This window comes from Microbulbifer thermotolerans (assembly GCF_900112305.1).
Classification (GTDB): domain Bacteria; phylum Pseudomonadota; class Gammaproteobacteria; order Pseudomonadales; family Cellvibrionaceae; genus Microbulbifer; species Microbulbifer thermotolerans.
Map to the genome: position 1 here is coordinate 173,015 of NZ_FOKT01000005.1, position 115,343 is coordinate 288,357.

Annotated in this window: 98 protein-coding genes and 1 riboswitch (2 of these 99 running past the window's edge); of the genes, 52 read left to right on the forward strand and 46 right to left on the reverse strand. The window is 57.4% G+C overall.

The genetic code is table 11. From position 1 onward, the window contains the following. The 3 genes from BM155_RS09495 to BM155_RS09505 form a co-directional block, all read right to left on the reverse strand. Positions 1-30 carry the 5' end (the start) of an outer membrane beta-barrel protein gene (locus BM155_RS09495; protein WP_067155347.1) on the reverse strand. The gene continues 681 nt to the left of window position 1, outside the view, so the window shows 30 of its 711 coding nt (coding positions 1-30); its start codon is at positions 28-30; the stop codon falls past the left edge of the window. A gap of 98 nt (positions 31-128) precedes the next feature. Then, complete coding sequence (locus tag BM155_RS09500; RefSeq protein WP_231902387.1) at positions 129-677, reverse strand: replication protein P; 549 nt, start codon at positions 675-677, stop codon at positions 129-131. A 16-nt stretch (positions 678-693) separates the two neighbouring features. Then, complete coding sequence (locus BM155_RS09505; RefSeq protein ID WP_074902805.1) at positions 694-2,001, reverse strand: DnaT-like ssDNA-binding domain-containing protein; 1,308 nt, start codon at positions 1,999-2,001, stop codon at positions 694-696. 269 nt (positions 2,002-2,270) lie between these two features. Between BM155_RS09505 and BM155_RS09510 the strand changes: the two genes are divergently transcribed. Both BM155_RS09510 and BM155_RS09515 read left to right on the forward strand, forming a co-directional pair. Next, positions 2,271-4,517 carry a heavy metal translocating P-type ATPase gene (locus BM155_RS09510; protein WP_074903002.1) on the forward strand — a complete coding sequence of 749 codons (2,247 nt, stop codon included), beginning with the start codon at positions 2,271-2,273 and terminating at the stop codon, positions 4,515-4,517. After that, on the forward strand, positions 4,514-4,876 hold the full coding sequence (locus BM155_RS09515; RefSeq protein WP_067155337.1) for a cupredoxin domain-containing protein: 363 nt from the start codon (positions 4,514-4,516) through the stop codon (positions 4,874-4,876). Before BM155_RS09510 ends, BM155_RS09515 begins: the two co-directional genes overlap by 4 nt. A 321-nt stretch (positions 4,877-5,197) precedes the next feature. Here the strand turns inward: BM155_RS09515 and BM155_RS09520 are convergent, their stop codons facing one another. The 4 genes from BM155_RS09520 to BM155_RS09535 form a co-directional block, all read right to left on the reverse strand. Further along, positions 5,198-5,932 (reverse strand): copper resistance protein B, encoded by a 735-nt coding sequence (locus BM155_RS09520; RefSeq protein WP_074902806.1) that lies wholly within the window; start codon positions 5,930-5,932, stop codon positions 5,198-5,200. Between the two features lie 12 nt (positions 5,933-5,944). Next, complete coding sequence (locus BM155_RS09525) at positions 5,945-7,837, reverse strand: copper resistance system multicopper oxidase (protein ID WP_074902808.1); 1,893 nt, start codon at positions 7,835-7,837, stop codon at positions 5,945-5,947. Positions 7,838-7,846: 9 nt separating this feature from the next. Next, positions 7,847-8,326 (reverse strand): DUF411 domain-containing protein, encoded by a 480-nt coding sequence (locus BM155_RS09530; protein WP_074902810.1) that lies wholly within the window; start codon positions 8,324-8,326, stop codon positions 7,847-7,849. Between the two features lie 95 nt (positions 8,327-8,421). Next, positions 8,422-8,772 (reverse strand): hypothetical protein, encoded by a 351-nt coding sequence (locus tag BM155_RS09535; RefSeq protein WP_074902812.1) that lies wholly within the window; start codon positions 8,770-8,772, stop codon positions 8,422-8,424. Positions 8,773-8,892: 120 nt separating this feature from the next. On the opposite strand from BM155_RS09535, the gene BM155_RS09540 reads away from it, so the two are divergent. Continuing rightward, positions 8,893-9,450, forward strand: a complete 558-nt coding sequence (locus BM155_RS09540; protein WP_254773165.1) for a L,D-transpeptidase — start codon at positions 8,893-8,895, stop codon at positions 9,448-9,450. A gap of 356 nt (positions 9,451-9,806) precedes the next feature. On the opposite strand, the gene BM155_RS09545 is transcribed toward BM155_RS09540, so the two are convergent. Then, on the reverse strand, positions 9,807-10,004 hold the full coding sequence (locus tag BM155_RS09545) for a ribbon-helix-helix protein (RefSeq protein ID WP_067155326.1): 198 nt from the start codon (positions 10,002-10,004) through the stop codon (positions 9,807-9,809). A 132-nt stretch (positions 10,005-10,136) separates the two neighbouring features. Here BM155_RS09545 and dauA point away from each other — a divergent pair, with 132 nt between their 5' ends. From dauA to cobO, 7 genes are all read left to right on the forward strand, one after another. Next, positions 10,137-11,900 carry a C4-dicarboxylic acid transporter DauA gene (dauA, locus tag BM155_RS09550; RefSeq protein ID WP_074902815.1) on the forward strand — a complete coding sequence of 588 codons (1,764 nt, stop codon included), beginning with the start codon at positions 10,137-10,139 and terminating at the stop codon, positions 11,898-11,900. A gap of 127 nt (positions 11,901-12,027) precedes the next feature. Continuing rightward, positions 12,028-13,449: a DNA repair protein RadA gene (gene radA, locus BM155_RS09555; protein WP_067155320.1), complete on the forward strand. Its 1,422-nt coding sequence runs from the start codon at positions 12,028-12,030 to the stop codon at positions 13,447-13,449. Positions 13,450-13,496: 47 nt separating this feature from the next. Next, complete coding sequence (locus BM155_RS09560) at positions 13,497-14,306, forward strand: ABC transporter substrate-binding protein (RefSeq protein ID WP_139223214.1); 810 nt, start codon at positions 13,497-13,499, stop codon at positions 14,304-14,306. Continuing rightward, positions 14,290-15,285 carry a FecCD family ABC transporter permease gene (locus BM155_RS09565; RefSeq protein WP_074902819.1) on the forward strand — a complete coding sequence of 332 codons (996 nt, stop codon included), beginning with the start codon at positions 14,290-14,292 and terminating at the stop codon, positions 15,283-15,285. Before BM155_RS09560 ends, BM155_RS09565 begins: the two co-directional genes overlap by 17 nt. Next, positions 15,282-16,064, forward strand: a complete 783-nt coding sequence (locus tag BM155_RS09570) for an ABC transporter ATP-binding protein (protein WP_067155311.1) — start codon at positions 15,282-15,284, stop codon at positions 16,062-16,064. Before BM155_RS09565 ends, BM155_RS09570 begins: the two co-directional genes overlap by 4 nt. A 329-nt stretch (positions 16,065-16,393) precedes the next feature. Then, positions 16,394-16,563, forward strand: a riboswitch (cobalamin riboswitch). 103 nt (positions 16,564-16,666) lie between these two features. Further along, positions 16,667-18,487 carry a TonB-dependent receptor plug domain-containing protein gene (locus BM155_RS09575; RefSeq protein WP_074902821.1) on the forward strand — a complete coding sequence of 607 codons (1,821 nt, stop codon included), beginning with the start codon at positions 16,667-16,669 and terminating at the stop codon, positions 18,485-18,487. Between the two features lie 95 nt (positions 18,488-18,582). Further along, on the forward strand, positions 18,583-19,203 hold the full coding sequence (gene cobO, locus BM155_RS09580; RefSeq protein WP_067155305.1) for a cob(I)yrinic acid a,c-diamide adenosyltransferase: 621 nt from the start codon (positions 18,583-18,585) through the stop codon (positions 19,201-19,203). A gap of 1 nt (position 19,204) precedes the next feature. Here cobO and BM155_RS09585 read toward each other — a convergent pair whose 3' ends face one another. Continuing rightward, positions 19,205-20,263: an AraC family transcriptional regulator gene (locus tag BM155_RS09585; RefSeq protein ID WP_074902823.1), complete on the reverse strand. Its 1,059-nt coding sequence runs from the start codon at positions 20,261-20,263 to the stop codon at positions 19,205-19,207. 997 nt (positions 20,264-21,260) lie between these two features. Here BM155_RS09585 and BM155_RS09590 point away from each other — a divergent pair. After that, on the forward strand, positions 21,261-21,962 hold the full coding sequence (locus BM155_RS09590; RefSeq protein WP_067155299.1) for a glutamine amidotransferase-related protein: 702 nt from the start codon (positions 21,261-21,263) through the stop codon (positions 21,960-21,962). 54 nt (positions 21,963-22,016) lie between these two features. Here the strand turns inward: BM155_RS09590 and BM155_RS09595 are convergent, their stop codons facing one another. Then, the gene (locus BM155_RS09595; protein ID WP_067157975.1) at positions 22,017-22,565 is read right to left on the reverse strand and encodes a thioredoxin family protein; all 549 of its coding nucleotides are present in this window, start codon (positions 22,563-22,565) and stop codon (positions 22,017-22,019) included. 828 nt (positions 22,566-23,393) lie between these two features. On the opposite strand from BM155_RS09595, the gene BM155_RS09600 reads away from it, so the two are divergent. Beyond that, positions 23,394-26,729 (forward strand): TonB-dependent receptor, encoded by a 3,336-nt coding sequence (locus tag BM155_RS09600; RefSeq protein ID WP_217641487.1) that lies wholly within the window; start codon positions 23,394-23,396, stop codon positions 26,727-26,729. Between the two features lie 130 nt (positions 26,730-26,859). On the opposite strand, the gene ettA is transcribed toward BM155_RS09600, so the two are convergent. Beyond that, positions 26,860-28,524, reverse strand: coding sequence for an energy-dependent translational throttle protein EttA (gene ettA / locus BM155_RS09605; protein WP_067155291.1), 1,665 nt, complete (start codon positions 28,522-28,524; stop codon positions 26,860-26,862). Positions 28,525-28,669: 145 nt separating this feature from the next. On the opposite strand from ettA, the gene BM155_RS09610 reads away from it, so the two are divergent. From BM155_RS09610 to BM155_RS09635, 6 genes are all read left to right on the forward strand, one after another. After that, positions 28,670-29,773, forward strand: a complete 1,104-nt coding sequence (locus BM155_RS09610; protein WP_074902827.1) for an enoyl-CoA hydratase/isomerase family protein — start codon at positions 28,670-28,672, stop codon at positions 29,771-29,773. 274 nt (positions 29,774-30,047) lie between these two features. Then, entirely contained in the window at positions 30,048-30,947 is a 900-nt protein-coding gene (mmsB, locus tag BM155_RS09615; RefSeq protein ID WP_074902829.1) for a 3-hydroxyisobutyrate dehydrogenase, read from the forward strand. 421 nt (positions 30,948-31,368) lie between these two features. Beyond that, positions 31,369-32,052, forward strand: a complete 684-nt coding sequence (locus BM155_RS09620) for an OmpW/AlkL family protein (protein WP_231902385.1) — start codon at positions 31,369-31,371, stop codon at positions 32,050-32,052. Between the two features lie 93 nt (positions 32,053-32,145). Continuing rightward, positions 32,146-33,528 (forward strand): oxygen-independent coproporphyrinogen III oxidase, encoded by a 1,383-nt coding sequence (hemN, locus tag BM155_RS09625; RefSeq protein ID WP_067155282.1) that lies wholly within the window; start codon positions 32,146-32,148, stop codon positions 33,526-33,528. 63 nt (positions 33,529-33,591) lie between these two features. Further along, positions 33,592-34,323 carry a fumarate/nitrate reduction transcriptional regulator Fnr gene (gene fnr, locus BM155_RS09630; RefSeq protein WP_067155280.1) on the forward strand — a complete coding sequence of 244 codons (732 nt, stop codon included), beginning with the start codon at positions 33,592-33,594 and terminating at the stop codon, positions 34,321-34,323. Positions 34,324-34,423: 100 nt separating this feature from the next. Next, positions 34,424-34,852, forward strand: a complete 429-nt coding sequence (locus BM155_RS09635; protein ID WP_067155277.1) for an Hsp20/alpha crystallin family protein — start codon at positions 34,424-34,426, stop codon at positions 34,850-34,852. 352 nt (positions 34,853-35,204) lie between these two features. Here the strand turns inward: BM155_RS09635 and BM155_RS09640 are convergent, their stop codons facing one another. Continuing rightward, positions 35,205-35,651, reverse strand: a complete 447-nt coding sequence (locus BM155_RS09640; protein ID WP_074902830.1) for a SpoIIAA family protein — start codon at positions 35,649-35,651, stop codon at positions 35,205-35,207. Between the two features lie 98 nt (positions 35,652-35,749). Further along, a complete protein-coding gene (locus BM155_RS09645; protein ID WP_074903006.1) occupies positions 35,750-36,322 on the reverse strand; it encodes a hemerythrin domain-containing protein in 573 nt (190 codons plus the stop codon). Between the two features lie 274 nt (positions 36,323-36,596). On the opposite strand from BM155_RS09645, the gene BM155_RS09650 reads away from it, so the two are divergent. The 12 genes from BM155_RS09650 to ribA all read left to right on the forward strand — a co-directional run bounded on the left by BM155_RS09650 (position 36,597) and on the right by ribA (position 46,233). Further along, positions 36,597-37,085: an outer membrane beta-barrel protein gene (locus tag BM155_RS09650; protein ID WP_067155275.1), complete on the forward strand. Its 489-nt coding sequence runs from the start codon at positions 36,597-36,599 to the stop codon at positions 37,083-37,085. A gap of 127 nt (positions 37,086-37,212) precedes the next feature. Beyond that, positions 37,213-38,478: a serine hydroxymethyltransferase gene (glyA, locus tag BM155_RS09655; RefSeq protein ID WP_067155271.1), complete on the forward strand. Its 1,266-nt coding sequence runs from the start codon at positions 37,213-37,215 to the stop codon at positions 38,476-38,478. A 292-nt stretch (positions 38,479-38,770) separates the two neighbouring features. Next, positions 38,771-39,238, forward strand: a complete 468-nt coding sequence (gene nrdR, locus BM155_RS09660) for a transcriptional regulator NrdR (RefSeq protein WP_067155268.1) — start codon at positions 38,771-38,773, stop codon at positions 39,236-39,238. Further along, positions 39,235-40,362 (forward strand): bifunctional diaminohydroxyphosphoribosylaminopyrimidine deaminase/5-amino-6-(5-phosphoribosylamino)uracil reductase RibD, encoded by a 1,128-nt coding sequence (gene ribD, locus BM155_RS09665; RefSeq protein ID WP_082817520.1) that lies wholly within the window; start codon positions 39,235-39,237, stop codon positions 40,360-40,362. Before nrdR ends, ribD begins: the two co-directional genes overlap by 4 nt. A gap of 24 nt (positions 40,363-40,386) precedes the next feature. After that, on the forward strand, positions 40,387-41,049 hold the full coding sequence (locus tag BM155_RS09670) for a riboflavin synthase (protein WP_067155265.1): 663 nt from the start codon (positions 40,387-40,389) through the stop codon (positions 41,047-41,049). Positions 41,050-41,163: 114 nt separating this feature from the next. After that, positions 41,164-42,288 (forward strand): bifunctional 3,4-dihydroxy-2-butanone-4-phosphate synthase/GTP cyclohydrolase II, encoded by a 1,125-nt coding sequence (gene ribBA, locus BM155_RS09675; RefSeq protein ID WP_067155260.1) that lies wholly within the window; start codon positions 41,164-41,166, stop codon positions 42,286-42,288. Positions 42,289-42,346: 58 nt separating this feature from the next. Continuing rightward, positions 42,347-42,817 carry a 6,7-dimethyl-8-ribityllumazine synthase gene (ribH, locus tag BM155_RS09680; protein ID WP_067155257.1) on the forward strand — a complete coding sequence of 157 codons (471 nt, stop codon included), beginning with the start codon at positions 42,347-42,349 and terminating at the stop codon, positions 42,815-42,817. 188 nt (positions 42,818-43,005) lie between these two features. After that, entirely contained in the window at positions 43,006-43,449 is a 444-nt protein-coding gene (gene nusB, locus BM155_RS09685; protein WP_067155254.1) for a transcription antitermination factor NusB, read from the forward strand. A gap of 13 nt (positions 43,450-43,462) precedes the next feature. Further along, positions 43,463-44,413: a thiamine-phosphate kinase gene (thiL, locus tag BM155_RS09690; protein WP_074902832.1), complete on the forward strand. Its 951-nt coding sequence runs from the start codon at positions 43,463-43,465 to the stop codon at positions 44,411-44,413. Between the two features lie 7 nt (positions 44,414-44,420). After that, on the forward strand, positions 44,421-44,900 hold the full coding sequence (locus tag BM155_RS09695) for a phosphatidylglycerophosphatase A family protein (RefSeq protein WP_074902834.1): 480 nt from the start codon (positions 44,421-44,423) through the stop codon (positions 44,898-44,900). 10 nt (positions 44,901-44,910) lie between these two features. Further along, on the forward strand, positions 44,911-45,543 hold the full coding sequence (locus BM155_RS09700) for a retropepsin-like aspartic protease family protein (RefSeq protein ID WP_067155243.1): 633 nt from the start codon (positions 44,911-44,913) through the stop codon (positions 45,541-45,543). An 81-nt stretch (positions 45,544-45,624) separates the two neighbouring features. Further along, positions 45,625-46,233: a GTP cyclohydrolase II gene (ribA, locus tag BM155_RS09705; RefSeq protein ID WP_067155241.1), complete on the forward strand. Its 609-nt coding sequence runs from the start codon at positions 45,625-45,627 to the stop codon at positions 46,231-46,233. A 97-nt stretch (positions 46,234-46,330) separates the two neighbouring features. On the opposite strand, the gene pulA is transcribed toward ribA, so the two are convergent. The 6 genes from pulA to BM155_RS09735 form a co-directional block, all read right to left on the reverse strand. Then, the gene (gene pulA, locus BM155_RS09710) at positions 46,331-49,684 is read right to left on the reverse strand and encodes a pullulanase-type alpha-1,6-glucosidase (protein ID WP_074902836.1); all 3,354 of its coding nucleotides are present in this window, start codon (positions 49,682-49,684) and stop codon (positions 46,331-46,333) included. 375 nt (positions 49,685-50,059) lie between these two features. Next, positions 50,060-51,916: a DUF885 domain-containing protein gene (locus BM155_RS09715; protein ID WP_074902838.1), complete on the reverse strand. Its 1,857-nt coding sequence runs from the start codon at positions 51,914-51,916 to the stop codon at positions 50,060-50,062. Positions 51,917-51,997: 81 nt separating this feature from the next. Continuing rightward, positions 51,998-53,905: a 1-deoxy-D-xylulose-5-phosphate synthase gene (dxs, locus tag BM155_RS09720; RefSeq protein ID WP_067155200.1), complete on the reverse strand. Its 1,908-nt coding sequence runs from the start codon at positions 53,903-53,905 to the stop codon at positions 51,998-52,000. Between the two features lie 160 nt (positions 53,906-54,065). Continuing rightward, positions 54,066-54,971, reverse strand: coding sequence for a polyprenyl synthetase family protein (locus tag BM155_RS09725; RefSeq protein ID WP_231902383.1), 906 nt, complete (start codon positions 54,969-54,971; stop codon positions 54,066-54,068). Next, entirely contained in the window at positions 54,971-55,231 is a 261-nt protein-coding gene (gene xseB, locus BM155_RS09730) for an exodeoxyribonuclease VII small subunit (RefSeq protein WP_067155197.1), read from the reverse strand. The genes BM155_RS09725 and xseB overlap by 1 nt, the downstream gene beginning before the upstream one ends. 118 nt (positions 55,232-55,349) lie before the next feature. Beyond that, entirely contained in the window at positions 55,350-56,837 is a 1,488-nt protein-coding gene (locus BM155_RS09735) for a PQQ-dependent sugar dehydrogenase (protein ID WP_067157959.1), read from the reverse strand. A 697-nt stretch (positions 56,838-57,534) separates the two neighbouring features. On the opposite strand from BM155_RS09735, the gene BM155_RS09740 reads away from it, so the two are divergent. Next, positions 57,535-58,107 (forward strand): HNH endonuclease, encoded by a 573-nt coding sequence (locus tag BM155_RS09740; protein ID WP_074902840.1) that lies wholly within the window; start codon positions 57,535-57,537, stop codon positions 58,105-58,107. A gap of 75 nt (positions 58,108-58,182) precedes the next feature. Here the strand turns inward: BM155_RS09740 and BM155_RS09745 are convergent, their stop codons facing one another. From BM155_RS09745 to BM155_RS09770, 6 genes are all read right to left on the reverse strand, one after another. Then, positions 58,183-59,184 carry a D-alanine--D-alanine ligase gene (locus BM155_RS09745; protein WP_067155192.1) on the reverse strand — a complete coding sequence of 334 codons (1,002 nt, stop codon included), beginning with the start codon at positions 59,182-59,184 and terminating at the stop codon, positions 58,183-58,185. 22 nt (positions 59,185-59,206) lie between these two features. Beyond that, positions 59,207-60,043, reverse strand: coding sequence for a penicillin-insensitive murein endopeptidase (gene mepA / locus BM155_RS09750; RefSeq protein ID WP_231902382.1), 837 nt, complete (start codon positions 60,041-60,043; stop codon positions 59,207-59,209). 151 nt (positions 60,044-60,194) lie between these two features. Next, entirely contained in the window at positions 60,195-61,286 is a 1,092-nt protein-coding gene (gene hisC, locus BM155_RS09755) for a histidinol-phosphate transaminase (RefSeq protein ID WP_067155189.1), read from the reverse strand. Further along, the gene (locus BM155_RS09760; RefSeq protein WP_074902842.1) at positions 61,283-62,356 is read right to left on the reverse strand and encodes an FHA domain-containing protein; all 1,074 of its coding nucleotides are present in this window, start codon (positions 62,354-62,356) and stop codon (positions 61,283-61,285) included. Before BM155_RS09760 ends, hisC begins: the two co-directional genes overlap by 4 nt. After that, positions 62,347-63,666: a S1C family serine protease gene (locus tag BM155_RS09765; RefSeq protein WP_083421143.1), complete on the reverse strand. Its 1,320-nt coding sequence runs from the start codon at positions 63,664-63,666 to the stop codon at positions 62,347-62,349. Before BM155_RS09765 ends, BM155_RS09760 begins: the two co-directional genes overlap by 10 nt. A gap of 165 nt (positions 63,667-63,831) precedes the next feature. After that, positions 63,832-65,613: a trans-sulfuration enzyme family protein gene (locus tag BM155_RS09770; protein WP_074902844.1), complete on the reverse strand. Its 1,782-nt coding sequence runs from the start codon at positions 65,611-65,613 to the stop codon at positions 63,832-63,834. 678 nt (positions 65,614-66,291) lie between these two features. Here BM155_RS09770 and BM155_RS09775 point away from each other — a divergent pair. Beyond that, positions 66,292-66,771 carry a hypothetical protein gene (locus BM155_RS09775; protein ID WP_139223215.1) on the forward strand — a complete coding sequence of 160 codons (480 nt, stop codon included), beginning with the start codon at positions 66,292-66,294 and terminating at the stop codon, positions 66,769-66,771. Here the strand turns inward: BM155_RS09775 and BM155_RS09780 are convergent, their stop codons facing one another. Further along, on the reverse strand, positions 66,772-69,327 hold the full coding sequence (locus tag BM155_RS09780) for a serine/threonine-protein kinase (protein ID WP_074902846.1): 2,556 nt from the start codon (positions 69,325-69,327) through the stop codon (positions 66,772-66,774). Between the two features lie 301 nt (positions 69,328-69,628). After that, positions 69,629-69,907, reverse strand: coding sequence for a protein kinase family protein (locus tag BM155_RS17810; protein WP_367888682.1), 279 nt, complete (start codon positions 69,905-69,907; stop codon positions 69,629-69,631). Between BM155_RS17810 and BM155_RS17565 the strand changes: the two genes are divergently transcribed. Further along, positions 69,803-70,135: a hypothetical protein gene (locus BM155_RS17565; RefSeq protein WP_254773166.1), complete on the forward strand. Its 333-nt coding sequence runs from the start codon at positions 69,803-69,805 to the stop codon at positions 70,133-70,135. The two genes, BM155_RS17810 and BM155_RS17565, sit on opposite strands and share 105 nt — an antisense overlap. Positions 70,136-71,031: 896 nt before the next feature. Here the strand turns inward: BM155_RS17565 and BM155_RS09790 are convergent. Both BM155_RS09790 and BM155_RS09795 read right to left on the reverse strand, forming a co-directional pair. Continuing rightward, positions 71,032-72,018: an FHA domain-containing protein gene (locus BM155_RS09790; RefSeq protein WP_074902850.1), complete on the reverse strand. Its 987-nt coding sequence runs from the start codon at positions 72,016-72,018 to the stop codon at positions 71,032-71,034. 839 nt (positions 72,019-72,857) lie between these two features. Beyond that, positions 72,858-73,370 carry a MarR family winged helix-turn-helix transcriptional regulator gene (locus BM155_RS09795; RefSeq protein ID WP_067155165.1) on the reverse strand — a complete coding sequence of 171 codons (513 nt, stop codon included), beginning with the start codon at positions 73,368-73,370 and terminating at the stop codon, positions 72,858-72,860. 302 nt (positions 73,371-73,672) lie between these two features. Here BM155_RS09795 and ectA point away from each other — a divergent pair, with 302 nt between their 5' ends. The 5 genes from ectA to BM155_RS09820 all read left to right on the forward strand — a co-directional run bounded on the left by ectA (position 73,673) and on the right by BM155_RS09820 (position 79,749). After that, on the forward strand, positions 73,673-74,314 hold the full coding sequence (ectA, locus tag BM155_RS09800; RefSeq protein WP_082817518.1) for a diaminobutyrate acetyltransferase: 642 nt from the start codon (positions 73,673-73,675) through the stop codon (positions 74,312-74,314). A 52-nt stretch (positions 74,315-74,366) separates the two neighbouring features. Continuing rightward, the gene (ectB, locus tag BM155_RS09805) at positions 74,367-75,701 is read left to right on the forward strand and encodes a diaminobutyrate--2-oxoglutarate transaminase (protein ID WP_067155162.1); all 1,335 of its coding nucleotides are present in this window, start codon (positions 74,367-74,369) and stop codon (positions 75,699-75,701) included. A gap of 114 nt (positions 75,702-75,815) precedes the next feature. Next, positions 75,816-76,217 (forward strand): ectoine synthase, encoded by a 402-nt coding sequence (locus tag BM155_RS09810; protein ID WP_074903010.1) that lies wholly within the window; start codon positions 75,816-75,818, stop codon positions 76,215-76,217. A gap of 286 nt (positions 76,218-76,503) precedes the next feature. Further along, a complete protein-coding gene (locus tag BM155_RS09815; RefSeq protein WP_074902852.1) occupies positions 76,504-77,949 on the forward strand; it encodes an aspartate kinase in 1,446 nt (481 codons plus the stop codon). Between the two features lie 381 nt (positions 77,950-78,330). Beyond that, entirely contained in the window at positions 78,331-79,749 is a 1,419-nt protein-coding gene (locus tag BM155_RS09820; RefSeq protein WP_074902853.1) for a sodium/proline symporter, read from the forward strand. 100 nt (positions 79,750-79,849) lie between these two features. On the opposite strand, the gene BM155_RS09825 is transcribed toward BM155_RS09820, so the two are convergent. The 5 genes from BM155_RS09825 to BM155_RS09845 form a co-directional block, all read right to left on the reverse strand. Continuing rightward, positions 79,850-80,416, reverse strand: a complete 567-nt coding sequence (locus tag BM155_RS09825; protein WP_067155155.1) for a YceI family protein — start codon at positions 80,414-80,416, stop codon at positions 79,850-79,852. Then, positions 80,413-81,030 carry a cytochrome b gene (locus BM155_RS09830; RefSeq protein WP_074902855.1) on the reverse strand — a complete coding sequence of 206 codons (618 nt, stop codon included), beginning with the start codon at positions 81,028-81,030 and terminating at the stop codon, positions 80,413-80,415. Before BM155_RS09830 ends, BM155_RS09825 begins: the two co-directional genes overlap by 4 nt. Positions 81,031-81,204: 174 nt before the next feature. Next, positions 81,205-81,861, reverse strand: coding sequence for a hypothetical protein (locus tag BM155_RS09835; protein ID WP_074902857.1), 657 nt, complete (start codon positions 81,859-81,861; stop codon positions 81,205-81,207). A 408-nt stretch (positions 81,862-82,269) separates the two neighbouring features. Next, entirely contained in the window at positions 82,270-83,223 is a 954-nt protein-coding gene (gene corA / locus BM155_RS09840; protein ID WP_067155149.1) for a magnesium/cobalt transporter CorA, read from the reverse strand. Positions 83,224-83,303: 80 nt separating this feature from the next. Continuing rightward, complete coding sequence (locus BM155_RS09845; RefSeq protein WP_067157947.1) at positions 83,304-83,741, reverse strand: host attachment protein; 438 nt, start codon at positions 83,739-83,741, stop codon at positions 83,304-83,306. A 357-nt stretch (positions 83,742-84,098) separates the two neighbouring features. Here BM155_RS09845 and BM155_RS09850 point away from each other — a divergent pair, with 357 nt between their 5' ends. Both BM155_RS09850 and BM155_RS09855 read left to right on the forward strand, forming a co-directional pair. After that, entirely contained in the window at positions 84,099-84,527 is a 429-nt protein-coding gene (locus tag BM155_RS09850) for an Hsp20/alpha crystallin family protein (RefSeq protein WP_074903012.1), read from the forward strand. 80 nt (positions 84,528-84,607) lie between these two features. Further along, entirely contained in the window at positions 84,608-85,027 is a 420-nt protein-coding gene (locus tag BM155_RS09855; RefSeq protein ID WP_231902380.1) for a CBS domain-containing protein, read from the forward strand. 287 nt (positions 85,028-85,314) lie between these two features. On the opposite strand, the gene BM155_RS09860 is transcribed toward BM155_RS09855, so the two are convergent. Continuing rightward, positions 85,315-86,850, reverse strand: coding sequence for a phospholipase D-like domain-containing protein (locus BM155_RS09860; RefSeq protein WP_074902860.1), 1,536 nt, complete (start codon positions 86,848-86,850; stop codon positions 85,315-85,317). A gap of 236 nt (positions 86,851-87,086) precedes the next feature. Here BM155_RS09860 and BM155_RS09865 point away from each other — a divergent pair, with 236 nt between their 5' ends. The 9 genes from BM155_RS09865 to BM155_RS09905 all read left to right on the forward strand — a co-directional run bounded on the left by BM155_RS09865 (position 87,087) and on the right by BM155_RS09905 (position 97,222). Then, complete coding sequence (locus BM155_RS09865) at positions 87,087-89,402, forward strand: marine proteobacterial sortase target protein (RefSeq protein WP_254773167.1); 2,316 nt, start codon at positions 87,087-87,089, stop codon at positions 89,400-89,402. 18 nt (positions 89,403-89,420) lie between these two features. Further along, entirely contained in the window at positions 89,421-89,999 is a 579-nt protein-coding gene (locus tag BM155_RS09870) for a class GN sortase (protein WP_067155134.1), read from the forward strand. A gap of 444 nt (positions 90,000-90,443) precedes the next feature. After that, positions 90,444-93,113: a pyruvate dehydrogenase (acetyl-transferring), homodimeric type gene (aceE, locus tag BM155_RS09875; protein ID WP_067155131.1), complete on the forward strand. Its 2,670-nt coding sequence runs from the start codon at positions 90,444-90,446 to the stop codon at positions 93,111-93,113. A gap of 17 nt (positions 93,114-93,130) precedes the next feature. Then, positions 93,131-94,777: a dihydrolipoyllysine-residue acetyltransferase gene (gene aceF / locus BM155_RS09880; protein WP_074902864.1), complete on the forward strand. Its 1,647-nt coding sequence runs from the start codon at positions 93,131-93,133 to the stop codon at positions 94,775-94,777. 436 nt (positions 94,778-95,213) lie between these two features. Beyond that, positions 95,214-95,417 (forward strand): hypothetical protein, encoded by a 204-nt coding sequence (locus tag BM155_RS09885; protein ID WP_139223216.1) that lies wholly within the window; start codon positions 95,214-95,216, stop codon positions 95,415-95,417. A gap of 39 nt (positions 95,418-95,456) precedes the next feature. Then, positions 95,457-95,753, forward strand: a complete 297-nt coding sequence (locus BM155_RS17075; RefSeq protein ID WP_139223217.1) for a hypothetical protein — start codon at positions 95,457-95,459, stop codon at positions 95,751-95,753. After that, positions 95,743-96,045 carry a hypothetical protein gene (locus BM155_RS09895; RefSeq protein ID WP_074902866.1) on the forward strand — a complete coding sequence of 101 codons (303 nt, stop codon included), beginning with the start codon at positions 95,743-95,745 and terminating at the stop codon, positions 96,043-96,045. Before BM155_RS17075 ends, BM155_RS09895 begins: the two co-directional genes overlap by 11 nt. Positions 96,046-96,146: 101 nt before the next feature. Next, positions 96,147-96,779, forward strand: a complete 633-nt coding sequence (locus BM155_RS09900) for a carbonic anhydrase (RefSeq protein ID WP_067155117.1) — start codon at positions 96,147-96,149, stop codon at positions 96,777-96,779. A gap of 86 nt (positions 96,780-96,865) precedes the next feature. After that, positions 96,866-97,222, forward strand: a complete 357-nt coding sequence (locus BM155_RS09905; protein WP_067155114.1) for a hypothetical protein — start codon at positions 96,866-96,868, stop codon at positions 97,220-97,222. Positions 97,223-97,280: 58 nt separating this feature from the next. On the opposite strand, the gene tmpT is transcribed toward BM155_RS09905, so the two are convergent. The 3 genes from tmpT to BM155_RS09920 form a co-directional block, all read right to left on the reverse strand. Continuing rightward, entirely contained in the window at positions 97,281-97,922 is a 642-nt protein-coding gene (gene tmpT / locus BM155_RS09910; protein ID WP_074902868.1) for a thiopurine S-methyltransferase, read from the reverse strand. Positions 97,923-98,021: 99 nt separating this feature from the next. After that, on the reverse strand, positions 98,022-101,204 hold the full coding sequence (locus BM155_RS09915; RefSeq protein WP_074902870.1) for an efflux RND transporter permease subunit: 3,183 nt from the start codon (positions 101,202-101,204) through the stop codon (positions 98,022-98,024). A 263-nt stretch (positions 101,205-101,467) separates the two neighbouring features. After that, entirely contained in the window at positions 101,468-102,604 is a 1,137-nt protein-coding gene (locus BM155_RS09920; RefSeq protein WP_074902872.1) for an efflux RND transporter periplasmic adaptor subunit, read from the reverse strand. A 373-nt stretch (positions 102,605-102,977) separates the two neighbouring features. On the opposite strand from BM155_RS09920, the gene BM155_RS09925 reads away from it, so the two are divergent. Next, complete coding sequence (locus tag BM155_RS09925; protein WP_067155103.1) at positions 102,978-103,937, forward strand: AraC family transcriptional regulator; 960 nt, start codon at positions 102,978-102,980, stop codon at positions 103,935-103,937. A gap of 20 nt (positions 103,938-103,957) precedes the next feature. Here BM155_RS09925 and BM155_RS09930 read toward each other — a convergent pair whose 3' ends face one another. From BM155_RS09930 to BM155_RS09960, 7 genes are all read right to left on the reverse strand, one after another. Continuing rightward, a complete protein-coding gene (locus BM155_RS09930; RefSeq protein ID WP_074903014.1) occupies positions 103,958-104,230 on the reverse strand; it encodes a high-potential iron-sulfur protein in 273 nt (90 codons plus the stop codon). A gap of 258 nt (positions 104,231-104,488) precedes the next feature. After that, entirely contained in the window at positions 104,489-105,820 is a 1,332-nt protein-coding gene (locus BM155_RS09935) for a sensor histidine kinase (protein WP_074902874.1), read from the reverse strand. 91 nt (positions 105,821-105,911) lie between these two features. Next, a complete protein-coding gene (locus BM155_RS09940) occupies positions 105,912-107,276 on the reverse strand; it encodes a sigma-54-dependent transcriptional regulator (RefSeq protein ID WP_074902876.1) in 1,365 nt (454 codons plus the stop codon). Between the two features lie 121 nt (positions 107,277-107,397). Continuing rightward, entirely contained in the window at positions 107,398-108,615 is a 1,218-nt protein-coding gene (locus BM155_RS09945) for an ABC transporter permease (protein WP_074902878.1), read from the reverse strand. A 10-nt stretch (positions 108,616-108,625) separates the two neighbouring features. Then, positions 108,626-109,939, reverse strand: a complete 1,314-nt coding sequence (locus BM155_RS09950; protein ID WP_074902881.1) for an ABC transporter permease — start codon at positions 109,937-109,939, stop codon at positions 108,626-108,628. An 11-nt stretch (positions 109,940-109,950) separates the two neighbouring features. Continuing rightward, positions 109,951-110,652, reverse strand: a complete 702-nt coding sequence (locus tag BM155_RS09955) for an ABC transporter ATP-binding protein (protein ID WP_067155084.1) — start codon at positions 110,650-110,652, stop codon at positions 109,951-109,953. A gap of 147 nt (positions 110,653-110,799) precedes the next feature. Then, entirely contained in the window at positions 110,800-112,077 is a 1,278-nt protein-coding gene (locus BM155_RS09960; RefSeq protein WP_074902883.1) for an efflux RND transporter periplasmic adaptor subunit, read from the reverse strand. A gap of 303 nt (positions 112,078-112,380) precedes the next feature. Here BM155_RS09960 and BM155_RS09965 point away from each other — a divergent pair, with 303 nt between their 5' ends. Together BM155_RS09965 and BM155_RS09970 are read left to right on the forward strand one after the other, a co-directional pair. Then, the gene (locus BM155_RS09965) at positions 112,381-113,886 is read left to right on the forward strand and encodes a SulP family inorganic anion transporter (protein WP_067155079.1); all 1,506 of its coding nucleotides are present in this window, start codon (positions 112,381-112,383) and stop codon (positions 113,884-113,886) included. Further along, positions 113,886-114,800, forward strand: coding sequence for a universal stress protein (locus tag BM155_RS09970; RefSeq protein WP_082817517.1), 915 nt, complete (start codon positions 113,886-113,888; stop codon positions 114,798-114,800). Before BM155_RS09965 ends, BM155_RS09970 begins: the two co-directional genes overlap by 1 nt. A 245-nt stretch (positions 114,801-115,045) precedes the next feature. Here BM155_RS09970 and BM155_RS09975 read toward each other — a convergent pair whose 3' ends face one another. Then, positions 115,046-115,343 carry the 3' end of an aminotransferase class V-fold PLP-dependent enzyme gene (locus tag BM155_RS09975; RefSeq protein WP_074902885.1) on the reverse strand. It continues 1,367 nt past the right edge of the window, so only the last 298 of its 1,665 coding nucleotides appear in the window; the start codon falls outside the window, past its right edge; its stop codon occupies positions 115,046-115,048.

Below are 115,343 nucleotides of genomic sequence, written 5' to 3' on the forward strand. Positions count from 1 at the left end.
TACCGCTAGCAGAACGTTTGGCCGCTTCATGGCGTTACCTGCTTTTGGGTTTTAGACGGGATTTTTACTGCATTTCCAGTGGTTGATGAAGTTTTGCCGGAGCGATTGTGTACAGTTGCTGCGGATCATTAAATATCGAGTTCGGCCCGCAGCTCTGCGAGCTTCTTCGCATTTTCTTCCTTGGATAGGGGTTTCCCGGGTTTTTCTTCCAGTTGTAGCTGTTCGGGCACCGGCAGCTTTTCGCCCTCCAGTACCCGCGCGCAGAGCTTGCGGTAGTGCTCGGCAAATACCGGATAGGCGATCGACTCCGAATTGCTGGCGAGAAAAAACCAGCCGGTCTCGCGCCCGGCGTGGTAGACCGCCGGGTGGCTCCAGTTGTAGTTGGCCCTGGGGCTGGGTGCGTTACAGGCTTCGCGATAGGCGGCGCGGGCGTCGGGCAGGCCGTTTTCTCCGGCGGCGCACAGAGTGAGCATCTTGTGCACTGTAGGCAGGTATTCGCTCTGCAGTATCGCGCGCTTGGCACCGGCCATGATTTCCTGCGGGCTGAAGGCGGCCAGTGCTTCCAGCCACAGGCGTTTGGCGTGGTGCAGGGTTTCGGTGTCCGGGAAGGCGGCGCTGAACTGGTTGTGGTAGTTCAGCTTGAAGAGCGCGAAGACTTCGTTGATGGCGCGCTTCATCTCGTTCAGTTCGGGACTACCAGTCTGTGTCTGTGAGTATGTCGCCGATTGACCGGTCGCGGGTGCGTTGGTTGGTCGGGCGGGTGGTGTCTTGTGGCTTGCCATAAGAATTTCCTATTGCCAGCTTGTTGCGCTCGGCCCACTGGTGGCGAGCGTGACGCACGAAGACGGCGTCCCAGCTTTTGCGCGCGGCACTCTGTCCGCGCCAGTAAAGAATAAATTCAGGCACCAGGGAGAGGGCGAAATCGCGGTCTATTTCACACTGGTTGATCAGGTGGCTCAAGCAGTCTGGGCTCGGCTGCCAGTTCCGCGGCAGGGGCTTGGCCACCGGGTTTTTCTCGATGCCCTGGCAGTAATAGGCCCACTCCTCGCGCGCGTACTGGATAAATTGCTCTCCCCAGCGGGCGCTGTGACCGCCGCGCTCGAGCCATTTGTAGATAAATTCCGGCAGCAGTTCGGCGGCGAAGTCGGGGTTGATCGCCAGGCGCTTGAGCTGTTCCCAGGTGTGCTCGCTGGGTTGCCAGTCGCGGGTCATGGGCTGGGGTTTGCGCTTCTCAATAAAGGGCGCGTCTTGATTTTCCCAGTCTTCCATCACCCAGTCGTTAAATTCCAGGTCCCAGGAGATGGATTGTTTGCCGCTGGAGTGGTGGTAGTCGAGAAAGCGTTGCAGGGCCCGCTGCACAAAGGTGCTCGGTACGCCTTCGTCGGAGAGTTTGCGCAGTGTCTCTTGGCCGGGGCGCCAGTTTTCCGGTAAGGGCTGCTTGCGCTGCGCGGTGGCCCGGTAGGCCTCCCACTTGCTCTTGACCTGTTTAACGAACAGGGAGCCGAAAGAGTGGCGCGGCTCGCCCCGTTCGCGCCAGTAGGTAACGAATTCCGGCAGCTGTTCGCGGGCGAAGTGATCCGGTACGCCCAGCTGGGCGATGCGCGCCATGGTCTCGGCATCCGGCTGCCAGTTGGGGCCTATGGTGTTGGCGTTGCGCTCCGTCGCGGGGGTAAAGCGAGGGTCCGGGCGGGCGGTGCCGAGGGGCAGGGCGAATTTGAGAAGCTCACTGCTGCCGTAGGGCGCGGCGGCCAGCAGAAGGGCGCCTTGGTTGCGGAGGCTGGTGGCCACCCGCTGAATATCCGCCGGCTGCCAGAAGGGGAGAAGCTGGTTGAGCTGTTCTCCGTCCGCCGTGTACCAGTTGTGCCCGGAGCGGTGCTCCAGAGGCAGGAAAGGCAGCAGGTCCCCGAGCGCGGTCAGCAATACTGCTTCCTCCAGGCCGAGGGTGGCGGCCAGAGTAGGGGAGATGCAAAGGGGTCTTTCGGGGAGCAGGGGGTGTTTCATGGCGCGATTCTAGCACTCCTGTGTATCCGCTGCGCGCTCCTCTGGTCCGCTTACAATGGCTCGCCAGCTGCGGGGCAGGTGAGATCCACTGTCGCTGCAAAGTTTTACTTGCCCTGCCCTTGGGGGAAGCTTTTAACTTGCCTGACAACAGAGATCCCTTAGGGAACCCCTGATTAATTCACATATGAGTTTTTTCGGGTTTCAAAACATCTTTACCGCCACGAAGCGACTTAATCAGTGGTTCCTTAGCAATGCTGATGGAGAGTGACATGAAAGAAGGGGCTGGATCCCCGGCGCAGCTGTTCCGCCTGAGGGGGGCTTCCTGCGCCGGCTGCGTCAACAAGATAGAGCGCGCCCTGCAGCAGGTGCCCGGTGTGGCCGAGGCGAGGGTCAATCTGGCGGACAAGACGCTCTCGGTTCGGGGCAGTGTGAGCGCAGATACTTGTATCCGTGCCATAGAAAACGCCGGCTACGGCGCTGAACTGGCAACGGTCAGCGAACGCGAGTTGCGCGAGCAGCAGCGTGCCGCGGACCGGGCGCACTACCGCGATCTGCTGTGGCGCTCTGGGCTGGCGCTGGGGCTGGGTTTGCCGCTGATGATCTGGGGGCTGGTGACCGGTGAGATGTCGGTACACAGTCTGGGGCAGCAGCTGGCCTGGGGGCTGGTGGGGCTGGCCACGCTGGCAGTGCTGGTTTACTGCGGGGGGCACTATTTCACCGGGGCCTGGAAGGCGTTCCGTCACCACAACGCCAGTATGGATACGCTGATTGCGCTGGGCACAGGCACCGCCTGGGCCTTTTCCTCCCTGGTCGTCGTGGCGCCGCAATTGCTGCCGGAAGTGGCGCGGCACGTTTACTTCGAGGCCAGTGCGATGATTATCGGCCTGATCAACCTGGGGCAGGCTTTGGAGCTGCGCGCGCGCGGCAAAACCAGCGCGGCAGTGGAGAAGTTGCTGTCGCTGCAGGAGACCAAGGCGCGCGTATTGCGCGATGGTGAAGATGTGGATGTCCCGGTGGATGCGGTGCAGCCGGGCGACCGCCTGCGAGTACGGCCCGGAGAGAAGATACCTGTGGATGGCAGAGTGGTGGAAGGCGATAGCCTGGTGGACGAGTCCATGCTTTCCGGTGAGCCGTTGCCGGTGCGGAAAACTGCCGGTGATGCCTTGTCCGCCGGTACTTTGAACAAGAACGGCAGCCTGTTATTTGTCGCTGAAAAGGTCGGCGCCGAAACCCGCCTGGCGCAGATTATCGAGATGGTGAAGCGCGCACAGAATTCCCGTGTGCCCATCGCCCGCCTCGCAGACCGCATTGCCGCGGTATTCGTGCCAGTGGTGATGATTGTCGCGGTGCTGGCAGCGCTCGCCTGGTTTAACTGGGGGCCGGAGCCGAAAGTCGCGCATATGCTGGTGGTAGCCACCGCAGTGCTGATAATTGCCTGCCCCTGCGCACTGGGATTGGCCACGCCCATGTCGGTGATGGTGGGCGTGGGCCTGGGCGCCGAGCACGGTGTGCTGGTGCGTAATGGCAAGGCGTTGCAGCAGGCGGGTAAATTGAATGTCCTGGTGGTCGACAAAACGGGCACGCTCACCGAGGGGGCGCCCAGGGTTACCGATCTGCAGGCGGACGGCGATGAGCGGGAGCTGTTGCGTTTGCTGGCGGGCCTTGAGCAGGCGTCCGAGCATCCGCTGGCGGCAGCCATTGTGGCTGCGGCCCGGGAACGCGGAATCAATCCCGGTGAGGTGCAGGATTTCGAGTCCATTACCGCTCACGGTGTTTCCGGTACTGTGGATGGCCGCGCCGTGTTACTCGGCAACGGCAAACTGATGCAGCGCAAAAATATCGATATCGACCGCTGGCGGGAGACCGCGGAAACGCTCGCCGCCCAGGGGCGCACGGTGATGTTCGCGGCCGTAGACGGCGAGGCCGCGGGACTGATCGCAGTGGCGGACCCGCTGCGCGAAGATGCGAAACTGGCGATACAAAGGCTCAAAAAACTCGGCCTGGAAATCCAGATGCTCACCGGTGACAACCGCGCTGCGGCGGAGGCGGTAGCTGCGCAGCTGGGAATCGATCGGGTCTACGCGGATCTGCTGCCGGAGGACAAGGCGCGTATTGTCGGCGACTTGCAGGCCGATCGAAGGCTGGTGGGGATGGTTGGCGACGGCATCAACGACGCCCCGGCGCTGGCGCGGGCCGAAGTGGGCTTCGCCATAGGTGCCGGTACCGATGTGGCCATTGAAACCGGCGATATCACCCTGATGCGCTCCTCGCTGCACGGGGTGGCGGACGCGATCGAGCTGTCGCGGGCGACGCTGCGCAATATCAAGCAAAACCTGTTCGGCGCCTTTATCTATAACACCCTGGGAATTCCCATTGCGGCGGGAGTTCTGTATCCGCTGACCGGCAGTTTGCTGAGCCCGGTGATTGCCGGTGGGGCCATGGCCCTGTCTTCGCTGACGGTGGTCAGCAATGCCAATCGCCTGCGTTTGTTTAAGCCCTCGGAGGTGACCGTATGAGCTTGCTCGTCAATCTGAGTGGACTGGCGCTGATCGCGGCTATTGTCTGGTGGTTTCAGTTGCTGAAGCGCAGCCCGGCTGCCGATAAGGCTGCGGAAGCCGCCGCATTGATAGTAGTTAGAGATGGTATTTATGAGCCGGGGTGCATCCGGGTAGCTGCGGGGAGGGAAACCGAGTTGCGCTTTCTGCGCGAAGACCCCAGCCCCTGCGCCGAATATGTGGTGTTTGCGGATTTGGATATCAGCGCGCAACTGGCTGTCGGGCGTGAGACAGCCGTATCCCTGCCGCCCCTGACGGCAGGGGAGTATGAGTTTACCTGCCAGATGCGTATGTATCGCGGAACTCTGGTGGTGACATAGAGAACCGCTGATGAATTTGCGCGAGCGCTTCAGAAGATTCGGAGGCGGAGTATTTTTAAGGAACCTCTGATTAAGTCACTTTCTGGTGGCAGAGGCGCTTCGGGGGCGGATGTGAAGCTCAGGTGATAGGACGGGCATTTCGAAACCGTCGGATACAGGGATGTATCCGTCGGAGCTACAGGGAAGTACTTGTGCGTTTTCGTAATGTCCATCCTATTGCCTGAGCGCCCCGGAAGCTACCATAGTGTTCACGCGAATTAATCAGGGTTCCTTAAACCTCGCGAGCGAATTCATCAGATGTAAAAACGCTGGTATCCAGTATCAGAACCAGACGCTGAGGCCCATTACCCAGGTGGTTTCTCGGGATTCCCGGCCATCTTCGCGGGCGAAATCGGCGGCGCGGCCGAACTTACGCTCGTGGTGTATGCCGATATAAGGGGCAAACTGGCGCGTGAATTCGTAGCGCAGGCGCAGACCGGCTTCCATTTCCGAGAGGCCCGCGGCGGTTTCGTTGTCCCTGTCGTTCTGGCCATAGAAATCCAGTTCTATTTCCGGGCTCAGTATCAGGCGCTGGGTAAACAGCAGTTCGTACTCGGCGCCGATGCGCATGCCGATATCGCCGCCATCACTTGCGAACAGCGCTGACTCCACTTCAAAAAAATAAGGGGCCAGCCCCTGGAAACCGATTACTCCCCAGTTCTCGCTCGGTCCGTTTCCCAGCCTGAAATCGTGGCGCATTCCTATCTGCAGGTCCCAATAGGGTGCAACCGCGCGGCTGTAGAGTAGTTGCAGCTCGGCGTTTTCGGTGCTGTTCTCCTCGCGATTCAAGTCGCCCTTTAGCCACAGCTTGTCGCGGTCGCCGCCGAAGCGGATATCGCCCCTGAGTGCGCTGCCCTGGTCCCCGCGCGCTTCCAATCGGTCCACGCTGACCGTGGTCAAGAGCGTGTTGTGGTCCATTACATGGTCCGGTGTGAGAGCGCTCTGGTATGCGGGCTCAGCGGCGGCCGTGCTGGAGAGAGCCGCGAGCACGGCATTGCTGATCAATCGCTTTTTCATTGCCTCCCCTCCTTAAACGACGCGTACTTCGCGGAACATGCCGGGCATGTGGTACAGCAGGTGGCAGTGGTAGGCCCAGCGGCCGTAAGCATTGGCAGTCACCAGGTAGCTGATTTGGGAACCCGGTTGCACGAGTACCGTGTGTTTGCGCGGTATGTAGTCCGGCTCTTCTGTTTCCAGTTCACTCCACATACCGTGCAGGTGAATGGGGTGGGTCATCATGGTGTCGTTGACCAGCGTGATACGGATGCGCTCGCCGTAGTTCAGCATCAGCGGCGCTGACTCGTTAAATGGAATGCCATCCATACCCCAGAGGTAACGCTCCATATTGCCGGTAAGGTGGAGTTGGAGTTCCCGCGAGGGCTCGCGTTTGTCGATGGTGGGGGTGAGGTTGCGGATATCGCCGTAGTTCAGTACCCGGCGGCCATAGCGCTGCATGTGGTCTCGCAGTCCTACACCGGGGTCACGCAGGCCGTTCATCGGCTGTTCTGATCGCATATCTACCGTGTAGCGGTATTCGCTCGGCAGGTGCACCACTGGGCTGTGGCTGCCGAAGCCGGCGCGCCCCAGGTTTCCCGTGTACCAGACGCCCTGCATACCGCCCAGTTCCGGGCGGTCGCCGTGTAGGCTGTAGCCACTGGCAGCAGTGTGCCCTGTGTGGTCAGTGCCGCCCATTTGGTGCCGGTTGTGTTCCATACCGTGCCGGGCGTGATCCATGCCGTTCATCGGATGTTGGGTGTGGTTCATATCGCTCGAACCGTGCGCCATACCCATATCGCGGTGGGTGAGTACCGGCGCGTAGTCCATGGCGGGCACCGGCGCAGTCAGGCTCAAGTCTGAGGTCAAGGTGCCGCGGGCGAAGCCGCTGCGGTCGATGGTTTGCGCAAACAGCGTATAGGCGGTGTCCGCCTCGGGTTCGACCACGACATCGTAGGTTTCGGCCACGCCGATACGGAATTCGTCCACGGTGACCGGCTCTATATTCTGGCCGTCGCTGGCGACGACTTTCATTTTCAGGCCGGGGATACGGATATCGAAGATCGACATGGCGGCGGCATTGATAAAGCGCAGGCGGATTTTTTCGCCCCGCTTGAACAATGCTGTCCAATTGTCGTCCGGGGTTTGTCCGTTCATCAGATAGGTGTAGGTGCGGCCGGTTACATCGGAAATGTCGCGGTCCGACATGCGCATCAGGTTCCACATCTCTCGCTCGCGCCAGGTGGCCGCCAGCCCTTTGTCCCGGATCTCCCGCCACAGGTCGCCGGCAGTGCGGCGGCGCAGGTTGTAGTAGTGCCCCTCTTTTTTCAGCTTGGAATAGATATTGTGGGGTGTTTCGTCGCTCCAGTCGGACAGCAACACCACATAGTCTCGGTCATAGGCCACCGGGTCTGGTTCGGCCGGGTCTATCACGATGCTGCCGTAGAGGCCCTGCTGTTCCTGGAAGTCCGAGTGACTGTGATACCAGTAGGTGCCGCTCTGGCTGACCTGGAACTGGTAGCTAAACGTCTCGCCGGGTTTGATGCCGCTGAAACTGAGCCCGGGAACGCCGTCCATATGGCTTGGCAGAATCACGCCGTGCCAGTGAATGGAGGAGTCGTGCGCCAAATGATTGGTGACATTCAGCGTGACTGTGTCCCCCTCCCTCCAGCGCAACACTGGGCCGGGCAGGCTGCCGTTGACGGTCACCGCGGTGCGCTTGCGGCCGGTGAAATTCACCGGCTGATAGCCGATATGCAGGTCGAAGCGGTTGCCGCGCAATGTCTCTAGGGCGCTACCTACTCGCGGTGTGCGTGCCTTGAGCCCGGCGGGCAAGCCCAGCAACGCAGTGCTGGCGGCCACACCGGTAATGAAGGTCCGGCGGCCGGGTGAGAACAGATGCCGCCGGCAGTTCCTGATTTTGTTCATTCTGTTCCCTCAATACTGCTGGTCGGCCGTATTGATTTCGGCGTAGACACTGTGGCTGCCATCGGCATTGATTTGCAGTACCTGGTAAGGCACGAAGCGATCGCCCATTTCCATGCCCGGGCTGCCCGGTGGCATGGCCGGCACCGCCAGACCTTTGGCGCCCTCGGGTGGATTCTGCAGGAAGCGTCGCACCAGTTTGGCGGGGATATGTCCCTCGAATACATAGCCTTCGGGGGACACGCTGGTGTGACAGGATTGGAAACGCGGGTCGATACCGTGACGATTTTTCACCCCGTTGAGGTCGTCGACGTCCATGGCGGTCACGGCAAAGCCATTGTCTCGGGCGTGGTCAATCCACAGTGTGCAGCAACCGCAGCTGGCGGACTTGTACGTGGTCAGCGGAATGTCTTCGACGGCCGGTTTTTTTTCTTCGGCACAAGAGGTCAGAGCCAGCGACAGCAGGCCGGCGGCAAACAGTTTGCGGTACATGATTTCAACTCTTTTCCACAGATGATGGTCGCGCGCTGTTTATGCGCGCGGATTGTCAATCGGCTGGGGAATGCGCCGGGCGCACTGATCCCGCATCAGCTGTGAATCGGGGGACGCAGAGCCGCTTCGGGTTCGGGGGAGGAGCTGAATTCGCGATAGGCGGTGGCCTGGATATTTCCGGCAGGGGCTACTGCTCTGTTGTCACCTGCGGGCAGTGCGCTGGCGCAGTGGCCGGGGCAGCAACCGCAGCTTTGGTCGCAGTTACCGCTGTGCGCTTCGCAATCGCCGTTGGCAGCGGGTGAACAGTGAGACTGTTGATCGCCCTGCATGTCCATCGGCATGGGCATTTTCCCGCTGGCTTCGGCGTCACAGCCCGCCGCCAGCGCCTGGCCGTTGAGGGCCAGTAGCAGTACCAGCAGCAGTGTGCGGGTGAATCGGACGGGCATGGCAGTGACTTTGAAATTAAGGCGGGTGCAGTTTATGAGCTGGTCCCTGTCGGCGCAACTCCAGGGATGTAGGAATGCGGGTTGGGCGACACTATGCTGGCCAGTGCGGGAGGAGTGTTTATGCACCCGATACGGCAGTACAGGCAATATCTCACCGCTCTGGCGATGTGCCTCGCTGGGCTAATGGCGACAGCGGCCAGCGCAGCGCCGGAGAATTGGTTCGACGAGGCGGCCGCGGCCAACAGTTCAGGAGCTGCTTCCATCCGCGTTTCTCTCGGTGAACAGCGGGCCTATTTCTACAAAGGCAAGAAGTTGGTGGGGGTGTCCCGGATTTCCTCCGGCAAGGCCGGCTACAGAACGCCGAAGGGGCATTACAAGGTCAGGGGCAAGAAGCTTAAACACAGGTCCACCCTCTACGGCAGTTATGTGGACAGGAATACCCATCGGGTAGTGCGCGCGGATGTGGATACCCGCAAGCATCGCCGCCCGCCGGGCACCTATTATCGCGGTGCCAAGATGGATTACTTTATCCGTTTCAACGGCGGTATCGGCTTCCACGCATCCGGTAATGTGCCCAGCTATCCCGCCTCCCACGGTTGTGTGCGGATGCCGCGGCATATGGCGCAGAAGTTTTACCGCTATGCGCCGGTGGGTACGCCGGTTATCGTTACCAATTGATGGGATGGGAATTTCGAAAACGCACAGATACTTCCCTGTAGCTCCGCCGGATACGCCCTCGTATCCGCTGGCCTATCACATCACTTGAGCTTCTCTCCCGTCTCCCGGGCTCGGAGTCTCTTTCCTCTTTGGGAGAGAATTAAGGAACCTCTGATTAATTCGCGTGAACTCTTTGGTAGCTTCTGGGGCGCTCAGGTGATAGGAGGGCCATTTCGAAAACGCACGAGTACTTCCCTGTAGCTCCGACGGATACATCCCTGTATCCGACGGTTTCGAAATGGCCCTCCTATCACCTGAGCTTCTCATCTGGCTCCAAAGAGTTTTTACCGTCAGGAAGCGAATTAATCAGAGGTTCCTTAATTAGTGGCTCCCTCACTATCCTGGCCGAACACCTGCTTTTTCCAGTCGGCCCCCAGCTGCTCCTCGATATACTCGCGAATAAACTGCCGGACTTTCTGCGACGGGGTAACGTCTTCCTGCGCACACAGTTTTTCGAATACCGCCTTCTTCTTGGGGTCGATCAACAGTGTCAGCCGGGCTGTGCGGTTTTCCATGGGGGAACCTCTCGTTTTCTCTCTTATGAGTTATACATGTTAATCATATTAACATTGAAGATGCTTTAAATGAGAGGATAATGCGCATAAATCTTCCCTTCACATTGCTCTCCACGGGTTTGAACCGCAACTATGGCGCACCGCAAGCATCTGCTTTCTCTTAGAGTCGCCCACGCCCTACGGGATGCGCTGGGTGAGCATTCCTATGACAGGCGGACTTTCGCCAAGGATCTAATCGCCGGTGTTACCGTCGGCATTATCGCCATACCTCTGGCCATGGCGCTGGCCATCGCCTGTGGCGTGGCGCCGCAGTATGGTCTTTACAGCGCTTTCGTCGCTGGCTTCCTGATTCCGCTGCTGGGCGGTTCGCGCTACAGCGTATCGGGGCCCACGGCGGCCTTTGTGGTGATTCTGGCTCCGGTGGTTCAGCAGTACGGCCTTGCCGGCCTGCTGATCGCCAGTGTGTTGGCGGGAGCCATGCAATTGCTGTTGGCCCTGATGCGGCTGGGGCGTTATATCGAATACATCCCCGAATCGGTCACCCTGGGGTTCACCGGGGGCATTGCGGTGGTGATCGCCACTTTGCAATTGAAGGATTTTATGGGGCTTCCTGTTGCGGAAATGCCGGAGCACTTTACCGGCAAGATGCTGACCCTGATGGAGGCCATGCCCGCCTTTTCATCGCCCAGCCTCACTGTCGGCCTGGCGACATTGGCGGTAATGCTGGTCTGGCCGCGCCTGAAAACGCCGCTGCCGCCACACCTGCCCGCAGTACTGGTGGGTACCATGGTTGCTCTGGCGTTGAACCGGATGGGTCAGGATGTTCCAACCGTGGGGTCCACCTTCAGCTATTCCCTGGCGGACGGTATTTCCGGAGCGGGCATTCCCCCGGTGCTGCCGGACTTTCAATGGCCCTGGGTGCGCACTCAGCCCGGGGAGACACCGCTGGTCTTCAGCTGGCAGCTGGCGGGGGATCTGCTGTCCGCGGCTTTTGCCATCGCCATGCTGGGCGCCATTGAATCTCTGTTGTGCGCGGTGGTGCTCGACGGCATGACCGGCAAAAAGCACAGTGCGAACAGCGAACTCCTAGGCCAGGGAATCGGCAATATGGTCACGCCGTTTTTTGGCGGTATTACCGCCACTGCCGCCATCGCCCGCTCCGCCGCCAATGTGAAGGCGGGCGCGCAGACTCCGATTGCCGCCATGATCCACGCGCTGGTGGTGCTGGTTGCACTGGTGTCTCTGTCGCGCCTGCTCGGTCATCTGCCGATGGCCAGTATGGCCGCGCTCCTGATGGTGGTCGCGTGGAATATGAGTGAGGCCCCCAAAGCTGTGCAGCTCATCAAAAAGGCGCCGCGCAGCGATGTATTGGTGTTTGCTGTGTGCTTTTCCCTCACCGTGTTGTTTGACATGGTGATTGCCATCACCGCCGGTGTGGTGCTCGCTTCCCTGCTGTTTATGAAAAATATGGCGGAGATGACCCGGGTGGCGGAGGTGACCGGTAACCGCAAGCTGGTGGATGTGGATGTCCCGGAAGGGTGGCGGGTTTTCAAAATCAATGGGCCGCTCTTTTTTGCCGCGGCGGACCGGGTATTCGGCGAGCTGTCTCTGCAGTGCGAGCGGCAGCGGGGCATTGTTGTGTATCTGGATGCGGTGCCCATCCTCGATGCGGGGGGCTTGTCCGCACTCACTAATTTCCTGGGAAAATGCGCGGCTTCGGATACCCGGGTGTATCTGGCGGATTTCCAGTATCAGCCTCTGAAAACGCTGGCGAAAGCCGGATTCAAGCCGGACCAATGGGGTTGCACGCTCTTCCCGACACTGGCCGATGCATTGAGCCGAGTAGCCGATTCCGCCGGCCGAATCGATTCTTCTGTCCGGGAAAGTGGCAACTAAACGCTGAGGTGGGGCCTGGTCTATCGTGTACCGGCCCCAGTGCGCGAGCTCCCCGCACGGCGGCGCAGCAGCGCCTGCAGGAGAAAGCCGGGTCCGCTTCCGGTACACTCCCCCGCGATAGCAGAGTATGTGCCCCATTAATGCGGAGCGAGATTTGGCTAAGAAGCAGAAAACTGCCTACGTGTGTAACGAGTGCGGCGCCGACTATAGCAAGTGGGCTGGTCAGTGCAGTGCCTGTGGCACCTGGAACAGCCTCAGTGAGGTGCGCCTGGGCCCGGAGCACAGGGACAGCCGCGCAGCTAACTTTACCGATGCCCAGTCCGGTTACGCCGGCGCCGCAGGTAGTGGCAAGGTCCAGAATCTGTCCGAAATCGATCTCGGCGAACTGCCGCGTATCCCTACTGGCGCCGGGGAGTTGGACCGGGTGCTGGGCGGTGGTCTGGTGCCGGGATCGGTGGTGTTGATCGGCGGCCATCCCGGCGCCGGTAAATCCACCATACTGCTGCAGACCCTCTGCCAATTGTCTGGAACCATGCCCGCGCTCTATATCACTGGCGAGGAATCGCTGCAGCAGGTGGCTATGCGCGCTAAGCGCCTGGGGTTGCCGGCGGAGCATCTGCAGTTGCTCAGTGAGACCGATGTGGAGCGCATTTGCCACGTGGCCAAAGAGGTCAAGCCGAAGGTGATGGTGGTGGATTCCATCCAGGTGATGCATATGAGCGAGGTGCAGTCGGCCCCCGGCTCCGTGGCTCAGGTGCGCGAGAGCGCGGCCTACCTGACCCGCTTCGCCAAGCAGACGGGCACGGCGTTGATTCTGGTCGGTCATGTGACAAAAGACGGCAGCATCGCCGGACCCAAAGTGCTGGAGCACATAATCGACTGCTCGATACTGCTCGAGTCCACCCACGATTCCCGCTTTCGCACCCTGCGCGCGCACAAGAACCGCTTCGGCGCAGTGAATGAGCTGGGGGTCTTCGCGATGACCGAGCAGGGCCTGAGGGAAGTCTCCAATCCCTCGGCGATATTCCTGCAGCGCGCCGAGGAAGTTGCGGCGGGTTCAGTGGTGACTTCCGTATGGGAAGGGACCCGGCCGCTGCTGGTGGAGCTGCAGGCACTGGTGGACGACAGCAGCCTGGGCAATCCGCGCCGCGTCGCCGTGGGCCTGGATCAGAACCGTCTGAATATGCTGCTGGCCGTCCTGCACCGCCACGGCGGTATTCTTGTCGGTGACCAGGATGTATTTATCAACGTGGTTGGCGGGGTCAAGGTGATGGAGACCAGCGCCGATCTGACACTGCTGTTGGCTGTGGTATCCAGCTTTCGCAACCGGCCGCTGCCGCGCGACCTGATGGTCTTCGGCGAGGTGGGCCTGGCCGGAGAGATACGCCCCGTGCCTTCTGGCCAGGAGCGGCTGCGCGAGGCGGCCAAGCACGGCTTTCGCAAGGCGATTGTGCCCGCCGCCAACCGGCTGAAAAATGATATCGAAGGCATGGAGATGCATCCGGTGAAAACCCTGGCAGAGGCCTTGGCGGCGATCGATATGGGCTGATCCCGCGGGCGCTTGCGAATTCAGGTGTGGCGGAGAACACCGAAAAAATGAAGCAAATACTCCTGCTGACCTCTCTGCTGTTGTCTGCGAGCGCAACGGCCTATGAGCGTATCGCGTCACTCAATCTTTGCCTCGACCAGATGCTTCTCAGCTGGGTGCCTGCGGAAAAGATTGCCTCGGTCACCTGGCTTTCCGCCGACGACCACTACCGCTCGGCGCCACTACCGGAAAACATCCACTTAAACCGCGGGCGGGCGGAAGAGTTGGTGCCTCTGGCGCCGGACCTGATTCTGGTGGGCGAGTTTGGCGCCCAGCGGGCAGCGCGGCGTTTGCGGGATTTGGGGATGAAGGTGGTCTCCATTCCCGATGCCTACAGCCTCAAGCAGCTGCAGGAGCAGCTGGCGGCGCTGGAAAACGCCCTCGGGCCATTGCCGCCGCTGCAAAAACAACAAAGGCAATTGCAGGAACTACTTGCCAGACCCGTACCGGAATCAGAGGCCAGTGCGCTGATTCTCTCTGCCAATAACATCACTTACGGTCGGGGTATGCTGGAACATCAGTTGCTGGCGCGGGCGGGCTTTGCCAATCTCGCCGCCGAGCGGGGTGTGGAACAACTGGGGCGTGTCAGCCTGGAGGAGGTGATCGCGCTTCAACCGGATTTGCTGGTGCTCTACGGCGGCGAGAGCGATTTTGCCCTGGCGCACTTGGCCTTTCGCCACCCGGTATTGAAATCCTATATCGATGGCCATCGCCTCTACACTTTGCCGGCGGAGCTGGGATTTTGCCCGGCGCTGGTGGCTGCAGATGTGTTGAAACAACTTACCGAAAAGAGAAAAAAACTTGTCGCGCAGCAATAGATGGTTCTTTTTCCTCATCGTTTTCGCTTTATTGCTGGCACTGATCGCGGCGCTTGCCAGCGGTCCCGTGTCCATTAATTTGAGTTCGGCCCTGGCGGAAGGTTGGCACAGTGAAAACAGTGATGCGGTGATTCTGTGGCAGCTGCGCCTGCCGCGGGCGCTGCTGGCGATAATGGTCGGCGCGGCCCTGGGGATGGGCGGCGCGGCCATGCAGGGGATGCTGCGCAATCCGCTGGCGGAACCGGCACTGCTGGGGGTTTCCAGTGGCGCGGCGCTGGCGGCAATTCTGCTGCTTTACTACGGTGTGGCCTGGCAGTCCGGCTGGCTGCTGCCACTGCTCGCGATAGCAGGTGCCTTTTGCTCGGTGGCCTGCGTATGGATGCTGGCCGGGCGCGGTGCCAGCGCCAGTCGCCTGGTGCTGGCGGGGGTGGCGATCAACGCCTTTCTGTCCGCGCTGATGGCACTGGCTCTGAACTATGCGCCGAGCATGTTCGCAATGCAGGAGATTGTCTTCTGGTTGCTGGGCTCGCTGGCCAATCGCGGCTGGGACCAGCTGCTGCTGGCACTGCCGTTTATTCTCGCCGGTGCCGCTTTACTGTTTGCTGCGCGCAACTATCTGCGCGCCCTCTCTCTGGGGGAAGCCACCGCCGCCTCGCTGGGATTTCGCGGCCGCCGCTACCCGCTGCTGGTTCTGGCCGGCATCGCCGCTGCTGTGGGGGCGGCGGTGGCGGTGGCGGGTACTATCGGTTTTGTCGGCCTGGTGGTACCGCATCTGATGCGGCCGCTGGTGAGGCAGGACCCGGGGCGCCTGTTGTGGGCCAGCGCGCTCGCCGGCGCGCTGCTTTTGTTAATTGCAGATATTTTGGTGATCAATATAGTCGGCGCTCAGGAGCTGCGCATCGGCGCGGTGACGGCTTTTCTCGGAGCGCCTTTCTTTTTCTGGCTGATCGTCAGTGCGCGCCGGGGGCAGTCGCTGTGAGGGAAAGCAAGAAGCTCGAAGTCTCTTGTCTGAAGCTCGGCTTGGCGCGTCAGCATCGCGAGGTGTTGCGCGGTATCAACGCCACCTTTAAACCGTACGAGCTGACCGCAGTGGTGGGACCCAACGGTGCCGGAAAAAGCAGTCTGCTCAACTGCTTGGCCGGCGTGCTGGCGCCGACTGCCGGGCAGATCGAGTTCGATGGAAGACCGGTGCAGTGTTTGTCGGCGACTCAGCGCGCGCGCTTCTGCGCCTATCTGCCCCAGGCGGAGACGCCGGCCTGGCGCCTGGAGGCCGCCGATCTGGTGGCGCTGGGGTTGTTGCCCTGGGGGCAGCCCGCGGACAGCGCGGCGCGAGTGACGCATGCCCTGAAACTGGTGGATGGATTGCAGTTTGCCCGCCGCCCTGTCACTCAGCTCTCTGGCGGCGAGCTGCGCCGGGTGCAGATCGCGCGCCTGCTGGTGGGCGAGGCGCCGTTACTGGTTGCCGACGAACCCACCGCGGCGCTGGATATTCGCCATCAGCTGCAGCTGATGCAGACTTTCCGCAAGCTGGCGGATGCGGGGCACACCGTGGTGCTGGCACTGCACGACCTGTCCCTGGCCGCGCGCTTCTGCGACCGTATTTTGTTGTTGCAAGACGGGCGGCTGCTCGCCCAGGGGGCGCCCGAGGATGTCTTCAGCCCGGCGTTGATCGGCGATGTTTACGGGGTACGCTGTGAACTCCGCCGCTGCGGCGGCGTGCTGGAATTTGTCGCTGTGGATCTGCTCGAACGTCCTTAGGGAGCCTCTGATTAATTCGCGTGAACGCTTTGGTTAGTTCCGTGGCGCTCAGGCAATAGGATGGCCATTTCGAAAACGCACGAGTACTTCCCTGTAGCTCCGACGGATACATCCCTGTATCCGACGGTTTCGAAATGGCCATCCTATCACCTGAGCTTCTCATCTAGCTCTAAAGAATTTTTACTGTCAGGAAGCGAATTAATCAGAGGTGCCTTAGGATCTCCAAAGGTGTTGGCGACACGCTGGCGAATGATACTGAGGCCCTGTAGCGCACCGGGTTGAGCGCCCGCGCCGGATGCGCAAGGTGTGTTCCCGTAACGCCTGCTGCTATACTGCCGCCCGCCCTGGGTGCCCAGCAGCGCAATGCGCTTGGCTGGGGTAAACGGGAAGTCCGGTGGAGGTTTCAGGTATTTTCCTGAGGTCGATTCCGGCGCTGCCCCCGCAACGGTGATTCAGATTATCTGATCAGCCCGATACCGGCCCTCGGCATACACAGGATAAAGCGGAGGGCTTTGTCTGATCCGTGTGCCTCTATCCCTCAGCGCACCGATTGCACTCACCCTCCCTCAATCCGTACACACATTCGAGATTGGGGAATCACCATGGAAAAAACGCTTATCGCTGCGGCCCTTGTTGCCGCCGGCCAGCCGCTGCTGTCTGCAGCTGATACTCTGGAGCAGGTCACCGTTACGGCCAGTCGTACCGAAACTCCCAAACGGGAAGTGGGCGTCTCTGTTTCAGTCCTTACACAGGCGGATATTCAGCGCATGGGATACGATAGCTTGTTGGATGTGATCCGCACATTGCCGGGAATTTCCGTCAGCAACAGCGGCGGTGCCGGCAAGGTCAGCTCCGTATTTATTCGCGGTGAGAGCAACTACCGCACTCTGGTTTTACTGGATGGGGTCAATATCGCCGATCCTTCCGCGCCGCAGGTAGGCGCCCAGTTCCAGCACTTACAGGTGGCGGATATCGAGCGCATCGAAGTGCTGCGCGGTCCCCAAGGCATGATGTACGGCGCCGGTGCCGGTGGGGTAATCAATATCATCAGCCGCAAAACCAGTGAGCCGCTGCGCGCGCAATTGGACCTGGAAGCCGGTCGCTATGGCACGCAAAAAACCGCTGCCAGTCTGGGGGGAAGCAGCGACGGATGGAATTACGATCTAAGCATCAGTGACTTTTCCTCCGACGGCTTTAACGCGATGGAGGCCGATGACAGCGGTGAGCGGGACGGTTACGACAACGTCAGCGGCAGCGCTCGGCTGGGCTATCAGTTTAATGAGGCTTTCTCTCTCGAAGGGCAATTACAACGGACGGAAACCGAAACCGGGTACGATAACTGCGGTTTTCTGTTCTTTGTTAATGATTGTATGGATCGCTATAACCAGAGCAGCGCCAGGGTGAGCGGCAAATATCAACAGGCGACCTCCGGCCACGAGCTGTCTGTCGCCAGCACGGATATTGAGCGGGAAGCCTTTGCCTTCGGTGAACCCTCCTACGGCTTCGACGGCGCGATCAGCGAATTGAACTATATCGGCAAGAGTGCGCTGGGCGGCGGACAGCTGTTGTGGGGAGGTGAATACGAACAACAGGAGTTCACCAGTAACTTCAGCGAGCAGGATATCGACAGCCTGGGGATCTTCGCTGAGTGGCGCAGTGATATCGCCGATAAGGTGTTCTACACCCTGGGTTACCGCCGCGACAGCCTGGAGACTGAGGATCATAACAGTTGGCGTGCATCCGTGGCTTATCCGGTATTGCTGGGTGACAATCAGCAGCTGAAGTACCGGGCCAGTTATGGTACCGGCTACCGTGCGCCCAGTCCCTACGAGGTAGGGCTCAATCTCTCGGAAGGCGTGGAAGCCGTCGGACCTGAAACCAGCCGCGGTTATGAGCTGGGCTTGGAGTATCAGTTGGCCAGACTGCTGCAGCTGGAAATTACCTATTTCGACCAGGAAATTACTGACGCAATTGTCTACGACTATACTCTGGGCTCCTGGGGCGCCTACCGCCAGGATGACGGCGACAGCTACTCCGAGGGGGTAGAGCTGTCCTTGAACGGCAGCCTGGGGGAGCGTTTCGGATGGTATTTTAACGGTACTTGGCTGGACGCCGTGGATACTACAGGCGCGCAGCGCTCACTGGTTCCGCAGCGGGTCTGCAATCTGGGCTTTAGTTACAGTCTGCTCGCAGACAAGCTGACTTTGAATGGCAATTGGCGGCGGGCGGAGGACATTCTGGATTCCTCTGGTGAGGCGCTGGATGACTACAGCAAGCTGGATTTGAACCTCGCCTATCGCCTGACGGAAAAGCTGCGCCTGACCTTGCGCGGTGAAAATATTCTGGATGAAGACTACCGCGAAGTGGGGGGGTACTATACCGCCGGCGCGGCTGTGTATGCCGGGGTACAGCTGACTCTGTAGCCCGCGTTTTTATACGGAGCGGTTGGCCGCCGCTCCGTGTATGCACAGCGTTTTCAGCTCTACAATGTTGTTATCAATCCTAATCCCGTATCCCCATGAGTGCCCCGGAAGAAAAAGCCAAACGCCACAAGAAGCGCATGCAGGCGCGCAAAAAAATCGTTGACGAAGGTGTGGCGAAAGCACTGGAGGAGCGGGGCGTAGTTGTACTCTATACCGGTGATGGCAAGGGCAAGACCACCGCGGCGGTGGGCACAGTGGCCCGCGCGCTGGGCTACGGCTATAAGGTGGTGGTGGCGCAGTTTATTAAGGGAGTCTGGGAATGTGGGGAGAAATATCTGTTAACCCAATTGCCAGAGCAGCGCTACCGGCTCGAATGGCACGAGATGGGCACGGATTTTACCTGGGAAACACAGGACTACGAGGCGGACAAGGCAGCCGCCCGGGCCCTCTGGGAAAAGGCACTGGCGGCGCTCAGGGATGAGAGCGTCTATTTGGTGGTGCTCGATGAACTCACTTATGCCTTGAATTTTCACTGGCTGGAAAAGCGGGAAGTGCTCGAGGCGATCCAAGGGCGACCGCGGGGGCAAACTGTCATTATCACCGGGCGTGGAGCAAAACAATATCTGAGGGATATTGCTGATACCATTAGCGAAATGCGCCCGGTCAAACACGCCTTCAACGATGGCATTGCCGCACGCAAGGGCATCGAATGGTAGATCAGGTGTCCGCTTCTGTTTCCGCCTGCTGTGGTGCTGCTCCGGCTTCCTTTTTCAGTAGCTGCCGGCGCCGTTTTAGCGGCGTAATGCCATACCAGCGGCGGCAGGCCCGGTTAAAGGAACTTTGCTCTCGGTAGCCGAGTTGTGCCGCAATCTGGATCATGGGGATATTCGGCTCCGCTAGATAAGTTTCTGCATGTGCGCGGCGAATATCATCGAGCAGTTCTTCAAAGATGATATCGTGCTCCGCCAGCCGGCGTTGCAGTGTGCGCTTGTGCAGCCCGAGCTGGTTGGCCACTTCCTGCAGATTGCAGCGTTGTACAGGTAACAGGTGGTAAATCAATTGTTCCACCTGGTGCTTCAGGTCCATGGTCTCCTGCTGCGGTGTCGCTTCCGTTGCGTCGCCCGGACGTGGGGCGCCCGGACATCCGGGCTTTACTCCTGGCACGACCTTTTTATCGAGTTGTTCGGCACTGAGTATCAGTGCGTCCCGCAGGCGGGAAAAGATTACCGGCGCAGTGAAAAAATCGTGGTAGCTGTTGTGTAGGGGGACGTCGCAGCTTCGCCAGACGGCTACGGGCGCTGAACGGGCGTTACTGAGCATTGTCATGGCCCTTTGCGTCAAGCCCATAATCCATTCCGCGCTCTGTGGGGGCAGCGGGCAGCCGTTATTGGTGTCAAATAACAAACATCCGTGCCCGGTTCTATCGTCGCGGTCGAATGAAATTTGGAATCCGCCGGTGTATTGATAGAGATTGTGGGAGATGGTCTCGAGGGCTTCGCCGACAGTGGATGCGTTCAGAGCCTCTGTCCCTAGAGATCCAAGGGCCCTGAGATCCTGCCGCCGCGCCAGGCGCAGGCCGAAATCCGCACAGCTTAACAGCCGGGCGGTGTTTTCGATCAGTCTGACGGTGGAGCGATAGGGTAGCACCCCCTCAAGCGCTTTTACTTTATCGGGTTCAATATCGAACCTGCGCAATAGTGTATCCGCGTCGCCATTGAGCTGATTAACCAGATCATAAAATCCCATCAATGAAGTGGTCTGGATCAGTTGTGTCATACCTCTTTGAATCCCTGCTGGCCCCAGTAGCACTGGGTAAATCGTGTGCTGTGATCTGAGCACCACGGTTAGCGGCGGCTATATGTTTTTATGGTGATCGCTGTCCTTGTGCTTTCTAGTAGCGGGAAAACCGATTTCGTCGGCAAGACGACGGTGACATTGTCATCATGCGGGGAACGAACTTTGATGTGGAAGTAGGGCGACGGATGACCTAGCCGGATTCACCGGTACGGCGAGGGGCAGGGCAGCTGCAATTAGCAGTCATGACCGACTTCCCATATTTTTTTTCGGCGTTCCGCAGATGTTTTCCCTGGGCATCCGGCCGCGGGGATTGCTGGTTGCAGTTACCTCTTAGCCGAATATTACCCGTTTATAGTGAATAGTTATTTGGCTTTTGGTGACTTTTAGTGCCATCTTCTCATGGAGAATTCGGACATATTTCCATTTTTGTTTTTATTATTGGTAAGTTGTTTGTCTATATAAGTTATCGACCAACGTATGTTTTAATTTATGGGTCTTTTAAAAAATAATTATTTCTCGATAGGGCTGTTTCTCTAAAATGCTCTCCGTGAACACATTGCGGTTGTCGGTCGCGATGTAAGAATTCCAGGGGGATCGCTTCGTCTACCCTTGAGGCCCGTAAATTCCACGGCGGGGTAGGGACATCATCGTCGCGAATGGTGCAGGAATGTTCTACCTCTTACCCAAAAGCTTCTCTACTCTCATTTATAAATTGATGCGAGGGCAGGGAGATACAATAATCATGAAACATGTGGATCTGGACGAATTTTCAGCAACTGAACATCATTGTGGCTGTTAGCCTCTTAGCGCCTCCAGGTCGCAGAAAGGTAGAAGGTGATACGGCCGCGTAAAATGCGATTGGCGTGGAGCTGGTCGGTGGGGGCTGCTCGCCTGCTATTCGGCCATGGGCTGCCGAGGATATGCCATAATCCGCCTGTAAAATGGATAATCGATAGCAGAACCTAGCGGTGAATTAATGAAAATTGGTGTTTTGAAAACCGATGACGTGCGCGAGGAACTGGTGGACGACTTCGGAGAATACCCGGAGATGTTTGCCCAACTGCTGCGCAATCAGGACCCTGGTCTCGAGTTTGTCACTTATGAGGTACAACGCGGCCACTATCCCGAGGATATCGACGAGGTGGATGCCTATCTGATCACCGGCAGCAAAACCGGCGTCTACGAAGACAAAGACTGGATTCCCCCCCTGATGGAATTCGTGCGCAGGCTGCACCAACTGAAGAAGCCCACCATCGGCATCTGTTTTGGCCACCAGTTGATCGCTCAGGCCCTGGGGGGCAGGACGCGGAAGTCTGACAAGGGGTGGGGTATTGGGGTGCACAGCTATGAGCTGCAGGAGACACCCGCCTGGATGTCCCAGCCGCTGGAGCGCTTTTCCCTGCTGGCCAGCCACCAGGATCAGGTGGAAGAGTTGCCTCCCGGCGCCAAGGTGCTGGCGGGCAGCGATTTCTGCCCTATGGCCATGATGCAGGTGGATGACCACATGCTTACCTTTCAGGCCCACCCGGAATTCACCAAACCCTACTCCAAGAGCCTGATGGAGTTGCGCAGGGAGGCGTTTGGAGAGGAGGTGGTGCAGAAGGGCCACGCCTCGCTGCAGAACGACATCCACGAGAATGTGGTTGCCAGTTGGATGCTGGATTTTTTGCGCAAATAGCGCTGCATTATGCCCCCTCTCCCATGCGTGGGAGAGGGGCAATCAGAGCCAAGCTTACTTCCACTTGATATTGCACCCCATCGAAGGGGTCTGCTCTTCGCCGGGCTTTTGCCCCGCCAACACCGCGTCGGCCGCCGCGCGCAGATCGTGCCCACTGGCCGCTTCACCACTCCCGGGCCGACTGCTGTCGAACTGGCCCCGGTATGCCAGCTTGCGGTCCTTGTCGAATAGAAAGAAATCCGGTGTACAGGCAGCGCCAAAGGCACGCGCTACTGCCTGGCTTTCATCCACCAGATAGGGAAAGGTATAACCGCGCGCGACGATTTCCTTTTGCATCTGTTCCGGACTGTCATCGGGATAGGTTTCGAAGTCGTTGCTGTTAATCGCGATAACGGTTAGCCCTGCCTTTTGATACTCCCGCGCGAATTCGGAAAGGGCGGGGGCAATATGCTTTACGTAAGGACAGTGGTTACAAATAAAAGCCACAAGTATTGGCTGGTGCGGGAGAGCGTCGCTGCTGTGCAGATTACCCGCCGCGTCCGGCAGTCTGAAATCCGGCATGGGAGTGCCGAGGGGAATCATTGTAGATGGGGTCAGTGCCATTGGTGCCTCCCGTTGCGTTGTTGAATATCCCGGCTGCAGTTTATTGGTATCCCGGATGCCGGCCAAGAGATCCACTGCGTACATCTCCGTGGGTTGGCTCTAACTATAGAATGCACAGCCTCTACAAGCGTGACTTTCTTATTCGCCGGTTTTGGAGAATGAAGCGGCACGGCGGCGCTTTGCATTAGATAGTCTCACGCAGCGGTTCAGCAAGTTGGATGATCTGCTCTCCTCTAACCACCACTGGTGGTAATCCAAACCTTTTCACCATCGCGAATACTATTGGCAGCATAACCATCCGGATCTCTGTGCAGATCTGGAGCGGTTTACGGACTGTGATGTGGAACGATTGGAGAGCGATATTGCCACTACGATGAAGCAACTGTCTGCATGGATTCCGCAAGGCCCGCGTTTGCAATAGCTAGCGTGTTTGCCCCATTTTGGCGCCCGTAGGCTCCAATACGATGCCCGCCTGGCGTGCGGAATTTCGGGGCACAATTGGAGCCAAGTTCGCCCTTTTGCCATCCGCTGGCACTCTGGTTGGTGCTGGACAGAGCACTCTTTCCGCCAGAGGGCGCGCGGATATCGGCGTTCTCTGTGAACGCAGTTTGATACCGCGCTATATCTCGCTGAAGGCTTGGCACTGAGTGATGTGCTGTGCAAATACAACGAAAAATTCAGCTGGTTTCCTGTTGTTGATTTGATTTTCCAGGTGATGGCATAGATGTTGCAAAGTGCAAGGCGCTAGGAGGTATCTGGTGGATTATAAAAAAACGTTTGTGTGTTTTCGAATAATCCACCCTGTATCTGAGTGTCCAAGGAGAGCCTTTGTTGATCGCTACGAAAAGGCCGCGCCCAAGCTCGCCGAGTAGGCAGAAGAAATTTTTTTTCAAGGATTGGTGGTTTACCAGTTGGCAGAGGCGTATCAGAGAAGGTAGTGAACATGCAACCTTTAGAGAAGGACAGCAAAAGCTGAATTGCTGGACGTACATGGCAACGCTGTTTCTCAATGAGGAATCATGTCCAGTTAACGGGGAATTTACAGAAGAAAGGTTGCTTTATCTCGGACATGCCGTCATCCCAACCTATAAAACTAAAGAGGATATATGTATGAATAGGGTAAAATTTCGTCAAGGTGGGGTATCCAGAGGAAGCTATAAGTTCGCTTTTAAGCGCTCAGTACTGGCTGTTGCACTTGGATTGTGCGTTGCGAATGGTGTTCAGGCCCAAAGTACCACCGGTAGTATTCATGGTTCAGCGCCTGAAGGTGCCACAGTTATTATTACAAACAATAGCGGTTTTAGCCGTACTGTAACTGTGGATGCCTCGGGCAATTATAATATTCGATCTTTGCCAATCGGCACCTATACCGTAACTGCGAAACAGGGTGAGGAGACTATCGGAACACGCACTGTCCCCATTCGTGTGGGTGCTGGTGCTGACGTTTCTTTCGGTGACCCCGATGTCATTGAAACCGTGATGGTTACTGGAGAGCGTCTGCCGGCAATTGATACTGGAGCAACTGATACGCGTGTCGTAATAACATCTGAGCAGCTCAATCGTATGCCGATTGGTCGCTCCGCTGAGGATATTGCTCTGCTGGCTCCGGGCGCTAATGGAGGCGCTGCTGGCTACTTCGATGGCCTAGTTTCCTTCGGTGGTGCTGGCATTTCCGAAAATGCTTACTACATTAACGGCTTTATTTCCAGTGACCCTCTGTCCAACCTCGGAGGTTTTGATTTGCCGTTTGGTGCTATCGATCAGCAGGAAACCTATACGGGCGGCTACGGAGCCAAGTACGGCCGCTCTTCTGGCGGTGTGATTAATCAGGTTGGTAAACGCGGTGACAACGAGTTCCATTATGGCGCCCAGGTTGTTTTTAGACCAAAAGAATTGCGTTCTTCTGGACCTAAAACATATTTCCAGGATATGGAACTACCGGAAGGCTATGAGTACGAAAATGAGTCTCTTGTTGGGACTTTATATGAACGTAAGAGCGAAGATTTTTCCTGGAGCAGCACCTACAGCGGCTATGTTAGTGGGCCATTAATTGAGAATACGTTGTTTGGTTTTGTAGCTTATGAAACTGAGCTTGAGAAGATGCAGAACTCACCGAAAGCGACACAAAACCAGTTCCTGGAGGAGGGTGAAACTGACACGTCTAAGCTTTATGCCAAACTGGACTGGAATGTCAGTGAAGATCATCTGCTCGAATTCACATATATGCAGGAAAAGGAGGACTACGACGGCAGCTACAGTGCTTGGGAGTTTGAGAAAGGTAAAAAAGGCGAAAGTTTGGATATTTCGCCGAATGTAGATGGGCACGAAAGTGAATTTACGATTCTGAATTACACCGGTTTCCTGACGGAAACTCTGACATTGAATGCCATGTACGGGCATGGCAGCTTTACTTATTATGATACCCCTGTGGGTACCTTGGATTATCCTTATATCTCTAGTTATAGAAATCAAGATCCATCTATTGTCGGTGATAATTTTGTGCAAGGACTTGCCGGTGGTTACAACGGCCGAGATGCTGAAGATACAACTGATGGTATACGCTTAAACCTGGAGTGGGTATTGGGCGACCACACTCTCACCTTCGGTATCGACAATATGGAGTTTGAGGCCGAAAACGAAGGTACTATGCAGTTTACTGATGTTTGGGTTTATGCCCACGCCACGGACCCATCGAAACCGATTAGCTCCGTGCTAGGGGTGGGAGCCCCAGGTGGCGATGGTTACTACGTGTACCAATATTTTTATGAAACTGCTACTACTATGAAGCTGGAGCAGGATGCTTACTACATAGAAGATAGTTGGCAGGTGACTGATGATATTCTTCTGAACCTGGGACTGCGGAATGACAAGTTCACCAACTACAACAACGTCGGCGAAGCTTATATGGAATCCGATGACCAATGGGCGCCTCGTCTAGGTGTCGCTTGGGACGTGTTCGGAGATTCCTCACTGAAATTGTTTGCTAACGCTGGCCGCTATTATCTTGCTATGCCGAATAATGTGGCCATCCGCGGCGCGTCGGCTTCAACCTATACCCGTGAATATTTTACTTATACCGGTGTAGATCCGGAAACCGGAGCGCCGACAGGCCTGACGGCATTGGGCCCGGGGCCGGTTTCCTCTAACGGCGAATACGGTGAACCTGTCGATCCGCTCGCATTCGCACCGGCCGACCTGGAAAGCATGTACCAGGACGAGTACATCATGGGCTTTGAGAAGACTTTTCTCGAAGACTGGACCTACGGAGCCAAGTTCACCTTCCGGGATCTAAAATCCGGTATCGATGATGTGTGTGATCCATACAGTATGTTAGATAAATTATCCGAAATGGGGGTAGATCCCGATACGGTAGACTGGCAATACTGTTACATGTTTAACCCCGGCGACACGAACACCTTTAGCTTGGCCAACCTCGACGCGAGCGGCAATCCTACAGGTACTCGCACAGAGGTGACGATGAGTGCCGACGATTGGGGTATGCCAAAGCTGAAGCGTGAGTACAAGGCCATCGACTTGTTTGTTGAGCGTCCATTTGACGGTAAGTGGGAGCTCCGTGTCGATTACACCTACAGTAAGCTACAGGGCAATACCGAAGGGCAGGTTAAGTCCGAGTTTGGGCAGGACAATATCTCCAAGACCCAGGACTGGGATGTAGCCGAATTGATGATGTTCTCAGATGGTTATTTGGCCAATGACCGTCGTCACCAGTTGAAAGTCCGTGGTAGTTATGCGCTGACCGATGAGGTCTTGCTCAGTGCCAATGCGAGTATTAAATCTGGCATGCCGATTAGCTGCCTGGGTTACTACAATCCGGACGGCAGTATTGATGAATCCTCACCCGCAGGAGATCCAGTGAGCTATGGATCGAGCTACCACACATGCTTCGGCAGTGTGGCTGAGCCTGGCAAAGAGCGAACCCCTTGGACACGCAATCTGGACCTGGCGGTAACCTACACTCCGGCAATGTTTGAGGACAAACTGAGCCTGAGTCTGCAGGTGTTTAACGTTCTGGACGAGCAAGAACCATTGCAGGTGGATGTGACTTCGGAAGAAGGTCCGTACACTGTAAGCAACACTTACCGGGTTCCAATTGCTTATCAGACACCGCGTTATGCGATGCTGACAGCGACATTGAACTTCTGATCAGTGGTTCATCACTAATTTGACGTAAGCGATTCCGGCCCCAGTAATGGGGCCGTTTGAGGTGCCTCTTATTTGGTATACCCAAAAGTAGAAAAGCCCGTATAAATACGGGCTTTTCTGTATCCGGGTATCAGGTTTTGAGTTTCTTATACTGCATCCGATGCGGTGTCGCATCCTCACCTTTGCGCTTGATAAAGTCCTCGTGGTACTCAGTGTAGTTGCCCTCGAAGAAGACCACTTCACTCTCCCCTTCATAAGCGAGGATATGGGTGGCGACCCGGTCCAGGAACCAGCGGTCGTGCGAGATTACCAGGGCGCAGCCGGGGAAGTTCAGCAGGGCTTCTTCCAGAGCGCGCAGGGTTTCGATATCCAGGTCGTTGGAAGGTTCGTCCAGCAGAAGTACGTTGGCACCCTGTTTCAGGGTGTAGGCCAGGTGTAGGCGGCCGCGTTCACCGCCGGAAAGCTCGCCAACACGCTTCTGTTGATCTGAACCTTTGAAGTTGAAGCGACCGACGTAGTTGCGTGAACCGACCTCGTAGTTGCCGATCTTCAGTATGTCGTGACCGTCTGAGATAGCTTCCCAAACAGTTTTGTTGTCATCCAGGTTTTCGCGGCCCTGCTCTACGTAGGCGATTTTTACTGTCTCCCCGATCTTGATCTCGCCGGAATCCGGTTTTTCGGTGCCGGTGATCATGCGGAAGAGGGTGGATTTACCCGCGCCGTTACCGCCGACGATGCCGACAATGGCCCCCTTGGGAACACGGAAGGACAGGTTGTCGATCAGCAGGCGCTCGCCGAAGCCCTTGCTCACACCCACGAACTCGATGACGTTGTCACCCAGGCGCTCGCCCGGCGGAATATAGATTTCGTTGGTTTCGTTGCGGGCCTGGAATTCCTGCGATTGCATTTCCTCTAAGCGCGCCAGGCGGGCCTTACTTTTCGACTGGCGGCCTTTGGGGTTTTGACGCGCCCATTCCAGTTCTCGCTGCATGGACTTCATGCGCGCTTGTTCCGCGCGCTGCTCCAGCTCCAGACGCTTCTCTTTCTGTTCGAGCCAAGTGGTGTAGTTGCCTTCCCAGGGAATGCCGTGGCCGCGGTCGAGTTCCAGTATCCAGCCAGCCACGTTGTCGAGGAAGTAGCGGTCGTGGGTAATGGCCACCACTGTGCCGCTGAAATCGTGCAGGAAGCGCTCCAGCCAGTACACGGATTCTGCGTCCAGGTGGTTGGTGGGTTCGTCCAGCAGCAGCATGTCCGGGCGCGACAGCAGCAGGCGGCACAGGGCCACACGGCGTTTTTCGCCGCCGGATAGGGTGTTTACGTCGGCATCCCAGGGGGGCAGGCGCAGGGCGTCGGCGGCCACTTCCAGGCGGTGTTCCAGGTTGTGGGCGTCCCAGGCCTGAATGATGTCCTCGTACTGCTGTTGTTTCTTGGCCAGGGCATCGAAATCCGCGTCTGGCTCGGCGTAGTCGGCGTAGACCTGTTCCAGGCCTTTGAGGGCGTCGATCGCCTCGCGCACACCGTCTTCGACGTTGCCGCGCACATTCTTAGCCGGGTCCAGCTGTGGCTCTTGGGGCAGGTAGCCCACTTTGATACCCGGCATGGCGCGGGCTTCACCGTTGTAGTCCTGGTCCACGCCGGCCATGATGCGCAGCAGGGTGGATTTGCCGGCACCGTTCAGTCCCAACACGCCGATTTTGGCGCCGGGAAAGAAGGACAGGGAGATATCCTTGAGGATTTCGCGTTTGGGTGGCACTACCTTGCCCACCCGGTTCATGGTGTATACGTATTCGGCCATTTGGAATTCCGTTGCAGGGGTTGGACAGAAATTGCGCGCAAGTTAGCCAAAAGCCCGCCAACAATCAACCACCGCGGCGCGGCTGACTCCAGCTCGCTTCTGTGCTTAACTGCAGCGCAATCTGTACCGAAAAGCGCAATGAGAGATGGATCAGGATTCGCCAATATTATTTTCTCGCCGCGGTGCCCTGGCGACCGCAACCCTCAACCTGCCCCGGGTGCTCAATGCACTCAACCTGGAGATGATTAACCGGTTATCGCAGAAGCTCGATGAGTGGGCTGTCGATGACAGTGTGGCCGCTGTATGGATCGATGGCAGTGGCGGCAAGGCGCTCTGTGCCGGCGGTGACGTGGTGGCTTTGTTCCGCGAGTCCACCGCCTACGGTGAGTCTCCGGATTACCGTTTCACTACTGAATTCTTTTCCCGCGAATACCGCCTCGATTACAAGATTCATACCTATAAAAAGCCGATAGTGGTCTGGGGTGGCGGCATAGTGATGGGCGGAGGTATCGGCATTATGGCCGGGGCCAGCCACCGTATAGTCACCGAAACCACGCGCATGGCAATGCCGGAAGTGACCATTGGTTTGTTCCCGGATGTCGGTGGCAGCTGGTTCCTGAACCGTATGCCGGGACGGCTGGGATTGTTTCTCGGCTTGACCGGGGCGCAGTTCAATGGAACCGATGCGCTTTTCGCGGGCATGGCGGATCGCATGCTGCCTGACGATTCGCGCGAAAAGGTACTGGAGGAATTGGCCGGGCTGCCATACGCCACAGACAGTGAGTACAACCGGCGTCAGATCAGCGATTGTCTGAAGCGGTTGCAGCTGCCACCGGAAGCGCAGCCGGCGTCAAACCTGCGCGCCCATTTTGATCAGGTTCAGCAGCTGACCGATTTCGCCTCCCTGCCGGAGGTGTGCCGCTCAATCACGGGTTACCGGGGCGGGGATGAATGGCTGCAAAAAGCCGCTGCCACACTGGCCGCTGGTTCTCCACTGACGCCCTGGATTGTTTGGGAACAACTGCGCCGCGGCCGCCATTTGTCTCTGGCCGGGGTGTTCAGAATGGAGTTGGTGCTGGCGGTCAACTTGTGTGCCAGCGGCCATTTCCGGGAGGGTGTGCGGGCACTGTTAATCGATAAGGACCGCCAGCCCAAGTGGCGCCCGGCGACTCTGGAGGAAGTATCCGCGCAGGAGGTGCAGGCCAGTTTCCAGGCCCCCTGGACAGAAAACCCCTTGGCCGACCTGTAGCTGCGTTCCTGGCCGCTCAGTCTGAACAATAACCATAATTAAGGAACCGTCAAAGCGTTGGTGCGAGCGCCCAGGTTGCTAGCGGGCGCGCGGACAATGGGGTGGCGATATTTTCGAGGCATAGGAGTGTTGCCCTATAGCACTCTTGCCGACAGGCGACGACCGCCAAATGTCTATCCCAGCGCCGGTTTTTCCCTCTGGTGGCGAAGTCGGCTTACCGCCAGGAGGCGATGCAATCAGAGGTTTCCCAGGACCTATAAAAAGGAGTGGCACAATGGAAAACATAGCTTTTTTCGGTCTCGGCAATATGGGGGCGCCCATGTCTGCCAATCTGGTTCGGGCAGGTTATCGGGTAACCGCCTTTGATCCTTCCGATGCGGCGTTGCGGCGGGCGGTGGACAAGGGCTGTGTGCGCGCTGAGAGTGCGCTGCAGGCCGTGCAGGGCGCGAGTGCGGTGATATCGATGCTGCCGGGAGGCGATGCGGTGAAATCGCTCTACCTGGGGCAAGACGGGCTGCTGCGTGCGTTGGCGGGAAATACCCTGGTGATCGATTGCTCGACCATAGCCGCTGACGACGCGCGCCAACTAATCATTGCGGCGGGGGAGCTGGGGCTGCGCGCGATCGATGCTCCGGTTTCCGGTGGCACGGCGGCGGCCGCTGCCGGCACTTTATCGTTTATGTGTGGCGGCGATAAAGAAGCAGTGGATGCGGCGCGGCCCTATTTGCAGGCGATGGGCGCCAAGCTGTTTCACGCGGGCCCGGCGGGCGCCGGCCAAGTGGCCAAGATTTGCAACAATATGCTGCTCGCGATTCATATGATCGGAACCGCGGAAGCACTGCAGCTTGGCGTGGACAACGGTTTGGACCCGGTGGTCCTGTCGGAGATTATGAAAGCCAGCTCCGGCGGCAACTGGTCGTTGGAGAAATACAATCCCTATCCCGGGGTAATGGAAAAGGTACCAGCCGCCAATGGTTACGCCGGTGGCTTTTCGGTGGCGTTGATGTTGAAGGATTTGGGGCTGGCCATGGACACTGCCGCAGCCAGTGCCTCTTCCACACCGCTGGGCGCACTGGCGAAAAATTTATATCAGCTGCATGGCAGTTGTGAGGAAAACCGGCGCTTGGACTTTTCCAGTATCCAAAACCTGTTCCGCCGCCCGGCGGGTGGGTGACCGGGAACCGCTGATGAATTCACAAAAACGCTGTCGTTGATTCCGAGGCGCTCAGGCGACGGAATGAACAATTCGAAGGTGCAAATTGCATCGCTGTAACTCCGTCGGATACATTCTTGTATCCGGCGGTTTCGCACAGTCCATCCTATCAATCGAGTTTCTGATCTGGCTGCAGTACCTATGTCGTCGGAGAGCGAAACAGGCAGAAACTCCCATTCGCCCTACTTGCGCTCTTCTCCAGGCGCGAATGACACTGACATTTTCCAGAAAATAATTTTTCCACATAAATCGCCGACGTCGCGGCTGTTTGATTTGGATCAAGAGGCACTAACCGAGGCTTGTTTAACCTGCCCTGGTCCCGCGGGGATGAATAAAGACCGCTGCGGGAACAACGCCCAACACACACATCATGGAGATGTCGATGAAACTGTTAGTAGCCCTCGCCGCTGCCGCTCTGTCTGTGCCCGCTATGGCCTATGAGTCCGGGACCTTTATTCTGCGCACAGGGATTGCCACCGTGAGTCCGGATGTGGACTCCGATGCGCTCGCACTGTCGGGAACTGAGTTGACTGGTACTGCTGCCGATGTGGATGACGCCTCGGCTCTTGGGCTGACCGGTGTTTATATGCTGAATGATCACTGGGGAGTGGAACTGGTGGCGGCCACTCCGTTTACGCACGATCTAGAAGTTAAAGGCCTGGGGGCCACCTTCGATCTGGGGGAAACCAAACACCTGCCCCCCACGGTGCTGCTTCAGTGGTACCCCATGGATGCCAATTCCAATATTCAGCCCTACGTCGGCCTGGGCTTGAATTACACCGTTTTCTTTGATGAGGAAATCGATAGCCAGGCCAATGAAGTTTTCGCCGGCCTGGGCGCCACCGGCAATGCGGATTTGTCGCTGGACAATTCCTTTGGCATGGCCGCTGAGGCCGGTGTGGATTTTGCCTTTGGTCAGGACCAGCGCTGGTTGTTCAACCTGTCCGTATGGTGGATGGATATCGATACAGAGGCGGAAGTAAAAGTACCGGGAGTCGGTACGATTAAAGCCGATGTGGAGCTGGATCCGCTGGTCTATATGGCGGGGCTGGGTTACCGCTTCTAAACGGGCCCACCACTTTTGGTCGGTAAGGGTGCGGGGCGGCGTTAGAGCGCGTCGCCCTGTACCCGTTTATGTTGTTGCAGAGGTTTTTTTAAGATGAGACAAGCGCAGAACGCTGCAGAGCCGGCTTTATCCGAGGAATTACTCTCCCGCTATGCCGGGCCCTGTCCGCGCTATACTTCCTATCCCACAGCGGATCGTTTTGGCCCCCTGGGTGACGGAGAACCTTGGCGCGCACTGGCGGATATTCGCAGCCTGTCACTCTACGTGCATATTCCTTTCTGCCATTCGCTCTGTTACTTCTGTGCCTGCAACAAAGTCATTACCCGGCAATACGGGCTTGCGTCCAGTTATCTGGAGCAACTGCTGCGGGAAATGCGCTGGTATCGCGACAAGGTGGCCAGAGTGCCCGTGACTCAGTTGCACCTGGGGGGAGGAACACCCACCTATCTGAACGACGATGATATGCGTCGCCTCATCGATGGACTGGCACAGATCTTCGATCTGCGCACGGGGGAAGACGTTGAATACAGTATCGAGGCGGACCCGCGCACTCTTGAGCTGGATACCCTCGCCACACTGCGCCAACTGGGTTTTAACCGCCTGAGCCTCGGTATTCAGGATTTCAATCCGGTGGTGCAGCAGTCGATCAACCGCATTTGCAGCTCCGACCAAGTGGCGCAGCTGACTGACGCTGCGCGCGAACAGGGGTTTCGCTCCATTTCCTATGATCTCATCTATGGTCTTCCCGGGCAGAGTGTAGATAGCCTGCAACGCACTTTGGACAGAGTGCTGGAGCTGGCACCGGACCGTATCGCGCTCTACCACTACGCCCATCTGCCGCACCGGTTCAAGGCGCAGCGGCTGATTGATTCCAACCTGATCCCCACGCCGACGGAAAAAATCGCCATGCAGTTGGCGGCGGTATCCCGCCTTACCCAGGCCGGTTATGAGTTTTTGGGCATGGATCATTTTGCGCTGCCCGGCGACGAGTTGGCGGCAGCCGCTCGCGAGGGACGGCTGGCGCGCAACTTTCAGGGATACACACTGATGCCCGCGGATGCACTGGTAGGGCTGGGGGCTTCGGCGATCAGTTACAGCGCTGATGGCTACTGGCAGAATCTGCACCGGTTGAAGGAATATGCCCAGGCAGTCACCGACCGGGGGATCGCCACTTGCCGTGGATGGCTGCTTGACGGCGATGATCGCCTGCGCCAATGGGTGATCGGAGAGTTGATGTGCCGTCTGCAGTTGGACAAAAAAGAGGCCGCAGAGCGCGCTGGAGCGCCTTTTGAGACCTATTTTGCGGCCGATTTGGCGAGATTGCAGCCAATGTTCGACGACGGCCTGCTGCAGCAGGACGAAAACTGTTTGCGCGTCACGAACCGAGGCCGCTGGTTTGTGCGTAATGCCGCCGCCGCTTTCGACCGCTATCTCCATTCAGCGGAAACCGATGCCCGCTATTCCCGTGTTCTGTAACCGTGTAATATCCGGACTGCTCCGTAACCGATAATTGATGTGCTACGAAAGGTCCGGATATCCATGACTGATACTCAGAGAGCGGTAAGCTGCGGGAACTGTTCGGTCAGGCGGCTGTGCCTGCCGGCCGGCCTTTCCCAGGGTGATATCGACAAGCTCGAACAAATCACGCGCAAAAAGAAAATCGTCAAGTCCGGCGAGTCCCTTTTCCGCACCGGTGATCCCTTTGCAAACCTGTACGCGATTCGCTCAGGTAGCTTCAAGTCGGCGGTAATCGCCGCCGATGGCGATACTCAGGTGACCCATTTTGCCCTGCCGGGAGAACTGCTGGGCCTGGACGCCTACAGTGGCCGGGTGCACCCGAGCTATGCGGAAGCGCTGGAGGATAGCAGCGTCTGTGTACTGCCGTTCTCGCAGCTGGAGACACTGGCACAGCAAGTGCCGGCACTGCAGCAGCAGATCTACAGTATTTTCTCGGAAGAGCTGAAACAGGAAAACGATATCCTGATGCTGCTGGGCAAGCGTTCTGCGGATACACGTTTGGCGGCGCTACTGATCAATATCTCCAGTCGTTATGCGCGCCGCGGTTATTCTGCCAGCCGCTTTGTGTTATCCATGCCGCGCACCGATATTGCCAACTATCTCGGGTTGACCGCGGAAACCGTAAGCCGCCTGTTTTCCCGTTTTCAAAAGGAAAAGCTGATACGGGCCAGCGGGCGCGATGTGGAAATACTGGATCTGATCGGACTCAGTGAAGTGGCCGGTACTCACTGCGGCTACGAGGGCGAGGGCTGATGTGCCAGCGCCTGATTTTTGCTTGATTCAGATCAATAACTGCCACACGGTTGCGGCTTAACCTTAAAGCGTAAATCAACCGCTGAAAGGAGTCGCAACCATGCAAATTATTCCGAGAAAATCTCCGTTTGATTTCGATCATATTTTTCACGGCTGGTGGGGTGGTGTACCCAGCACCGACACCACAACTCCGGTAACTTTTGCTCCCAAAGTGGATATCTTTGAAGAAAAGGGAAAATACCGTATTGTCGCCGATCTGCCGGGTGTCGAGCGGGAAAATATCAAGCTCACTCTGGATGAAGGTGTGCTCACTCTGGAGGCGGTGCTTGAGCGAGAAAGCAAAAAAGAAGAAAAAGGAAAAGTGATTCGCCGCGAACGCTTTAGCGGTAGTTATCTGCGCCGCTTTGATCTCGGCGACAATATTGCCGAAGATGATGTTCAAGCAGAGTTTAACAACGGTGTACTCACCTTGGAAATCCCTTTTCTGGAGCCGCGTGAGCGTGCGGCAAAGCGCATTCAAATCCGTTAAGTAGTCTTTTGCTTGGGCGTCTCTTTTGATGCAGGGGCGTTCAGGCTGTGGGATGGATGCTATGAAAGCACACAGGAGCTTTCCTGTGACTGACGGCTTTTAGGTGTCTGTCCCATCATTTGACCATCTTTTTAAGATGGAAATTTTGAGCACGAGAGTTTTTTATTTGCGGTTCCCAGTCAAAACCGCAGTGGCCAGCTTCTCCGCTGGCCTTTTTTATTAAAAAAAAGACCGGCTATGCCGGTCAAAAAAGCAACCCGGTCGTCCGCTTCCGGGTGAGCTAGCGATGAATTCCTATATTGCCTGAATGAATCGAAACCAATCTCAGCGCTTGTGACAGTTTTACTGTTTCCTAGTGTGTGGGAAATACTGGCGTGCTGTGGTGGCTGTCTCGACTAGATTTTTCGGTATTATCCGGTTGCGCCAGCCAGTGCAGTGCGTCGTCGTGTTCTTCGAAATATTGTACGTCTCCACTCAAAAACCAGGAGGCGATACGTGCGGCAACTTTTTGCCATTTTTCTTCGCCCACCACGGCGATTCTGGAAAACTCATTGCCGTGTTTCAGCGCCAGTTTAAAGTCATCCCAGGCGGCGCGCAGTTCCCAACCCTCGAAGTCTTCCACATCTACCAATGCTTTCACTTTCGGATCTTTTATACCTTGTAATGCGTAGTCGAGAAGTGGTGTTATTACTTCATAATCTTCATGAGTGAGCCGACCTATGGCTTTGACGTAGAGAAAAAATTCAGAGTTGATTCTTTCAAGCCCGATGGATATGCCGTGGCACTTGATGTCTCTCATTGGATGCTCCTTTCTCTGGTTTCCTGATCGAGATTGCGATGCATTGAAAAATGATGTCTGTTGCTACAGTGCAATCGCCCGCTTTTTATCTTGCGGGGTCAGGTCAATGCGGCTGCGGGTTGATCTGATGTTGTTAGATACTGGTGCAGCATGTCGTATGTCTTTTTGATTCCGGCGTGAAATACCGGATTGCTGTTTTGCTTCAGGTTCGCGTGTATTTCCTGCCAGTCAGCCTCGGTGAGGTATTGTTCGATCAGGGGATAGACAATCTCGTTTTCCCATCGCATGTGGTCGCGCTGCAGATTCAGGTAATCCAGGGCCGTGCTGATTAGCTTGCTGCGCTCTACGGCAGAATCATTGGCGATGGCGTAGAACAGGCTGGACATTTGCCGCGTGCAGGCGGCGATATGTTGGTGCTCCTGTGATGTGGCGATAACCGCCTCCCGGCAGGGGATGGGTTTGGTCAATAGCTGCTGAAATACCACATCTTCAACGGGGTGGTGCCACTTGTCCGGGTAAACGGAAATATAGTCTAAAGCGTCGAGAATCAGCCCCAGGGTCGCCGGGTCCCGCTCCCTGTCGTCCAGGCTGTGGAGAAGGGACTCAAAAGTATCGAGGAGCTGCTGGAGGTGTTTATGATCCAGGCACAGCTGCCGATAGATAGTGTTCATGTCCGCCTCCATTGATTGACCGGTGTCCCCATTGTTGTCTGTCTGACAGCGGGAGGCTTGACCTGGATCAAGCCTCGGCACGGTTGCGTGGTGGCAGGCGGCAATCTGCGCGCTTGGACACGGGGCGGGCCTTGGAACCATGCGTTGCCATCGCGGTCACAGGGGCTCCGTGTGCGCTTCTGTGATTGGGGAACTGTTAGGTGGAAATCAAGGTGAGTAGAATCCGTGCCCACCTTACCGTGTGAATTGATCAATAACCAGTTAGGGAATTTGTATGCGTAATATTGCAAAAGGTGTCGCTGTATTAGCGCTGGTATCTTCTTCCGCGGCTTTTGCCGAGGGGGGCTATTGGGGGGCTGTTGGCGGGATCATGGATATAGACCTGCCCAACGCAGACAGCCCATTAAATCTGGGATTGCGTGGAGGTTATATATTGCCCTCAGGATGGGGATTCGAGCTTGAGTACACCAATTCGCTGATCAGTGGTCAGGCCGATGTTTTTGCCAATGATGTCGATGTGGACGTTCAGACCATGGCAGGCTACGCCACCTATCGCTCCTATGGCGATGTTTACTTTAAAGGCCGCCTGGGCGTGCTGTATGAGGACGTCTCCGTGGGCGCCTCCAGCAGCGACGACACCGGCGTTTCCCTGGGGGCGGGCATCGGCTTCAACTACGGCCCCAACACCAATATCGAGCTTGAATACACAGTGATTGAGGAAGATATTGCCTTCTGGTCCGGTACCATGACCCTGCACTTCTAAACCCTTCCCAGCGCGCGGCCCGAAGCCGCGCCGCTATACGTGCGCGCCAACGATTTCCTTGGTGTACAATGCGCGCCTTCGATAGTTTCACCCTGTCTGATCCAGCCCGCATTACCGAGGGAATACCATGTTTGATTCATCAGTCACACTCGCCTCCTATGACCCGGATATCTGGGAAGCCATTCAGGAGGAAGATCGCCGCCAGGAGGAGCACATTGAGCTGATCGCCTCCGAGAACTACACCAGCCCACTGGTGATGGCAGCCCAGGGCAGCAGCCTGACCAACAAGTACGCGGAAGGCTACCCGGGTAAGCGCTACTACGGCGGTTGTGAGTATGTCGATAAAGTGGAAACCCTGGCGATAGAGCGGGCCAAGCAGCTGTTCGGCGCCGACTATGCCAACGTGCAGCCGCACTCCGGCTCCCAGGCAAACGCCGCGGTTTATCAGGCACTGTGTGCGCCGGGGGACACCGTATTGGGGATGAGCCTGGCCCACGGTGGCCACCTGACCCACGGAGCACGGGTGAACTTCTCCGGCAAGATATACAACGCGGTGCAGTACGGCCTCAACCCCGAGACCGGTGAGGTGGATTATGAAGAGGTGGAACGCCTCGCTCTGGAGCACAAGCCGAAGATGATCGTTGCCGGTTTCTCCGCTTATTCACGCATTATGGATTGGGGCCGCTTCCGCGAGATCGCCGACAAAGTGGGCGCTTACCTGTTTGTGGATATGGCCCATGTTGCCGGTCTGGTGGCTGCGGGTGTCTACCCCTCGCCGATTCCCCATGCGGACGTGGTGACCTCCACTACCCACAAAACCCTGCGCGGTCCCCGTGGCGGTATCATTCTGGCCAAGGCCAACGAAGAGATCGAGAAAAAGCTCAACAGCGCGGTATTCCCCGGGGGGCAGGGCGGCCCTCTGATGCATGTGATCGCGGCCAAGGCCGTGTCCTTCAAGGAAGCCATGAGCCCGGAGTACAAGGAATACCAGAAGAAAGTGGTGGAAAATGCCCGAGCCATGGCCGAGACCTTCCTCGATCGCGGCATCAACATTGTCTCTGGCGGTACTGACGATCACCTGATGCTGGTGGATCTGATTGGCAAAGAGTACACGGGCAAAGATGCCGATGAAGCGCTGGGCCGGGCCAATATTACCGTGAACAAAAACGCGGTCCCCAACGATCCGCGCTCCCCATTTATCACCAGTGGTCTGCGCGTCGGTACGCCCGCGATTACCACCCGTGGCTTCGGTGTCAAGGAAACCCAGGAGTTGACGCATTGGATCTGCGACGTGCTGGATGCCCTGGAGAAAGGCGACGCCGAGGCGACCATCGCCGAGGTGAAGCAAAAAGTGCTGGATATCTGCGCGCGCTTCCCTGTCTACAAAGGCTGAAAACCTACAGCGTTGCGGCGGCTGATCAAGCCGTCCTGCGGCCGCGGGCCCTCCCCCGGGCGAGAAGCCCGGGAGGTGGGTGGAAACTTTGAGATCGCTGAATACGGGCCTCACCCGGCTGCTGAGTGCCCTGTACAGTCGAAACATTCATCCCATTTAGACCTGCCCTATGGATCAGCGGTTGCTCTGATACAGGGGAATCATGGGGCCATAGTGCGGCGGGACCGCTCAAGGGCCGGAGTGTCTGTGGTAAACTGCGGCCCGTTTTTCAATCCCCTAGAGACAATCCCTCATGCACTGTCCATTCTGCAGCGCAGAAGAAACCAAGGTTGTCGATTCCCGCTTGGTGGCTGACGGTGACCAGGTGCGCCGCCGGCGCGAGTGCCTACAGTGCCGCGAGCGCTTCACTACCTTTGAGACCGCGGAGCTCTTATTGCCGCGGGTAGTCAAGCAGAACGGCCATCGCGAGCCCTTCAATGAAGACAAGCTGCGCGCGGGCATACAGCGCGCGGTGGAGAAGCGGCCAGTGAGCACCGAGCGCGTGGAGTCCGCGGTTTCACAAATCAAACACGCCCTGCGGGCAACCGGAGAGCGAGAACTGCCGGCGCGGGTCATCGGTGAACTGGTGATGGAACAGCTGCGCGAGCTGGACCAGGTCGCCTATGTCCGCTTCGCCTCGGTTTACCGCCGTTTCGAGGATGTCAGCGAATTCAGTGAGGAAATCGAGCGGCTCACCAGCAGGCACACGGAGAAAAAATGACCCCACGGGAACTGATGGCGCGGGCGATTCAGCTGGCGGAGCGGGGCCTCTACACCACTATGCCCAACCCCCGTGTCGGCTGCGTGATTGCCGACAGCGAAGGCAATATCGTCGCTGAAGGCTGGCACCAGCGCGCCGGTTTGCCACACGCGGAGATTGAAGCACTCAGTGTTGCCGGGGATGGCGCCCGCGGTGCGACTGTCTATGTGACCTTGGAGCCCTGCAGCCATACTGGCCGCACCGGCCCCTGTGCTGACGCATTGATCCAGAGTGGTGTGGCCAGAGTGGTTTACGGCATGCAGGACCCCAACCCCGCGGTCAGCGGTCGGGGGCTGCAAAAGCTCAAGGACGCGGGTATCGAGGTGGAGGGCCCACTGCTGGAGGAGCAGTGTCGTGCGCTCAACCCCGGGTTTATCAAGCGTATGACTTTGGGCCTGCCGTTTGTGCGTTGTAAGTCGGCGATGAGCCTGGACGGTCGCACTGCCATGGCCAGCGGTGAATCCAAGTGGGTTACCGGACCCGCCGCCCGCGCCGATGTACAGCGGCTGCGCGCGCGCAGCTGCGCGATAGTCACCGGCGTGGAAACCGTGCGTTTTGACAATCCCAACCTGAATGTGCGCGCCGACGAAATGGCCCTGGAACTGCTGGCCGCGGAGCAAGCGGCGGAAGTGCAGCCGCTGCGAGTTATTGTTGACAGTAAACTGCGCACCCCGCCCAAAGCCTTTATATTGCAGGGCGACGCCCCCACATTGGTGGCCACAACCGCAGGCGCGGACATATCGCGCCGCGACCGGCTGGAACAGGCGGGCGCCGAGGTGTTGGTACTGCCGGCGGATGGAAAGGGGCGTGTGGACCTGTCGGCGCTGCTCAAGGAGTTGGCGCGGCGCCAGTGCAACGAGATACTGGTGGAGAGCGGCGCTACCCTTTCAGGTGAATTCCTCTACCGAGGCCATGTAGATGAGCTGATTGTCTATATGGCGCCGAAGCTGCTCGGCAGCACGGCCAGGCCGCTGTTCGAACTACCCATCGCGCGGATGGGTTCGGTGTTGCCGGTTACCATTACTGATATGCGTGCGGTCGGGCACGACTGGCGCATCACGGCCACAACTGACATAGAGCGTTAAAGGCTCTTATATGATGGAGCGGAGATGTTTACCGGTATTATCGAAGCTGTAGGTGAAATTTCTGAACTGCAGCCAAAGGGCGGCGACCTGCGTTTGCGGGTCAAGACCGGCAAGCTCGATTTGTCCGACGTGCAGCTGGGGGACAGTATCGCCACCAACGGTGTTTGTCTGACGGTGGTGGACCTCCCCGGTGATGGCTATTGGGCCGATGTCTCCGCCGAAACCCTCAAAGTGGCCACCGTCGGTGACTGGAAGATCGGTGATAAGGTCAACCTCGAAAAGGCTCTGACCCCGCAGACCCGGCTCGGTGGTCACATTGTCAGCGGCCATGTGGACGGCATCGGCGAAGTGGTTTGGCGCAAATCCGAAGCCCGCGCCGAGCGCTTTCGTCTGCGGGCCCCGGACAACCTGGCCAAATACATCGCTCACAAGGGCTCCATCACCGTCGACGGCACCAGCCTCACTGTTAACGCGGTAGATGGCGCTGAGTTTGAATTGACCATAGTGCCGCACACGCTTCAAGAGACGGTGATGGACGTTTACCGGGCCGGCACCCGCGTCAATTTGGAGGTGGATCTGATTGCCCGCTACCTGGAGCGGCTGCTGCTCGGCGACAGGGCTGCCGAACCGGAAAGCGGTGGATTGACGATGGAATTTCTGGCCAGGCACGGCTTTTACAGGGCTTAGTGGGCTGTTGGTATTCAACAGCCTGTTCGCCGGCGCCGATCGATCGGATGCTTCTGCACTACCGGGCGCCCCGGCCTCAAATTGAGGTCGCCAACCAAAGAGTTAGAGAGCTTTATGGAACTCAATACCGTTGAAGAACTGATCGACGATATCCGTCAGGGCAAAATGGTGATCCTGATGGATGACGAGGATCGGGAAAACGAGGGCGACTTGGTGATGGCCGCCGAGCAGGTGCGCGCGGAGGACATCAACTTTATGGCCACCCACGCCCGCGGTCTCATCTGTTTGCCCATGAGCAGGGAGCGCTGCGAGCAGCTGGATCTGCCGCTGATGTCGCGGGAAAACGGCGCTCAGTTCAATACCAACTTCACCGTGTCCATTGAGGCCGCCGAAGGCGTCACCACTGGTATATCCGCCGCTGACCGCGCGCGTACCATTCGCGCTGCGGTCGCGCGCAATGCCAAACCCTCAGACTTGGTTCAGCCCGGTCATATTTTCCCGATTATGGCCCAGCCCGGTGGCGTACTGAGCCGGGCCGGTCACACTGAAGCGGGCTGCGACCTGGCGCGCCTGGCGGGTTTCGAGGCGGCCGCAGTTATCTGTGAGGTCATGAATGAAGACGGCACCATGGCGCGCCGCCCGGATCTGGAAAAATTTGCCCAGACCCACAACCTCAAGATTGGTACTATCGCCGACCTGATTAATTATCGCGCCTTGAACGAAAAGACCGTAGAGTGCATCAACGAGCGTTCGGTGCAGACCGAGTTCGGCGAATTCAAGCTGCGCACTTATCTGGATAAGGCCCGTCGCGAACGCCACTTCGCGTTTGTCAAAGGGGAGCCGACGCCGGAAGAACCGACTCTGGTGCGGGTGCATGTGGGCAATACATTGCGGGATGTGCTCGGTATCCGCCGAGGCGACGAAAAGTTCACTCCCTGGACCTTCCGCCGCGCGATGCAGCGCATCGCCGCAGAGGGCAAGGGAGTGGCGGTACTGATCTGCCACAACGAAACCACCGAGGAAATCGAGGAGAGCATCGACTGGCTGATCAGCGGTAAACAACAGCGTCCCAGTCAGGATCTGGTTTACAAGCAGGTTGGAACCGGTTCGCAGATACTGCGCGATTTGAAGGTGCGCAAAATGCGCCTGATGAGCGCCCCGTTTAAATTCAGTGCCATTTCCGGTTTTGATCTGGAAGTGGAAGAGTATCTGAACGCGGACGACGGCGCTCGGGACTGAAGCGCCGGCCGGACCGAAGAACACCAGAACCCGTCTGCGGGGACAATGGAAAACAATTATGAGCAATATCAAGGTTATCGAAGGCGATTTCACCAACTGTCAGGGCAAATACGCGCTGCTGGTAAGCCGCTGGAACAGTTTTGTGGTGGAGAGCCTGAAGGAAGGCGCTTTGGATACACTGCGCCGCAAGGGAATCAAGGATGAGGACATCACCGTCTACTACGCGCCGGGGGCCTTTGAGTTTCCGCTGGCCGCGCAAAAGCTGGCCGGAAGCGGTAAGTTCGATGCCATTATCGCGCTGGGTGCGGTGATTCGCGGCGGCACACCGCATTTCGAATATGTCGCCGGTGAGTGCACCAAAGGTCTGGCCCAGGTATCCCTGAACAGCGGTATTCCGGTGACTTTTGGCGTGCTGACCGTAGACAGTATCGAGCAGGCAATTGAACGCGCCGGTACCAAGGCTGGCAACAAAGGCTGCGAAGCGGCGGAAACTGCGTTGGAAATGGTCTCCCTGCTGGGCAAGATCTAAGGAATTTCTGATTAATCCGCTTCACGGCGGTGTAGATTCTTCGGCGTCAAATGAGTGCTCTGGAATCAACGACAGCGTCCGTGTGCATTAGTCAGGGGTTTTTCTAAGACCTGTCAGACTAGTCCCAATTGCCGCTTCACTTCCTCGCGGGCCCTGGCCGGGGAAGCCAATAAAAGATTGATTGAACCATGACTGTAACTGCATCCGCGCGCCGCAAGGCGCGCCATTATGCCATGCAGGCCCTTTATCAGTGGCACATGGCCGGCGCCAGCCTGAATACCATCGAGGCTGAGTTTCACGCCGATAACGATATGAGCAAGGCAGACGTGCCTTACTTTCGCGATCTGCTGCACGGTGTCGCGAAAAATCTCGATCGGGTGGAGGGCGCTTTCGCTCCCCATTTGGATCGCAGCGTCGATGAGCTGGATCCGGTTTCCCGGGCACTGCTGCGCATGTCCACCTATGAGTTGCTGCATCGCGTCGATGTGCCCTACAAGGTGGTGATCAATGAAGCGATCGCGTTGGCGAAAAAGTTCGGTCCCACCGACGCCTACAAATTTATCAACGGCATTCTGGACAAGACCGCTGCGGACCTGCGCGCGGCCGAAGTAGCCGCGGATAAAAAGGCCTGAGGCGCAAAGAGACATGCCGGCCGCTTCTGGCGAATTTGACATCATTCGCGATTTTTTTGCCGGGGCAAAAAAAAACAGCGAGGGCGTCGTACTGGGCATCGGCGATGACTGCGCCCTGCTGCGGCCGCCGGCGGAGGGGGTGCTCGCCACCTCGGTGGACACCCTGGTTGCGGACAGGCATTTTCCTGCCGGCGCGGACCCTGTTGCCGTTGCCGCCCGTGCACTGCGGGTCAACCTCAGTGATCTGGCGGCAATGAACGCGCGGCCACTCTGGTTTACCCTGGCACTGACGCTGCCCCACAGCGATGTCGATTGGCTGCGGGCTTTCTCCCGTGGCCTGCTGGAGACCGCGGCGCGCTATGGGATCTCTCTGGTGGGTGGCGATACCACCCGCGGTCCGCTGTCGATCACGATTCAGGTCACCGGTATCAGCGAGTGCCCCCTGCGCCGGGACGGCGCATCGGCGGGCGACGCAGTTTACGTGAGTGGCTCCCTGGGGGCCGCGGCGGCGGCTCTTCCGGTCATATTGGGGCAGCAGCCGGCCGCTGAAAGCACTCGGCGGGAGGCTGAGCACGTCTTCTATTTTCCCGAGCCGCAATTGTCCCTCTCCGAGTCCATCGGTGGTCTGGCCAGCAGCGCGCTGGATATCTCCGACGGTCTGCTCGCCGATCTCGGGCATATTTGCGCCGCCAGCGGCGTGAGTGCGGATATCGATATGCAAGCCCTGCCGGTGGCGCCGCTGGCGCAGCAGCTGGCAGGCGAGGGCGCTGCGGCGTTGGCCGCGGGCGGTGGAGACGACTATCAGTTGTGTTTTACCGTACCGCCGGAAAATATTCCGCAGCTGGAACTGCTCGGTCTGGATGTGACGCGGATCGGTCGCATTGTCGAAGGTGCGGGCGAAGTCCGGGCCTGGCGGGACGGTGAGCGCTGGATTCCCCAGGCATGCGGCTATCAACACTTTTGATCGGACTATGAAAAAAACCAGTTTCCGCCAGCTGTTGCGCGACCCGGTAATGTTGCTGGCTTTTGGCTTCGGCTCCGGACTGGCGCCCAGAGCGCCGGGTACTTTTGGAACCCTTGCGGCCATTCCCTTCTGGTGGCTGCTCGCCGGGCTGTCCCCCGCCTGGTATCTGGTGCTGGTCACCGCCGCCGCCTTGCTTGGTTGCTACCTGTGCGGCGCCGCATCGGAAAAGCTCGGTGTACATGACCACGGGGGCATCGTCTGGGATGAGATGGTGGGCTACTGGCTGACCATGTTTATGGCCCCCGCAGGCTGGGCATGGGCGCTGTATGGATTCGCGCTCTTTCGCCTGTTCGACATCGTCAAACCGCCGCCCATCCGCTGGATTGACCGCCGCGTACACGGTGGTGTCGGAATTATGCTGGACGATATACTGGCGGGCATCTTTGCAGCGTTATTGCTGCAATTGACCGCCCTGGTGATCGGATAGGGAAGCGCCCATGCGTCTTATGCTTGTCTGGCTGTGCCTGCTTTCGCCTGAGGTCGCATTTGCTCAGCAGGTACAACTGAAAGGACTGTTTGGCACTAGCGCCATGCTGGAAATCGACGGACATCAGCGATTGTTGAAATCCGGGCAGAAATCCCCGGAAGGTGTGCAGTTGATCGAGGCGAATACCCGCTATGCGCGCGTGAAAATTGACGGGCGAGAGCAGAAGCTGACCCTGGATGCGCCTGTGGCCAGCAGCTACGCGGAAACTCGGCGGGCTGAGGTGCGTTTGATGCCGGACAGTCGCGGCCACTACAACACCAGCGCCTGGATTAACGGTCGCAGTGTGCCGGTTCTGGTGGATACCGGCGCCACCAATATCTCGCTCAACTACCCCACCGCGCGCCGCCTGGGATTGAATCTGGAGCGGGCGCGTCCGGTACAGGTGGCGACCGCTAATGGTATGGTCCGCGCTTACAAGCTGCGCCTGGACAGTGTCACTATCGGCGGTATTGCGCTGACCAATGTGGACGCCACGGTACACGCGGACGACTTCCCCCGCATAACCCTGCTCGGCAACAGTTTTCTGAGCCGGGTGGATATGGAGCAGCAGGGCGGCGTCCTGATACTGCGGGCCCGCAACTGAAAATGTGGGCCGTACCACGGCGCTAGCGCACCGGAACCCGTGAACCGGAAGCGACGCCATTCGATATTGAGAGGTACGAATTTGACCATTCGCTATGTGGAGTCATCCAAACTGCCCACCTCCTGGGGCATGTTTGAAATGCATGGCTTTGAAGATGTAGAGGCAGGCAAAGAGCACGTGGTGCTCACTATGGGAGATATAGGAACAGGCGAGGCGCTGCTGGCTCGCATCCATTCAGAATGCCTGACGGGAGACGCGCTTTTCTCCCTGCGCTGTGACTGCGGTGCGCAGTTGCAGCACGCTATGCACCGGATCGCGATGGAGGGCCGCGGCGCCATCTTTTATCTGCGCCAGGAGGGGCGCGGCATCGGTCTTTTGAACAAGATCCGCGCCTATCACCTACAGGACTGTGGTGCCGACACCGTGGAAGCCAACGAACAGCTGGGTTTTGGCGCCGATATGCGCGATTACTCGATTTTGAAGGCCATGTGCGAGCATTTGGGGATTCAGTCTGTACGCCTGATGACCAACAACCCGCGCAAGGTAAAGGCCTTGCAGGATCTGGGTATAGAGGTTGTAGAGCGCCTGCCCCATCAGAGTGGTCGCAATCCGCACAATGTTAAATATCTGTCCACTAAAAAGGGCAAGCTGGGGCACCTGTTCGACGATAATGGCGAAGAGCAGGAGTAATTCGCCAATCACCTCTCGTGATTGATGGGGCGAAGCCCCCGGGGGCGTGTAAAAACGGCCTCGGAGGATTCGCCCTAGCGGCGGGATCAGTCGCGGATTAATCCCACCACCATACGTGTTTCCGCGGGCCGTGACGCTTCTCCACAAACACGACAGTGCTGCGCCCAGGCAGGGTGAAGGTACCGCTGTCTCGGTCGAAATCCACTGTGCGCAGGCGTCGATCCACCGAGAATTTCTGCAACGGGTGCAATTTCAGGTTCAGGCCGCGCAGGCTGTCTTTGCTGAATTGCACGGTTTCGTCGTCGCCGTTAAACAGTACCAGTATTCGCGCATAGCGGCGGTCTACTTCGCCTTTCCTGTCTCTGAGTTGCATGGCGATCAGCCCGGGAACCTGTTCTGGCCCTGTGTTGAGAAAACTCAGGTGCTTTTCTACCGCTTCGGCCGTCGGCAGGCGGAACAGCGGTGAGCTGTTGCGTATTGCCAGCTGTTCTCGGAAGAGGGCTGTGCTCCACAGTCGGTGTATTTTCCGCGGTGAAAGGTTTGGATTGGCCAACAGTGGCTGCATGATTTGCCAGTTGTCCTGATTTTTTTCGGCGATGGGCAGGCCCGCTCCCCATTTGCTGGTTTCTAAACTGAAGTCCAGTGCATTGAACCAGTCGCCGGAGTTGTAGCTGTCCCTGTCCATGGATTTGGAGCGCAGGAATTCCTGCCCGGCGTGGATAAACGGAACGCCCTGGGCGAAGAGTACCAGTGAGTTGCTAAACGCCTGCATGCGCACCCGCTCTTCCAACGAAGCGGTGCTGTTGGCCTTGATCTGAATCCCGTCGAACAGGGTTTCATTGTCGTGGGCGGCAATATAGTTGATTGATTCCTGCGGGTCGGCAGTGTAGCCGGTGGGCTGGCCGTTGTAGATCAACTGGCTGCCGGTAATCGCATTGCCGCTGGCATCGATCAGCGGGTAATCGGCCAGGTTACCGGCCAGTGAAATACGCACCTTGTCCGCCAGGGTCAGCAGTGTGGCGCGTTCGTCGCCGCCGGCGAATTTTCCGTTGGAATCGGTATAGAGGCCGTTGCCGAAACCCTGTTCTTCATAGCCGCCGAACGGGTTACCGCCGCGCACCGCATCGCGCAGCCGGTCGTTAAAGGTGCCTACGCCGGTGCCAGCCATATTGCTTTGGCGAGCCTGTACAAAACGGGCATCGTTCGCCACTTCACCGAAATTCCAGCCTTCACCGTAGAGGTAGATGCTGCTGCCATCGACACCGTCCTCTTTGAGTGTCAGGGATTGCAGGAATGCCTGTGCCTTGAGGATATTGTCGCGGCTGTGATGGCCCATCAGGTCGAAGCGGAAACCGTCCACCTTGTAGGCTTTTGCCCAGGTGAGCATGGAATCCAGCATTAGCTTTTCCATCATCGCGTGTTCGCTGGCGGTGTTGGCGCAGCAGCTGCTCATTTCCACACCGCCTTCCAGGTTGCGGCGGTGGTAGTAGCCGGGAACAATTTTATCGAGAACGGAATTGTCGTATTGGCCAAAGGAGCTGGTGTGGTTGTAGACCACATCCATTACCACCCGCAGGCCGATACGGGAAAGCCCCTGCACCATTTCGCGGAATTCGCGGATACGTGCCACACCATCGGGGTTGGTGCTGTAACTGCCCTCGGGCACGGTGAAATGCAGCGGGTCGTAGCCCCAGTTGAAACCGTCGCTGTCCCGTACGGCACTGACCGCTGCCTGCTGCTCTGCGCTGTCCGGAGCATAGACGGAAAGGTCCGGGGTTTGCGCTTGCTGGCTGCGATCTTCGTTTACCGTGGCGAAATCGAAAGCGGGCAACAGGTGCACATGGGTCAGTCCGGCGCGGGCCAGCCCAGCTAGATGGCGCATACCATCACTGTTGTACTTGGTAAACGCCTTAAAGGTACCCCGTGCCTCTTCCGGTACGGTTTTATCTTCGATGCTGAAGTCGCGCACATGCAATTCGTAGACGGAAATATCTTCCGCTTTCTCCAGGCGCGGCTTGCGCAGCCGGTCCCACCCGCGAGGTTTTAAGTCGCGGTCATCCAGGTTGACGATCTGGCTTTTGCCGCTGTTGATGGACAGGCTCAGGGAATAGGGGTCGGTGACCAGATTGGTCTCAATACTGCGACTGAAATAGGAATAGACCTCTACTTCGTAGAGATAGAACTTACGATCCCATTGCTTATCTATGTCCGCGGTCCATACTCCAGTGCCCTGGTCGAAGACCATTGGCACAATCATATCGGCGGTGTTGCCAGCCGCGTCGCGGAACAGGTGCAGTTTTACTGAGCGTGCGGTGGGCGCCCAGAGTTTGAAGGCGATGGATGTATGGCCGACGATGGCACCGAGGTCGCCGTCGTAGGCGAAGCGGTCGTCGAGGGCGCCCGCCAGCTGCACACCGGTGGCGTCTCGGACTTGACCTTCGCTGTCGTAAATTGCCACCGCCAGTTGCTTTGTTACTAAGTCGCTGATCGGTGGGCTTCCAGCGGGCAGCTGCAGTGCGGTGTAGCCGGATAGGTGGGGGAATTTTTGCCGCACGGCATCGGAGAGGCTGCTTGTTTGCAGGGTTATCTCACCGTCGCCGCTGACGCCGTCGGTACCCAGTTTCAGCTTGGCATCTGTGCTGAAGTGCAACTTGACGGTGTCGCCGTCCCGCGGGGAAATGTTCCAGGCGAAGGTATCCGCCGAGACCCAATGGGCCTTGTCCAGGCTCAAGTCGCCGCGGGGAATACCGTTGGTACTCACGCTCACCTGTTTTGTCGCACTGTCGAAGGCGAAGTAGATTTCGTCATTGTCCTCGCTTACAGTGAATGCGAGGTTATTTCCCTGATTGCCGTAGCTTTCGCTCCAGCTTTCATCTAAAGCTACTTTAAATTCGTAGTCTCCTGCGGCAATTTTGTCGGTGACAAAGGTATAGATGCCGTCGCCATCGAGGTCCTGCATCCAGCTCCGCAGACAGTCCGGCTGCCAGTCTCCGGGGCAGCCTAGCTGGGACTGAAAATTGCCCGCCACAGTGGCGATGGTGCTGTTGACGTTGTCTGTGATCCAGTGGGTCTCGTGGTCGTAGATAAATTTGACCTCTCTCCCTGCACCCAGATGCAGCGGGATATTGGCGCCATCGCGCCAGCCGCCCAGGCCGTAGTTTTCATTCCAGCTACCGTTCAGTGCCGCTTTGTATTCCCAATTGCCGGCGGGAATAAAGAAGCTGCCCTGCCATTTGTCGTCACTGGCGTCGTAGCCGAGCATGCTGGCGGCACATTCCGGCTGCCAGTCTCCGGGACAACCGAGTTGGCCTTGGATGGTACCGGGAATATTGACCGCTGAGGGCTCAGGGGTATCGGATGACTGTGCCGGTAGGCAAATGGTACAGAGCAAACTGCTGAGCAGGAGGCGCACCAGTGGAGGCACCCCGATAAAGAGTTTTATCGATCGCATAGGTTTGGTCCGGGTTATTTTTATTTAATGATGGGAGTCGAAAATATCTCCCTTTGTCTATTGAATCCCAGGGGAAAGGGGAGTGGCATCCCACCCCCGGGGAGGTGGAGTGCGGTGAAAAGGGGAGGAGGTGAAAAGCGGGTTGCGCGTCACAAAAATTTTATAAATGTGTCACAGCACGGCAAACCGGGAGGCGCATTCTTGATCGCGAGTAAAAAACGCGGTGGAACTTCACACAGCGGCTATACTCAAACCATCAGATTGTTGCGGGTCGAGAAAGGTGATGCACTCGTTTCAATCGGATATAAAGGCCGGCTAAAAGCCGGCTTTTCTTTTATCGGGGGTACTGCAGGCGCGATACGGGATTGGCTGGGTTCAGCTTGACGTGGCTTGTCCCGCCGGTGTGGGCTTGGCCCGGGTGCTGACAGAGTTGCTACTTTGCGCTTTTATCCAGTCGTTCATCCTGGTTTCCAGCACATTCAGCGGCAGGGCACCAGTGCTCAGTAGTTGGTCGTGGAAGGCGCGAATATCAAAGTTGTCGCCCAGCTGTTGTTCGGCGTTGGCGCGTAGTTCCCGGATTTTCAGTTGCCCCAGTTTGTAGGCCAATGCTTGCCCGGGCCAAACCAGGTAGCGGTCGATTTCCACCGTTACGTCGTGCAGTGGTTTGGCGCTGTTTTCCATAAAGTATTCGATGGCCTCTTCCCGGCTCCAGCCCAGCTGGTGCATGCCGGTATCCACCACCAGGCGCACCGCGCGCCACATGTCGTAGGTCAGGGCGCCGAATTCGCTGTAGGGATCCTGGTAGAGCCCCAGGTCGTGGCCGAGGCTTTCAGAATAGAGGCCCCAGCCCTCGACAAAGGCGGTGTAAAACTGGGTGCGGCGCAGCGGGTGTATATCCTTTTGTTCCTGCGCCAGGGCTATCTGCAGGTGATGGCCCGGTACGGCTTCGTGTACTGTCAGTGCCTCCATTTCCCACTTCGGGCGGCTGTCCAGTTTATAGGTGTTGGCAAAGAAGATACCGGCGCGGCCGGCTTCGGGTGAACCCGGCTGGTAGTAGGCGGTAGTCTGGACTTTTTCCGCATAGGCGGGGATGGGTTTTACACCGTAGGGCAGCCGCGGCAGCATGCCAAACAACTTGGGCAATTCGCCGTCGATGCGCTTGGCGATATCCCGGTAGCCGCGTATCAATGCTTCTTTGTCGGTATAGAAGAATTGCGGATCGGTACGCAGGAATTCGGTGAATTCGCGAAAATCCCCTTCGAAGCCCGTCTTTTTAATTATCTTCTCCATTTCGGCGCGAATGCGCCGCACCTCATTCAGGCCGATGCGGTGGATTTCCTCTGGGCTGAGAGCAGTGGTCGTGCTTGTACGCACTTTGTACGCATACCAGCGCAGGCCGTCCGGCAGGCTGGTAAAGGCGGTATTGACCCGGGCACTGGGGATGTATTCGCGCTCCACGAATTCCGCCAGGTTGCGCCAGGCCGGTACCAGTGCTTTGTTATAGAGGGCGTAGGCGCGCTCCCGCAACCGGCGCTGGCGGCTTGCGGGTATGCTCTGGGGCATTTCGCTGAATGCGCTGAGCAGCGGGCTTTGTTGCGGGTCCTCCGGCATCAGGGCGCGAATTTGCGCTGGAAGATCACGCAGGGTGATCTGTGGCGGAGTGATTTTTTGTTTCAGCCCCTCGCGCATCAGCGCCTGAGTTTGCTGAACCAGAGTCGGTAGTTTTTCCAGTCTGGTAAGAATTATTTCGTAGTCGTCCGCGGTACGCCTGGGCATGGCGTTCAGCACTCCGGGTACACTGCGCTGTATGCCACTCATGTGGTTGATGGGGAGCAGGTGTTCCGGAAATTGAAAACCCTTTACTTCGTTTAGCAGGTCCTGGTAGAGCAGCTGGTAATCCAGTTGCTGATCCGCGCTCAGTTGCTCACTGTGGATATGCCGGACGGCAGCGAGCATACGGCGAGTTTGCTCCTGTCGCCGCTGGATACCCGCCTCGGAGGCGTCTGTCCAGCGATCATTGACACCGGGATAACCCTGGTAGGTGGCCCGTGCGGGAAAGCTTTCCATCAACCAGCGGTAGCGCAGGTCCTGCAGTGCTTGCAGACGCTTGCTGGCGGGTTCGTCTGGCAGTGCCCGGAAGGCGTTGTCGAAGGCCTTTTCATCCATTGCCGCGGCGCCGGCGGCGTTCAGCAGTGCGACGGTAAACAGTAGAAATTTGGTAAATTTGGACATGGTTTCCCCTGCGCCAATATGAAGTCCGAGGAGCGAGTTGTTATCCGGGGCTGCCGGATGGCCATCCGGCGCTTGCAGTGGTTACAGTAGATTTTGGATTTTGTAATCGGGGCTTTGGTTTTCCAGCCGCTGGCGAATCTGCCGTTCTATGCCCGTGGCGTCCAGACCCAATTCCGCAAGTAGCACCTTGTGTTTGCCGTGTTCGATGATTCTGTCGGGCAGGCCGAGCTGCAGCATTGGGATCAGAGTGCCGACTCTGTTGAGATATTCCATAACCGCGCTGCCGGCGCCACCGGCGATGGTGTTTTCCTCGATAGTGACCAGCAGTTGGTGCTCAGCTGCGAGTTCGTCGATCAAACGCTCGTCCAGGGGCTTGACCCAGCGCATGTCGGCGACAGTGGCATTGAGATTTTCCGCCGCTGCCATGGCGGGCGCCAGCAAAGTGCCGAAATTCAGAATGGCCACCCCGGTGCCCTTACGCATCAGGCGGCCCTTGCCGAGGGGCAGTTCGGTCATTTCCTTGCGGATTTCTGCACCGGGCCCGGTGCCCCGGGGGTAGCGCACCGCTGCAGGGCCCTTGTGCCGGTAGGCGGTATAGAGCAGCTGGCGGCATTCGTTTTCGTCGCTGGGGGCGGCGATCGCCACATTCGGCAGGCAGCGCATATAAGTGAGGTCGAAGCTGCCGGCATGGGTGGGGCCGTCTTCGCCCACCAGCCCGGCGCGGTCGATGGCGAAGGTGACGTCCAGGTTCTGGATGGCTACATCGTGCACCAGCTGGTCGTAGCCCCGCTGCAGAAAGGTGGAGTAGATGGCTACCACCGGCTTGGCGCCCTCGCAGGCGAGGCCCGCCGCCAGGGTCACTGCGTGTTGTTCGGCGATGGCCACGTCGTGGAAACGCTCCGGGAAGCGTTCGGCGAAGGTCACCATGCCGGAGCCTTCACACATGGCCGGGGTGATACCGATCAGCTTTTCGTCTCTCTCCGCCATATCGCATAGCCAGCAGCCGAAGACATCCTGATATTTGGGCGTTTTTTTCTCCGCCGGCATGGCCACTTGCACCTTGGGCTCCGGTTCCAGCTTATTCAGCGCGTGGTAGCCCACCGGGTCTTCCTCGGCCGGACCGAATCCCTTGCCCTTGGTGGTGACCACGTGCAACAGCTGTGGCCCGCGCTGGTTGCGCAGGTTGCGCAGTGTGTGTACCAGGTCGTGCAGGTTGTGGCCATCCAGTGGGCCGACATAGTTGAATCCCAGCTCCTCAAACAGGGTGCCGGGCGTGATCATACCCTTGACGTGTTCTTCGGTGCGCCGTGCCAACTGCCAGGCCTTGGGAATGGCGGAAAGTATGCGGCGGCTGCCCTCGCGCATGCTGAGGTACGTTTTGCTGGCGAGAATCTTGGCGAAGTAGGTGGCGAGGCCGCCGACGTTTTTGGAAATGGACATGCGGTTGTCATTCAGCACTACCAGCATGTTTTTGCCGGTGTGGGCCGCGTGGTTCAACGCTTCGAAGGCCAAACCCGCGGTCATGGCGCCATCGCCGATGATCGCCGCCACCCTGCGCTCTTCGGAGGAGGCCAGCGCCATCCCCAGAGCCGCGCTGATAGAGGTGCTGGAGTGCCCTACACCGAAGGTGTCATAGGGGCTTTCCGCGCGCTTGGGAAAGCCGGAAAGGCCACCTTTCTGGCGCATGGTCAACATCTGTTCGCGGCGGCCGGTGAGAATTTTGTGTGGATACGTCTGGTGGCCGACATCCCAAACCAGCCGGTCTTCCGGTGTGTTGTAGATGTAGTGTAGAGCGATCGTCAGCTCCACCACGCCCAGGCCGGCGCCGAAGTGGCCGCCGGTCTGGCCGACGCAGTACAGCAGATATTCTCGCAGCTGATTGGCCAGCTCCGGCAGCTGCCGCTCGTCCAGGGCGCGCAGTTGTGCCGGGTCATCGATGCTGTCGAGCAACGGTGTCTGCGGCCTTGTGCGTGGGATTTCGTTGAACATCAAACGTATCAATTGCAACTGATGGGTAAGGGGGGAATTGTATGCCTGTGACAGGGATATTGCATCCTATCGGGCGCCAGCCCCGTGCGACGGAACCGCCGCAGGCTACGGGTCTCGGAACCCATGCGCGGATACCGTCGGTCGCGGAGACAGGTTGTTTTCAGTGGCTTCGCTGCACTATGTAGTCGGCGAGCTGTCGCAGAAGGCGGGTTTCGCCGTCGAGCTGCGCCAGCGCATCGATAGCCTGACCGTGGAGTCCGTCGAGTTTCTCTCTCGCGCCGTCCAGTCCCAGCAGGGAGACATAGGTGGGCTTGTTGCGGGCTGCGTCGGCGCCCTGGGTTTTGCCGAGGGTGGCGGTGTCGGCGGTAACATCCAGTATGTCGTCCTGCACCTGGAACGCCAGGCCGATTACCTCCGCATAGCGGGTGACGGCTTGCAGCTGCCCGCAATCCGCGCCGCCGAGCAGGGCGCCCATGCGGGCGCTGGCACGGATTAGTGCGCCGGTTTTCAAGCGGTGCATCCGCTCCAAGTGCGCGAGGTCCAAGGTTTTGTCAACGGCGTCGAGATCGATTGCCTGCCCCGCGACCATGCCGCGCCCGCCGGCCGCCACGGCCAGTTCTTGCAACAGGTTTAGCTTCAGTGCGGACTCAGTACTGCTGGCCAGCAGTAGTTCGAAGGCGGCGGTTTGCAGCGCATCGCCAGCGAGAATGGCACTGGCTTCGTCGAATTGAATGTGGCAGGTGGGCCGGCCGCGACGCAGGTCGTCATCGTCCATAGCTGGCAGGTCATCGTGGACCAGGGAATAGGCGTGGATGCACTCGAGCGCTGCCGCCGCGGCGTCGCAGCTGGCGGGATCAAATGCCCTGCCGCCCAGTGCTTGCCCACAGGCGTAGACCAGGGCGGGGCGCAGACGCTTGCCGGGCCCCAGGGCGGCGTAGCGCATGGCTGCGAACAATTTTTCCGCACCACTGGTGGGTTGTGCGAGGGCCTGGCTCAGGGTGGTTTCCACGCGCTTGGCGGCCTGGCGCAGAAAGTCTTGCAGTTGGTCTGGCGTTGGAGCGGACACTAGGGGCTTTCCGTGCTGCTGCTGTCATCTTCTGTATCGAAGGGCAGTTCGCGGATACCTCCACTGTCCTCCATCAGCACTTTGACCTTTTGTTCGGCGGTGGCGAGCTTTTGCTGGCACTCGCGGGTGAGTTTGACGCCACGCTCGAAGTCCGCCAGTGCTTCTTCGAGTGGTAGATCGCCGGTTTCCAGGCGCTCCACCAGCTTTTCCAGTTCCTCCAGCGCGTCCTCAAAGGTTGCCGCTTTCTTTTTTGCCGCCATAGTTTCATCTCGCGATTCAAGACACGGAATTTGCCGCCGCCGTGGGCCCGTCCTGTGTCCAGCTGGGTAGTGCCGCGCAACCTTATCCCCTGGAGGCTAAGTGGTCAATTGCGCCGCTTCAGTCCGCTGGCAGTATGCCACTCTCTTCCCTGGACATGAGATAGTGCGCCAGAGCGCGCTTCTGGCGCTTGCTGAAGCCGTAATTGGGCATCGGCGGTGTGGGTGTATCAAAATAATCCGCCAGTGTGCGCAGGTTGTACTTTTTGCTCAAACCGCGCAGCGGTAGTTGCGCGCTGTGACACTCGGCGCAATTGTGCTGTTGGTAGAGCGCTTTTCCACGCCGGGCGGCATCGGAATCGATAGCCTGTGGCTTTTGCGGCGCCGACAGGTGCGCTCTGCGGCCGGCGACAGCCTGTGTGCTGTCCACCGCTCCAGTCCTTACGCGGTAGATGGCGCCGGCGTAGTCGTCGGAGATATAGATGTTGCCGGCGCTGTCTTCCACAATGGCCACCGGCCTGCCGTAAACCGCCTCTCCGTCTTCTGCGAGGAAACCCCAGAGAAAATCTTTTTGGTGAATATTGCCGTGCTCGTCCCAGTGCAGGGAGACCACTTTGTAGCCGTCCTTGGTACTGCGGTTCCAGGAGCCGTGGAGTGCTACCAGGGCTGCGTCGCGGTAGCCCGCAGGTTGCGTGGGGCTGCGCAAAAAGGTGATTCCAAGCGGTGCATTGTGAGCTGCGAATTGGTGTACTGGAGGGCGGGATGCGGCGATTTTTTCTTTGACTTTTTGTGTGCCATTAACGCCAAAATCGGGATCGGGGATACGATCACCGTTTGCGTAGGGCCAGCCGTAGAAGGCGCCTTTTTCAATCAGATTTAATTCGCAGGGAGGGAAGTCGTCGCCGAGCCAGTCGCGGCCGTTGTCGGTGGCGTAGAGTCCGCCATCTCTCGGCGACCAGTCGAAGCCGACACTGTTGCGCAGTCCGGTGGCGTAGATTTCAAGGTCGCTCCCATCGGGCTTGAAGCGCATGATGGTGGCGCGCCGGGGATCCTTTTCTTCACAGACGTTGCAGGTGGAGCCGCTGCTGAGATAGATCCAGCCATCCGGCCCCATGGCGATGGTTTTGGTCCAGTGATTGCCCTGGTCTCCGAGGCCGTCGAGGATTTTTTGGTAGCGGCCTGCCAGCCGTCCATCAGAGTGATCGAAGGGTACGCGGCCGACACCATCGCTTTCGGCAATGTAGAGCCAGCCCTCGTGTAGGAAGAGGCCGTGAGGGCGTCGCAGACCATCTATCAGCACCCGCTGGCCGTCAGTGCGACCGTCCCGGTCGGCATCCGCCTGTAGCAGAGTGACTTGGCCGCGCTTTGGTTGCGATACGATCAGATCGCCGCGCCGGGTTACTGCCAGCCAGCGCGCGTTGGGTACCGCTTCGGCGAAGAGCTCTACCCGGTAACCGTCCGCGCTGTGCAATTGATTTTTTACGGTGGCTGTATTTGTTTTGGCCCCGCCGGTGAACTGCCGCCACGGCAGGTTGACGCCGGGGGTAACAACCACTGCAGTTGCCAGCGCGATGACGAGCACGAATAGAAAAATAAGCGTATATTTCAACAGCTTTTTCACGGGGGTGATTGATCTCGTAATGAAGCTAGCTATAGTAGGCGCCTCTTCAATAGGCCTCCGCACCAGTTTTACCACAGGGCGCTACTTTCGGTCTCGTTTGTCGCTTCCTTGTGGGATATTTCTTCCCTCTGTGAGATATCTCGCACAAAAAAATCAGCCGATTGCCCCTACTTTTTTCTCCGCCCCCGTCCATAATGAAAGTGCAGGGACGCATTAAGGGACTGCATTCAGCGGTAAAGGAATAAGGGACTGCACCGCGCGCGCCCCAGGGATTTGGGCACCATCCTGTGAGACGCACCGCTCGGGCTGGATTGCCCGGGCGGTGTTTTATTTGCGCACAATATTGACCCGGGCATCCAGTGCAAGGCCCGCCTTTCCCTCCTCAACCGTTCCTGTCTGGAAATTGCAACAATTATCCGCTTTAATCAGGGCAATCCAGCCATATTTTCAATAGGCTGGCGGAGGGTGACGCATTCAGTAAGTCAGCACCAGAAACGCCCCGTGTCCTTCCACCTGCGTTATTTGCGTGGGCGTTACCCCTCTCACCCCTGAATTTTCCCAAAAGCCCCACTGGTTCGCCGGCGGGGCTTTTTTGTTGCCGTTCGGCAAGGTCCGCCGCTTGTCCGGAGCGGTTGTGCGTTCCTGTAACCGGTTGTAATCCAGCAGACTGTGGGGAGGCGAAGTGATGCAAGCGAGAATTCTGCGTCTGAATCTGGCGGGGCAGCCGCTGGAGTGGTTGAGTTGGCAGGAAGCGGCCTGTCTGTATGTGCGGGAATTGGTGACCTGGTCACTGGGCGGGGTGGTGCAGCGGGTGCACGGCGGCATCAACCGTGACGGCGAACGCTCATGCCTGGATTTGGCGGCGATTATCGCCTGCGGCGGCGAGCGTATGGCACGTCCGCGCAAGCGCCCGCCACTGACCAATCGCGCACTGTTTTATCGCGATGAGCACACCTGCCTTTATTGCGGCAATGTGTTCTGTTCCAGAGAGTTGACCCGAGATCATGTGCACCCGGTTTCCAAAGGGGGACGAGATGAATGGGAAAATGTCGTGACGGCCTGCCGGCGCTGCAACCAACACAAGGGTAACCGCCTGCTGGAAGAGCTCGATATGGAGCTGTTGGCGCTGCCTTTTTGTCCCAACGCTGCCGAGTATCTGGCTTTGATCAATAGCGACCGTATTCGCGGGGACCAGATGGAGTTTCTTCGCAGCCAGTTTTCCCGCCGCAGGCAGGAAAGCTGGCTGATTTCTCATTGACGCGGGCCAAAAGGAGGGCTGTTTTGATTATCCGCAGCGGATCCCGGTTCAAAGTTCTGCCCGAACGGGCAATTTTCAGGACTGCCTATTCACTGCCGCACGAATCAAGTTGGCCATATAGCGGCGGAAATCGTGGCCGGCGTGCGCCATCATCTTGGGAAACATGGAGATGGAGGTCATACCGGGGAAGGTATTGACTTCATTTAAATAGATTTCACCGCTTTCGGTCAGGAAGAAGTCAATGCGCGACAGGTCCTTGAGCTGCAGGCCGACAAAGGCGCGCCGCGCCGCTTCGTGAATCCAGCTCACTTGGGCCTCACTTAAACCGGGCGCTTCTACGTGGGTTACGGCGCGGCTGGCGTCCGAGTATTTTTCCTCGTAGCTGTAAAAGCTGCCGGCCGGCGCACACACTTCGCCGGGCGGGGTGATGACTAATTTACCCTCGTAAGGATAGACGGCGACTTCCAGCTCACGTACTTTCAGGCACTTTTCCACCAAAACATAGGGGGATAGGGCGAAGGCTTGTTCCAGTGCCCTGTCCAGTTCTTGTGTGGAACTCACCTTGTAACAACCCACCGAAGATCCCTGGTTCGAGGCTTTGACGAAGACTTGTCCCCACTCTTCTAGTGCCATGCTGGCTTTGGCCAGCTCTTCCGGTTCGCGGCTGGAGAGATATTGATAGGGCGTGTTATCAATCCCCAGTGCGCTGAGCCACAGTTTTGTGGTGACCTTGTTGAAGCAAATCTTGCTCGCCTCGGGGCCGCAACCGTAGTAGGGGATACCGAATAAGTCCAGCAGTGACTGCAGATCGCCGGTTTCACCGGGGTAGCCGTGTATGGCGGGAATGACATAGTGGACTTCCCAGGCGCCGCCATTTTCATCGCGCAGCATCCGATCCTGGTCCAGCCGCCGCACTTGGCCGTGCCGGTCAGTGAGGCGGCCGTTGCCGTCCATTTCCACGCGCTCAAGAGCCACCTCTTCCAGCTCGCACAGCTGGCGCTCGATAAAGTCTGCGGTGCGCAGGGAGACTTGGTGTTCGCTGCCACCGCCGCCGCAGATAAGCAGGGTGTTGATCATGTGTTTTTTTCCAGTTCGGCGCTCAGGGCGCGTTTAACACCTGTTGGCACTGTTGTGGCATTGGTTTGGGCTTGGGTTTTTCCGGTGTTGGCGCTGTGCCTTTCAGCATTGCGTAAAATTCATCGCTAAACCACCAGTCCAGGTCTGCGCCACAGGGCGCATTGTTAACCGGGCGTTGGGGTTTGCACGAACCGTCGCCCTCCGGGCAGGCGAGGCGTACATGGAAATGATAGTTGTGTCCCCACCAGGGGCGTACTTTGCGCAGCCATTGGTTATCGCTGCCGGCAATTGCGCACAGTTTGCGTTTGATGGTGGGGTGTACAAATATCCGTTCAACCCGGTCATCTTCCGCTGCCAGGCGCAATATACGCGGGACCTTGTCGTTCCAGTTTTTCTCGATTAGCTGATGGTTGCGCTCGTCCGCCAGGGGGATGGCGGAGATATTGTCCCGCTCCCAGGGGGTCAACGGGCGTTCGGCCGCGCGCTTGTCCTGGGAGTACCAGATATCCACGTCCAGGCCCGTCTGGTGGCTGCGGTGGCCGCTGCGGAATGGGCCGCCGCGGGCCATGGACATATCGCCAATCTGCAGTCGACCGAGACCGTTGTGTGCCACGCTGCTGGCAAATTCTTTCAGGAAGGCAACCGTGGCGGGATGGGCGTAGTGGCGATTGCGGCCGGTCCGCACCAGCTGGAAGCCCTCGCCGCGCAGTGGCATCTGCTCGGCACCGCTGAGGCAACCGTTGGTATAGGTGCCTATGCTGGCCGGGGCCAGGGGGGCCGGGTGCCCGACTGTTTCCCACGGGTTGGCGCTGGCGTTGCCGGTTAAGAGGAGGAGGCTGCTTATGAGGCTGATGGTCAAAAAAGAATGCATAACCGCTGAATAGCAAAAGTAATTCAAAAATCTGGGATCGCTCCCATTGTCCGGGCAATCCATGCGGATATTAAGTCCTGTGGCGGCTGTGCACTGCGCGTGGAGGCGAGGGCGTACGCGCAGCAGCGCAGTGCGATCATTATAGGGCCCCGGTGCCGCCAGCGTGTTTGCCGGTGATCTCCTTACAGCACTGTACCAGCGCCTGCATTTCCGTCTCTGTGCCAATGGAAATACGCAGATATTCACTGATGCGCGGTTTATTGAAGTAACGAACCAGAATATTCCGCGCGCGCAGCTCCCGGTAAAGGGCTTCGGCACTGATACCCGGTGGCCGGGCCAGAATAAAGTTGGCTTTGGACGGCACCACGTCAAAGCCCAGGGTCCGCAATGCCTCTGTGGTCCAACTGCGACTGGCAATTACCTTGTCGCAGCACGCCTTGAAGTAGGCGCTGTCGCAGATAGCCGCGGCGGCAACGCGCTGGGCTATGGCGTCCACCGGGTAGGAGTTGAACGAATTCTTGGTGCGGCTCAATCCCTCGATCAGGTGCGCTTGTCCCAGGGCGAAGCCCAGGCGCAGGCCGGCCAGGGAGTAAGACTTGGATAGAGTGCGGATCACCAGCAAATTCGGATAGCGGTCGATCAAGGTCACGGCGCTGTCACCGCCAAAGTCGATATAGGCTTCGTCGATGACGACCACCCGCTGCGGTTGCAGCTGCAGCAGCCGCTCGATGTCAGCTAGCGGCAGGCAGCGGCCGCTTGGCGCATTGGGATTGGGGAGTATGACGCCAGCCGCGGCGCCGGAATAGTCCTCTACGTCGATTCGGAAGTCCTCCCGCAACGCGGGTGTGCGCCAGTCAATACCGTACAACTGGCAGTAGACGGGATAGAAGCTGTAAGTGATATCCGGGAAGAGCAGTGGTTCATCCCGCTGAAAGAAGCTGTAGAAGCTATGCGCCAGCACTTCGTCGGAGCCATTGCCGACGAAAACCTGTTCAGACGTAAGGCCGAAGTGCGCGCCGATGACCTCGCGCAGCTCCCCCGACTCCGGGTCCGGGTAGCGGCGCAGGGCATCCGCCAGGTGCGGGTCACTCAGGACTTCCAGCGCGCGGGGGGAGGGGGGATACGGGTTTTCGTTGGTATTCAGTTTGATCAACGATTGGCCGCGGGGCTGCTCGCCGGGCACATAGGGCTCCAGTCGCGCCAGTGCCGGGCTCCAAAAAGCATTGCTCAAGAGTCTGTCTCCGTCGTGCTGCCGATGGATCTGTTCAGGGAATTTTTGTCTTCACTGTCGTCCGGCGCAGCGGTTTCTATCTGCGGGGGATTGTCTCGGTTCTTTTCGATCGGAATATCAAACAGCGCCGGGGAATCGGCGATAAACTCTTCCATCGGAACCGGTGTCCGCAGCAGTAAATCCCGGTATTTGATTTCAGTAGAAATCTCCGGTATTTCGCTAAAGCTGTCCATATCCGCTATCTTTTCTGCCAGACCGAGGCCTAGAAAACTCCAGGGCAGTAGAAGGGCGACGCCCCAGCGCCAAATACGGGGAATATTGGTGGCCAGGTAACAGGCACACCAGAGCATGGCCGGCAACAACAGTGCCAGCACGGCCAAGTCGAGTACCTGGACCAGCCTGCCGAGGGCGAAGTTGTAATTGAGCAGTGAGCTAAACCATTCCCAGCCGGTGTAGATGAGGGCACCCAGTGCGGCTATGGATAGATGTGTGAAGAAGTTGGTTTCGTGGCGCACAACCCGGCCGATAAAGGCCCAGGCGCCAGCGTAGACCAGGAGGCCGACGATGCTGCCGATGAGCAGATTGACCGCAACGGGCCACTCGTAGGTGCGCGCATAGCCGAGGTAGCTGATCAGCAGGGTGAACAGGGCTGCGGCCAGCAGGAGTCCTATGGCGCCTGCTGGCCGGGACAAACGTTCAAAAAAGCTTTCCAAGGAGTGCAGTGGTACCGCCGCAGGTACGGCCGTTTCACTGTGGGTCAGGCGCAGGTGAGTTTTTCCCAATTGCACCAAGTCGCCGGATTCGATGATGCGCTCCGTTACTGCACCGGGGCCGACGGCTTGATTGCGCCCGTTGCCCAGCAAGCGGGTACCGTTGGTGCTGCCCAGGTCGCGCAGGTAGTAGCGGCCGTCCTCGCCGAGGCGGATTTCCGCGTGGCGGGCATCTGCGTGGATATCTTCCAGAATAACGTCGTTGTCAAATCCGCGGCCGAGGGTAAAGTGTGGCCCGTCCATACGGTAGCGGGCCTGTACCCGATTGGCGCGGTTCAACTCTTCGATAATCAGTGCCATTGGATCTCGCTTGTAAACTTCTCGGTAAAGGCCGCGGCGGATTCCCGGGTGAAGCCGGACAGGGTGAAGTGGCTGACCAGGGCGCGGTTTTTCTGGTCGACGCTGAGGCTTAAAAAGAAGATGTCGTAAAGATCCGGAAAATCCTTATAGCGGCGCACGCAGTAGCTGGTCCGCGCGATGGTCGGTTCCATTTTGTTGTGAGCGGGCTTGGAGGGTGAGGCTTCTCCGTCGCGCGCCTGGCTGGTGAAGGCCTGTTTGCAGCGGAAGTTGGTGACGTCGTCTTCCCCGGCACTGTTACCCGGATAGAAGCTGCTCATCTGGGCCTCGTATTCGGCGTAAAAGCGTGATGGCAGCAACTTGTCGTCAGCCTCCAGCCAGAAAAACTCATACTCGACACGGCCGGTATTGAAGTCGTCGGCGAGGAAGACCACATCCTGGCCGGTACAGCCCTTGTCGATGCGTTTGACCGGGTTGTCGTCGTCCTCAAGTGTGTTCCCCCAGCACTGGATGGCGGGGACGATTTCGCCGACCACTTTGGCTTCCCCCAGGGAGCGCTTGCTCCATTCTGCCTTTAACACCGCATCAATGATGCGGCGTTGGTTGGCCAACAGTTGCTGATAGGTGACTTGTTTCAGGTCCAGCTTGTTGTTTTGCGTACGGAAGTGTTTCAGCAGCGCGGCCAGTTTTTCCACTGGCACCAGGAAGCTCACTTGGTTGCCGGCAGTGGCCACGTTGATGCCCACCACGCGGCCTCGGGTGTTGATTGCCGGACCGCCACTCATACCGGGGTTGATGGAGCCCGCAAAGTGAATACGGTCGTAAAAGCTGCCACTGGCGATACCGTTGTAGGTACCCGGGATCAGGGTCATCCCCAGGTCCAGGGGATTACCGAGGGATATGATGGTCTCACCCTTTTTGGGGGTGTCTTCCGCCAGCAGCAGGTGGTCTGGTCCGGGTTTGTCCTGTTGCAATAGCGCCAAATCGTTAATGACGTCGATATCCAGTAGAGTCAGTTTGCCCTTTGTACCGTCCACCGATAAATACTCGAGCTGGTATTTATCCGGATCGCGTACCGCTTCGGCCACCACGTGGTAGTTGGTGGCGATAAGGCCATCGGGAGATATCTGAAATCCAGAGCCGAGCCCGGCCTTCGAGTTGGAAGATTTTTCGATTAGCCGAATCTGGTAAAGACTGTCGCGGTAATCGCTGTAGAGCTTTTCGTAGCTCTGAGCCGAGGCCGGACTGGAAAAGGCGAAACTGCAAAAACAGTACAACAAGACGCCCAGCAGGCGCACGGGTAGGTTCAGCATTTTGTTTGATTAAATTGTGGGCAGAAAAGAACTGATATTACGGGATATATGAGAGTGCAACAAGCGGGCGGATTTCGGGGACAGTGTCGCAATCCGCTACCTCCGCCGCCGGGGATGGCCGCGGCCAACTGCTGGTGCGCGGCCGCGAGCCACTGGCGGCATGGGTCAAAGGTAGTCGGACACTTTGGGGAATGCCGCCGCCACTTTTTTGTGTGACTCGAGATAGAAGCCCGCAAACAGCGCGTCGGCTTCCTCTGGGCCCATAAATTCTTCGCTGAAGCCGGGGCAGACCGGGTCCAGGTGCAGCCGCGAGCAGCTGACCACGTGGGCGGCCAGCTGTGCCACGTTTTCGTCACCGACGGAGATGCGGATAGTCGTGGGATGAATGTCCGCCGCTTCCATTGCCTCCGGCGACAGCTCCGAATGGGAGGTGAGTGCCGGGCAGAGCACCATGGTGTTGGTTTGTCCCAGGCTTACCATCTGGCCGTAGGCCGGTTCCAGGGCGTCGAAGAAACGCTTGAAGGCATCGGTGGGCAACTGCGCAGCTTCCATATCGATACTGAACAGCGGTGTTGGCAATTGATGGCGCATCAGGGCTTGACGCAGACCGCTGTTCGGGTGCTGCTCCAACGCGTGGCTATTGACGCGTATCTTCGGATGGCTGGCAAAAAAGTGGCTCAGACACAGGGTGTTGATGCATTTGGTTAGCATGCGCATTTCCAACGTGCGCATGCCGCTTTGTACCTCCCAGGCTTTATCCGCGTCCAGAAATGCGCCTTTTATGTAGTACACGTTCCAGAACATGCTCTGGTCCCAGTTCAGCCCCTTGGCGCTTTCGCCTTTGGGTATGAACATGCGGTGATTTTCACCGATGACTACTCCAGCCGTGGCCGCGCCGCTTCCGCCAATATCTTTGGTGTAGGAATGCACTACAAAGTCCGGCCTTTCAGCGCGGTTCTTGCGACTGAGCGGCTGATAAAGGAAAGGCGTCGCCAGGGTGGAGTCAAGGCTGACCAGGATGTTTTCCCGGTGGGCGATGCGGCAGATAGCGGGCACATCCAGCATTGTGCCGTGGGGGTTGCAGGGTGACTCAATATATACGTGAATCCGCGCGCCATTTCTCACGGCTTCGGAAAAAGTTTCCTGAGTTTGTGCGAGTGCCTGCTCAAAAGCGTCTCCGGTAGTGCCGTCGAACCAGACCAGGTTGATAGCCAGTTTGTCGTCGCGTGCGTAGAAGTCGTGTAACAGTTGGTACACACCACCGTAAATATGGCGCGATACGATCAGGATATCACCCCTGCTCAGCTGATTGGAAAGCAGCGCGTCGATCGCGGCCATGCCGGAATTGAAGTTCCACGCCATATACTCGTTGGCGGCTGGCCCGCACTCCAAGTCGACGATCGCGTTGGCGAGAGAAATGGAGGTCGGATTCAACAGGCGGGAATAGATATCGTGACTCGGCTCGCGGCCGCGGAAGGCGTCGTCGACCCATTCGGTGCAGGCGTAGATATAGGTGGCGGTGCGCGCGATCACCGGCGTGGCGGAAAAAATCGCCGGGATATTATCGAACAGAGGATAGCCGCCGCGGGTGGTGCTATTGAAATCCTCCCCTTGAAGGCTCTGGAAACTGGCGCGCAAGGGATTTTGCAGCGTGTCCAGCAGTTTTGCCAGCTGGAAGCTCATAAAGCGTTTGGCGTTGAAGTAGGCAACCTTATCCGACCTGTCCAGCCGTCTCAACGTCTCAGCGCTCTGCGTCCAAAGCTGATTCAGGTTGCCTTGCGCCTGGTACAGCAACTCCGCCGTCTCCAGCAACAGTCGGCCGTGCTCGGAGTCGGCATCGATCGAGAAATGTTGCAACTGCTCCCGCGCCAGTGCCGCAATGCTCGCCGCGCGGGTGGTGTTGCGCCGGGGAGAAAGAATTTTTACGTCGGAAAGGTTAATGTCCATTTTATCCTCGCTATATGTCGTTTATTGTTATAGCTCGACTGTAGCAGCTCAGAGGGGATGAAGATACATGCGTATATGCGTAATTGGCAGGGACGCTCATCCAGAAATACTCTGGAGAGTAGTGTATGCGCCGCGCCTGGCCGGACTACAGCTCCGAACAGGATAAAAAACGACCGGCTGTGTAATAGCGTGTAATGGCGTGTGATCGACCTGTAATCGAGGAATCCGTAGAGTAGCGCACAGGGTTGAGGGGGCGCACTGGAAAGGATTCGGGTGCGATGTCTAGGGACAGCTGACCCCTTCAGCGACCGGATCCGATGGATCGGAGGTCTGCGCCCTGAGTGGCGCAGTATGGTAAGGAAGCCCTGTCAGCGCAAGCTGAGAGGTCGAGTCGGACCCGGCAGGTACAGAGTCTGATCTGCCGCGGTTTAGGGATGGGCTCGACTGGCGGCACGGATGCCACATTTCGCTCTTGATAGTGTTGTTGTAATCGTCGATGGCTGGGACCATCAATTCTGGCCGGTAGTAACCCCCGTTGCTGCCGGCTCTTTTTATTGCGGTTTATTCTGTTTTGGCGCACTTGTTTTTGTGCTCGGAGCAATAGGAGTATGTTCCGGGGTGCGCTGTATTTCATAAATTTTGTGCGACACATAATCCAAAAGGATAGGGGGTGGAATTGTGATAAGTTGCGAAGAGTTACCGGTATTGGAATGTGATGTTCCCAAAGAGGGGCTTAAGCTGGACTTGGTATTACAGCCAAGGGAGCCGGTCGACGGCAAACCTCTGTATTGGCCACTGTATAATGCGGACAATCCGGATGAGCATTTTGGGAATATGCAGTTCAATTTTAAAGGTAAGGGCGTGTTGACTCTAAAGATTACCTTAGATCAGACAGAGGTGCCTGGACGAGATTTAGAATTTGCCCGCTTTCGCCGCAGAAAATTGGACGGGATTATCGCGTTAAGTCCGGATTTTCGGCACCAGTTCAGGTCCAGGGCTAGGTCCGTTGATGGTGACTACACTAAGCTGGTGATCAAGATCAGAGATAAAGCACATATCCCAGATAATTTTTCCTTCTTGTGGATATGTGAAGATGTGGAGACTGGTATGCACTTTGTCTCTGGTGATCCTAAAGTCGCTGTGCGAACGGAAGACTAGTTAACGACAGATTTTGTCAGTGATTTTCCGGGGCGTTTCCTTTTGGGTGCAGAGCTGGGCAAATGTAGGTAAAGAAAACCAGTCTGCACTCATTCCCTGGTCCAAAAGTTGATCTATATATACTGAGGCTGAACGATACTCTCTCGCCAGCAAATATATTTGTGCTGATACATATTTAACGTTTGTATCTTCTGGGTACTCTCGGTTTAATTTGTATATAAGTGTTATCGCATCGGAGATGTTGCCCAAGTATGCGATTGAAAGTGCTCTGTAAATTTTTGCTTCAATGTTAGAGCTTCCCTCTGTTAATTGAAGAATTTTTTCATATTGGTTTTTCTGTAGTTCTTTGTTGTTTGTAATGGTATATATCTCAGCAATATTGGCTAATGTTGTCAGGTTGTCGGGAGCTATTTCTAATGCGTTTTTATAATTGACTAGTGCGGCTTCGTAATTTTTTTGAAGAAGATTTGCAACTCCCAGGTTGGAGTGGTCGTGCCAGCTGAGGGATTCCTGCGGAATTTTTGAAATTGCTGACAATGCTTGTGGGTATTCTCCCATTTCTATTAGTATAGCGCCGAGAAGCCCATAAGAGCTCCAGTGTTCTGGGTATTTCTGTATGATTCTCTCTAGTATTTTTTTGGAGTTTGGGTAATCGCCATTTCCAAAATAGTTTAAAGCAAGCAAATATAAGTTCGATTTCGAGGGATTGATTTCGGCTGCCTTGTTGGCGTAACGTATTCCTGAGTCGTATTTGCCCTGGATATATAGAGATTTTGCGTATTTCGCTATTATTTCAGCCGGCGGGAAATCGAGTGCAAGTAATTGAGGTAACAGGGCATCAAAAGCCTCTCTATTGGTGTCATATGTTCTTAGCCAGAGTTCAAGCTCTAATATTGTTCGCTCTCCAATTCCTTGCGATTTTGCTTTTGATAGCGCCTCCACCCCCATTGCTATGAGTTCAGACTTATTTGTGCTTACATAAAGAGATGTAACGGCTTTTATGTATGCTCGATACAAATTTTCATTTTTGGGATATCGTAAAAGGAGGTTGTCTAACAACTTCAAGTCAGACTCGCTGATAAGCCTTTTTTCTGAACGAGCAATTATGTCCAGGTATACTTCATAATCCTCATCGCCCATTAGTTCTGGAGTGGACGCGTGGCGAATATAGTTGGGTGAAAAGAGATAAGTCGCTGTGTTGGAAACCCGATAGCTTGATTCTTGCTTCTTATCCGTTAAGAGCACAAAGCTTGCTTGTTGTTTTATCTGGCCATCTGCCGGCCCAATCCGCTGCAATTCAATCTCGCATCGCACCCGAGCACACTCCAGCCGTGCCAGCAGGGCGTCTGTTACCCCTTTGTCCCTGAGCGCCTGCAACTGCGCATCAAAATCCTGCCCCTCCTTCGGGGTAAAACTGACCAGCGCAGAGGCCTTGAGCCGCGAGGCTGCATTCATCATTGCCTGCCGCACCATAGCTGCGGTTAGCTCTTTGGCGTTTTCTTCGCCGCGCACTTCACCGTTGATCTCCACGGGAAGTACAGCGATATATTGTGGGTCCAGGCGGGTGGCGTACTCCCAGCCGAAGTAACCGGCGATGCCCATTGCGACAAAGCCCGTGGCACCGGTGAGTGCGCGCAGAACCCGGCGGCGCCTGCTGGGAGGCTTGCGCAATAGCTGGGTTACGGTGGCGGAGAACTCCCGGGTATCGGTATCGTCCGTCTGGTGCTGGTAGAGAAAGTCCAGAGCCTCGTACACCTGTTGGGCGGACTGGGGGCGCTGTTGTGGATCCTTGTGCAGCAGCCTGTCCAGCAGTGCTGCCACTGGCTCGGGGATACCGGGCCAAGCGTGTCCCGGCGGAAGATGGGGCTCGTTGACGATGCGGTGCGCCAACGCAAGGGCACCGTTCTCGCCTTGGTCAAAAGGTTTGCGGCCGCACAGTAGCTCATAGGCGATGGTGCCGAGGCTAAAGAGATCGCTGCGCGTATCGAGGGGCTGGCCCTTCAACTGTTCCGGCGACATTGCCTCAACAGTACCCGCAACATGGTCCTCGCGGGTGATATTCTGGGCGTCCTCATTTTGGGACTTGGCGATACCGAAGTCACTGATCTTGGCGGTGCCATCGATGGTGATCAGGATATTATCGGGCTTGAGGTCGCGGTGGATGATGCCGAGTTTGTGGGCAGCGGTAAGACCCTTGCAGATCTGCATCAGCAGGCTGAGCTTGTCCCGCAGCGGGGCGGAGTGTTCGCGCATCCATTCTTTGAGAGAGGTTCCGTCGATGTATTCCATCACCAGGGCGATACCGGCGGGCTCTTCGAGCACGTCGTAGAGCTGCACGATATTGGGATGGTTAAGCTTGGCCAGCAGTTGAGCTTCGCTCTGGATTCTGGCACCAGCGGATGCACTGGTGGCGTCTTTGCGCAACTTTTTGATAGCCACTTGGCGTTGCAGGCGGGTGTCCCTGGCCAGGTAGACAATGCCCATGCCGCCAGCGCCGAGCGTGCGTTCAATCTGGTAGCGCCCCAGTTGTTCTTGTTCCGATTCGGCGATTTCCATGACTTTATTCTTGTTGGTGGTTCTCTTATTGGCTGATTCGTTTATATCCTGGTTGCCAGTTGCGCCAGCGGAGTGCCTAGTTTACTGCCAAAGTACAATGTCTACTATTTTCGCGCCAGCTTGGCCGATATTGAATGTGCTCTTCCCTTTGATCGAGGGCGTACTCTTTGGAAGCGGGGCGTTGCTTGTTGGTCTAGGGCTTCCACTTCTTGACAGAATCGCAGAAACATATTGAAAGTGTGATATTGCTCACATAATGCTGGCCTGTCCGCTGGGGGAGATGTGACAGCTGCCGGAGAAGCTATGTCACAGCCCCGCCTGGCTTATTGGCGTATCTGGGAGACTTGGGGAGAGGTAGTAGAAAAGGCCGCTTGAGCGCGCACTCTTTTCTTTGAGAGAGATACCTTCGCCATATTCCATCACCAGGGCGATACCGCGGGCCTTCGGGCACGTCGTAGGGCTGCACGATATTGGGGTGGTTAAGCTTGGCCAGCAGTTGAGCTTCGCTCTGGATTCTGGCACCAGCGGATGCACTGGTGACGTCTTTTCCCAACTTGTTGATAGCCGCTTGGCACTGCAGGTGGGTGTCCCTGGTCAAGTAGACAATGCCCATGCAGCCAGCGCCGAGCGTGCGTTCAATCTGGTGGCGCCCCAGTTGTTCTTGTTCCGATTCGGCGATTTCCATGGATTTAGTGTTGTTGGTGATTATTTACTTCAAAAACTCCAGTTGCCCCCGGTGGTTAGTTGCGGTGGCGGAGCGCATAGTTTACTGCTGCTTTGCCAAAACTACGATTTTGGCGCCATCTGAAAACATAGTGGCGGTGGTGATCTAGGGAGTCTCTGATTAATTCACCTCAGCACAGTCGTTGGTTCCGGGGCGCTCAGGTAATGGGATGGGTATTTTGAAAACGCACGAGTACTTCCCTGTAGCTCCGCCGGATACCTCCTTGCATCCGACGGTTTCGAAATATCCATCCCACCACCTGAGCTTCTCACTTGGGTGATATGTCTCTTTGTCGTGCAGGAGCCAATTAATTAGAGGCTCCCTAGGCACTGCCACAGCAGTTTGGGGGCAGTAGTGTAGGCGGGTTTACCACGAGCCAGCATCAGCAATGGCCCACAAGGGCTGTGCGAATCGGGACTCGCGGCAATTCCCGGATTGCCCGCCAGCTATAGGCCAAGAGGTGGTGTAGGCTGAAGCGCCCGGAAGGTCCAGTTATCTCTTTTTTATCCGTCAGAAGGCCGGCTTATTCCACTGAGGCGGGTTCTTGATCCATGCTTCAAGTGTGCCGTATTAACGCCTCTTGCAGATTGTTGGCGCTTACTTGCTTAAACAGAGCAGTCGGTGTATCGCAGACAAGAAGCTCACCGGTATACCTGAGCGAGATTCGGTCTTAGCACTCCTCCTATTTCATAAAGTGGGAGGACGTGAAAAATGATAATGCCGTACTCGCGGGAGAGGCATATGAGCAGTTGCCTGATGCGATTGTGGGTAGCCGGGCCCACGCCGCAAGTGGGCTTGTCCAGAATCGGCAGGTCCGGGTTGTACGCCCAGTGCGCAACACAATCCCATTTTCTGCTTCATGCCTCCAGACCGCTTGCCGGCTGGTCGCCCTCCGAAAGGCCGCAGTACTGGTCGTTTCCTGTAGACGCCGAGTCTGTCGGTGGCGCTGAGTGCCGGTGAGTCCGCACGGCCCTCTTTGTTTAATCAGGCTGTGCTTTTTCAGGCTGTGCCATGCGGGACTCCAGCTGTGCCCCTTTGTAGATTTCAAAGTGGCTGCAGCCGAGGCGGATCTCCCATGAGCGGCGTTCCACCAGGCTTGAGGTATCTATGGCATCTGGCAGTGTCTCCGCGATTTGTTTGCGAGCGCGAAAGATCTGCGTGTTGAGATGGTTGGCGGTAATACCCAGCTCGCGGGTGACCAGCTGGATGGAGACCCAACCCTGGGCGTCCGGATCGGCGCCCTGCTGTATGTCGCGGATGCGAGCTCGAGCCAAGTACAGTAGCAGGTAATTGTGCGTGCGGGCGGGCAGGTCTTTTTTCATATCTTCCCGGCGCAGCTGCAGCTGTACGTGTTCCTCGTGATGGCTGACTGTGAAGCGCAGTGCAAAGTCAGTGATAGACAGCCGTTGCAGGGATAGTTCCTTGGTTGCTCCCTGATTCTCGGCGAGGAACAGTTGCCAGCTGTGTCGGCCGCAGTCGATGCGTTCACCGTGCTTGACGACTGTAGCGCTTTCACTGCCGCTGGGTGTGCCGGTGATCTCGTAGAGCCACTGTCCGGTGAGTGGATTGAAATGCAGGCTTGCCAACGGATCGCTCTCGTCCGGAAGCAGGTGGTACTGCTCCAGCGGCAATGCTTCACCGGTGCGCAGATCAATGAGCAGGTTTTCCGGCGCGTCGAGACTTTCGACCACCCACAACGGGTTGCTGGCGCGGCCGAACGCGATTCGGTCACCCTGCTGCAGTGGGTAGTTTTTTGCGGGCACTAACTGTTGGCCGTTGACCCAGGTGCCGTTGCGGCTGAGGTCGCGAATTATCCAGTGGGTTCCCGTCCACTGGATTGCCGCGTGGATACCGGAAATCTCGCTGCTGGTGATACGTGTATCCACGGCGTCCTGACGGCGGCCGATAGTGTGGTGCGCCATCAGGTAGACGGGTTGATCCTTATCTGGATGCTGCAAGCAAGCCATGCTTTTGTCCTTTCCCCCTTATGGCCTTTTAGGGTTTTGCGCTCCAAGGCTCAAACAAGGCAGGTGGCGCAGTGGCGGGATGCTTTGCACGCAGTGGGAAAACCGATGGGGCATATTATGAGGTTTTCATTTCGCCCGGCGCAGCTATTTTGCCGCAGAAAAGCGATGCCGATCTCAATGCTTTCACATTGTGGGCCGAGCCCCTGGGGCCCGTGGCAAAGCCGCTTCTTGCAGCGCTGTTGAAATTGTTATCGCGCCCTGTCTTGAGTAAGCAAGCGCTAACCATGCGGTTGGCGACTACTTTAGTGTTGTTGCACCATTTATACCGAAGTTGCGCTCAATTGCAACGATTGAGTGCTGCGGCAAACGTATCTTACGGATATTTGTTCTGGCGCATAATTCTTTTATGAGAATTGTACCTGTTTGGCAAGAGGGTGGGGAGTGATTATTAAATTCATTGCTGGTCCCGACTGTTGGGGGCTTCTAATTAAGGGGCTCAGTTCACTTCACGCAGTAGCAGTGGTGGGGGGCGCTCAGGCCATAGGGTGGTGTTCCGAAAATTCTTGGGTGGACTTTAGTAGCTCCTGTCCCCGCATCCCCAGAAAATTTTTACTGCTGGGAAACGAATTAATCAGGGGCCCCTTAAAATTCTAGGTATGGCGTATCGGGTTTTGGAGAATTTATGCAGTGGGCTGGATGTTTCGAAACACGCGAGTAGGTCTCTGTTGTTCCGCCGATAATTCCATATATTCGACGTTTCGAGGTGCGCATTCGATCACCGGAGCTTCTCTCTGCGTCCGATGAACCTTTTAACCATCAGGTAAATAAGCCCGAGATTTCTACATGTCTCCCTCTTCTCCGGGCGGCAGTTGGCGGCTATCTTTGCGATCCAGCTCACCGACATCCAGCACCGGCGATGCATCTATATGTTCCGCATCCATCATCCGTGCTACCCGCTGTAGGGACGAGATAATCATCGACTGCTCCCAGTCGCGCAGGTCGCGAAATTGACGCACGAAGTGCTCCTGCAAAGGGGTGGGGGCGTCGCGCAGTATTTCCATGCCCTTGTCGGTTAAATAGGCGTGTACTTTGCGTTTGTCCTTTGAGGAGCGCTCCCGATACACCAGATTGCGTTTCTCCAGCCGGTCGAGAATGGTGGTCACGGTCGCCTGACTGAGGCTGATCTCCTGTGCAAGGGCACCGATGGTCAGCTGGCCCTTCTCGCGGATTGCCTGCATCAGCAGTAGCTGCGGCGCGGTGAGTCCAGCCGTCTTAACCAATTGCTTTGAGTGCAGGTCGGTGGCGCGGATCAGCCGTCGCAGGGTGATCAGTACCTCTTCGATTTTGTCCATTTTCAGCGCGTCTTGTTGCTTGTCGGGGCTCGTTTGCGGCCGACTTTAGGGCCTGTTCGTGGATTGTCAATCGCCTGTTCTTCGCTGGCGTGTGCCTCTCTCCGGCGGCTGATGCCGCTCCCGTTTGACTGGATGGTGCCCGGTTTCCCAGTAAGCCGTCCTTGCTAGTGGGTATTTATTTAGAGTACTATGGAAAAAATTATTTAGAGTCGTAAATAATTTTGAAACAAATGGGTCAAATTTGATCTGAAATACTGAAAAAATGCGTAAAATCCAGTTTTTGTGTTCAAGTTAACAGTTTGATGACTAAAGGAAATGATTGGGGCGCCACGAGCGATACAACGCCTAGTGGCAATAGCGTGCACAGGCAGGGTGAAAGCCCGCAGGACGAAACCGGCGTGTCACAGGGCGAAAAGATCCGGGCCCAGCAGGGCTCAGTGTCGAAGAAGGTTCTGTTGCGCGAACCGGTCAGTGAGGACGGTGCCGCAGTGCACCGACTGATCAGCCGCTGCCCCCCTCTGGACGAAAACTCCCTCTATTGCAATCTGCTTCAAGCCTCTCACTTCGCGAGTACCAGTGTCGCCGCGGAGGTTGACCGTGAACTGGTTGGTTTTGTCTCCGGCTATCTGATCCCGCAGCGCCCGGACACGCTGTTTGTCTGGCAAGTGGCGGTGGCGGAAGAAGTCCGCGGTCTCGGTCTGGCGGGCCGAATGGTCCGCGAAATACTGGGCCGCCCGGGCTGTGGGCAGGTTAGACATCTGGAAACCACCATTACCCCGGATAACGCTGCCTCTTGGGCTCTGTTTCGGGGGCTCGCGCGCAAGCTCGGCTCGACTTGCACGGAGGCGGTGATGTTCGACCGCGAGCGCCATTTTTTCGGCCTGCACGACAGCGAAATACTGTTGCGCATAGGTCCTTTTTCTCCGGGGGCAGTCGCAGGCTAAAACTGCAGCTTCCCCAACTGAACCGACAATTCCCGAATCCAAGGTTGCCGATATGAAAGTTTTTGATGAGATTGAATCGGAAGTGCAGAGCTATGCGCGCGCCTTTCCGCGTGTGTTCAACAAAGCCCAGGGCGAGTATCTGTACGACGAAGAGGGCAATCGCTACCTGGATTTCCTCGCCGGTGCAGGCACTCTGAACTACGGACACAATAATCCCCTGTTCAAGGAAGCGTTGATTGAGTACATCCAGCGGGACGGAATCACCCACGGGCTGGATTTACACACCAAAGCTAAGCGCGAATTTCTCGAGTCTTTCTACGACAAAATCCTCAAACCCCGCGGTCTGGATTATGTGGTGCAGTTCACTGGCCCCACCGGCACCAATGCAGTGGAAGCGGCGCTGAAAATAGCGCGCAAGTACAAGGGACGGGAAAATATCATCTCTTTCACCAATGGTTTTCATGGCTGCAGTATCGGCGCGCTTTCCGCGACCGGAAATGCTCACCACCGCGGCGCCGCCGGTGTGAGTATGGTCGGCATCACCCGTATGCCCTACGACGGTTACCTCGGTGACAATGTGGATACCACGGCTTATCTGGACAAGGTGCTGTCCGACTCATCCAGCGGTGTCGACCACCCCGCGGCTGTGCTGGTGGAGACAGTGCAAGGTGAGGGGGGCATCAATGCTGCCAGTGCCGGCTGGCTGCGCAATCTGCAAACGGTGTGCCGGAAGCATGATGTACTGCTGATCGTTGATGATATTCAGGCAGGCTGCGGTCGCACCGGCAGTTATTTCAGTTTTGAACAGGCCGGTATAACGCCGGATATTGTCACTCTGTCCAAGTCGCTGTCCGGCTATGGCCTGCCGTTTGCCGTGGTATTGATGCGCCCGGATCTGGATCAGTGGAAACCGGGCGAGCACAACGGCACATTCCGTGGCAACAACCTGGCCTTTGTCACCGCCAAGGCGGCCATCGATCACTACTGGAGTGATGAACGGTTTGCCAGGGAAGTACTGCGCAAGGGGGATTATATCGGCCAGCGTTTGGAGCAAATTGTCGAAAAATATGGTGACGGCAACATGACCACCCGCGGTCGGGGCATGTTCCGCGGGCTCAATTGTGTCAGTGGCAAACTGGCCGGGCGCATTACCCGTGAGGCGTTCAGAAACGGCCTGGTGATCGAAACCAGTGGTGCCGATGATCATGTGGTGAAGACGCTCTGCCCCCTTACCATCTCTGATGAAAACCTGAAAAGCGCTTTGGATATTGTCGAAGCGGCAGTGGGTAAGGTTCTGAAAGGCACCGAGGTGCCGGAAGCATATGACTTTTTCTCCGGCAAGAATGCGTCTGCGGAGAGAAAAGACCAGTTGGCCGGTGCCGCGTAACTTTGCCGGGAACCGGTGGAAGCGGCAGGAAATGACTTTGAGTTTCGCAGCCTATTTTATCGCATAAGCGCTTCCGGTTCCGCAGCCAATGAACTCAAAACCGAGAGGAAAGCAATGATTGTAAGAAGTCTGCAAGAAGCCAGAAAAACGGACCGCCGCGTGGTTTCCGAGGGATGGGAGAGTACGCGCCTGTTGTTGAAAAATGACAATATGGGATTCTCCTTTCATATCACTACGATTTATGAAGGGGCCGAGTTGCATCTACACTACCAGAATCATCTGGAATCTGTTTACTGTGTTTCCGGTGAGGGAGAAGTGGAAAACTTGGATGACGGTGTCGTCTATCCGATCCAACCGGGAACAATCTATATCCTGGATAAAAACGACAAACACATTCTGCGTGCTAAAACCGAAATGGAAATGGCGTGTGTGTTTAACCCACCGCTGCACGGCAAGGAAGTACACAATGCCGACGGTGCTTATGAGCTTGACGGGGAAGAGGTATCCGACAAATAAGAGGAGATTGTCGAGCGGGCTACGGAAAAGCCAGTACAAAGACCACAGGAGCCTCTGATTAATTCATTTCCTGGTGGCAGAGGTTCTTCGGGGGCGGATGTAAAGCTCAGGTGATAGGACGGATGTTTTGAAACCGTCGGATACAAGGCGGTATCCGGTGGAGCTACAGGGAAGTACTCGTGCGTTTTCGAAATATCCGCCCTATTACCTGAGCGCCCCGGAACCTACCATTGTGTTTACGCGAATTAATCAGAGGTTCCCTTACTCTCTTACCTAAAGGAAAACCATGAAAGCACACACGGTGGAAAAAATTGGCGGTACGTCCATGAGTGACTACGCTGCGGTTCGGAATAATATCATTCTTAAAAACCGCGGTTCCGCTGCACAAGGGATTTATCAGCGCATCTTTGTGGTGTCCGCTTACGGCGGTATCACCGATTTACTGTTGGAGCACAAGAAATCGGGAAAGCCCGGCATCTTCGCGCTTTTTGCCGGCTCAGAGGAAGAGCGTAGCTGGGGCGAAGCTGTGGACGGCTTGCGCCAGCGCGTTGAGGAGATCAACGCGGATCTGTTTGAAGATCCGCAAATGCGGATGCGCGCCAACGCTTTTATGGGAGAGCGGATGAAGGACACCGAGCGTTGCCTCAGTGATCTGGAGCGTCTCTGTCAGCACGGGCACTTTGCACTGGAAGTGCATCTGGATACGGTCAGTGAAATGCTGGCCAGCCTCGGAGAGGCTCACAGTGCCTGGAATACAGTGCAGCTGCTACGGCAGGAGGGCATCAATGCACGCTTCGTCGATTTGACCGGCTGGCACGATGGCGGGCAGCTTGATTTGGACGAGCGTATTGTCCGCGCTTTTGCCGATATTGATTTAAGCCGGGAGCTGCCCATAGTAACTGGCTACGCGCACACGCGGGACGACTTGATGAAAACCTTTGCCCGCGGCTACAGCGAAATGACGTTTAGCCGTATTGCCGTGCTCACTGGTGCCCGGGAGGCCATTATTCACAAGGAATATCACCTGAGCAGCGCTGATCCGCGTCTGGTGGGTGAAGTGAAGGCTGTGCCCATTGGCCGCACCAACTACGATGTGGCGGATCAATTGGCCAATCTGGGGATGGAAGCGATACATCCCCGCGCGGCGAAGAGCCTGCGGCAGCGGGAGATTCCGCTGCGGGTTATGAATACCTTTGAGCCGGAGCACTCCGGCACCCTGGTCACGGGCGATTACGTCAGTGAAACGCCCCGTGTGGAGATCATTGCCGGGCGCAAAAATATCTACGCGGTGGAATGCTTCGATCAGGACATGATGGGGCATACCACCAGTTACGATCGCGCGATCAACGATATTATCGCCCGCTTCAAAGGCAGCGTGGTCACCAAGGACATCAACGCCAACACTATCACCCACTTTCTGGCCAACAACCTGAAAACGGTTAAGCGCATTGGCAGGGTCATCAGCGAAACTTTTCCGGATTGCGATATCCAGGTGCGTAAAGTGGCGGTGGTGTCCGCCATTGGCAGTGATATGAAGGTGCCCGGCATGTTATCCAGAGCGGTGTTCGCCCTGGCTCAGTCCGGTATCAGTATTCTCGCCGTTCACCAGTCCATGCGTCAGGTGGATATGCAGTTCGTGATCGATGAATGCGACTACGAACAGGCGGTGAAGTGTCTGCATCAGGCCTTGGTGGAAGTGCACGATCACGGCGAAGCGATATGCGCCGCCTAAGGAACCTCTGATTAATTCGCGTGAACACTATGGTAGGTTCCGGGGCGCTCAGGCAATAGGCTGGCTATTTCGAAAATGCACGAGTACTTCCCTGTAGCTCCGACGGATACCGCCTTGTATCCGACGGTTTCGAAATGGCCAGCCTATCACCTGAGCTTCTCATCTGGCTCCAAAGAGTTTTTACGTCAGGAAGTGAATTAATCAGAGGTTCCCTAAGAAGCCTGACGTATTCGCACCAGCGCTGTAGTCGGTTGCGGACTCAGGCAGCGCTGCCCCATTGCCTGAGCTTTTTGTGCTGCCTTGTGATCTCTTTTGTCAGGCGGTGATTTAAGCCGCGGATCATCAGCGCAATCCAACAACAAACAATAAAGGGTGCCGCCCGTGCTCATCAGCTTTTTGTTTTTTCTCGCCGTCTTTGCTGCCATTGGTATCAGTTCCTTTTTGAAAAGCCGCGGCACCAAAAAGGACTACTATCTTGCCAGCCAGGATGTGCCGCCGTTTCTGGTGGGCCTGTCGGCAGTGGCCACTAATAACAGCGGCTATATGTTTATCGGCGTGATCGGTTATACCTACGCCACGGGGCTCGCTTCTGTGTGGCTGATGGTTGGTTGGATACTGGGAGATTTTCTCGGTTCCCTGTGGGTACACAAATCCCTGTGCCGGGCGACGCGAGCCACGGGAGAGTCCAGTTACGCGGGCGTACTCAGTCATTGGGGCGGCGCACAGTTCAAGATTTGGCAGCGCCTGGCCGGACTGCTGTCACTGCTGTTTCTGCTCGCCTATGCCAGCGCGCAACTGGTGGCGGGTGGAAAAGCACTATATGTTCTGCTGGATCTTCCGATTTGGAGTGGCGCCGTTGTCGGGGGTGTCATTGTTGCCGCCTATTGCCTCGCTGGCGGTATCCGCGCTTCGATTTGGACCGATGCGGCCCAATCAGTGGTGATGATTGTCGCTATGGGCACACTGTTGGTGGTTGCCGCAAACTCTATTGGTGGTGTGGATGCCGCTATTCGTGCCATGGGGCAGGTAGACGGGTTTCTCAATTGGTATCCGAGGGATTTGCTCCTTCCCGGAGTTGCCGGCGGTGTGATCTTTGCTTTCAGTTGGCTGTTCGCGGGCCTGTCGGTGATCGGTCAGCCGCATGTCATGGTGCGATTTATGGCACTGGACTCCCCTGACCGCATGATGCAGGCGCGCCTCTGGTATTACCTATGGTTTACCGCCTTTTACGCCATGGCCACGGGGGTCGGTATGTTGGCGCGCATAATGCTCAGCGATCCTGGTAGTTTCGACGCCGAGTTGGCGTTGCCGATGATGGCGGTGGAGCTGCTGCCGCCGGTGGCGGTGGGATTGATCCTGGCTGGCGTTTTCGCCGCCACAATGTCCACCGCTGATTCCCTTGTGCTGAGTTGTTCCGCGGCCTTGACCCATGATTTGCTGCCGCAGCGTATCGAAAAAACCTGGATGTTGAAGCTCGCCACTATGCTGATTGCCGCCGCCGCGGTAATTTGGGCACTGTTGAACAAGCAGAGTGTGTTCAGCCTGGTGGTATTGTCCTGGTCATCTCTGGCGTCGGCATTTGCGCCGCTCTTGATGGTGTTGGCGCTGGGGGCACGGCCTGGGGAGCGCTTGTGTATTGCAATGAGTATCGCGGGGCTGGCGACAGCGCTGTTATGGCGCTGGCTGGGCTGGCAGGAATATGTCTATGAGGGGATGCCGGGGATTCTCGCCGGGTTGTTGGTTTTCGGTGTGGCCAGGTGGCTGGTACGGGAGCCCGCGCTGAGGGGCGCAAATGCTTGATGCCTCTGCGAGAACAAATAAAAAGCCCGGTGTTTCACCGGGCTTTTTATTTGAGAAAGGTCCAGTCGGACGCAGTGAATAGCCGAACGCTAAACCTTCCTTACATGCGTACGCCTTCCACATCCAGGATCATTTCCACTGTCTGGGAAGCCGGGCCCAGGTTGTAGTCGATACCGAAGTCTTTCAGCGCAAACTCGGTGGTGCCGCTGAAGCCCTGACGGTAGCCGCCCCAGGGATCTTTGCCGCCGCCGATGTGCGTAACGTCAATGGTAATGGGTTTGGTGACGCCGCGCAGGGTCAGCTCGCCGGTCAGTTTCGCTTTGCCGTTCCCCAGGGGCTCAAAGGCGGTGCTTTTAAAGGTGGCTGTGGGGTACTTGGCGACATCGAGGAAATCGGCGCCGCGCAAGTGCTTGTCCCGCTCGGCGTGGTTACTGTTCAGGCTGGCCACATCGATTTTGACTTCCACGGATGATTTTTCCGGTGCGTTTTCATCGTAGGAAAAGGAACCGCTGAAGTCGTCGAAACGTCCGTAGAGCCAGCTGTAGCCCAGGTGCTTGATGCGGAACTGGATAAAGGCGTGAGCGCCTTTGGTATCAATTTGGTACTGAGCGGCCTGGGCGGTCGCGCCCAGCAAGGCCGCAAATAGGAATACGGCGAACTTTTTCATTGGAGATCTCCTTCAGTGTTATTTGTGAGTGAAACTTGTGTTTGTGGCAACGGTTTGCCCGGTTGGGGTGCAAGTCCCAGCATTCGGCGCAGTGTTCCGTCGCGGTCAATAAAATGGTGCTTGAGCGCGGCCAGTGCGTGCAGGGAGACCAGCGCCATCAACGTCCAGGCCAAAATCTTGTGGATTTGCCCGGCGATATCCTCTTGGTTGGGGATGCCCTGGATGGTGGCGGGGACTGAGAACCAGGCGAAAACCTCGATGGCGCGGCCGTCGGCGGTGGAGATCAGATAGCCGGACAGCACGATGGCGAACAAAAGCAGGTAGAGTGCGCCGTGGATCAGGCGCGCCGCGAGCGTTTGCCACGGCGCTGTATTTGCCAGTGGCGCTGGGGTCGGATTAAACAGCTTCCAAAACAGGCGAAACAGTAGCGCGCATGCAAGCAGTATACCGATACTTTTATGTAACTCCGGGCCTTGCCGGTACCAGGGATCATAATAGGACAGCTGGCGCATCCACCAGCCGAGGGCGAAGAGGCCGATTGCGGCTGGAGCCATCAGCCAGTGCAGGGTGATGCTTACCCAGCCGTATTGTGTATCACTGTTTCTGGCCGCCACCGGTAGATCTCCGCTAATCTGAGCGTCCCGCCCCCATTGGGCGGGCGCAATACAGACTGCTCATTATAAAAATTCCGTCACCAGGGAACAGTGAAATAAACCGGATAAACCGATCGAAAAATTTGCGGGGCTGGTCAATTTGCAGGCAGAGCGCTTTGAGGTCGCCGCCTCCCGTCAATGCGATGTGGCACGCGCACCTTCGCGCTCGGCGGCGGCCAGGATCCGCTCCAGGGCGGATTTATCCAGGGCACTAGAGTGCCTGGCCAGCTGCTCCGCCAGCCAGGCGGGGCCGTGGCGGCTGCCGTGCAGTGCCAGTTTTTCCAACTGCCAGATGACGGAAAGCAGAAGTTGTGGTTGAAGCTCTCCTTCCTGTCCCTGTGCTGAAAAAAGGCGCGGCTCGAGGTGTTCCAGGTCGCTGCGTTTCACCCTCAGTTCCGACAGGCTCGGATACCAGCGGCCGCTGAAGGGCTCCGGCCTCTGGCTGTTGTCGAAGGTGATGCGCAGGCGGTGGCCCTCGTCATCTTCCAGCAGAGGGGTGTCGCCCTCATAAGCGGGTAAGGCGGGGCGGTGGCGCAATATGTCGACGATCGCCTTCCAGTCGCTACGATTTTCCGCGCACAGGCGCAGCGGCGTGGTCAGTTCACAGGTTTGGTGTTTATCCAGGTAAGTGAGCATTTGGCGGGCGCGATACCAATATAGATCCAGTTGGCGCTCTTCCGCCAGGTCTGCCAAATCGGCGCTGGTGACAGATTCTTCGGCGATGGCGCTCAAGTGGTTGACCGCTTGCTGTACATTCAGCCATTGCCTGCGGTGGAAGGGTTTACTAGTCATTCGTCGCCCTCCGATACGGTGCAGTCATTCATGGTCATTGCGCGAAACATCGGAAAACCTTCGACTCAATATGCGTGGCGCTGTATTCGCTCCAAAGGCACTCAGAATATGGAGTGGCCATTGCGACATTACGCAAAAATCCAGCCGGGCAAGAGTCTGGTTGTATCGCAACGCCCGAGTCATCACCTGAGCATCGCCTGCGGTGGCAAAGGGCTGTCCGTGGAGCGGATTGAGCACAGGCGCCTCAGCTGTGTTCAGGGAATTATCAATTCGTGCTCAGGGCGTGGGAGAGTTCGGCCGGGTACCGGGATAGTCCTTCTGTTCCCGGCAGCGGTGGCCGCGGTGTCGCCCGTAAAAGAGTAGCAGCTCCGATTGCACAGGCGGGAGTAACTGGCGGATGAACGCGCCCTATAACCAGCCTTTTTTCTTGAAGTAGAGGTAGGGCGCCAAACCGGAAAGCACGATCAAGCCCAGAGAGAATGGATAGCCGAGCAGCCACTTCAGTTCGGGAATAAATTCAAAGTTCATCCCGTAGATACTGGCCACTGTGGTCGGCGGCAAAAAGACCACGGCGGCAATGGAAAACATCTTGATGACATTGGTCTGGCGGATATTGATAAACCCCTGGGTCGAGTCCATCAGGAAGTTGATTTTGTTGAACAGGAAACCAGTATGAGCGGTGAGGGTGTCAATATCCCGGATAATATCCAGCAGGCTTTCCCGCTGTTCTCCATCGATATGGATGTGGCGCTGCAAAAAGGCGATCGAGCGGCGCGTATCCATCAGGCACAAAAGCACTTTACCATTGCAGTCCTCCAGGCTGGCCAGTAAGGCGATAGCATCCTCCAGATCTGAGTCTTCATCCTCCAGTACCCGGAAGCTGGCTTCACTCAGCTTTACGTGTATATCCTCTAGTGTGTCCGCCAAGTCCTCGACTTTTTGTTCGAAAATCTGTACTACCAGATCATGGGCGCTGCGCGCTTCCACCTGGCCGCGGCGAGCGCGCATGCGCAACAGCCGAAAGTCGGCCAACTCGTGCTCCCGCATTGTGATAAGCCGCCGGGGTTGCAGAATAAAAGCCACCGTGGCCGTGTAATGGCGGCCTTCACTCTGAGTCAGAAAAAGCGAGTGAATATGGACACCGGCATCGTCGACGAAATAGCGCGCCGAGGCTTCGATTTCATCTACTTCCTCCGATTCCGGCAGCTCGGTGCGCAGCAAATGTTCAAGCAGGTTCCGTTCTTCTTCCAGTGGCTCCTGAAGATCGACCCAAACCACTTCCGCCAGATCGGGTTCGGTCACCTGGGATGAGAAGGGCCGTTCGACGATTTTGCCCCGCTTGATATCGAAAAGTCTCAGCATCGTCCATTACGTCTGGTTATATCGGGATGGCAAGTTTGTAACCGCGAGGCACAAATCAATGTCCGGCTGACTATTGCAGTTTATAACCAGCGCGGAAGCTGTGCCCGGATTTCTCCCGGCGCCTGGTTGACCAGATTTTTGCCCGTCTCTCCGGCAATGGCCGCGCGTGTGGGTGGTTTCAGCGCCTCGCGCAGGTTGCCCACCATCTGCGGTTCGGCCACGATGTAGAGTTTCTCGTAAAGTCCTTGAGTGCGGCCGCGCTCCAGAGTTTGGGCGAGCTCACGGGCAAATTTTCTGCCGCTGAGACGGTGTAGTTGTTCCGTATTGCCCATGGCGTGACGGCCCTGGCCGCCGCTGTCAAAAGTACGTCCTGGGGCGTCACTGATCAGATCCCGGCCGCTCATGCGGGACTGGGGGTAAATCATTGACTCCAATTCGTGCAGTTCACCAGAACGCTTTTCCGCTTCGAACAGCCGCGCTTCAGACTGATTGGCCACAAGGACCCATGCGTGTGCCATAAACGATACCTCACCAATTGTCATTTCTATGCTAGGGAATTCCGGGCGAATTCTGTAATGCTGTCGGTGAGAAGTATCCAGATTGTGGTAAAAGCGCAGCAGTGGTCGGCAGAGCGCCAAAAGCCCGCTACGGTATCCGCGCGAATTACCAAAGAAGTTCCCCCTACTCAGAGATGTTTTGCGTTTTTCTATAGCAAATCACGTTCAGAAATTTTTTCTATATAAAAAAATCTTTTAAAAAGAACTACCCCTGGTGCCGAAAAAAAATCCGCCTGTCGTCCTAGACTTAGTTGGACGATGTTCGGCGCGCCACTGCGAAGTGGCTCTTTTAATCCATACCTGATGGGAGGTTATTCCATGAGCTTGATTCCAAGAGGATCGTTGTTTGACCTGGACAATATGATTGAGCAGTTGATGTTGCCAAACCGTGTTCTGGGCCAGGGCACCGAGGGATTTTTTTCTCCCCGCATTGATGTCTGTGAACACAAAGACAGTTACGAGATCAGTGCCGAACTGCCAGGCGTGAGCAAAGAGCATATCAACGTGACCCTGGAAAATGGCGTGCTGACGCTGGAGGCGGAAACACACAGGGAGAACAAAGAAGAGAAGGAGGGACGTGTGATCCGCGAGGAGCGCCGCTATGGAAAATTTTTGCGCAGTTTCAATCTCGGCGAAGATGTCAGTGAGAAGGAAATTGATGCGAATTTCAAAGATGGCGTTTTGACATTGAAGGTTCCCAAGCGCGAGGAAGTTCAACCTCAGCGCAAACGTATTGAAATTCACTGAGTATCACAGCCAAAGCGCGGTTGTATCTGTTGGTAATCGCAGACGGTTTCCGCCTGTGTCGAGCATTAAACTGGAGTTGAATGATGAAAGTGAAACAGGCAATGCACGAAGGTTGCACTTGGTGTTCCTCGGACACGCCTTTGTCAGAAGTGGCGAAGCTATTGCGCGATGAGGATATCGGTGCAGTCCCCGTGGGTGAGAACGACAAGTTGATCGGTATGATCACAGACCGGGATATCGCCTGCCGAGCTGTCAGCCTGGGAGGAGATATGTCTTCCGTGACTGCCCGGGATGTGATGACAGAAGGTATCCAATGGTGCTGGGAAGATGAGGATCTGGACTCGGTCATACAAAAGATGGAAGAACATCAGCTGCGCCGGATGCCGGTCATGAACCGCGAGAAGCGCGTAGTGGGCATTCTGAGTCTGGGCGACATTTCTCATGCATCCGCTCACAGACAAACCGGTGAGTTTGCCTCGGCGGTATCCGCGCATCACTAAAATTACCGCCCCGTGCCCCGGGCTGGGAAATGGAAACTACGCCAAAAAAACCGGCAGCATCGGCTGCCGGTTTTTTTACTAAGAGGGCCCTGATTAATTCACGTGAGCACTGTAGTTAGTTCTGGGGCGCTCAGGCAATGGAAGGATATTTCGAAAACGCACGAGTAGGTGTCTGTATCCGACGGTTTCGAAGTATCCTTCCCATCACCTGAGGTTCTCATCTGGACGAGCAGTTTATTTGTCGTTAAGGAGTGAATTAATCAGAGATGCCCTAATGGGTTATACCGTTACAACAGCGACTCCAGCGGTAGCCATCCGCTGAGGCGGGAACCCATCCGTTGCAGCCAGTTTGTGTCCGGTTCTCGATGCAGTTCCGCACCGTCGGAGCGGCGCCATACGATCCGGTTGTTGCGCAGCAGTAGCTGATAGGCATTTTTGTGTACGTTTGCAATGAGGTTTTTGCTCACCATCTCCGTCAGCTGCGGAGACTTTATCATCAAGCCCAGCTCCGTGTTCAATAGAATGGAGCGCTGGTCCAAATTGAAAGAGCCCACGTAGAGCCACTGGCCGTCCACCGCGAAGAGTTTAGCGTGCAGTAGGGATCTGGACTCACCATGCCAGCTGTCCAGCTTGTACTTCAGGGCACTGGAAAGCTCATAGAGACGAACGCCGGCCTCCAATAGCGGCCGCCGATATTTACGATAGGCGCCATGGACAAAGATCACGTCACTGGATGCCAGGGAGTTGGTCAGGATATAAACCTCTACTCCGCGTTCCGCGGCGGCGATCAGTTGTTGCAAATAGTGCTCTCCGGGCAGTAGATAGGGAGAGATGATAATGAGTTGCCGGCGGGCGCCTGTGATGCGCCGCATCAGTTCGCTACCGGCGAATCCCCCCTCTGTACCCGGCGGCTGAGCCACTTTCCTCGGGGGATCGAAAAGGGCGTGGGCCGGCCCCCAGTACCACAGATTGGCGTTGTGGCTCAATGTCTTAATCACAGGTGAGTTCAGCAGGCTCCTGCCGTAATCACTGGCGAGAAACTTTTCTGCCTTGCGTAAGAGCTCCGCCGAGAATTGCCGCTGCCGCTCCGGGTCGAGCCGCTCGTGGATCACCGACTGCACAGGAAAGCTGTAGTGGCTGTTCCAGTAAATATCGAACTGGCGGGTGATTTCCGGCACGACCGCGCCTATAGCGATCAGATCCAGATCGCCGAAGTGCTCTTTGCTGTCGAACCCAAAATATTTGTTGCTCAGATTGCGCCCACCAATAAAGGTCACCCTGCCGTCTGCGGTAAAAGATTTGTTGTGCATCCGCCGGTGCAGACGTCGGAAGTCCGCGAGCAATTCCAGGGTCCGAGGGCCCCGGTGCGGAAAAGGGTTGAACAGTCGGATCTGGATATTCGGATGCCGCTGGAGAGCGAGTAGCAGTTTTCCGGCGTCGCCAGTGGTGAAATCGTCCAAAAGAAAGCGTACACGTACGCCGCGCTCAGCGGCGCGCAGCAGTTCCCGTGTAAGCAACAGGCCGGTTTCGTCGTGGCGGAAAATAAAGTACTGAATATCGATGGAACTGCGGGCTGCGCGGATGACGGCCAGGCGCACGGCCAGTGCATTGTGCGCAGAGGTCACCGGGTAGACACCGGTCTGGCCGGGATGGCCGCGGGTCAACCGGTCGCTGACGATTACCAGCGGCGCATCGGGAGGCGCCTTTGTTTGCCCGCTAGCAATTCTCTCGGGAGGTTGTGGAAAAGTCACCGGGCCGGAGCAAGCCCACAGGCACAGCAACAGTAGAACCAGGAATGGAGATTGGCGGAGGGCAGCTTCCATGCGGGCAGACTGGATTCCTTGGATGAGCCCGGACTCACAGTATAGACGTAGGCCGGGATGGCGGGGTTTGCACTGCCGAGCGCAGACGGCGGCCCGCTATGGATCGCGGCGCACCGCACTGCCGAGCCGCCACAATTCGCCATAATCCGCCCGCAGTTTGCCTTCCTTTTGTCCACCGATCGCCGGATTGCCCTCTTTTAATGGCCTTCAGAGTGCAACCTGGATGGAGGGAAACGGTGGAAAGAACCATTTTCTGTGGCCAGCGCATACCCCGCGAGCGGGTAGTGTTGCCGACCGAGGAGTATTATCGCCGCCGCAACCGCGCCAGCCGGCGCGGCCGTTGGCTCTTGTTTTTTGTCACCGCGCTGGCGGTATTTGTCGCGGCCCTGGGGACCGGTGCCGCGCGGGCGCAACAGACGGTAGCGCTGGATGATGTGGAAAGCGGTGATCTGCTGTTTACCGGCAATGAGCCGGGGAATTATGTGCCCGCGGTGCACTTGGCTAGCCGCGCGCATATCGCAATACGTGGCTTGATGGCGGAGGTGGTGCTCCAGCAGGTGTTTTCCAACCTCAGTGATGGCTGGCAGGAAGCGCTGTATGTGTTGCCATTGCCGGAGCAGGCTGCGGTCAGCGGACTGGAAATCCGCGTGGGTGAACGCCGGATTATTGGTAAGGTGCGTGAACGAGAGGAGGCGGCAAAGATCTATGCGGAAGCCCGCGCCGCTGGCAAACGGGCCGCGCTGCTGGAGCAGCAGCGCCCGAACTTGTTTACCAATAAGGTGGCGAATATCGCTCCGGGCGAGCGGATACAGGTACAAGTCACTTTCCTGCAGCCGGTTCACTACGATGGGGGCAAATTCAGTCTGCGTATGCCCACGACGCTGACACCGCGATATATCCCCGGCGAGGCTGTCACCAATACGGGAGTCGCGCTGGCGGTAAACAGGCACGGCTGGGCTATGCCAACCGACCAGGTGCCGGATGCGCACAAAATAACGCCGTTTATGTGGCCAGCTTTCGACACTGGCGTACCTTCAGGCGGCGCAACACAGTCGGACCCAGAGTCTGGCGGGTCCGGTGCAGCGCTGGCGGGCAGCCACAAAATCGCTATAGAAGTGGAATTGGACAGTGGCTTACCGCTGGCGGATATCGATAGTCCCTATCACGATATCGATGTGGAAAATAAAGCGGACGGCAGCTATGGGATAAGGTTGCGCAAGGGTGAAACGGAGATGGACAGGGATTTTGCCCTTTTCTGGAAGCCGCGTCCCTCCGCAATGCCGCGCGCGGCCCTGTTTTCTCAGCCCGCGGTTTCGGACGGAAAAGAAAGCCACTACCTGCAGTTACTGTTGTTGCCGCCCGATACGAAGCAAAGCGCGCGGCGCCTGGCGCGGGAAGTCGTTTATGTGATCGACACCTCCGGTTCCATGAGCGGCGTCTCAATTCGTCAAGCCAAGGAAAGTTTGCAGCTGGCCTTGTCGCGTCTGCGGCCAATAGACCGCTTTAATGTGATTGAATTCAATACCAGCTCCCGCGCTTTCTTCCCACGCCCCGTGGCTGCCGAGGCCGCGAATATCCGATTGGCCAGTGCTCAGATTGAGGGATTGCAGGCGAGTGGCGGTACCGAGATGGCGCAGGCTTTGCGCCTGGCCCTGAGTCAGCAGATGCCGAATGCCGACAACTTGGTGCACCAAGTGGTGTTTATCACTGATGGTGCCGTCGGCAACGAGCGCGCACTCTTCGAGTTGATACAACAGTCACTGGGCGATGCGCGCCTGTTCACCGTTGGTATCGGGTCGGCGCCGAACAACCATTTTATGCGCAAGGCGGCACAGTTCGGTCGCGGTGCTTTCGTCACCATCGGCGACTTGAGCGAGGTCCAGCAGCGGATGGAGGCCCTTTTTACTAAATTGGAGCACCCGCTGGCGACCGACCTGCAGATACAGTGGCCCCGGGGACTGGTGGTGGATGCCTATCCGAAGCGGATTCCCGACCTGTATCGCGGAGAGCCGATGCAACTGGTTGCGAAAATCGAAGGCGCACTCGCAGGAGAGCTGCAGCTGCGCGGCCGCCTTGCGGGTCGGCAATTCGTGCAAAGGCTGGCGTTGAAAGAAAACGAATCCGATGGGAGCGGCGGCCTTGGCAGTCTTTGGGCGCGGGCCAAGATAGAGTCGCTGCGCGACCGGCAGCTGCAGTTGGGGGAGCGGAGTCGGGCGGGCGAGGCGCTGCGGGATGAGATACTGCAGTTGGCCCTGGATCACCAGTTGGTAAGCCCTTACACCAGTTTTGTCGCGGTGGAGGAAAAAATCGCGCGTCCCGCGGCGGACAATTTGTCCACAAGCGCGGTTCCCAATGCGGTGGCTCGCGGCCAGTTGCTGCAGCAGCAGACTTATCCGCGCACCGCTGCCGGCCTCTACGCGCAGCTTCTCGCCGCCATGGGGCTGCTGAGTTTGGCCGCTCTGTTGCGTCGCATGCGCCAAGTGCGCTACAGCTTTTCGCGCTCCTTGCGCCGCTTGTTGAAAAAGCTGGTGCCGGATCCCCGCAGTTGCTAGGCGGGAGAGGGCACTGCTATGTTGCGCACATTGCTTAGCGCTGCCTGTTTGCTGGCCGGTTTGTGGCAACTGAGTGGCGCCGCCTGGTTGCTGATCAAGGCAGAACTGGCACAAGTGTTGATCGGCCGCGCCTGGGAGCAGCAGCTGCTGGCCGGGGAGCCGGCCAGGCCCTGGCCTTGGGCGGACACTTGGCCGGTGGCAAAGCTGCAACTGGACGGCGGGGACCCCCTGATTGTGCTGCACGGAGGCAGTGGTCAGGCGCTGGCCTTTGGGCCAGGTATGCTCGCGGGGTCTGGCGAGCCGGGACAACCGCGCACCACGGTCATCGCCGCGCACCGCGATACCCATTTCGGCGATCTGGGAAAGTTGAAGCCCGGTGCCCCTGTTCGGCTTCAGGACAGTCGCGGGCTTTGGCACAATTTCAGAGTCACTGAGACCCGGGTGGTGAACAGCCGACGGGAACGGCTGCCCATCTTCGCCGAGCCGGGTTTGCTGCTGGTGACCTGCTACCCTTTTCGCGCGGTCAACCCCGGCGGGCCGCTGCGCTATGTGGTCTATGCGGAATATCTCCACGGTGGAGTGGCGTGGGGGCTGTGACCAAAGTGCCAATTTGAGACTCGATTTTGTAATTAAATTTCTGTCATTTCCCGCAATATGTTCCGTTTATATGGCGAATCGGCAAATAATTGTTTTGCAAATTGGTTTTAGTTGTTACTAACCGTCCTATCTGGAAAAACATTTGTAGTAATACTACAATCGCCCCGCTTATAAGACCGGGGTGACTGATCAGCCGCCAGGGCGGCTGCCCGGCCCGGATTGGATTCACAACCCAAATTACCAGATCACGGCAGCAGCAAGGCCCGTTTCCCTCTCTCCGCCGCATTTGCAGATATTGCATTTCCGCCAACGAAGGTGGTGAATTGGCGGAAACATTGAAAAAAGGAAGCAATTTTCTGCCTGCGCTGTAGTTTGCCCGGTTAGCTAAAACTCAACGATAAAACACCGACGCGACGTCGATAATTCGCCGAGGAGCATTGTTTGATGCAAGACGAAACCGATATCCAGGAAACGCAGGAGTGGCTCGATGCACTGCAGGCGGTAATCCGCCACAGCGGTAAGGAACGCGCGGCGTTTCTGCTGAAGCAGTTGGCCAATCGTGCCACCGGCGCGGGTGTGCAATTGCCGGCGGCCATCACCACCCCTTACCGCAATACTATTCCCCCGAGTGCGGAAAAGCGTATGCCCGGTGACCTCTTTATGGAGCGCCGCATCCGCTCGCTGATCCGCTGGAATGCACTGGCGATGGTGGTGCGCGCAAACCAGAGCAGCGACAACCTGGGTGGCCACATCTCCAGCTTCTCCTCTGCGGCCACGCTTTACGATGTGGGCTTCAACTACTTCTTCCGGGGCGACGAGGGCGAGCAGCGCGGCGACCTGATCTTCTTCCAGGGCCACAGCTCCCCGGGCATCTATGCGCGCTCCTACCTCGAGGGCCGCTTCGATGAAGACAAGCTGGATAACTTCCGCCGCGAAGTGCACGGCAACGGTCTTTCATCTTACCCGCACCCCTGGTTGATGCCGGATTACTGGCAGTTCCCCACAGTTTCCATGGGGCTGGGGCCGATCCAGGCGATTTATCAGGCGCACATCATGCGCTACCTGTCCGCCCGCGGCCTCTCCCCCAGGGGCGACCGCAAGGTATGGGCCTTCCTCGGTGACGGCGAGTGCGACGAGCCGGAAACACTGGGCGCTATCTCTCTGGCCGGCCGTGAGCAGCTGGAAAACCTGGTCTTTGTGATCAACTGTAACTTGCAACGTCTGGATGGCCCGGTGCGCGGTAATGGAAAAATCGTGCAGGAGCTGGAAGGCGTTTTCCGCGGCGCCGGCTGGAACGTGATCAAGGTCCTTTGGGGCCGCTTGTGGGACCCGCTGTTCGAAAAGGACGAAAAGGGGTTGCTGCAGAAGGTCATGGACGAGGTGGTCGATGGCGAGATGCAGAACTTCAAAGCCAACGGCGGCGCCTATACCCGCGAGCATTTCTTTGGTCGTTATCCGGAACTGAAGGAAATGGTCAAGGATATGTCCGACGAGGAAATCATGATGCTGAACCGCGGCGGCCACGATCCTTACAAGGTTTACGCCGCCTATGCGGAGGCCATGGCCAGCAAGGGCCGGCCCACCGTCATTTTGGCGCAGACGGTCAAAGGCTATGGTCTGGGCGCTGCTGGCGAAGCGGCGATGGACACCCACTCGGTGAAAAAACTGGACCTGGATGCGCTCAAGCGCTTCCGCGACCGCTTCGGTATTCCCTTGTCCGACAAGGAACTGGAGGAGGTACCTTACTACCGCCCCGCGCCGGACAGCCCGGAAATCAAATACATGACCGAGCGCCGCAAAGCGCTGGGTGGACCGGTGCCGGCGCGTCGCACCGATTGTGAGAAACTCAAAGTGCCCGGTCTGGATGCTTTCAGTGCTCTGACCAAGGGCTCCGGCGACCGCGAGATTTCCACCACCATGGCTTTTGTGCGCGCCATCTCCGCGTTGGTGAAGGACAAGAACATGGGCAAGAACGTGGTGCCCATTGTGCCGGACGAAGCGCGTACCTTCGGCATGGAAGGCCTCTTCCGCCAGCTGGGTATCTATTCTTCCCAGGGGCAGAAATACACCCCGGTGGATCACGGCCAGATCATGTATTACAAGGAAGACAAGAAGGGCCAGATTCTGGAAGAGGGCATCAACGAGGCCGGTGCTATGTCCGCCTGGATGGCGCTGGCCACAGCCTATTCCAACCACGGCGTTGCCATGGTGCCCTTCTATATCTTCTATTCCATGTTCGGCTTCCAGCGCATTGGCGACCTGGCCTGGGCCGCGGGCGATATGCAGGCGCGTGGATTCCTCATCGGCGCCACCGCCGGGCGCACCACCCTGAATGGAGAGGGACTGCAGCACCAGGACGGTCACAGTCACGTGTTGGCCTCTACTATTCCCAACTGTAAGAGCTATGACCCCGCCTTCGGCTACGAGCTGGCGGTGATCCTGCAGCGCGGCTTGGTGGAGATGTACGAGGAACAGAAGAACGTTTACTACTACGTCACCATCGAGAACGAAAACTATGTTCAGCCGGAAATGCCCCAAGGTGTTGAAGAAGGCATCATCCGCGGTATTTACAAACTGAAGTCCAACGCTAAAAAAGGCGCCAAGGGCAAGAGTGCCAAGAAGCATGTGCAGCTGATTGGCGGCGGCACCATATTGCGCGAAGTGATCGCGGCGGCTGACATCCTTGCCAGCGAATTTGGCGTTACCTCCGATATCTGGAGTCTGACTTCAGCGGTGGAAGCTGCGCGCGAAGGGCAGGACGTGGCGCGCTGGAACATGCTGCACCCCGCTGAGAAACCGCGCAAAGCCTGGATTACCGAGCAGTTCGAGGGTAACCAGAGCCCGGTAATCGCTTCCACTGATTACATTCGCTCCTATGTGGAGCCGCTGCGCGAGTTTATCGACGGCGACCTGACAGTGTTGGGTACCGACGGCTTTGGCCGCAGCGACAGCCGCGAGCAGCTGCGCCGCTTCTTCGAGGTGGATCGCAACTATGTGGTGATCGCGGCGCTGAACGGTCTCGCCAAACAAGGCGTGATCAGTGCCGGGGAAGTGTCTGAAGCGATTAAAAAGCTCAACATCGATCCGGAAAAAGTGAACCCGCGCATCAGCTAAGAGAAGGCAAAGACAATATGGCCAAACAAGTCATCAAAGTGCCTGATCTCGGCGGTGCCGATCAGGTAGACGTAATCGAAATTACCGTTGCGGTGGGAGACACTGTCGCCGAGGAAGATTCGCTGATCGTTGTTGAGGGCGATAAGGCCTCCATGGATGTGCCGTCCCCCTGCGCCGGCAAAATCCTCAGTATCAGTGTCAAGGAAGGCGACAAGGTCTCCGAGGGCGATGTTATCGGTGAAATAGAAACCGAAACCGCCGCGGCGGAAGATACCCCGGCACCCGCCGAGCCGGCAGGCGAGGCGGTAGCGGAGCAGCCGGCTGAAGAGCAACCAGCGCAGGCAGCCAGCGCCGCTGCACCTGCCGTGCAGGAAGAGAAAGAAGAAAAGATCGCGGTCCCGGATCTGGGCGGTTCCGACTCCGTGGACGTTATCGAAGTCTGTGTACAGCCTGGAGACGAGGTCGCCGAGGGTGACTCTCTGATCGTTGTGGAAGGTGACAAAGCCTCCATGGATGTCCCCGCGCCCTTCGCCGGCACTGTGGTGTCCATCGCCGTCAGTGAAGGCGACAAGGTTTCCACCGGCGACGACCTGGGCGTTCTGAAAGTGGTCAGTGGCGGTGCCCCCGCGCAGGATAAAGTGGAGGAGGCTCCGGCCAAAGTGGAGACTGCACCGGCCGCACCCGCGTCTCAAGCCCCGGTGGAACCACCTGCGGCGCCGCAGCGAGACCATCAAGTGGAGCGCAATCTGACCGTGTCCGCAGAAGTCTACGCAGGCCCGGCAGTGCGCAAGCTGGCGCGGGAACTGGGCGTGACTCTGAGCAAGGTGAAAGCCACCGGTCCCCGTGGACGCGTTACCAAGGACGATCTGCACGCTTATATCAAAGAGCAGGTACAGAAGGCGGAGAGCGGTGCTGTAGGCGTCGGCGCTGGACTGCCGCCCCTGCCGGAAATTGATTTCAGCCAGTTCGGCCCGGTGAACGTCGAGCCGATGACCAAGATTCACAAGGTCACAGCCGCCAATATGGCGCGCAATTGGCTCAACGTGCCCCACGTCACCCAATTCGATGATGCGGATATCACCGAGTTGGAGGAGTTCCGCAAGTCAATGAAGGCGGAGGCGGAGAAGCGCGGTGTGAAACTCACCCCGGTGCCCTTCCTGCTCAAGGCCGCCGCCGCAGCGCTGCGTGCAGAGCCCAGCTTCAATGTGTCGCTGCACAATGACGGCGAGCACATAGTGCGCAAGGACTATGTGCACATCGGCATGGCCGTGGATACGCCTAAGGGGCTGATGGTGCCGGTGATCCGGGACGTGGACAAGAAAGGCCTTTACGAGCTGGCGCAAGAGGCTACGGAATTGGCCGGTAAAGCCCGCGACGGCAAACTGATGCCGAAGGATATGCAGGGCGCCTGCTTCACTATTTCCAGCCTCGGCGCCATCGGTGGCACAGGCTTTACGCCCATCGTCAACGCGCCGGAAGTGGGTATTCTCGGCGTGTCCAAACTGACGGTGAAACCGGTGTGGAACGGCAAGGAGTTTGTGCCCCGGCAGATGTTGCCTCTGGCTCTGTCCTACGACCACCGCGCCGTCAACGGCGGTGACGCCGGGCGCTTTATGACGTACCTGGTCAGCGTCCTCAGCGACGTGCGCCGTTTGTTGCTGTAAGCGGCGTTTTTAACGCGCATTTGCGAGCGCCCGGAAGCTGTTGGCCAATAGCGGGAAATCCGCAAATTTGGCCGCAGCCTCGGGCGCATTGCTTCCAGCGCGAACCTGCACAATTCTGGCAATTGCGTTTTAAGAAAACTCTGATTAATTCACGCGGACGCTGTATTGGGCTTCGGGGCGTTCGGGTAATGGGATGGGCTTTTCATCTGGCCTAAATCATTTTTCCCGTCACGAAGTAACTGAAACAGAGGTTCCTCAAGTTGAATTTCGCGCTAATTTCCTTTCCCCCGCCGCAAGCCGAATCCTCCGCCAGCTAAACTCAAATTGTACAAATATTGAGCGTGGCGCTGAAGGCGAGAGGTAATTAGAAATGAGGCGCATAGGGATATCCGCTCTACCACTGATCGCGGTACTGACTGTACCGGGATGCGTATTTTTGCCCGTTGAAAAAACAGACCGCAACGACCCCTTTTTTTTCGATCCCGACGATAGCAGTTACAGCGCTGATTTTGCCGAAGTCGGCTATTACCAGCCCAATACTCAACTGCCATTAACCGCCAGCCGCTACTGTCCGGAGGCCGGTGAAATCCGCAAGGTGGGTTCCGCCTGCTGGTTTTTTCCGGTGATACGGGTTTACTAGTGCTGAGCAGGCAGAAGAGATTCACCCGGAGGCCAATCGATGCTCAGATATTTGGCGCTCACGCGCACGCTCCTTGCCGTTACACCGCTTGTCGCATGCGGTGTTGCCGATCCCAGGGATGAGGTCGTCTATCCCTACAGCCGGCCCATTCCCCGCGCCGCCGAGTACCGGGTGCCGGAAGTGCCGCGTCCGGTGGTGCAACCCGCGGCGAGCGAGACATACCGCGATGCCTGTCCCGGTGATGCGGAGGAGCTCGCCGAGGGGTCCATTTGTCCACCAAGCGCCCAGTGCTTTGACATAGCTGGCGGACGCCGGTGTATCGTTCATGAAAAGTAAATTTCTGCCCGTTCTTCCCCTGGCACTTTTACTCGGCGGGTGCAGTGGCTTCTGGAATGATTTGTGTGGCACTCCGCAGTTTTACACCCACAGCTCTATCCCCGTCGAGTTGGCGCCAGCCTTTCCCCACGAATGTTTTACCGGTGATATGCCGGCTGCAGGTCCCGCTATGTGTATTGAGGAGGGCGTCCACTGTTACGAGCTGGATAACGGCGACTGGTGCGCTGGTCCATACTCGCCTTTTGCCCTGGAGCCTGCGTACGGGATGCGCGCGCAGGATTGGTCCAAATAACTTCCCACCCGAAATTTTTGCACGGTAGGTTTACCTGCGGCGGGAATCCGCTATGCTTGGCCCCCATTGGTTGACGGTCTGGGCAACGAGTGGAGGTGTATATGTTGTCTGCCGCAGAGGCGATACGCCGCTTACGGGAGGGCAATCGCCGTTTTGTGTCCGGGGAGCGGGATATGGGCGTCCGGTTGGATCAACACCGGCGCCGGGAGCTGCTGGAGGGACAGCCCTGCTTCGCAATTATTCTTGGCTGCTCTGACTCCCGAGTGCCGGCAGAATTAATTTTCGATCAGGGGCTGGGCGACCTTTTTGTTATCCGCGTGGCCGGCAACGTGGTGGCGCCATCACAAATTGGCAGTATTGAGTTTGCCGCAGAGCGCTTTGGCACACCGCTGGTGGTAGTGCTGGGGCATTCCCATTGCGGCGCGGTGCAAGCTACGCTGGAGGAATTGGAGCGACCGCAAGAGAGCCGTTCTCCGAACCTGCGTTCTATTGTCGATCGGATACGTCCTTCGGTGGAGCCACTGTTGGAATGTGCCGATGCCCATAATGCGGAAACTTTGGCTGAGCGCGCGGTGCGCGCCAATATTCGAGCTTCCGCCAATCAGCTTCGCCACGGTTCGCAGATACTGGAACAGTTAGTACAGGAAGGGCGGCTGGTAATTGTGGGCGCGGAGTATTCGTTGGAAACCGGCGAGGTGGATTTTTTCGATGGCCTGCCGGAGGAAAGCGATTGAGGAACCTCTGAATAACCCTCTGTCTGGCGGAAAAAAGACACCGCACCCACGCGAACTCATCGACGCTTCTAATAAAGGGAAAAACGATGCGCTGGCTCAAGGGAGTACTGATCGCCATCGACCAGTTGGGTAATGCAATCGCCGGGGGTAACCCCGACGCCACTATTTCCGCGCGCACTGGCTATTTTGCCCGGGTGGAGGAAACACCCTTGCGGCCATACTGGCGGCTGTTGGAGCGGATTATCGACTTCACCTTCCTGCCCATTGATGGCCCGGATCACTGCTATAACGCCTACTTGGCGGACAAGGACGAAAAAAATGAGGAGGGCAGTGATTTGATGCGCGGGTTACTGGGGGTGATAGTGATCCTCGTGTGCCTGCCGCTGTCACTGTTTACCCGCCTGTACGTCCTGATTATCCCCGGTGCGCGCTACAGTGCTTGAGGCGGCCCCGGTCAATGTGCGCGGATGCCGCAATGCGCTCGGGTGCTGTGCGGTTGAGCTATTGTTTTGGTTCTAACAGCCAGATAGTCTCATCTGCCTCGCATTTATTTTTCAGCCGTCCCGGGAAAGGCACGCTCTCGAGTTTGGTCAGCTGATAGCTTTCCCCATAGTGTCCCGCGATTTCCTCGCCGCCGACGGAAAAGGGTGGGCCGGCGACTAGGCGTTGGTCATACTCAAAGGTAATCAGAAGCTGCGGCACGCCCCCAGTGATGGCTTGCAGGTGCGCACTATAGCGGCGGCGCATGGGTTCCGGCAGGGCGACCAGGGCCGCTCTGTCATAGATGGCATCGACGGGGCCGAGCTGCTCGGCGGTCAGGTTGAAGATATCGCCCACAAACAGGTCGACTGCTTCCGCGCTGTAGCGGGTCAAGCCTCCCGCACTGGTTATTTCCGGCTCGACGCCCGCCTCCGCGAACAGCTGTTCCACCGCAATGCGGCTCAATTCTGCCCCAACCACCTGGTAACCGCGGGCGAGAAGCCAGGGGATATCCTGAGTCTTGCCGCACAGGGGAACAAAAAAACGTTTGCCCTGTGCGATCGAGAGGGCGGAAACATGTTTGACCAGAAGGGCATTGGGTTTACCTTCGTGGAAGGCAATCTCATTTTTTGCCCATCTTTTATGCCAAAAACCCGCTTCCATTATTGTTCCTCTTATTTTGGTTTTTACGCCCGGCCTGAGTGGGTGCGGATGCATCCGCACGGGTGTTGTCACTCGCTCCGGAAAGCTCACGGGAATTCATCATAGCTTCCCTGAAGTGGCTGAAACCGGCTGCGGCATGTCTACGGAAGTTTGACGCCCACTTCCGGTCAGTTTGCGCAGCGCCACATAGAATACCGGTGTCAACAGCAATCCAAACAGGGTCACACCGATCATACCAGTAAAGACCGTCACTCCCATCGCGTTGCGCACCTCGGCACCGGCACCAGTGGCAAGCACCAGCGGCACCACGCCCGCGATAAAGGCCACCGAAGTCATGATAATCGGACGCAGGCGCAGGCGGCAGGCCTCGAGCGCAGCACGGACTGGATCAAGCCCCTTTTCAATTTCCAGTTCGCGGGCAAACTCCACGATCAGAATGGCGTTCTTGCAGGCCAACCCCATCAGTACGACAAGTCCCACCTGCACAAACACATTGTTGTCGCCGTCGCTCAGCCAGACACCGAACAGTGCGGCGAGCAGGCACATGGGCACGATCAGTATCACCGCCAGGGGCAGTACCCAGCTTTCATAGAGGGCGGCGAGCACCAGGAACACCAGCAGCAGCGCCAGTGGAAAAACCAGCATGGAGGCGTTGCTGCGGTTGACCTGTTCGAAGCTGAGATCCGTCCAGGCGATATTCATGCGGGCGGGCAGTGTCTGTCCGGCCACCTGCTCCACCGTTTGCAGTGTCTCGCTGGAGGACAGCATCGCTGGATTTGACTGCCCCAGCAGATCCGCGGCCGGATAGCCATTGTAGCGGATCACCGGATCGGGGCCGTAACTTTGCTTGAGCTGCACCATGGTGCTGATAGGGACCATTTCGCCCCGGTTGTTACGGGTATACAAATGGTCGATATCCGCAATTTCGTCGCGGAAGGGGGCATCTGCCTGGGCCATAACGCGGTAAGTGCGGCCGAAGAGGTTGAAGTCATTGATGTACAGGGAGCCGAAATACAATTGCAGTGTCCCGAACAGATCGTCCAGTCGCACGCCCTGGGCCTTGGCCTGCAGGCGGTCTACTTCCGCGTCCAGCTGGGGCACATTGGCCTGGTAAGAACTGAATGGATAGCTGAGTCCCGGTGTTTGGCTGAGGGCGCCGGCCAGTTGATTGGTCGCGGTCTGCAAGGCGCCGTAGCCTGCGCCAGAGCGGTCCTGGATATATAGTGAATAACCGGAGCCGGCGCCGAGACCAAAGATGGGGGGAGGCATAAAACTGACTGCGAAACCCTCTTTGATCTGTGCCAGTTTGCCGTTGAGTTCCGTCGCGATTTCTTCGGCGCTGCGATCCCGCTCGTTGAAATCATCGAAGAGCACAAACACGGTACCCACATTGGGGGTGTTGGTGCGTTGCAGCGCGTTGAAGCCGACAAAGCCCGCTGCGTGGGCGATACCTTCAGTCTCCAGCGCCAGCTCGCTCACCCTGCGTGCGACGGCCTCGGTGCGGTCCAGGCTCGCGCCTTCCGGCAGGCGGATACTGCCCACCAGATAGGTTTTGTCCTGAGTGGGGATAAATCCGCCCGGGACCTGATTGAACATAAAGGCGGTGGCTGCCAGTAGAAGTGCGTAAACCGCGAACACCGCCCCGCGGCGCTTCAGGCTGCGGCCCACCAATCCCTGATAGCGCTCGGCATTTTTGCTGAAGAAGCGGTTAAACGGGCGGAACAGCCAACCGAACAGGCGGTCGATAATCCGCGCTGGCATGTCCGGTGCGGCGCCGTGGGGTTTCAGCAGTGTCGCAGCCAGTGCGGGCGACAATGTCAGTGAATTGACCGCTGAGATAACGGTGGCAATCGCGATGGCCATGGCAAACTGGCGGTAGAACTGACCGGTGATGCCGTCCAGAAATGCCATCGGCACAAAGACCGCGCAGAGCACCAGGCTGATGGCGACAATGGGGCCACTCACCTCCCGCATCGCCTGATGTGCCGCCGCCAGCGGCGGCAGGCCTTCCTCGATGTTGCGTTCGACGTTTTCCACCACCACGATCGCATCGTCAACGACAATACCTATAGCCAGCACCATACCGAACAGGGTGAGGGTGTTGATAGAAAAGCCCAGCAACAACAGCACGGCGAAGGTTCCAACGATGGATACCGGTACCGCCAGCAGTGGGATGATGGACGCGCGCCAGGTCTGCAGGAAGAGGATTACCACCAGCACCACCAGCAGTACCGCTTCCATCAGGGTTTTGATCACGGCTTTGATCGACGTGCTGACAAATACCGTTGGATCGTAGGCGATCTCCCAGGTCATGCCCTCGGGGAAGTCATCGTCCAGCTCCGCCATTTTTTCGCGCACAGCCTGGGAAACTTCTAACGAGTTGGAGCCGGGCGCCTGGAATATTGGTAGGGCCACCGCCTGACGGCCGTCCAGCAGCGTGCGCAGCGCGTCTTCTGACGAAGCCAGTTCAATGCGCGCGAGTTCGCGCAGGCGGATGAGCTCGCCGTTGTCGCCGGTTTTCAGCACGATATCTCCGAACTCATCGCTGTTGGCAAGCCGGCCCCTGGCGTTGATGGAGATCAGGAAATCGTTGTCGACGGGCATCGGCTGGGCGCCTATCTGGCCGGCGGACACCTGAATATTCTGTTCTCGCACTGCGTCGACGATATCGGAAGCAGTTACACCCAGGGCGGCGGCCTTCTGCGGGTCTACCCACAGGCGCATGGCGTAGTCGCCGGAACCGAACAGTCCCGCTTGCCCGACGCCGGGGATGCGCGCCAGCTCATCGCGGATATGCAGCACCGCATAGTTGCGAATATAGGTAGCGTCGAAGCGGTCGTCTGGCGACAGGAGGTGTACCGCCATCATCAGGTTTGGAGACTGTTTCTGCGTGGTTACTCCCTGGAGGCGGACTTCTTCCGGTAGCCGCTGTAGCGCCTGGGACACGCGGTTTTGCACCTGCACCTGAGCAAGGTCGGGATCTGTGCCGAGCTTAAAAGTGACTGTCAGTGACAAGGTGCCGTCGCTGCCGGCGACGGATTTCATGTAAATCATGTTTTCCACGCCGTTGATGGCTTCTTCCAGCGGCGTGGCGACAGTTTCGGCAATGGTTTTCGGGTTGGCCCCAGGGTAGCGCGCGGTCACGGCAACGCTCGGCGGCACCACTTCCGGATATTCACTTACCGGTAGTACCGGGATACTGATAAGGCCGACGGTAAAAATGATGATCGATAATACTGAGGCGAAGATCGGCCTGTCGACAAAAAAACGGGAAAAATTCATAGATCAGTCCGCACTGACTTCGGAGATTGCTGTTGTTACTGCCACGGCTAAGCGATGGCAGTGCGCTTGTGGGCCACCCGTCTGGGGTAGCGGTTTAATTCGCGTAAGTGCTATAGCGGATTGCGGGGTGCTTGAGGTGTTGAGCGCGAAGTCTCGTCACCTTCAGCGAGCGCAATTAGCTGAGGTCCCATAATGGCAGCGGGACTTGTTGAGGATCGCCGGACGCGGCTGGCATGGCGCGCGGCCGGAAATCCCGCACCGAGTCAGCGCTTGGCGACTTCCCGCGGGAGCTCACTTCCCCGCATTGCCACCAGCTCCGGTTGCACCGGCATGCCAGGAAAATAAATTTTCTGCAATCCGTTGATTACCACCCGCTCGCCGGGCCGCAGGCCGCTGCGGATCACAGTCAGGCCGTCCTGCTGTGGTCCGACGACAACCTCGCGGCGCTCGGTGATATTTTTGTCGTTCACCAGATACACATAGCGTCGATCCTGGTCGGTCAGTACTGCGCGGCTATTCACCAGCATGGCGTGCGCCAACTGTTCCGCGGGCATTTTTACGCGCGCGAATTGCCCGGGCTTGAAAGTACCTTGTGGGTTCGGGATCACGGCGCGGAATTGGAGGGTGCCGGTGTGGCTGTTCAACTGGTTGTCGATAAAATCCAGCTCGCCGCTGTGTGGGTAGCCGGCTTCCCCCGCGAGACCGATGCGCACCTGCGGGCGCTGCTCCGGGGTGAAAAAGGTATGGCTGTCGACAAAAGTTCGCTGGTCGCTCTCGAAGTAAACGTACATTGGGTCCACCGACACCAGTGTGGTCAACAGCGTTTGATCGGCATTGGCAAGGTTGCCGCGGGTGACGAACGCCCGTCCGACCCGCCCGCTGATCGGTGCCTCGATAACCGTGTACTGCAGATCCAGGCGGGCATTTTCCAGCGCCGCCTCGGCGGCATTGACCGCTGCGCGAGCGGAATCCCGCGCAGCCATCCGTTCGTCGTATTCCTCGCGGGAAATGGCCCGGCTGTTCAGCAGTCGCTCGGCGCGTCCCGCGCGGTTCTCGGCCAGAGTCATTTCGCTGCGCGCGCGGGCCAGATCCGCCTCGGCGGCGCGCAGTTGGGCGCGGTACGGGCGAGGGTCTATCTCGAAGAGCACATCGCCCCGTTGTACCAGTTCACCCTCATTAAATGCGACTTTTTCGATATAACCACTGACCCGGGGCCGCAGCGACACAGTTTCCGGTGCCTCCACCCGCCCGGTGAAGTCCCGCCAGACGGTTGTGGGGGCCGCTACCACTTGGGCGACATCCACCGCCGGTGCCTTCTGTTGACCGTTCTGTTCACCGCTGCCACATGCCGCCAGTGCCAGTGTCGCCAGTCCCAGCAGTGATAATTTCAGTCTTGTCATTGTGTCGTGAGCTCCTTGGATAGGGCAGAATCAAAAACGTCGGAGCGCGAACTCCGGGATGCACACCATAGTTGCGTGGGTTGACCGGACGGTATTCGGGTACTGCCAACTAATTGCCCGATTCTGCTTTAACGGAAAAATCGGAGCGGGAGAGAAACATCAATATTGTTGTCATTTTTGGTGAAAGCCGGCATTTTCGCGGCGTTTTTACTTGCAGTAGGTATCTATTGGAACGCTGCACAAGCGGAGCGGTTGCACATTACTGCAAGGTGTTTGCCTAATACTGTAAAAGTCTAAGTCACTTACCCAAATCTCCGTATACTGGCGGCATTGTTTTGCGATGGCGCCCAGACATTGGGCCGGGAGGGGAGGTATGTCGACAAAGCAAAAACTTTCGGACGTGCACAGTTGGGAACAGGAGCCTGCGCGGCAAAAACTCGCGGCGACAATTTCGCGCTGGATGCCGGCGTCGGGTATGGAAGAGACGACACTGGAAGGGGTCAGTCTGATCCGCGCGGATTCTGCGACCAGCTGTATGTCGTCAGTATACGAGCCCTCTCTCGGTTTTATCGTTCAAGGGAGCAAGACACTGCAATTTGGTGACCGGGAGATCGCCTATGGGCCCCTGAGCTATCTGGCCACCTCTGTACATTTGCCGGTGCTGGGGGAAGTCAAGGAGGCATCCCCGGAGCAACCGTTTTTCGCGGTCAAGCTGATTATCGACCCTCAGGAAGTGACCGACCTGGTGTTGGAGCTGGGGGATAAGGCACCGGAACTGAAGGCGGAGTTCAACTGTCCGGAAATTAATTGCGGTATCTGCGTGGCGCAAATGGATTCTGGCATGCTGGACGCGGTCAGTCGCTTGGTGGGGTTGCTGGACAGTCCTTCGGACGCACCCATATTGGCGCCGCTTGCGCGCAGAGAAATTATCTACCGTGCTCTGATGGGTGAGATGGGGGCACGGATGCGTAAATTTGCCGTGGTTGACAGTCAGGCCAACCGTATCTCAAGGGTTATCGCGGTGCTCAAGGACCGCTTTACCGAGCCGTTGCGCGTGCGCGATCTCGCCGAGCAGGCGAATATGAGCGAGTCTTCTCTATACCACAGTTTCAAGCAGGTCACGCGCATGTCGCCGCTGCAGTTCCAGAAAAAACTGCGCCTGCACGAGGCCCGCCGCCTGATGCTGACGGAGGGGCTGGAAGCGGCCTCTGCCAGCTACCGGGTGGGCTACGAGAGCCCGTCTCATTTCAGCCGCGAATACAGCCGTATGTTCGGCGCGCCGCCGCGCACGGACGTCAACAAGCTGCGCGGCGAGCAGCGAGTGCCCGCCTGAGGCCCACGGCACACCGGTGCTTAGGACGGTTTGGGAGCGAACAGGCTGCACCAGCCGTCCGGACTGATTTTGCCCTCAACCACCTTGCAGGCTTCCGGCGCTTCAAAGAGAATGCAATCGACACACTTTTGCCCGTTTTTCGGCGTGTCCTGATATTGCACCACTTCTTTCTTCGCCTTGGTCTGCGCCACCGCCCGGTCGGTCGCAATCAGGGCCGCCGGCAGCAGTGCCAGTGAACAGCCGGACAGTTTGAGAAACTGCCGCCGCGAAATCTTTTGGTAGCGATTGTTCATGGCTTTGCCTCGCCGCATCGAAATGGCATTGCTGACTTTCAGACTAGCAGCTCATGGAAAAAATACTGTGGTCTTTGAATAACCACAAAAGATATTCTGCATGCTGTGGAGAATTGCTCTCGCAATCACCAGCAACCCCGCCACATGCACTTTTCATTCCGTTTCGACGTTTTTTGGGCGCCTGTGAATTGGGTGGATCACCAGTTCTATGGACGGTGAAAATAGAAACAAGAATCGCTCGTTTTTTTGTGTTTGCTTTTACTCTGCGGTTTGTGTTTCGGGCCAGGGTAGCCATAGATTGATCTGGATACCGCCCCCCGCACGATTTTGCAATTGAATACGGCCGCCGTGGGCATCGATGATTTCCCGGCACAGCGTCAGTCCCAGGCCGACCCCCTGGGGCTTGGTTGAGTAGAAGGGCAGCAGAGCCTGTTGCAGAACCTTTTCACTCATGCCGTGGCCCCGGTCGCGGATTACCAGCTCCTGGCCGTGCTGATCGACTTTGATCTGCAGTTCCGTGTTCAGGGCGTCGCTGCCGGCCTCGGCGGCATTTTTAAATAAATTCAGCAGGGCCTGTTCCATCTGCACGGGATCAAAGTAACCGGGCCGATTGGGCAGCTCCCCCTTCAACGTGAAGCCGTGCAGAGGCTTCAGGCGTTCTACCAACTGTTGCCAGCGAACAGGTTCACGACTGGGCGCGGGTAGTTTCGCAAATCGCGCGTAGCCCTGAGTGAATTCCGTCAGGTGCTGGCAGCGGTCGGCGATAATATCGAACACCTTTTCCAGTGCCTCCGATTGCCCCGGTTGCCGGATCAGCAGTTTGCCGCTGTGCGCCATTGAGGAAATAGGAGCCAGGGAGTTGTTGAGTTCGTGGCTGATTAAACGGATGACTTTTTTCCATACTTGCACTTCGGCACGAGTAAGTTCGCGGGTCATTTCGCGGATTACTATCAATTGGTGCTTTTGCGCATTGAGGACAAAAGAACTGTTGCTGAGGTGTAGTGTGCGTGTTTCACCGTTCTCACTGTAACTGAGGAGACCTTCCTTTTTTTTCTCTATGGCGTCGGCGAGCTCCTGGGGGCAGTGTGGCAGTAGTCGTTTCACGGTCAGGCCCTGTATGGGTTTTCCGCGATTTAGTAGGTGGCGAGCACCGCTGTTGGAGTAGATGATATGGTCGCCCTGGTCCACCAGCAGCAGTGCTTGGGGGGAGCTCTGGATCAAAGTATCCAGTAACAATTCCTGCTGGTAGATATGGGCGCGCTCGCGGCGCAGAATTTCCGCCACTTCGTTGTAGAGTTTAGTCAGATATCCCAGTTGATCATTGCGCCGAGTTACCAGGGAAACTGAGAAGTCGCCGTCGCGGAAATTGAGCAGGCCGCCTTCGAGTGCTTTCAGCGAGTGGCTGATTGGACCTATGACGAGACGCAGTAACAACAGCACCGTTGGCAGCGCCAGCAATAGGCCTCCGGTCCAGGCCAGTGGCGTATCGATTCCCTGCTGGATGAGCACAATCGGAATACTTGCACCGATCGCAACTGCCAGTAGGGATATAGCCGCGATGCGGCCTTCGAGGGACAATTTTTTGGGCATAAGACAGTTTTTGATTTCGCCTGAACTCTGCAGTTGATCCAGGGGGTGTGAAGTATCTTGCTCGTCAGGGAGAGAATTACTCAGGGGCTCCTTAATATGGAATACCGTATTTATCCAGGCGGCGATAGAGTGCCTGCCTGCTCATACCGAGTTCGCGCGCGGCCTGGGCAATGACACCATTGCAGCTGGCCAATGTCTGCTCCAGAAGCTCGCGGCTCGGTTCGAAGCTGACCTCTACTCTGTCGGATCTATCACTGGTTGGCTGGGCGGGTAATCCGAGCGTCTGTTCGTCGATGGTATCGGTATTGCAAAGTACCGCGGCGCGCTGCATGGTGTTCTGCAGCTCGCGCACATTGCCCGGCCACCGGTAGCGCATCAGTGCCGATTGGGCCTGGCGAGATAGCTGCCTGCTTTCGCCGCTGCTTTGATCGAGGAAGCCCCGCGCCAGTGGCAATATATCTTCAGGGCGCTCACACAAAGGCGGCAGCTTCAATTCGATGACATTCAGGCGGTAGAACAGATCCTGGCGAAAATTGCCCTGGGCTATCTGCTGCGGTAGATCGCTGTTAGTGGCACTGATTACGCGGACTCTTACTTTGCGGGTTTGGCTGCTTCCCAGGCGCTGGAATTCCCCTGTCTGCAATACCCGCAGTAATTTAACTTGGCCGCTGGCGGAAAGTTCGCCGATTTCGTCCAGAAACAGGGTGCCGCCATCGGCGGCCTCGAAGCGCCCCTGGCGGGCGCGGTTTCCGGCACCTGTATAGGCTCCCGCCTCGGCGCCGAAAAGTTCCGCTTCCATCAGCTCTTCCGGCAGGGCACCTACATTGACCTTGATGTAAGGGCCATCCTTGAGAGAAGAGTTGGCTTGCACGATATCGGCAATCTTCTCTTTGCCGGCGCCGTTGGGACCAGTAATCAGAACCGGCACATCGGCTCTGGCTACTTGTGTGGCCATCTCCAGCAGTTTCTGCATGGCTTCGCTGCGGTAGATGATGCCCTGCAGGTCGAAATTCTGCCGCAGATGTTCACGCGCCTGCTGCGCCTGTTGCTGTGATTTGCGCTGCTGTTCCTGGAGTTCACTCAACTCCAGCAGGTTTTTTACCGAGGAGATCAGTTTGTTGTCGTCCCAGGGTTTGCCGATATAGTCGGCAGCTCCCGCCTTAACCAGTTCCACCGCCATTTCCAGTTGCGTCCAGGCGGTCAATAGTATTACCGGCAGATCTGGGTTTATTTCACGGATTGCGAAAAACAGCTCACGCCCCTCTTCACCGGAGGTGGTGTCCGCGGTGAAATTCATATCCTGTATCACCAGGCCGATATCTTTGTGTTCGCGCAGCAGTTGCAGTCCCGCCGGCGGTGTGGTCGCGCTGACGGTTTCAATCCGGTGCAGGGATAACAACAATTCCAGGGCAGAGATGATGCTCGGGTTGTCGTCGATAATCAGGACTTTATCCATACCTTTTATTTTCTGTATCTGTCATGTAGGTACGGGGCGACCGGAAACTGTGGCCGACTTTCGGGAAAGCCGGCTTCTAGTCGTCTCCGGGTGCGCCCGTGGCTTTTGGATGAAGCCGGGGTCAGACATTGCGTGTCGCTGTCGCCGGTGAAATATTGGCTGCCCGGAGGGCGGGTACCAGGGCGGCAGTCAAGCTGACAATAAGCAGTATTAACGCACAGGACAGCATGGTCGGCAATGGCAGCTGCGGTTGGCCGTAGGACTCCACCATCATGCGGTTGGCGATCTGTGCCGCCGCCATACCTAGGGCAATACCGGCACTGGCGATCATGCCATTTTCCAACAGAAAGTAGCGGCCGATAGCGGCGCGGGTTGCGCCGAGGGCGCGGCGGACACCGATTTGCTTGCGCCGCTGGTTGATCCAGAAAGTGGTGAGGCCGACGATGCCCAGGGCAATGATAAAGGTGAGCAGCCCTATCACCACTGACAGTACCTTGATCATGGTGTTGTCGCGGGAGTAGCTTTTGTGCAGAAAGTTTTCAATAGTGTCCATTTCAATAACCCGGTGCGGATCCCGTTGGCTCAGCTTCTCTTCCAGCTGGTTGAATACTGAGTCCCGCTGGCCGGGCTCTGTGCGCACCAGATAGCGCATAAACAGGTTGCCCTCGGCAATCAGCATTTCCGGGAAGAATACGGCGTTGCCGGCTTTAGACCAGTTCACCCAGCCGCCCAGGTTGCGCTCCACTATGCCAATAATTTCGATCGGATGGCTGCTGCGATCGCCGTAGATGTATTTGCCGAGCGCATCGCCTTCCGGGAAGAGCTTTTCCGCAAACTGCTTGGTGACAATAACTACACTGGATTCACGGTTTTCGGTGAGATCTGCGACCTGAATATCTGACGGATCAAAGTTGCGTCCGGCAATCAGTTTCATACCCATAGCCTGGATAAATTCCGCACCCACTTGGTAATAGTTGGCCACTTCGCCGCCGGTTTCCTGACTAGGCTGGTTGTAATAGGCACTGGCAGAACCGCTGCCCGACAGCGGAAAGTGATTGCTGTGAGTGGCCTCTACCACACCGGGGATGGGGCGTATTAGGTCCAGGTCAGCAGCTACCGCTGTCTGCATATCGTAATTCTGCGACACGGGCTGAAAGTTGACAGTGATAATGTCTTCCACCGCTATGCCGGTAGGGCGTGCGGTTTTTTCCTTGCGATCACTGATGATAACGCTTGCGTTGCTGACGATGGCCAAAGTTAATGCCAGCTGCAGTGCGATCAGCAGCGCGGCTATCTTATTGCGCCAGAGCGCGGACAAAATAGGTTTGATTTCCAACATGGCCAGATCCTTATTGGGTTTTCAGGTAAACGGACGGGTTGGTATTACTGATGCGCCAGGCGGGATAGATGCCGGCGAGCAGGCTTGCGAGAATCGCTAGTCCAATGGCCGCCAGCATCATTACCCAGTCCATGGAGGCGATCTGGTCGAGGCGCCCCATCTGTAATGTGCGAATCAGGCTTAGCCCCAGCAGCGTCAGCAGAATACCCATGACGCCGCCGATTAGCCCAATGCAGCCGCTTTCGATCAGGTGTTGACTGAAAATGGCTTTGCGACTGGCACCCAGGGCGCGCCTAACCCCAGCTTCGGGCGCCTTGCGCAGGAATTTTGCCAGCAGCAATGCTACCGCGTTGACCACGCAGACCAGCAGGAACGCCAGGGATAACCATCCCAATATCCGGTTGTCGTCGCTCAACACTTCGTTGACCACCAGCCATTCCGATGGGCGGGTCAGACCGAATTTCAGCGGACGCGGGAAATAGCCCTTGGTCTTTTGGGTCTCGATATAGGCGGCGAGAAAGTTTTCGTAGTCGTGTTTCTTTTTCTCGTTGTCCAACTCCACCCAGTACTGAACCCACACGTAATGACTGTTGAGGAGGTCTTCATAGTTACTTATATCCTCTGACTTCCAGCCATTAAGATTGCCCCAGGAGTAGATCTGTAGCTGGCGGTGTAGGCCGAATGGCATATAGATCTCTTCCGAATTTTTGAACGCACCGTTATTAAGGTCGTAAACCTTAGGGGTCGGGTTCCAGTGTTCGATAACGCCTACGACAGTGAAGGGTTCTCCGTTCAGGTTAATTGAACGTCCCACGCTATTTTCACCATTGAACAGTTTTTCGTTGGTTTTCTTTGACAAAACCACTTCCCGGGTTGGATTTTGGTCCGAGCTTTTGTGCCAGGTGTTGCCGTAGATAAAGGGAATATCAAACAGCGCGAAGAAGTCGCGGGTGGTTACCCGGATTTGGGCTGTAAAGGGGCGCAATTCGCTATTTTCCTGGCTCACGGTGGCGCCCCAGCGGTGCATAGCCACCTGCCGACTGGGAATGTCCGAACGGAGCAGGGCCTGAGCATCTCGATAAGTGAGCTCCCAGGGCATCTGGGTGTCGTTTTGGTAGGCTTTCTCCGGGGCCCAGCTGTCTAACTGTACAGCGTAGAGCCGGTCATCTTTATGTTGCAGGGCATTCTGCGACATCATGTAGTTGAGTGTCAGTGTGGTCATGGACGCGCCCACGCCCACCGCGATGGCGGCGACCATGAGGGCGCTCAACACCGGCGTACCGCGCAAGCTGCGCAGTGCTAGAGAAACGTAGTATCCAAACATAGTTTGTCTCCTCAGGCAGTCGCGGCTTCGTTGCCAAGCGCGTTTTGGTGCAGGTCGGATACCTGTCCGTCGACGATCTGAATATTCCGGTGTGCGCGGCGGGCCAGGTCGGGGTCGTGCGTTACCATAACGATGGTGGTGCCCCACTCGTTGATAAATTCCAGCAGCTCCATCACCTGGCGGGCCATCAGGGAGTCCAGGTTTCCGGTGGGTTCGTCGGCGAGCAGGAAGCGCGGTTCACCGGCCAGGGCGCGGGCTATGGCGACACGCTGTTGCTGTCCACCGGACAGCTGCGCCGGCAGGTGTTTTGCCCGGGCGGCGAGCCCTACCTGTTCGAGGGACTTTTCGATCCGTTTTTTGCGCTCCTTGGCGTTGAATCCGCGGTAGCGCAAGGGGACGTCGATATTGTCGAAAAGATTCAGGTCCGGGATCAGGTTGAAACCCTGGAAAATAAAGCCGATTTTTTCATTGCGCAGGCGTGAGCGCTCGCGATCATTCAGTCCGCTGACATCTTGTCCATCGAGCAGGTACTGCCCGCCGGTGGGGGTCTCCAGCAGACCGGCGATATTCAAAAAGGTGGTTTTGCCGGAGCCGCTGGGGCCGGTTACAGAGACGAATTCCCCCTCTGAAACCTCCAGGTTGAAATCGCGCAGCGCGTGGGTTTCTATGGTGTCGGTGCGGAAGCTTTTGCGGATATTGTGCATTTTCAGCATGGTAGTTTCCCTATAGTTCTGAGTGTTCGGTGCCTTGATACGGTTTCGAATATCTTTAGGCTGTTTTGGGGTGGGCAAAACTCTGCGTGCCCATACTTCGAATCTTTCTTTGCCGGAGCCAGCGGGTGGTCTCCTGCTGTTCTGCCTTTATTCCTTCAGTGCAACCAGTTGTGCGTTTTCCAGTTCATCTGCGGCGGAGATGATGATCCGGTCGCCCACATTGAGGCCGGACACGATTTCCACTTGGTTAAGGCCCAGTGCTCCTATCTGGATCGGTACCCGCTCTGCTTGCTGTTCACCGTTTAGACGGAAGGCGTAGCGGCCACCGCTTTGATCGAGGAAGCTGCCGCGCTTGACCAGCATCACGTCTTCGCGATTTTCCAGTAGGATGCGTGCGGTCAGACGCAGGTTCTGGCGCAGATTCTGGGGCTGTCCGTCGGTGAAGCGCACGCGAGCTTGAACTTGTCCATTGATGACTTCCGGGGAAATCGCGGTGATCTCGCCGGGCAGTTTTTTACCGCCGAGGTTGATTTCCACTGCCATATTCAGGCCCAGGTCATCGGCGTAGTTTTCCGGTACCGCGGCTTCCAGTTCGAAGCTGGTGAGGTCTACTACGGTGATCAGCGGAGCGTTGGCGGTTACGGCACTGCGCTGGGCTACCGCCAGGCTGCCGATGGTGCCGTCCACTGGTGACAGAATTTTCAGGTCGCGCACACGGCGCTCGAGCTCTTTCACTTGCAATTTTTGCTGCGAGACCTGTAGCTCCAGGGTGCGGGTTTCGAAAGTCAGGGCTTCTTTTTCAAGCTCGGCATTTTGTACAGCCTGTTGGTATTCAAGTTCGGCACGCGCCAGCTCATCGCGCGTTTTTTCGAAGTCCAGGCGGGCGATGATCTGCTTTTCCATGGAAATTTCCGCGCGCTTGAGTTCCCGTTCGGCGGCGGTGAGATTTACTTTGGCCAGATCTGCCTTCTGGCGGTTTTCCAGCTGCTGGCGCTTGGCCTGGATTTTTTGCCGCTCCAGCTCCACGCTCAGTTTGTTGAGCAGGGCTTTCTCCTGAGCCAGCTGATTAGACATCTCTGGGCTATCCACCTCCGCCAGCAGCTGGCCCTGGGTGACGGTATCACCGGCCTTAACCGCGAACTTGACGATACCCTGGGCCGGGCTGAACAGGGTGGGGCTGTTGGCGGCGACTACCTTGCCTTGAACAACCAGGTCGCGGATTAGGTCACCGCGCTCTACCTGGGCGATGTTGATGCGGGATAAGGCCAGGGTGCTGTCTACCGCGCCGGTTGCGAACCAGGCTCTGGCTCCCCAGGCCAGAAAGATAAGCGCGATGCCCGCGGCGGCGGTTTTCAGGACCTTGGGGTTTTTCCACGCCGGGACGGTGGCGATTTGTACGTCCTGTCCGGAGGTGTCTCTGATCATTGTGGTTTCCCGTTCCTCGGTGTTTTGTGCCGGCGCTGTGCTTTAGGCATGTGATGCGCTGGCGATCGAATTTGGATGCGGGATATCGGCCCCGCTCACAACGTGTAGGGCAAGGGCCGTGCCAGTTTTTATTTGTTTTGTAACTTATTGAAAAATAAGGAGAATTTTATTTCTTCCCGAGGATGGTCCGGCCTGAGGGTGTCCGCTTAAAGTGTCCGCTGTCCGCCAGGACGCGGCCGGACAGCGGGGGGTATTTGTGGTAGAGTGCGCGCCCTTTTTTCGCCAACTCCCTAGCTGTTGTCTATGTTGTTTCCTTCGTTGTTTACTTCGACCAAAGCCGACTGGTTCGGCAATATACGTCGCGATGTACTTGCAGGCCTAGTGGTGGCACTGGCACTCATTCCCGAGGCCATCGCCTTTTCCATTATCGCCGGGGTGGACCCGCGGGTCGGCCTCTACGCCTCATTCTGTATCGCAGTGGTCATCGCTTTCGTCGGCGGGCGCCCGGGCATGATCTCCGCGGCCACCGGCGCCATGGCCCTGCTGATGGTGACCCTGGTGAAAGAGCACGGCCTGCAGTACCTGCTGGCGGCGACACTGTTGACCGGGGTACTACAGATAATCGCCGGCTATCTTAAGCTGGGTAGCCTGATGAGCTTTGTCTCGCGAGCGGTGGTGACCGGTTTTGTGAATGCGCTGGCGATCCTTATTTTTATGGCGCAGTTGCCGGAGCTCACCGATGTAACCTGGCATGTTTACGCGATGACTGCCGCCGGCCTCGCCGTTATTTATCTGTTCCCGCGAGTTCCGGTAGTCGGCAAGATTCTGCCATCGCCGCTGGTGTGTATATTGCTGTTGACGGCGGTCTCGGTAAGCCTGGGACTGGATATTCGTACGGTCGGCGATATGGGTGAACTGCCCGATACACTGCCGGTCTTCCTCTGGCCGGATGTGCCATTGAACCTTGAGACATTGCAGATCATCTTCCCTTATTCCGCTGGCCTGGCGGTGGTGGGACTGCTGGAATCTCTGATGACGGCCACTATTGTCGATGACCTGACTGACACCCCCAGCGATAAAAACCGCGAATGTAAGGGGCAGGGCATCGCTAATATCGCCTCCGGCTTGCTGGGCGGCATGGCAGGCTGTGCGATGATCGGACAGTCGGTAATCAATGTAAAATCCGGCGGGCGTGGGCGTTTATCCACTCTGGTGGCTGGCGTTGGCCTGTTGACACTGGTGGTTTTCCTCAGTGATTGGGTGGCGGTGATCCCCATGGCCGCGCTGGTGGCAGTCATGATCATGGTATCCATCGGTACCTTTAACTGGGAGTCCATCCGCAATTTGCAGCGCCATCCGCTGTCCACCAACCTGGTTATGCTGGCGACAGTGGCTGTTGTAGTCTGGACCCATAACCTGGCCTATGGTGTATTTGTCGGCGTGCTGCTGGCTTCGCTATTCTTCGCCAACAAGGTGAGCCACTTTATGTATGTGGATAGTGAGCTGGACGAAGCGGAGAGCTGTCGCACCTACCGAGTGGTGGGGCAGGTGTTCTTCAACTCAGCCGATAAGTTTGTTGCCGCCTTTGATTTCAAAGAGGTGGTGGATAAAGTGGTGATCGACCTGAGCCGCGCGCATTTTTGGGATATCTCTGCGGTGCATGCGCTGGACAAGGTGGTGGTGAAGTTCCGCCGCGAGGGCGCCCTGGTGGAGGCTGTGGGGCTGAACGAAGCCAGCGAAACCATTGTCGACCGCTTCGGCGTACACGATAAGCCGGAAGAAATTGAACGGGTCCTGGGAGGCCACTGATGACCGTCAAATCAAACGACAATAACAATACCGAGGTCAACGGCAGTAGCCGGTCGGCCCGGGACGAGGCGGTAGTGCTCGCCTGTATCGATGGTTCCCACTACACGGGAGCGGTTTGCGACTACGCGGCTTGGATCTCGGTGGCGACCGGCGCGCCGCTGAAATTGTTGCACAATATTGAGCGCGGCAATGTACCTGCGGTGGCGGATCTCACCGGCAGCATCGGTCTCGGCAGCCAGGAGGAGCTGCTGGAAGAACTGACCGCGCTGGAGCAGCAGCGCGCGCGACTGATGGTGCAGCAGGGTAAATTGATGTTACAGGCGGCCAGCGAACGCGCCGGTCAGTATGGCGTGCAGGAGGTCACCAGCTGTCAGCGCCACGACAGCCTGAGCGAATCCCTGATTGAACTGGAAGATCACATCCGTGTACTGGTATTGGGGATTCGCGGCGAGGAGCACAGCGGCACGGAGCAGGGGCTGGGGACGCACCTGGAAACTGTAGTGCGTTCACTGCACAAGCCGATTCTGGTGGTGAATAAAGAGTTCCGCAGCCCCCGCCGCATTATGCTTGCCTACGACGGCAGCGAAGGCGCGCGCAAGGCGCTGGCGATGGTGTGCGAAAGCCCGCTATTCCGCGGGCTGTCCTGCCATTTGGTGCATGTGGGCCCGGCTGAGACCGCCGAAGGGCTTTTGGCGGAGGCCAGTATGCAGTTGGATCAGGCGGGGCTGGAGGTGAACGCCAGTCGCCTCGACGGTAGAACAGTGGCCGCGCTGACCGCATACCAGGCCGAGCACAAAATCGATCTGACGGTGATGGGTGCCTTCAGCCACAACCGGTTGCGGGATCTCCTGCTGGGCAGTATCACCGCCAAAATGCTGCTCAGCACTCAACAGCCGCTCCTTCTGCTGAGGTAATCCGTACGGAGTAATACCCAGAATCGCTGATTACGTCTTTAAGCGTGCTGTAGTTGGTTGCGGGGGTGCTCAGGCAATGGGGAGGACATTTCGAAAACGCACGAGTAGGTCCCTATAGCTCCGCCGGATACTTCCCTGTATCTGGCGGTTTCGAAATGTTCATTCCATTAACTGAGCATCTCATTTGGCCTCGCAACCTCGCTATCACCAGGAAGCGAATGAATCCGCGGCGCCCTGGCTCCATCCTAAAGGGCGATTTCCTGGGGCAGTACAAACCAGCGTAATTTCTCCACTTCCTCGGGCAGCTTCAGGGCGTACCGTTCGCCCTGCCGGTGTTCCCGGCGAAGCTCTTCTTCTGCTTCTGCGAGACAGGCCGCCAGTGCGTGTTCCACCTTGTCGCTACTGCCTTCGTCCGGGCCGAGATTAAGAAAATCCAGCTGGGAGAGGCTCGTTGTATTCGGTTGTGTATCCTGAAAACGCCAGATGCCGCGCTCGGTGTCGAAACGGTAGTAAGGCAGCAGACGCCAACCGTATTCCGCCACC

What these genes read in the sequence shown, in the direction of transcription:
- BM155_RS09770 (WP_074902844.1), bottom strand. Translation starts at nt 65,613, where the DNA reads ATGGACATTAACCTTTCCGACGTAAAAATTCTTTCTCCCCGGCGCAAC.
- BM155_RS09950 (WP_074902881.1), bottom strand. Translation starts at nt 109,939, where the DNA reads ATGTTTGGATACTACGTTTCTCTAGCACTGCGCAGCTTGCGCGGTACG.
- thiL (WP_074902832.1), top strand. Translation starts at nt 43,463, where the DNA reads ATGCCGGCCGCTTCTGGCGAATTTGACATCATTCGCGATTTTTTTGCC.
- BM155_RS09835 (WP_074902857.1), bottom strand. Translation starts at nt 81,861, where the DNA reads ATGACTAGTAAACCCTTCCACCGCAGGCAATGGCTGAATGTACAGCAA.
- BM155_RS09915 (WP_074902870.1), bottom strand. Translation starts at nt 101,204, where the DNA reads ATGAATTTTTCCCGTTTTTTTGTCGACAGGCCGATCTTCGCCTCAGTA.
- BM155_RS09560 (WP_139223214.1), top strand. Translation starts at nt 13,497, where the DNA reads ATGAAGCAAATACTCCTGCTGACCTCTCTGCTGTTGTCTGCGAGCGCA.
- aceE (WP_067155131.1), top strand. Translation starts at nt 90,444, where the DNA reads ATGCAAGACGAAACCGATATCCAGGAAACGCAGGAGTGGCTCGATGCA.
- BM155_RS09635 (WP_067155277.1), top strand. Translation starts at nt 34,424, where the DNA reads ATGCAAATTATTCCGAGAAAATCTCCGTTTGATTTCGATCATATTTTT.
- BM155_RS09930 (WP_074903014.1), bottom strand. Translation starts at nt 104,230, where the DNA reads ATGAACAATCGCTACCAAAAGATTTCGCGGCGGCAGTTTCTCAAACTG.
- BM155_RS09855 (WP_231902380.1), top strand. Translation starts at nt 84,608, where the DNA reads ATGATGAAAGTGAAACAGGCAATGCACGAAGGTTGCACTTGGTGTTCC.
- BM155_RS09965 (WP_067155079.1), top strand. Translation starts at nt 112,381, where the DNA reads ATGTTGTTTCCTTCGTTGTTTACTTCGACCAAAGCCGACTGGTTCGGC.
- dxs (WP_067155200.1), bottom strand. Translation starts at nt 53,905, where the DNA reads ATGTTCAACGAAATCCCACGCACAAGGCCGCAGACACCGTTGCTCGAC.
- ribD (WP_082817520.1), top strand. Translation starts at nt 39,235, where the DNA reads ATGACCCCACGGGAACTGATGGCGCGGGCGATTCAGCTGGCGGAGCGG.
- BM155_RS09870 (WP_067155134.1), top strand. Translation starts at nt 89,421, where the DNA reads ATGTTGCGCACATTGCTTAGCGCTGCCTGTTTGCTGGCCGGTTTGTGG.
- BM155_RS09650 (WP_067155275.1), top strand. Translation starts at nt 36,597, where the DNA reads ATGCGTAATATTGCAAAAGGTGTCGCTGTATTAGCGCTGGTATCTTCT.
- BM155_RS17075 (WP_139223217.1), top strand. Translation starts at nt 95,457, where the DNA reads ATGCTCAGATATTTGGCGCTCACGCGCACGCTCCTTGCCGTTACACCG.
- BM155_RS09585 (WP_074902823.1), bottom strand. Translation starts at nt 20,263, where the DNA reads ATGACACAACTGATCCAGACCACTTCATTGATGGGATTTTATGATCTG.
- BM155_RS09925 (WP_067155103.1), top strand. Translation starts at nt 102,978, where the DNA reads ATGTCGACAAAGCAAAAACTTTCGGACGTGCACAGTTGGGAACAGGAG.
- BM155_RS09760 (WP_074902842.1), bottom strand. Translation starts at nt 62,356, where the DNA reads ATGGCACTGATTATCGAAGAGTTGAACCGCGCCAATCGGGTACAGGCC.
- BM155_RS09530 (WP_074902810.1), bottom strand. Translation starts at nt 8,326, where the DNA reads ATGTACCGCAAACTGTTTGCCGCCGGCCTGCTGTCGCTGGCTCTGACC.
- BM155_RS09845 (WP_067157947.1), bottom strand. Translation starts at nt 83,741, where the DNA reads ATGGCACACGCATGGGTCCTTGTGGCCAATCAGTCTGAAGCGCGGCTG.
- BM155_RS09945 (WP_074902878.1), bottom strand. Translation starts at nt 108,615, where the DNA reads ATGTTGGAAATCAAACCTATTTTGTCCGCGCTCTGGCGCAATAAGATA.
- BM155_RS09545 (WP_067155326.1), bottom strand. Translation starts at nt 10,004, where the DNA reads ATGGAAAACCGCACAGCCCGGCTGACACTGTTGATCGACCCCAAGAAG.
- BM155_RS09575 (WP_074902821.1), top strand. Translation starts at nt 16,667, where the DNA reads ATGGAAAAAACGCTTATCGCTGCGGCCCTTGTTGCCGCCGGCCAGCCG.
- BM155_RS09905 (WP_067155114.1), top strand. Translation starts at nt 96,866, where the DNA reads ATGCGCTGGCTCAAGGGAGTACTGATCGCCATCGACCAGTTGGGTAAT.
- BM155_RS09510 (WP_074903002.1), top strand. Translation starts at nt 2,271, where the DNA reads ATGAAAGAAGGGGCTGGATCCCCGGCGCAGCTGTTCCGCCTGAGGGGG.
- BM155_RS09815 (WP_074902852.1), top strand. Translation starts at nt 76,504, where the DNA reads ATGAAAGCACACACGGTGGAAAAAATTGGCGGTACGTCCATGAGTGAC.
- BM155_RS09940 (WP_074902876.1), bottom strand. Translation starts at nt 107,276, where the DNA reads ATGGATAAAGTCCTGATTATCGACGACAACCCGAGCATCATCTCTGCC.
- BM155_RS09540 (WP_254773165.1), top strand. Translation starts at nt 8,893, where the DNA reads ATGCACCCGATACGGCAGTACAGGCAATATCTCACCGCTCTGGCGATG.
- hemN (WP_067155282.1), top strand. Translation starts at nt 32,146, where the DNA reads ATGAGACAAGCGCAGAACGCTGCAGAGCCGGCTTTATCCGAGGAATTA.
- BM155_RS09515 (WP_067155337.1), top strand. Translation starts at nt 4,514, where the DNA reads ATGAGCTTGCTCGTCAATCTGAGTGGACTGGCGCTGATCGCGGCTATT.
- pulA (WP_074902836.1), bottom strand. Translation starts at nt 49,684, where the DNA reads ATGCGATCGATAAAACTCTTTATCGGGGTGCCTCCACTGGTGCGCCTC.
- ectA (WP_082817518.1), top strand. Translation starts at nt 73,673, where the DNA reads ATGACTAAAGGAAATGATTGGGGCGCCACGAGCGATACAACGCCTAGT.
- tmpT (WP_074902868.1), bottom strand. Translation starts at nt 97,922, where the DNA reads ATGGAAGCGGGTTTTTGGCATAAAAGATGGGCAAAAAATGAGATTGCC.
- mmsB (WP_074902829.1), top strand. Translation starts at nt 30,048, where the DNA reads ATGGAAAACATAGCTTTTTTCGGTCTCGGCAATATGGGGGCGCCCATG.
- BM155_RS09715 (WP_074902838.1), bottom strand. Translation starts at nt 51,916, where the DNA reads ATGTCCAAATTTACCAAATTTCTACTGTTTACCGTCGCACTGCTGAAC.
- BM155_RS09860 (WP_074902860.1), bottom strand. Translation starts at nt 86,850, where the DNA reads ATGGAAGCTGCCCTCCGCCAATCTCCATTCCTGGTTCTACTGTTGCTG.
- BM155_RS09745 (WP_067155192.1), bottom strand. Translation starts at nt 59,184, where the DNA reads ATGATCAACACCCTGCTTATCTGCGGCGGCGGTGGCAGCGAACACCAA.
- BM155_RS09670 (WP_067155265.1), top strand. Translation starts at nt 40,387, where the DNA reads ATGTTTACCGGTATTATCGAAGCTGTAGGTGAAATTTCTGAACTGCAG.
- ettA (WP_067155291.1), bottom strand. Translation starts at nt 28,524, where the DNA reads ATGGCCGAATACGTATACACCATGAACCGGGTGGGCAAGGTAGTGCCA.
- BM155_RS09535 (WP_074902812.1), bottom strand. Translation starts at nt 8,772, where the DNA reads ATGCCCGTCCGATTCACCCGCACACTGCTGCTGGTACTGCTACTGGCC.
- BM155_RS09920 (WP_074902872.1), bottom strand. Translation starts at nt 102,604, where the DNA reads ATGACAAGACTGAAATTATCACTGCTGGGACTGGCGACACTGGCACTG.
- BM155_RS09590 (WP_067155299.1), top strand. Translation starts at nt 21,261, where the DNA reads ATGAAAATTGGTGTTTTGAAAACCGATGACGTGCGCGAGGAACTGGTG.
- cobO (WP_067155305.1), top strand. Translation starts at nt 18,583, where the DNA reads ATGAGTGCCCCGGAAGAAAAAGCCAAACGCCACAAGAAGCGCATGCAG.
- nrdR (WP_067155268.1), top strand. Translation starts at nt 38,771, where the DNA reads ATGCACTGTCCATTCTGCAGCGCAGAAGAAACCAAGGTTGTCGATTCC.
- BM155_RS09505 (WP_074902805.1), bottom strand. Translation starts at nt 2,001, where the DNA reads ATGAAACACCCCCTGCTCCCCGAAAGACCCCTTTGCATCTCCCCTACT.
- aceF (WP_074902864.1), top strand. Translation starts at nt 93,131, where the DNA reads ATGGCCAAACAAGTCATCAAAGTGCCTGATCTCGGCGGTGCCGATCAG.
- BM155_RS09900 (WP_067155117.1), top strand. Translation starts at nt 96,147, where the DNA reads ATGTTGTCTGCCGCAGAGGCGATACGCCGCTTACGGGAGGGCAATCGC.
- ribBA (WP_067155260.1), top strand. Translation starts at nt 41,164, where the DNA reads ATGGAACTCAATACCGTTGAAGAACTGATCGACGATATCCGTCAGGGC.
- BM155_RS09850 (WP_074903012.1), top strand. Translation starts at nt 84,099, where the DNA reads ATGAGCTTGATTCCAAGAGGATCGTTGTTTGACCTGGACAATATGATT.
- glyA (WP_067155271.1), top strand. Translation starts at nt 37,213, where the DNA reads ATGTTTGATTCATCAGTCACACTCGCCTCCTATGACCCGGATATCTGG.
- ectB (WP_067155162.1), top strand. Translation starts at nt 74,367, where the DNA reads ATGAAAGTTTTTGATGAGATTGAATCGGAAGTGCAGAGCTATGCGCGC.
- BM155_RS09520 (WP_074902806.1), bottom strand. Translation starts at nt 5,932, where the DNA reads ATGAAAAAGCGATTGATCAGCAATGCCGTGCTCGCGGCTCTCTCCAGC.
- BM155_RS09935 (WP_074902874.1), bottom strand. Translation starts at nt 105,820, where the DNA reads ATGCCCAAAAAATTGTCCCTCGAAGGCCGCATCGCGGCTATATCCCTA.
- BM155_RS09525 (WP_074902808.1), bottom strand. Translation starts at nt 7,837, where the DNA reads ATGAACAAAATCAGGAACTGCCGGCGGCATCTGTTCTCACCCGGCCGC.
- nusB (WP_067155254.1), top strand. Translation starts at nt 43,006, where the DNA reads ATGACTGTAACTGCATCCGCGCGCCGCAAGGCGCGCCATTATGCCATG.
- BM155_RS09955 (WP_067155084.1), bottom strand. Translation starts at nt 110,652, where the DNA reads ATGCTGAAAATGCACAATATCCGCAAAAGCTTCCGCACCGACACCATA.
- BM155_RS09740 (WP_074902840.1), top strand. Translation starts at nt 57,535, where the DNA reads ATGCAAGCGAGAATTCTGCGTCTGAATCTGGCGGGGCAGCCGCTGGAG.
- BM155_RS09970 (WP_082817517.1), top strand. Translation starts at nt 113,886, where the DNA reads ATGACCGTCAAATCAAACGACAATAACAATACCGAGGTCAACGGCAGT.
- BM155_RS09810 (WP_074903010.1), top strand. Translation starts at nt 75,816, where the DNA reads ATGATTGTAAGAAGTCTGCAAGAAGCCAGAAAAACGGACCGCCGCGTG.
- BM155_RS09765 (WP_083421143.1), bottom strand. Translation starts at nt 63,666, where the DNA reads ATGCTGAACCTACCCGTGCGCCTGCTGGGCGTCTTGTTGTACTGTTTT.
- ribH (WP_067155257.1), top strand. Translation starts at nt 42,347, where the DNA reads ATGAGCAATATCAAGGTTATCGAAGGCGATTTCACCAACTGTCAGGGC.
- BM155_RS09895 (WP_074902866.1), top strand. Translation starts at nt 95,743, where the DNA reads ATGAAAAGTAAATTTCTGCCCGTTCTTCCCCTGGCACTTTTACTCGGC.
- xseB (WP_067155197.1), bottom strand. Translation starts at nt 55,231, where the DNA reads ATGGCGGCAAAAAAGAAAGCGGCAACCTTTGAGGACGCGCTGGAGGAA.
- corA (WP_067155149.1), bottom strand. Translation starts at nt 83,223, where the DNA reads ATGCTGAGACTTTTCGATATCAAGCGGGGCAAAATCGTCGAACGGCCC.
- BM155_RS09620 (WP_231902385.1), top strand. Translation starts at nt 31,369, where the DNA reads ATGAAACTGTTAGTAGCCCTCGCCGCTGCCGCTCTGTCTGTGCCCGCT.
- BM155_RS09640 (WP_074902830.1), bottom strand. Translation starts at nt 35,651, where the DNA reads ATGAGAGACATCAAGTGCCACGGCATATCCATCGGGCTTGAAAGAATC.
- BM155_RS09645 (WP_074903006.1), bottom strand. Translation starts at nt 36,322, where the DNA reads ATGAACACTATCTATCGGCAGCTGTGCCTGGATCATAAACACCTCCAG.
- BM155_RS09500 (WP_231902387.1), bottom strand. Translation starts at nt 677, where the DNA reads ATGAAGCGCGCCATCAACGAAGTCTTCGCGCTCTTCAAGCTGAACTAC.
- BM155_RS09595 (WP_067157975.1), bottom strand. Translation starts at nt 22,565, where the DNA reads ATGGCACTGACCCCATCTACAATGATTCCCCTCGGCACTCCCATGCCG.
- BM155_RS09960 (WP_074902883.1), bottom strand. Translation starts at nt 112,077, where the DNA reads ATGATCAGAGACACCTCCGGACAGGACGTACAAATCGCCACCGTCCCG.
- BM155_RS09790 (WP_074902850.1), bottom strand. Translation starts at nt 72,018, where the DNA reads ATGGCTTGCTTGCAGCATCCAGATAAGGATCAACCCGTCTACCTGATG.
- BM155_RS09825 (WP_067155155.1), bottom strand. Translation starts at nt 80,416, where the DNA reads ATGAAAAAGTTCGCCGTATTCCTATTTGCGGCCTTGCTGGGCGCGACC.
- BM155_RS09795 (WP_067155165.1), bottom strand. Translation starts at nt 73,370, where the DNA reads ATGGACAAAATCGAAGAGGTACTGATCACCCTGCGACGGCTGATCCGC.
- dauA (WP_074902815.1), top strand. Translation starts at nt 10,137, where the DNA reads ATGGCGCACCGCAAGCATCTGCTTTCTCTTAGAGTCGCCCACGCCCTA.
- BM155_RS09610 (WP_074902827.1), top strand. Translation starts at nt 28,670, where the DNA reads ATGGATCAGGATTCGCCAATATTATTTTCTCGCCGCGGTGCCCTGGCG.
- BM155_RS09780 (WP_074902846.1), bottom strand. Translation starts at nt 69,327, where the DNA reads ATGGAAATCGCCGAATCGGAACAAGAACAACTGGGGCGCTACCAGATT.
- radA (WP_067155320.1), top strand. Translation starts at nt 12,028, where the DNA reads ATGTGCCCCATTAATGCGGAGCGAGATTTGGCTAAGAAGCAGAAAACT.
- BM155_RS09700 (WP_067155243.1), top strand. Translation starts at nt 44,911, where the DNA reads ATGCGTCTTATGCTTGTCTGGCTGTGCCTGCTTTCGCCTGAGGTCGCA.
- fnr (WP_067155280.1), top strand. Translation starts at nt 33,592, where the DNA reads ATGACTGATACTCAGAGAGCGGTAAGCTGCGGGAACTGTTCGGTCAGG.
- BM155_RS09695 (WP_074902834.1), top strand. Translation starts at nt 44,421, where the DNA reads ATGAAAAAAACCAGTTTCCGCCAGCTGTTGCGCGACCCGGTAATGTTG.